The sequence below is a fragment of the Reichenbachiella sp. MALMAid0571 genome, assembly GCF_040151475.1.
In the GTDB taxonomy this organism is placed as follows: domain Bacteria; phylum Bacteroidota; class Bacteroidia; order Cytophagales; family Cyclobacteriaceae; genus CAXBNB01.
This window is the reverse complement of sequence record NZ_JBDKWG010000147.1, coordinates 1-115,343: the sequence shown is the minus strand read 5'-3', so window position 1 is coordinate 115,343 and position 115,343 is coordinate 1. Positions and strand designations below refer to the sequence as shown.

General features: G+C 38.6%; 78 protein-coding genes (1 of these 78 running past the window's edge). 45 read left to right on the top strand and 33 right to left on the bottom strand.

Annotation, left to right across the window (positions count from 1 at the left end; genetic code table 11):
* The 10 genes from AAOP42_RS19775 to AAOP42_RS19730 form a co-directional block, all read left to right on the top strand.
* A protein-coding gene (locus AAOP42_RS19775; RefSeq protein ID WP_349530313.1) for a S41 family peptidase crosses the window boundary here: on the top strand, window positions 1–314 show its end. 1,330 nt of this gene lie to the left of the window's left edge; the window shows 314 of its 1,644 coding nt (coding positions 1,331–1,644); its start codon lies off the left edge, out of view; the stop codon is at window positions 312–314.
* A gap of 7 nt (window positions 315–321) precedes the next feature.
* Window positions 322–1,008, top strand: a complete 687-nt coding sequence (gene tsaB, locus AAOP42_RS19770) for a tRNA (adenosine(37)-N6)-threonylcarbamoyltransferase complex dimerization subunit type 1 TsaB (RefSeq protein ID WP_349530312.1) — start codon at window positions 322–324, stop codon at window positions 1,006–1,008.
* Between the two features lie 4 nt (window positions 1,009–1,012).
* Complete coding sequence (locus AAOP42_RS19765; protein ID WP_349530311.1) at window positions 1,013–1,522, top strand: DUF2480 family protein; 510 nt, start codon at window positions 1,013–1,015, stop codon at window positions 1,520–1,522.
* A 65-nt stretch (window positions 1,523–1,587) separates the two neighbouring features.
* On the top strand, window positions 1,588–2,031 hold the full coding sequence (locus AAOP42_RS19760) for a Dabb family protein (RefSeq protein WP_502947678.1): 444 nt from the start codon (window positions 1,588–1,590) through the stop codon (window positions 2,029–2,031).
* Window positions 2,032–2,110: 79 nt separating this feature from the next.
* A complete protein-coding gene (locus AAOP42_RS19755; RefSeq protein WP_349530310.1) occupies window positions 2,111–3,340 on the top strand; it encodes an FAD-dependent monooxygenase in 1,230 nt (409 codons plus the stop codon).
* 183 nt (window positions 3,341–3,523) lie between these two features.
* Window positions 3,524–4,240 carry a pyridoxine 5'-phosphate synthase gene (locus AAOP42_RS19750; RefSeq protein WP_349530309.1) on the top strand — a complete coding sequence of 239 codons (717 nt, stop codon included), beginning with the start codon at window positions 3,524–3,526 and terminating at the stop codon, window positions 4,238–4,240.
* Complete coding sequence (locus AAOP42_RS19745) at window positions 4,237–5,004, top strand: alpha/beta fold hydrolase (RefSeq protein ID WP_349530308.1); 768 nt, start codon at window positions 4,237–4,239, stop codon at window positions 5,002–5,004. Before AAOP42_RS19750 ends, AAOP42_RS19745 begins: the two co-directional genes overlap by 4 nt.
* A 15-nt stretch (window positions 5,005–5,019) precedes the next feature.
* Complete coding sequence (locus AAOP42_RS19740; RefSeq protein WP_349530307.1) at window positions 5,020–5,730, top strand: SAM-dependent methyltransferase; 711 nt, start codon at window positions 5,020–5,022, stop codon at window positions 5,728–5,730.
* Between the two features lie 71 nt (window positions 5,731–5,801).
* On the top strand, window positions 5,802–7,052 hold the full coding sequence (gene metK, locus AAOP42_RS19735) for a methionine adenosyltransferase (RefSeq protein WP_349530306.1): 1,251 nt from the start codon (window positions 5,802–5,804) through the stop codon (window positions 7,050–7,052).
* Window positions 7,053–7,062: 10 nt separating this feature from the next.
* Window positions 7,063–8,385, top strand: a complete 1,323-nt coding sequence (locus AAOP42_RS19730; protein WP_349530305.1) for a M23 family metallopeptidase — start codon at window positions 7,063–7,065, stop codon at window positions 8,383–8,385.
* Between the two features lie 31 nt (window positions 8,386–8,416).
* Here the strand turns inward: AAOP42_RS19730 and AAOP42_RS19725 are convergent, their stop codons facing one another.
* Window positions 8,417–11,581 (bottom strand): CHAT domain-containing protein, encoded by a 3,165-nt coding sequence (locus tag AAOP42_RS19725; RefSeq protein ID WP_349530304.1) that lies wholly within the window; start codon window positions 11,579–11,581, stop codon window positions 8,417–8,419.
* Window positions 11,582–11,955: 374 nt separating this feature from the next.
* Here AAOP42_RS19725 and AAOP42_RS19720 point away from each other — a divergent pair, with 374 nt between their 5' ends.
* On the top strand, window positions 11,956–30,465 hold the full coding sequence (locus AAOP42_RS19720; RefSeq protein ID WP_349530303.1) for a LamG-like jellyroll fold domain-containing protein: 18,510 nt from the start codon (window positions 11,956–11,958) through the stop codon (window positions 30,463–30,465).
* 76 nt (window positions 30,466–30,541) lie between these two features.
* Window positions 30,542–31,132: a nitroreductase family protein gene (locus AAOP42_RS19715; RefSeq protein WP_349530302.1), complete on the top strand. Its 591-nt coding sequence runs from the start codon at window positions 30,542–30,544 to the stop codon at window positions 31,130–31,132.
* A 7-nt stretch (window positions 31,133–31,139) separates the two neighbouring features.
* Here AAOP42_RS19715 and AAOP42_RS19710 read toward each other — a convergent pair whose 3' ends face one another.
* From AAOP42_RS19710 to AAOP42_RS19690, 5 genes are all read right to left on the bottom strand, one after another.
* Entirely contained in the window at window positions 31,140–31,739 is a 600-nt protein-coding gene (locus tag AAOP42_RS19710) for a LysE family transporter (RefSeq protein ID WP_349530301.1), read from the bottom strand.
* Window positions 31,739–32,863, bottom strand: coding sequence for an ATP-grasp domain-containing protein (locus AAOP42_RS19705; protein ID WP_349530300.1), 1,125 nt, complete (start codon window positions 32,861–32,863; stop codon window positions 31,739–31,741). The genes AAOP42_RS19710 and AAOP42_RS19705 overlap by 1 nt, the downstream gene beginning before the upstream one ends.
* A 7-nt stretch (window positions 32,864–32,870) precedes the next feature.
* Window positions 32,871–33,383, bottom strand: a complete 513-nt coding sequence (locus tag AAOP42_RS19700; RefSeq protein ID WP_349530299.1) for a hypothetical protein — start codon at window positions 33,381–33,383, stop codon at window positions 32,871–32,873.
* A 180-nt stretch (window positions 33,384–33,563) separates the two neighbouring features.
* Window positions 33,564–34,019 carry a YHS domain-containing (seleno)protein gene (locus AAOP42_RS19695; protein ID WP_349530298.1) on the bottom strand — a complete coding sequence of 152 codons (456 nt, stop codon included), beginning with the start codon at window positions 34,017–34,019 and terminating at the stop codon, window positions 33,564–33,566.
* Window positions 34,020–34,106: 87 nt separating this feature from the next.
* The gene (locus AAOP42_RS19690; RefSeq protein WP_349530297.1) at window positions 34,107–34,565 is read right to left on the bottom strand and encodes a regulatory protein RecX; all 459 of its coding nucleotides are present in this window, start codon (window positions 34,563–34,565) and stop codon (window positions 34,107–34,109) included.
* 173 nt (window positions 34,566–34,738) lie between these two features.
* On the opposite strand from AAOP42_RS19690, the gene AAOP42_RS19685 reads away from it, so the two are divergent.
* Both AAOP42_RS19685 and AAOP42_RS19680 read left to right on the top strand, forming a co-directional pair.
* A complete protein-coding gene (locus tag AAOP42_RS19685; RefSeq protein WP_349530296.1) occupies window positions 34,739–37,627 on the top strand; it encodes a two-component regulator propeller domain-containing protein in 2,889 nt (962 codons plus the stop codon).
* Between the two features lie 46 nt (window positions 37,628–37,673).
* The gene (locus AAOP42_RS19680) at window positions 37,674–38,930 is read left to right on the top strand and encodes a TolB-like translocation protein (RefSeq protein ID WP_349530295.1); all 1,257 of its coding nucleotides are present in this window, start codon (window positions 37,674–37,676) and stop codon (window positions 38,928–38,930) included.
* A 65-nt stretch (window positions 38,931–38,995) separates the two neighbouring features.
* Here the strand turns inward: AAOP42_RS19680 and AAOP42_RS19675 are convergent, their stop codons facing one another.
* Both AAOP42_RS19675 and AAOP42_RS19670 read right to left on the bottom strand, forming a co-directional pair.
* Window positions 38,996–40,108, bottom strand: coding sequence for a hypothetical protein (locus AAOP42_RS19675; RefSeq protein ID WP_349530294.1), 1,113 nt, complete (start codon window positions 40,106–40,108; stop codon window positions 38,996–38,998).
* Window positions 40,109–40,202: 94 nt separating this feature from the next.
* Window positions 40,203–40,760 (bottom strand): helix-turn-helix domain-containing protein, encoded by a 558-nt coding sequence (locus tag AAOP42_RS19670; RefSeq protein WP_349530293.1) that lies wholly within the window; start codon window positions 40,758–40,760, stop codon window positions 40,203–40,205.
* A 415-nt stretch (window positions 40,761–41,175) separates the two neighbouring features.
* Between AAOP42_RS19670 and AAOP42_RS19665 the strand changes: the two genes are divergently transcribed.
* From AAOP42_RS19665 to fdhA, 5 genes are all read left to right on the top strand, one after another.
* A complete protein-coding gene (locus AAOP42_RS19665) occupies window positions 41,176–43,899 on the top strand; it encodes a DUF1553 domain-containing protein (protein WP_349530292.1) in 2,724 nt (907 codons plus the stop codon).
* 6 nt (window positions 43,900–43,905) lie between these two features.
* Window positions 43,906–45,372, top strand: coding sequence for a DUF1501 domain-containing protein (locus tag AAOP42_RS19660; protein ID WP_349530291.1), 1,467 nt, complete (start codon window positions 43,906–43,908; stop codon window positions 45,370–45,372).
* Window positions 45,373–46,284, top strand: a complete 912-nt coding sequence (locus tag AAOP42_RS19655) for a sugar phosphate isomerase/epimerase family protein (protein WP_349530290.1) — start codon at window positions 45,373–45,375, stop codon at window positions 46,282–46,284.
* Window positions 46,285–46,365: 81 nt separating this feature from the next.
* A complete protein-coding gene (locus tag AAOP42_RS19650) occupies window positions 46,366–47,742 on the top strand; it encodes a DUF2231 domain-containing protein (RefSeq protein WP_349530289.1) in 1,377 nt (458 codons plus the stop codon).
* 95 nt (window positions 47,743–47,837) lie between these two features.
* Window positions 47,838–49,028: a formaldehyde dehydrogenase, glutathione-independent gene (fdhA, locus tag AAOP42_RS19645; RefSeq protein WP_349530288.1), complete on the top strand. Its 1,191-nt coding sequence runs from the start codon at window positions 47,838–47,840 to the stop codon at window positions 49,026–49,028.
* 76 nt (window positions 49,029–49,104) lie between these two features.
* Here the strand turns inward: fdhA and AAOP42_RS19640 are convergent, their stop codons facing one another.
* Window positions 49,105–49,890 carry a prolipoprotein diacylglyceryl transferase gene (locus AAOP42_RS19640; protein ID WP_349530287.1) on the bottom strand — a complete coding sequence of 262 codons (786 nt, stop codon included), beginning with the start codon at window positions 49,888–49,890 and terminating at the stop codon, window positions 49,105–49,107.
* A gap of 48 nt (window positions 49,891–49,938) precedes the next feature.
* Between AAOP42_RS19640 and AAOP42_RS19635 the strand changes: the two genes are divergently transcribed.
* Window positions 49,939–50,475 carry a MepB family protein gene (locus tag AAOP42_RS19635; RefSeq protein ID WP_349530286.1) on the top strand — a complete coding sequence of 179 codons (537 nt, stop codon included), beginning with the start codon at window positions 49,939–49,941 and terminating at the stop codon, window positions 50,473–50,475.
* Window positions 50,476–50,510: 35 nt separating this feature from the next.
* Here the strand turns inward: AAOP42_RS19635 and AAOP42_RS19630 are convergent, their stop codons facing one another.
* Window positions 50,511–50,930, bottom strand: a complete 420-nt coding sequence (locus AAOP42_RS19630; RefSeq protein ID WP_349530285.1) for a hypothetical protein — start codon at window positions 50,928–50,930, stop codon at window positions 50,511–50,513.
* A gap of 145 nt (window positions 50,931–51,075) precedes the next feature.
* Here AAOP42_RS19630 and AAOP42_RS19625 point away from each other — a divergent pair, with 145 nt between their 5' ends.
* From AAOP42_RS19625 to AAOP42_RS19610, 4 genes are all read left to right on the top strand, one after another.
* Window positions 51,076–51,477: a YkvA family protein gene (locus AAOP42_RS19625; protein ID WP_349530284.1), complete on the top strand. Its 402-nt coding sequence runs from the start codon at window positions 51,076–51,078 to the stop codon at window positions 51,475–51,477.
* Window positions 51,478–51,517: 40 nt separating this feature from the next.
* Entirely contained in the window at window positions 51,518–51,751 is a 234-nt protein-coding gene (locus AAOP42_RS19620) for a hypothetical protein (protein WP_349530283.1), read from the top strand.
* A 242-nt stretch (window positions 51,752–51,993) separates the two neighbouring features.
* A complete protein-coding gene (locus tag AAOP42_RS19615) occupies window positions 51,994–54,693 on the top strand; it encodes an outer membrane beta-barrel protein (RefSeq protein WP_349530282.1) in 2,700 nt (899 codons plus the stop codon).
* 161 nt (window positions 54,694–54,854) lie between these two features.
* Window positions 54,855–55,718: an alpha/beta hydrolase gene (locus AAOP42_RS19610; RefSeq protein ID WP_349530281.1), complete on the top strand. Its 864-nt coding sequence runs from the start codon at window positions 54,855–54,857 to the stop codon at window positions 55,716–55,718.
* 40 nt (window positions 55,719–55,758) lie between these two features.
* Here AAOP42_RS19610 and rnhB read toward each other — a convergent pair whose 3' ends face one another.
* The gene (gene rnhB, locus AAOP42_RS19605; RefSeq protein WP_349530280.1) at window positions 55,759–56,370 is read right to left on the bottom strand and encodes a ribonuclease HII; all 612 of its coding nucleotides are present in this window, start codon (window positions 56,368–56,370) and stop codon (window positions 55,759–55,761) included.
* Between the two features lie 123 nt (window positions 56,371–56,493).
* On the opposite strand from rnhB, the gene AAOP42_RS19600 reads away from it, so the two are divergent.
* The gene (locus AAOP42_RS19600; protein WP_349530279.1) at window positions 56,494–57,102 is read left to right on the top strand and encodes a YkgJ family cysteine cluster protein; all 609 of its coding nucleotides are present in this window, start codon (window positions 56,494–56,496) and stop codon (window positions 57,100–57,102) included.
* Window positions 57,103–57,118: 16 nt separating this feature from the next.
* Here AAOP42_RS19600 and AAOP42_RS19595 read toward each other — a convergent pair whose 3' ends face one another.
* From AAOP42_RS19595 to AAOP42_RS19580, 4 genes are all read right to left on the bottom strand, one after another.
* Window positions 57,119–59,887, bottom strand: coding sequence for a FlgD immunoglobulin-like domain containing protein (locus AAOP42_RS19595; protein ID WP_349530278.1), 2,769 nt, complete (start codon window positions 59,885–59,887; stop codon window positions 57,119–57,121).
* Window positions 59,884–60,441, bottom strand: coding sequence for an NUDIX hydrolase (locus AAOP42_RS19590; RefSeq protein WP_349530277.1), 558 nt, complete (start codon window positions 60,439–60,441; stop codon window positions 59,884–59,886). Before AAOP42_RS19590 ends, AAOP42_RS19595 begins: the two co-directional genes overlap by 4 nt.
* Before the next feature lie 6 nt (window positions 60,442–60,447).
* Complete coding sequence (locus AAOP42_RS19585; RefSeq protein WP_349530276.1) at window positions 60,448–60,819, bottom strand: carboxypeptidase-like regulatory domain-containing protein; 372 nt, start codon at window positions 60,817–60,819, stop codon at window positions 60,448–60,450.
* 111 nt (window positions 60,820–60,930) lie between these two features.
* The gene (locus tag AAOP42_RS19580; protein WP_349530275.1) at window positions 60,931–66,135 is read right to left on the bottom strand and encodes a PKD domain-containing protein; all 5,205 of its coding nucleotides are present in this window, start codon (window positions 66,133–66,135) and stop codon (window positions 60,931–60,933) included.
* Window positions 66,136–66,359: 224 nt separating this feature from the next.
* On the opposite strand from AAOP42_RS19580, the gene AAOP42_RS19575 reads away from it, so the two are divergent.
* Window positions 66,360–67,400, top strand: coding sequence for a PorP/SprF family type IX secretion system membrane protein (locus tag AAOP42_RS19575; RefSeq protein WP_349530274.1), 1,041 nt, complete (start codon window positions 66,360–66,362; stop codon window positions 67,398–67,400).
* Between the two features lie 17 nt (window positions 67,401–67,417).
* On the opposite strand, the gene AAOP42_RS19570 is transcribed toward AAOP42_RS19575, so the two are convergent.
* Window positions 67,418–69,229: a PAS domain-containing sensor histidine kinase gene (locus AAOP42_RS19570; protein ID WP_349530273.1), complete on the bottom strand. Its 1,812-nt coding sequence runs from the start codon at window positions 69,227–69,229 to the stop codon at window positions 67,418–67,420.
* Window positions 69,230–69,403: 174 nt separating this feature from the next.
* On the opposite strand from AAOP42_RS19570, the gene AAOP42_RS19565 reads away from it, so the two are divergent.
* Window positions 69,404–69,967, top strand: a complete 564-nt coding sequence (locus AAOP42_RS19565) for a hypothetical protein (RefSeq protein WP_349530272.1) — start codon at window positions 69,404–69,406, stop codon at window positions 69,965–69,967.
* A 14-nt stretch (window positions 69,968–69,981) separates the two neighbouring features.
* Here the strand turns inward: AAOP42_RS19565 and AAOP42_RS19560 are convergent, their stop codons facing one another.
* Window positions 69,982–70,689: a metallophosphoesterase gene (locus AAOP42_RS19560; protein WP_349530271.1), complete on the bottom strand. Its 708-nt coding sequence runs from the start codon at window positions 70,687–70,689 to the stop codon at window positions 69,982–69,984.
* A 460-nt stretch (window positions 70,690–71,149) separates the two neighbouring features.
* On the opposite strand from AAOP42_RS19560, the gene AAOP42_RS19555 reads away from it, so the two are divergent.
* The gene (locus tag AAOP42_RS19555; protein ID WP_349530270.1) at window positions 71,150–72,061 is read left to right on the top strand and encodes a fatty acid desaturase family protein; all 912 of its coding nucleotides are present in this window, start codon (window positions 71,150–71,152) and stop codon (window positions 72,059–72,061) included.
* Window positions 72,062–72,084: 23 nt separating this feature from the next.
* Here the strand turns inward: AAOP42_RS19555 and AAOP42_RS19550 are convergent, their stop codons facing one another.
* The 8 genes from AAOP42_RS19550 to AAOP42_RS19515 all read right to left on the bottom strand — a co-directional run bounded on the left by AAOP42_RS19550 (window position 72,085) and on the right by AAOP42_RS19515 (window position 78,747).
* Window positions 72,085–72,657, bottom strand: coding sequence for a pentapeptide repeat-containing protein (locus AAOP42_RS19550; RefSeq protein WP_349530269.1), 573 nt, complete (start codon window positions 72,655–72,657; stop codon window positions 72,085–72,087).
* A 15-nt stretch (window positions 72,658–72,672) separates the two neighbouring features.
* Complete coding sequence (locus tag AAOP42_RS19545) at window positions 72,673–73,050, bottom strand: copper resistance protein NlpE (RefSeq protein ID WP_349530268.1); 378 nt, start codon at window positions 73,048–73,050, stop codon at window positions 72,673–72,675.
* An 18-nt stretch (window positions 73,051–73,068) separates the two neighbouring features.
* Complete coding sequence (locus tag AAOP42_RS19540) at window positions 73,069–74,214, bottom strand: glycoside hydrolase family protein (RefSeq protein WP_349530267.1); 1,146 nt, start codon at window positions 74,212–74,214, stop codon at window positions 73,069–73,071.
* A 118-nt stretch (window positions 74,215–74,332) separates the two neighbouring features.
* Window positions 74,333–74,992, bottom strand: coding sequence for a YceI family protein (locus AAOP42_RS19535; RefSeq protein ID WP_349530266.1), 660 nt, complete (start codon window positions 74,990–74,992; stop codon window positions 74,333–74,335).
* A gap of 122 nt (window positions 74,993–75,114) precedes the next feature.
* Entirely contained in the window at window positions 75,115–75,954 is an 840-nt protein-coding gene (locus AAOP42_RS19530) for an ion transporter (protein ID WP_349530265.1), read from the bottom strand.
* Between the two features lie 165 nt (window positions 75,955–76,119).
* Window positions 76,120–76,755, bottom strand: coding sequence for a peptide-methionine (S)-S-oxide reductase MsrA (gene msrA, locus AAOP42_RS19525; RefSeq protein WP_349530264.1), 636 nt, complete (start codon window positions 76,753–76,755; stop codon window positions 76,120–76,122).
* Between the two features lie 81 nt (window positions 76,756–76,836).
* Window positions 76,837–77,472, bottom strand: coding sequence for a DUF2306 domain-containing protein (locus tag AAOP42_RS19520; RefSeq protein WP_349530263.1), 636 nt, complete (start codon window positions 77,470–77,472; stop codon window positions 76,837–76,839).
* Window positions 77,473–77,547: 75 nt separating this feature from the next.
* Window positions 77,548–78,747, bottom strand: a complete 1,200-nt coding sequence (locus AAOP42_RS19515) for an acyl-CoA dehydrogenase family protein (protein ID WP_349530262.1) — start codon at window positions 78,745–78,747, stop codon at window positions 77,548–77,550.
* 294 nt (window positions 78,748–79,041) lie between these two features.
* Here AAOP42_RS19515 and AAOP42_RS19510 point away from each other — a divergent pair, with 294 nt between their 5' ends.
* The 13 genes from AAOP42_RS19510 to AAOP42_RS19450 all read left to right on the top strand — a co-directional run bounded on the left by AAOP42_RS19510 (window position 79,042) and on the right by AAOP42_RS19450 (window position 102,624).
* Complete coding sequence (locus AAOP42_RS19510) at window positions 79,042–80,856, top strand: toxin-antitoxin system YwqK family antitoxin (protein WP_349530261.1); 1,815 nt, start codon at window positions 79,042–79,044, stop codon at window positions 80,854–80,856.
* 176 nt (window positions 80,857–81,032) lie between these two features.
* On the top strand, window positions 81,033–84,554 hold the full coding sequence (locus AAOP42_RS19505; protein ID WP_349530260.1) for a PVC-type heme-binding CxxCH protein: 3,522 nt from the start codon (window positions 81,033–81,035) through the stop codon (window positions 84,552–84,554).
* Between the two features lies 1 nt (window position 84,555).
* Window positions 84,556–85,752, top strand: a complete 1,197-nt coding sequence (locus AAOP42_RS19500; protein WP_349530259.1) for an FG-GAP repeat domain-containing protein — start codon at window positions 84,556–84,558, stop codon at window positions 85,750–85,752.
* Window positions 85,753–86,109: 357 nt separating this feature from the next.
* Window positions 86,110–86,442 carry a PadR family transcriptional regulator gene (locus AAOP42_RS19495; RefSeq protein WP_349530258.1) on the top strand — a complete coding sequence of 111 codons (333 nt, stop codon included), beginning with the start codon at window positions 86,110–86,112 and terminating at the stop codon, window positions 86,440–86,442.
* Complete coding sequence (locus AAOP42_RS19490; RefSeq protein ID WP_349530257.1) at window positions 86,439–89,054, top strand: ABC transporter permease; 2,616 nt, start codon at window positions 86,439–86,441, stop codon at window positions 89,052–89,054. The genes AAOP42_RS19495 and AAOP42_RS19490 overlap by 4 nt, the downstream gene beginning before the upstream one ends.
* Window positions 89,055–89,292: 238 nt before the next feature.
* Window positions 89,293–89,634, top strand: a complete 342-nt coding sequence (locus tag AAOP42_RS19485) for a PadR family transcriptional regulator (protein WP_349530256.1) — start codon at window positions 89,293–89,295, stop codon at window positions 89,632–89,634.
* Between the two features lie 2 nt (window positions 89,635–89,636).
* Window positions 89,637–92,294, top strand: coding sequence for an ABC transporter permease (locus tag AAOP42_RS19480; protein ID WP_349530255.1), 2,658 nt, complete (start codon window positions 89,637–89,639; stop codon window positions 92,292–92,294).
* 88 nt (window positions 92,295–92,382) lie between these two features.
* Entirely contained in the window at window positions 92,383–95,049 is a 2,667-nt protein-coding gene (locus AAOP42_RS19475) for a DUF7133 domain-containing protein (RefSeq protein ID WP_349530254.1), read from the top strand.
* 309 nt (window positions 95,050–95,358) lie between these two features.
* A complete protein-coding gene (locus AAOP42_RS19470; RefSeq protein WP_349530253.1) occupies window positions 95,359–96,750 on the top strand; it encodes a S41 family peptidase in 1,392 nt (463 codons plus the stop codon).
* Window positions 96,751–96,994: 244 nt separating this feature from the next.
* Complete coding sequence (locus AAOP42_RS19465) at window positions 96,995–97,318, top strand: PadR family transcriptional regulator (RefSeq protein WP_349530252.1); 324 nt, start codon at window positions 96,995–96,997, stop codon at window positions 97,316–97,318.
* The gene (locus AAOP42_RS19460) at window positions 97,318–99,915 is read left to right on the top strand and encodes an ABC transporter permease (protein ID WP_349530251.1); all 2,598 of its coding nucleotides are present in this window, start codon (window positions 97,318–97,320) and stop codon (window positions 99,913–99,915) included. Before AAOP42_RS19465 ends, AAOP42_RS19460 begins: the two co-directional genes overlap by 1 nt.
* Window positions 99,916–100,007: 92 nt before the next feature.
* Window positions 100,008–100,298: an ABC transporter permease gene (locus AAOP42_RS19455; protein ID WP_349530250.1), complete on the top strand. Its 291-nt coding sequence runs from the start codon at window positions 100,008–100,010 to the stop codon at window positions 100,296–100,298.
* A 154-nt stretch (window positions 100,299–100,452) separates the two neighbouring features.
* Window positions 100,453–102,624 (top strand): DUF5916 domain-containing protein, encoded by a 2,172-nt coding sequence (locus AAOP42_RS19450; protein WP_349530249.1) that lies wholly within the window; start codon window positions 100,453–100,455, stop codon window positions 102,622–102,624.
* A 31-nt stretch (window positions 102,625–102,655) separates the two neighbouring features.
* On the opposite strand, the gene AAOP42_RS19445 is transcribed toward AAOP42_RS19450, so the two are convergent.
* From AAOP42_RS19445 to pyrF, 3 genes are all read right to left on the bottom strand, one after another.
* Window positions 102,656–103,282, bottom strand: a complete 627-nt coding sequence (locus tag AAOP42_RS19445) for a response regulator (protein ID WP_349530248.1) — start codon at window positions 103,280–103,282, stop codon at window positions 102,656–102,658.
* Window positions 103,283–103,424: 142 nt separating this feature from the next.
* Complete coding sequence (locus AAOP42_RS19440; RefSeq protein WP_349530247.1) at window positions 103,425–104,747, bottom strand: OmpA family protein; 1,323 nt, start codon at window positions 104,745–104,747, stop codon at window positions 103,425–103,427.
* 198 nt (window positions 104,748–104,945) lie between these two features.
* Window positions 104,946–105,758, bottom strand: coding sequence for an orotidine-5'-phosphate decarboxylase (gene pyrF / locus AAOP42_RS19435; protein WP_349530246.1), 813 nt, complete (start codon window positions 105,756–105,758; stop codon window positions 104,946–104,948).
* 75 nt (window positions 105,759–105,833) lie between these two features.
* On the opposite strand from pyrF, the gene AAOP42_RS19430 reads away from it, so the two are divergent.
* Window positions 105,834–106,817 (top strand): radical SAM protein, encoded by a 984-nt coding sequence (locus AAOP42_RS19430; RefSeq protein ID WP_349530245.1) that lies wholly within the window; start codon window positions 105,834–105,836, stop codon window positions 106,815–106,817.
* Between the two features lie 76 nt (window positions 106,818–106,893).
* On the opposite strand, the gene AAOP42_RS19425 is transcribed toward AAOP42_RS19430, so the two are convergent.
* Entirely contained in the window at window positions 106,894–107,310 is a 417-nt protein-coding gene (locus AAOP42_RS19425) for a VOC family protein (protein ID WP_349530244.1), read from the bottom strand.
* 148 nt (window positions 107,311–107,458) lie between these two features.
* Between AAOP42_RS19425 and nqrF the strand changes: the two genes are divergently transcribed.
* Both nqrF and AAOP42_RS19415 read left to right on the top strand, forming a co-directional pair.
* Entirely contained in the window at window positions 107,459–108,766 is a 1,308-nt protein-coding gene (nqrF, locus tag AAOP42_RS19420) for an NADH:ubiquinone reductase (Na(+)-transporting) subunit F (RefSeq protein ID WP_349530243.1), read from the top strand.
* Between the two features lie 93 nt (window positions 108,767–108,859).
* Window positions 108,860–110,017, top strand: a complete 1,158-nt coding sequence (locus AAOP42_RS19415; protein ID WP_349530242.1) for a formimidoylglutamase — start codon at window positions 108,860–108,862, stop codon at window positions 110,015–110,017.
* A gap of 18 nt (window positions 110,018–110,035) precedes the next feature.
* On the opposite strand, the gene AAOP42_RS19410 is transcribed toward AAOP42_RS19415, so the two are convergent.
* A complete protein-coding gene (locus AAOP42_RS19410; RefSeq protein ID WP_349530241.1) occupies window positions 110,036–110,221 on the bottom strand; it encodes a PspC domain-containing protein in 186 nt (61 codons plus the stop codon).
* 54 nt (window positions 110,222–110,275) lie between these two features.
* Complete coding sequence (locus AAOP42_RS19405) at window positions 110,276–110,506, bottom strand: hypothetical protein (protein ID WP_349530240.1); 231 nt, start codon at window positions 110,504–110,506, stop codon at window positions 110,276–110,278.
* Window positions 110,507–110,599: 93 nt separating this feature from the next.
* On the opposite strand from AAOP42_RS19405, the gene AAOP42_RS19400 reads away from it, so the two are divergent.
* The gene (locus AAOP42_RS19400; RefSeq protein WP_349530239.1) at window positions 110,600–110,731 is read left to right on the top strand and encodes a hypothetical protein; all 132 of its coding nucleotides are present in this window, start codon (window positions 110,600–110,602) and stop codon (window positions 110,729–110,731) included.
* Between the two features lie 1,078 nt (window positions 110,732–111,809).
* Here the strand turns inward: AAOP42_RS19400 and AAOP42_RS19395 are convergent.
* The gene (locus AAOP42_RS19395; RefSeq protein ID WP_349530238.1) at window positions 111,810–113,063 is read right to left on the bottom strand and encodes a dipeptidase; all 1,254 of its coding nucleotides are present in this window, start codon (window positions 113,061–113,063) and stop codon (window positions 111,810–111,812) included.
* Window positions 113,064–113,212: 149 nt separating this feature from the next.
* Window positions 113,213–115,096, bottom strand: coding sequence for an ABC-F family ATP-binding cassette domain-containing protein (locus AAOP42_RS19390; RefSeq protein WP_349530237.1), 1,884 nt, complete (start codon window positions 115,094–115,096; stop codon window positions 113,213–113,215).
* Window positions 115,097–115,343 lie beyond the last annotated feature (247 nt).

The following is a 115,343-nucleotide window of genomic DNA, read 5'->3' as shown; positions in this document are numbered from 1 at the left end:
GGAAAGACCTGGATTTTTCTTCTGAAATGGACAGAGCTATTGAAGCATTGGAGAAAATATCGAAAAACGAAAAATACTATAATGGCCTAAAAGATCAGATAGACAAACTGAAAAACAGGTTAGAAAATGTAAGAGTGTCCTATCTTATTGATTATAAAGAAGAAGTAAAAGTATTGTTGGAAGAAGAGATCGTAAGCAGATATTACCTGCATACAGGGGTAGTGGAAGCATCTTTAGATCATGATCCTGCCGTAGTACAAGCCGTTGAGGTGTTGAAAGATCAGGAGCGTTACAACAAATTGTTGGCAAAATAAACCCCTTGTGAGTATTATTTTAAGCATAGAAACTGCTACCAATTCGGGTTCGGTGGCCGTACACAAGTCAGGTCAACTGATAGGCTTGCAGCAGTACAATATAGAAAAATCACATTCCAGTCTTTTGCATGTTATCATCAGGCAATTGATGGAGAATGTGGGAATAGAGATGTCAGAATTGGATGCCATTGCGATATCAGCTGGCCCGGGTTCTTATACCGGACTGAGAATAGGAGTATCTACTGCAAAAGGGTTGTGTTATGCATTGGATAAGCCATTGTTAGCAATCAACACATTAGAATCTATGGCACGACAAGTGGTTAATATTACGACCGAAGAGGTGCTACTTTGCCCTATGATTGATGCGCGAAGATTGGAAGTGTATTGCATGATGATTACCGGACAGATGGAAATTATAGAAGAAACAAAAGCGGAAATCGTTAACGAAGATTCTTTTTTTGCTTACCTGAGAGAAAAAAAAGTATTGTTTTTTGGAGATGGTTCCAGTAAGTGCAAACCTATTTTAACTCATGAAAACGCTGCTTTCATTGGAAACATCATCCCCTCAGCCAAAGAGATAGGAGAATTGGCTTATGCCAGGTACGAAAAAGGTGAATTTGAAAACCTGGCTTACTACGAACCGTTCTACCTGAAAGAATTCAGAATCATTAAATCAAAAAAGAAGCAATTCTAATTTTATGGAAGGAGAAATTGTAAATCGGGTGGCGAATAGTTCATTGACCAATTTTGATCTGGAAGACTACTATGACAAAGGTGAAAGGGTTGTCTATGACATCAAAGAAAACTTGTTCAACGGTTTTGTATTGAAAGAGAAGGATTTTCGTGCTTTCGTGAAAGAAAATGACTGGTCCGCATATCAGGACAAGAATGTTGCTATTATTTGTTCTACAGATGCCATAGTGCCCACTTGGGCATACATGCTGTTGGTATCGGCATTAGATCCTTTTGCGAAAAATGTAATTTATGGTTCTTTGGAAAAACTTGAGCAGTATTTGTTTCAGGATGCTTTGTCAAAAATTGATTTGAAAGAGTTTGAAGATGCCAGGGTGATCATCAAAGGATGTGGACGGTATCCTGTACCTGAGTTTGCTTATGTGGAAATCACTAGGCTTTTGAAGCCTGTGGCCAAAAGCATCATGTATGGAGAGGCATGCAGTGCTGTGCCGGTATTCAAGGCTCCAAAGTAAAACCGATAAGGAAAGTTGCATCGGTATTGTTAGCTTTGGAAGCTTAATGTCTAAAACCCCATCTAATGAAAAACCAAAACCTTTTTTTCAAGTCGTATGTTACGGCTTTATTATTTGTTTTTATCCTTGGTTCCGGATGCGCCAATAGCACGACAAATCAGAAAACCAAATCAGAAGAAAAACCTACATCAACCATGAAAAAAGATCAATTGAGGCACGTGGTGCTATTGAAGTTTAAAGAAAGTGCTACTCCTGAAGGTATTGCCAAAGCCAAAGATGCATTTGTTGCTTTAAAAGGGAAAATACCCCAGATAGAGGATATTGAGTGGGGTTTAAACAATAGCCCTGAAGGATTGGATAAAGGCTTTACCCATTGCTTTTTTCTTACATTCGATAGCGAAGAAGACCGGACAATATACCTGCCACATCCTGATCATAAAGCATTTGGTGAAATCCTGGGGCCGGTTCTCGAAGATGTGCTGGTAATCGATTACTGGGTTAAAAATTAAAAATCCTTTTTTCGTTGGTTTCTATAAGGTGAAGATAGTTCAATGCTTATGGCTTTCACACGGCATATAAAGAATTTTGATGTCTCAGCTAAATCATGAAATAGCTATCCTGGGTGCAGGAATTGGTGGTTTGACCACTGCAATTGCCCTGTGTCAGAGAGGATTTAGCCAAATCAAAGTTTATGAAAGGCAAGAGTCATCAGCAAATGCAGGTGCAGGTTTGGTACTATGGCCAAATGCAACATGCATTCTTCATCATCTTGGACTTGATGTTGAAATAAGCAAAATAGGAGGACGGGTGTTGAAAATGATCCGGCAGTCTTCTGATGGAGAGCTTTTGGGAGAATTGTCCATAACAGATTTGGAAAAAGCAATCGGTTTTTCCAGTTATGCGGTTAGTCGTCATGAGTTAACTCAAATCCTGCTTGACAAACTGAAAGGCCTTCATATAGATATCAATTATTCCAGAAATGTTGAAAACATTTATATTGATAAGGACAACCAGACTTGTGTTGAATTTAGCGATGAAGAAAAAATTACTCCTGATATAATAATAGGAGCAGATGGGCGAATGAAATCAATTGCAAGAAAATTTGTAACCGGAAACAACAAGCCTTTTTATCAGCATTATGTGAATTGGGTTGGGTTGATTGATGGAACTCCCCTTGACATAAATCAACATAAAAGCGTTCAAGATTATTGGGGAGTGGGAGAGCGCTTCGGGTATGTTCCCATCTCCGACACTAAATCTTATTGGGCTGGCTGTAAGAGGTTGCCCTTAGGACTTGGTGAACCTTCTGGTGGAAATAAACATGAATTGGTTTCAATTTTCAAAAGTTGGTCTCATCCTGTTCGGGAAATCATTGAAGCTACAGCTGAAGAAAACATCAGGAGGATAGAAGTCTTTGATAATGATCCCATTCAGCAATGGCATCTAAACAATGTTTGCTTGCTTGGAGATGCCGCTCATGCTGCTTTACCTACGAGTGGTCAGGGGGCATGTCAGGCAATAGAGGATGCGTGGCATTTTGCTCAGTGTCTCAGCAATCATCCCAATGATTTGGATTTGGCATTTACCAATTTTGAGAAGCTAAGGTATGATAAGACCAAGTCGATCACACTTGGAGCCAGAGGTTTTGCAGCTTCATTATTCAACGAAGACAAAACCTTTTGCAAAATACGGAACGAGAATGCTAAAAAATCAGATACCAAAGCACAGGTAACAGGAATGAGTCAATTGTGGGGCAATGGACTTCCAGAGAAAGAATTATCAAAAGAATTGGTAAAGTATTTATTCCAAATCAGATGAAATCAGAAAACATAGAGTTATTTACTATTGTATTAAGGTAGGATTTTTGTCAGTTAATTTAATAGTTTCGTAATTTCAATTTAATAATAGGTGGCATATTATTCTTGATGAACAAATAGTAATATTAAAAATGAGTAAAGTAATGTACCTCCTCTTATTTAAGATGAGTTAATTGTTTAAGAAATGACCAGATTAAGTGTAAACGTAAATAAGATAGCAACAATCCGAAATGCCAGGGGTGGAAACAATCCTGATTTGGTTCAGGTAGTCAGAGACTGTGAAAGGTTTGGTGCTGAGGGGATAACGATTCATCCAAGACCAGATGAACGACATATTACTACAAAGGACGTGTATGAAATCAGTGAAGTAGTTACTACTGAATTTAATATTGAAGGATATCCTGATGAGCGGTTTCTTAAGATTATTGATGAGGTAAAACCTGCACAGGCGACTCTGGTACCTGATGGCCCGGATGTGATTACATCATGTGCCGGTTGGGATGTAGCCACTCATGATCAATTTCTTACTGATGTTGTCGCAAGAATAAAGGCAAGTGGAGTCAGGGTTTCTTTATTTATGGATCCAGACAAAGAGCAAATAGAAAAAGTACCTTTAATAGGAGCTGATAGAATAGAACTATACACGGAGCAATATGCTACGCAATATTTAAAAAATAAAGAACAGGCAATTGCCCCTTATTTTCAAGCTGCTGAATTTGCAATACAGTTGGGTTTAGGACTAAATGCCGGACATGATTTGGATTTAGATAATTTGGCGTATTTCAACAATAACATTCCAAACTTAGATGAAGTGTCCATTGGGCATGCACTGATTTGTGATGCTTTGTATTTTGGATTAGAAAATACTATTCAATTATACCTTAGACAGTTAAAAAATTGAAAGAGTTATTGAACTATAAGGTGTTGGGAGAAGGCCAGCCACTGATCATATTGCATGGATTATTTGGGTCGCTTGATAATTGGATTACGCTGGGAAAAAGGTTTTCGGAGCATTTCAAAGTGGTGTTGGTAGATCAGAGAAATCATGGAAAATCATTTCATAATAGTGCTTTTGATTATAGTGTGATGGCTGAGGATTTAGAAGATCTGATAGATTATTTGGGTTTAAAAAATCCAATTTTGCTTGGGCATTCCATGGGTGGAAAGACTGTTATGCAGTTTGCCGCATTTCACCCCGAAAAAGTAGCAAAGTTGATAGTGGCAGATATAGCCCCAAAATACTATCCTGTTCATCATGAGTTGATCATTGAAGGGTTAAAAAGCGTGCCACTGGATTCTTTGAAAAAAAGGGATGATGTTGAAGCTGTATTGTCAGAGTACATATCAGAGGTTGGCACACGTACTTTTTTGATGAAAAACCTAAAAAGGAATGCAGATGGGTCATTTTCATGGAAGATGAATCTTGATACAATCAGTAATAACATAGATGAAGTAGGAAAAGAGTTGGATTATTATTTACCAATTGAAGTACCAACTTTATTTATACGTGGAGGTAATTCAGATTATGTAAAAGATGATGATTTGGATGATATTTCAGATATATTTCCTAATGTTCAATTTGAAACCATTATTGGTTCCGGTCATTGGTTGCATGCTGATAATCCTGACAAGTTTTATGATATAGTGATGAAATTTACTCTATAACTTAAGGAAATAACGATGAGCAAAGGCAAACTGATTCTTATTCCGACTGTTATTTCTGAAGGAACACAGGATTTTGTGATTTCAGATCATATCAGGTCAACTATAAAATGTCTGAACTATTTTTTGGTAGAGAACCTCCGAACAGCCAGAAGATTTATTAGTAGTTTGAAATTGGAAGTAGCAATAGAATCTTTACACTTTGAATTGCTTGATAAGGACACGCCATCAGATAAAATGGAAGCTTTAATACATCCTGTATTTCAGGGGAAGGATGTAGGAGTTATGTCCGAATCCGGATGCCCTGGTGTTGCTGATCCGGGAGCATTGGCAGTTGATTTTGCACATAAAAATGGCATTCAGGTTGTGCCAATGGTTGGTCCCTCTTCTATATTAATGGCATTGATGTCTTCCGGCTTCAATGGGCAATCTTTCGTTTTTCACGGTTATATCCCAATAGATAAAGGAGAAAGAATTAGAAAAATAGAGCAAATGGAAGAGCATGCCTATCAGCTAAAGCAAACTCAAATTTTTATGGATACACCTTATCGCAACAGACATTTGTTGAATGATTTAATTGAAAATTGTAATCCTTCAACCAGATTGAGTATAGCAAGGGATATTACCGGAGAAAAAGAATTGATCCAAACAAAAACACTCAAAGAATGGAAGTCTGCTAAGACACCTGACCTTCATAAAATCCCTGTCATTTTTTCCTTGTATTTCTAAGATTTTCGCTAAAATTCCTTTTAGTTCATAATAAAGTATAAATTTGCCCGCTTAAAAATAATCATTTAAATATGCCATATTTATTTACATCAGAATCAGTATCAGAAGGTCATCCGGACAAAGTTGCAGATCAAATATCTGACGCACTTATCGATCATTTTTTAGCATTTGATAAAAAATCGAAAGTTGCTTGTGAAACATTGGTCACTACAGGACTAACCGTTCTTAGTGGAGAGGTGAAATCAAGTGCTTATCTGGATGTTCAGAAGATTGCCAGGGATGTGATCAATAGAATAGGTTATACAAAGGGAGAATACCAATTTGATGGAAATTCTTGTGGTGTTATTTCTGCGATTCATGAGCAGTCGCCGGATATTAATCAGGGAGTAGAAAGAGAGAATGAGGAGGAGCAGGGAGCTGGAGATCAGGGAATGATGTTTGGCTATGCTACCAACGAGACTAAAAACTACATGCCTTTGGCGTTAGACTTATCACACAAATTGTTGATAGAATTAGCGGCATTGAGAAGGGAAAATTCAGAAATTCCTTACCTGAGGCCTGATGCCAAATCTCAGGTAACGATTGAATACAGTGATGACAATAAGCCACAAAGAATAGAAGCTATTGTTATTTCAACTCAGCATGATGATTTTGATGAAGAAAAAGCAATGCTTGCCAAAATCAAAAGCGATATCATCAACATACTGATTCCAAGAGTAAAAGCTCAATTGGAACCTGAATTACAGGCTCTTTTCAATGATAAAATAAAATACCATATCAATCCTACGGGTAAATTTGTAATCGGAGGGCCTCATGGTGATACCGGGCTTACAGGCCGTAAGATTATAGTAGATACTTACGGAGGTAAGGGAGCTCATGGCGGAGGTGCTTTTTCTGGAAAAGATCCTTCCAAAGTAGATAGGTCTGCTGCCTATGCTACCAGACATATTGCTAAAAACATGGTGGCTGCCGGAGTAGCAGATGAAATCCTCGTTCAGGTATCTTATGCGATAGGAGTTGCAGAGCCAATGGGTATTTATGTAAACACTTATGGTACTGCAAATGTTGATTTGAATGATGGTCAGATTGCTGCTAAGATTGCAGAAATCTTTAACATGCGACCTGCTGCTTTGATCAAAAGGCTCAAGCTTACAGAACCAATTTACTCTGAAACTGCGGCTTATGGTCACATGGGAAGGATACCAGAAATAAAAACCTTTACTTTTGAAGGAAATGGTGAAACAGTGACAAGAGAAGTGGAAACGTTTACCTGGGAGAAGTTGGATTATGTGGATCAGGTAAAATCTGCATTTGGCCTTTAATTTTTAAAATATGCCAAAATATTGGCCTAAAATATTAACCAATAGGAGTAGGAGAAGTGCATTGATCTCGTGCCTCCTGTTGGTTTTTTCTTTTCTGCTATATTGTTGTCAGGACAAGCCCAGGCAGGTTGCTTCAGTTGAAGCAGTACAAGAACCAGTGAAAGATTCAATTGTAGTTCTTCCTCCACAAAAATACTATGAAATTGTAGTTGATTCTTTGGAAGTTTTTGAAGGAAAGATCAAGAGGAATCAAAACCTTGCCGATATTTTAACACCTTTTAATGTGTCTTATGATCTCATACATAAGCTCGCTGTTAAGTCGAAAAAGGTATTTGATGTAAGAAAACTGGTGTCTGGAAAGGATTATAGTATTTTATACAAAAAAGATAGCACCAAAACAGGTACACATTTCATTTACCGTCCTAATCCAATTGAATACTTGGTGTACGATTTTTCAGATTCTATTAATATATATAAGTCTGAAAAGCCTATAGAAATAGTAAAAAAAACATTGAGTGGAAGAATCACATCTTCATTTTACGAAACCATGGTGGACTCTGGGGCAACACCTGAACTGGTTGATTTGGCAGTAGATGTTTTTGCGTGGCAGGTCGATTTTTATGGAATTCAAAAAGGAGACAATTACAAAATCATTTACAAAGAGAAGTTGGTTGATGGTGTACCTGTAGGAATAAATGGAATCGAAGGAGCATACTTTGAACATAAAGGCGAATCTTACTATGCCATTGCTTATGATCAGGGAAATGGGTTAGACTATTTTGAACCAAATGGAAAAAGTCTTAGAAGAAGTTTGCTAAAGGAACCTTTAAAGTTTACCAGAATTAGTTCAAGGTATTCCGGCAGACGTTTTCACCCGGTTCAAAAAAGGTATAAAGCACATTTGGGAACAGACTATGCAGCCCCTACTGGGACTCCAATTAGAACGGTGGGGGATGGTGTGGTACTTGAAGCCCGTTACCATAAATACAACGGCAACTATGTCAAAATAAAGCACAATGAAAATATTTCTACCCAATACCTGCACATGTCTAAAATCGCCACGGGCATAAGAAAGGGTGCAAAAGTAAAGCAGGGAGAAACTATTGGTTTTGTCGGAAAAACAGGGTTGGCAAATGGGCCACATTTGTGTTACCGATTCTGGAAAAACGGAGTGCAGGTAGATGCTTTGAAAGTAGATTTACCGGCAGCCAACCCAATACTGGCAGATGCGAAAATAGAATTTGATTCGGTTAGTCAGATTGTGATAAGTGAACTTGATCATTTAAACTTACCTTCAGATGATCAAGTTCAAGATTTGGTGACCTTAAAGTAATGTCCTCCCTTTCAGTAAGGGAAAGAGATTTTTAAAACCCAACCATTACAAAAGCTCCCCAATAATAAGGACTTTTCCATTTTTCTTTGAGCTTCTTTTGGGCATTGATGAAAGACTTGTTTTTGTCTCCTGTTTTAAGCCATTCACTGTAAAAATTAGTCATCAATTCCTGTGTAGCTGCATCATCGACAGTCCACATACTCATGATCACACTTTTTGCACCAGCTATTTGAAATGAACGTTGAAGTCCATAAACACCTTCTCCGTTGCTGATTTCTCCAAGTCCGGTTTCACAGGCTGATAACACCACCAGGTCGGTTTGATCCAGATTGAGGTTCATTGCTTCATAAGCAGTAAGAATACCATCTTGCCCGTCCTGTCTGTCATTAGATATCGATCCGGATTGCAGGAAGCTGTTGGCACCTGCCAGAATGAGCCCGGAGCGAAGCAAGGGATTTTCAACATATTTGTCAATTTCAATGCCTTCTTCCGGTTCCTGATTTTCTAAGAAGAAGCCATGAGTAGCAATGTGCAGTGTTTGTGGGTTGTTTAAATTTTTAACAGAATCTTCCATTGCATCATTTCCAAACAAGGCAGATGGAGGCATTCCATTTAGCTCATATTGTTTAGCAATATTTTCGATTTCAATCTTGGTTCCGGGCAACATGGCAAGTAGAGAGTTGCTATTGATGTATCGTTGAAGATTTCCTCTCAAACCTCTTGAAATACCCCCGCGGATGCCACTTCCTCTGGTAGCTCTTGATCCTCTTACACTTCTTTGCCCTGCAGGTTTGATTTCATCAGTGCCTTCATTTTCTTGTTTATCTTCAATTTCTCCCATATTGTAGTTTGGAAATCCGAATAAATGTGCTTTCCCTCTTTTCAAATTTGATGATCCGGCAGATGCAGAAAGCACTAAATCTTTAGTATTAGTTACTACTTTTATTTCCAATTCATCCAAAGTGTATTTTTTTGTTGCAGGGTTTTGTAGTGTATTGATACTTATTTGATTGTAAATACCATCAGGTGAAAGGTAAACCTTTTTGATACCATTTAATTTATTGGCGATTGGTCTCCAAAAGAGCCTGTAGGAATGGGCTTCCTCCACCTTGTATTTGATGGCATTCCTGTAGTTTGAAAGAAATTTATTTTCCATTTGCTTGCCATTTCTCAATACTACCAATTCAGGGTTTTCGGTTGTCTCAGAGGTTAAAACTAATCCGGCGTAGTATATTTCATCTGTATATAAACCGGCAGAATCTGGTTTGAAACTTCTGAACCTGATGATTTCTACTGCTGCTTCGCCCGGTTTAAGCTTTTGTTGAACCTGTTGCCAGGTTACTCTGTTTTGAGTGTAGGTATTTGCAAATGCTTTGGACTTTACACTGATTTCCTTTTCCAGTTTATCGGCAGCTCTGGTAATGGAATCTATCTTAAAGTTTCTTGAAAAGATATCTTCTTTTACTGAACTGAACAATTTGGACAATTGTTCTTTTTGACTGATCCAAGTTTGATATTTGTCGATGAGTACGGTATCTCCACTATTCATAATACTTGTCCTGACCTTGCCTGTTGCATACATTATCAACCCCTTAGTTGCCAGTTGATAGTTGTACATTTCTCCCCAAAGTGATTTGTCTTCTATCCCTTTGTCAAATGCATAGGAGTTGAACTGCTCAAATGTGGTTTTTACTTTGGTATTGTAAAATTTGGCCTTTTCTTCTTCCGTCATGGTAGGAAAATAAGCTTCAATTTGGGTGAAATAGTTTTCGAATGTTTGTTTGTAGTAATCAATGGCTTCAGTTTTATTATCCATAGCCCAATTCAACAAAGCCAATTTTTGAGTTGTTTCAGCATATCTGGGGTGATTTACACCCAGGGTCTTTTTTCTAATTTTAAGTGCTTGATTGTAATAGTCAGAAGCTTCTGCATAGTTGTGAATGGTATTTTGAATTGCTCCCAGATTCATTAGCGACCTTACGTATTCATCGTCTTCTTCTCCAATTGATGCTTTCAGGTTTTCTATCGCTTTTTTATTAAACTCCAGAGCCTTATCAAATAGTCTTTTTTCTCTATATACCCGTGAAAGATTGTAGGTCATGAGTGCCGCATCATAAGAATCTTCCCCCTGGGTTTCTATGAATATATCCAGAGCCTGTTTAAATTTTACTTCTGCTTCGTCATATCTTTTTTGGAAAAAATAGGAATCGGCCTGAGACGACAATGCTATGGCATACACGTCAGAATCATTTCCGTAAAAGTCTTCAGCGATCAACACCGCTTTTTGTAACTCCCTATCCGCTTCAGTGTATTTTCCAAGTAGATAATAGGTGCCTCCCAGATTGTTGAAAATGGTTTGGAAAATATCTTCATTGTCACCTGAAAGCCGATTGAGTATGGATAATGCTTCATTGTATGTTTCTTCAGCTTCGGGCAATCTCCCTGTTTTCTCGTACATCAACCCTAGAGAATTAAGATTGATGACAGTATTTAAAGATGCATATTGCCCACTGGTTTCAAAGGCATCAAGAGCATTGAGGTAGTTGGTTTCAGCAGCTTCATACGAACCCATTTCATCATAGGTTCCGCCGATTCCATTCAATAATTCGCCATATAATGGGTTGTCTTTTTTGATGAACTTGAACAATCCTTTGTATAGTTTCAGTCCTTTTTTATAGTCTTCATATTGTTTTGTATATTGATAATGCTGACCCAGTTTCAACGAAGTATTAATGTACTCACTACTTTTCGTCCCATAACTTTTCTTGTCTTTTTCGATCAAATCGAGAAGGAGAATCTCAGCATCCTTGTACTTCCCCACTTCATCCATGATAAAGGCCATATTAAAGGCCGTATTTTTTATTAGTTCATCATCCTCGCTTTGGATTTTCAGCCTGAGATCATATTCTTTCTGATAATAATTTAGGCATTTGTCAGGATTGTAGTCAAAATCTAAATAGGCTTCTGCCAAAAAAGAATAAATTAAAGCAGTAAGTGTATCTTGTTTTGGTTCTACCAGTTCCAAGACCTTATCTTCATAATCAAGAATGGTTTGATAATCGTAATCATCATAAGCTTTTTCGAGCTTGCTGTATATTTTTTTCAACTCTTTGTTTCCAAAATCATATTGTGCAGATGTTGGTAGCGTAAATAGTATTATAAAAAAACTAAGGATTATATTTCTTATCAATCTCATGGTAAAGCCTCTTTTTATACGATTGTAAAATTTAGATAAATCTAAGATATTGTTATTGAATTTATACTTTTATTTTTACGTGGAACCAGTATTTCTTGTACTTGGTTACCTGTTTTTATTAGACCCTAAAGATATGACAACTGGTGAATCTCTCCATTCTATATGTTGATCTATCTGTCTAATAATCAACCTTATTCATCGAAAAACTAACCATAGATTCTATGACTGTATAGCTATTGTATCCAGAATAAATTAATTTAAAGGTTTGTTTAAATACTTATAGATAATTTAATAAATACCTAATGCAGGGTATGTATTATTTAGGCAAAAGGTGATATTTTAGATGATTGATATTTGCATCTGTTTAAGGAAGAATGAGAAACTATACCCGACTGCTTACTATACTTACAATTTTTCTATTTTATTGCGTTTCTACCGCTTATTCTATAGGATCCATTTTTACAGTCAGCAACCTTGACGATTCTGGTGCTGGTTCGTTGAGGCAAGCGATCATTGATGCAAATGGTGATGGGGGGGCAACTGGCGGTAATCCACACATCATTGATGCCACTGGCGTCAATGGCACCATTAACTTATTATCTGCGATAACCATAAGCAATCATATTACGATAAATGGCCCGGCTCTCCCCGGTCAATTGGTCATAGATGGTGGTGGCTCCACTCAGATTTTCAACAATCCCAACAGCCCTGTGTACACTCAGCTCATTACCAATCTGGTTATGCAAAATGGGTCGAGTGCAAACGGTGGGGCAATCAGCAACGCAGCAAACCTGACCTTGGAAAATTGTATTCTTAGAGGCAATGCAACTACTGGTTATGGTGGTGCAATACGTAATAACAACTACTCAACTGCTGACCTTACACTAATAAATTGTGCCATTTATGGGAATACCACATCGGCAAATCATGGAGGAGGTATTGGAACATTTGGTTCAATTTTTATCTACAATTCAACCATAACGGGAAACTCTACAACCGGAAACGGTGGAGGTATTTATGGGGAGAATTTTGGCGGAAGTGGTTATGTGGATGATTCATTTATATACAACTCAATTATTGCCGGAAACACAGCATCATCCGGCTCTGATCTTGGAGGGGTTTCAGGTTATACAGTTAGTTACTCGTTGGTCGGTAACAATTCAGGATCGTCAGTGACTTCAGGTTCCCCTAATGCTTCAAATAGTTACGTGGGAACCTCAGGCATCCCTATAGATCCTCAATTTGTTAGTGACGCTATCCCGGGACAAATTACCGGGGATCTTCATTTGCGGTACGGGTCATTGGCAATAAATAGCGGGGATAATGCACTAATTCCAAGTGGTATAACCACCGATTTGGCAGGTAATGAACGGATTGCAGGATCCAATGTTGACATGGGGACCTTCGAAGGAAATTTTGAGAATGTTCTTGATTTCGATGGAAGCGATGATTTTGTAACGATCCCTCACGATGCAACGCTGGATTTCTCAGATACAGATGATTTTACCCTAGAAGCATGGTTTAGTTCTACCAGCACTGCGAACCAAAGGATAATATCAAAATGGGGATCAACAGGATACCAGATGACGTGGAATACCGGCAATGTCAATTTCCAAATTGGCAATGTTAATATTGTCGGCTCGAACGGTTATGCCGATGGGGAATGGCATCATGTAGCAGCCGTCAGAGACGGTACAGATATGATTGTTTATGTGGACGGAATAGTGGAAGTAACAGGTTCTACAACTAATAATCCAAGCAATACGGCAGATGTCAGAATTGGCTCATTTAATGGTGCGTCAGCTTATTTTGATGGGCAAATGGATGAAGTCCGCATCTGGAATGTAGCCCGTGCTCAGGCAGAAATCATCAACAATATGGGCAAGGTCCTTACTTCCGCTACTGGTCTTGTGGCCTCTTACGATTTCAATGTTGGAATCCCTGGTGGCACAAATACAGGATTGACAACTTTACCGGACATAACAGGAAATGGCAATGATGGTACTTTATCAGGATTTGCACTTTCTGGCACAAGTTCCAACTGGGTGGCCGAAACAGGAGACTATGACCCGGGCTATGCACTAATAACCCAACAAGCTGGTGGAACGGTTTCCACTGCATCCAATGCTGGATTGACCGTAAGCGACATAAATTTTCTTCAGGACAGTGGTGATGAAATTGTATTCGTTTCACAATCCTTATCCACTAACGGAACTGTAACTTCTTTTGTCAATACAAATGTGATTGACAGCCGTTGGGAAAGGGAATGGCACGTGACGATTACCGATGTAAATGATAACGGTGGGGTGGCCACAATGACTTTTGACTTTGACGAACTTGGTTTAGTCACATCTGGTGCTAAGTATGGCCTTTTATACAGGCCTGATCAATCCAGTCAATTTCAATTGGCGGGGGTTGGGGCTGAAGTAGTTGACAATACTGTTTCCTTTTCAGGTAACCTACTAAACCTGGTTGATGGATATTACACAATTGGCGAATTGGCCACTGTCAACAGCACGACTTTATATGTAGATGAAAACGCTGGGGGGGCATCCGACGGCACATCCTGGAGCAATGCATTTAATGACTTGGAAGTTGCGTTGGCCATTGCCGGAACAGGGGTTGAAGTATGGGTAGCGGCAGGAACATATATACCCACGGATTATGATCGCTCTGCTTCATTTGTCATAGAAGGGGACATTAAACTCTATGGTGGCTTTGCTGGTGGGGAAACACTTCTAAACCAAAGGGATCCAAAAGCAAATGCCACTATTCTTAGCGGTGATATCAATGAAGACGATGATCCTGACAATATAGATTCCAGTGAACCAAGCAGGGCAGACAACTTATACCATATCATCGTGGCTAATTCAGGCACCAGCGATGCTGTTTTAGATGGTTTCACTATACAAAGTGGAAATGCGAACGGTTCAGGTAGCGATAATATTGGTGGCGGTATCAAGTTGAATTTATCGGGCATGACTATTAACAATTGCGTGATCAGGTATAATTCAGTATCGCTGAACGGTGCGGGAATCAACACATCAAATCAGTCAGCTATCATCAGCAATTGTGAGATTTATGAAAATGTGAGCGATTCGAACGGTGGTGCTATCAAGTTGGCAACAGGTACCACACAAATTTTTAACAACCTCATCTATGCCAACCAAGCGAATAACGGTGCGGGTATACATACAGGGATTGTGCTTCCGGGTACAGTAATAGCGAACAATATTATTATTCTTAACTCGGCCAGCAATACGGGAGGCGGCATACACTTTGGAGGCACAAATGCAGATGCCCTTATCGTCAACAATACGATTTATGGGAATAATGCCGGAACCAAGGCAGGTGGTATGTACATAGACAGTTCCAGCAAGGGCACAATCAAGAACAACATTATTTGGGGAAATGAAGCTGGCTTGAGTGCTGAAGTTGACATGGAATCGGGCTTGCATGCAGATGCAGTCATGGATTATAACCTCATCTCTACTGGTGCGATAGGCATGAATGGCTCATCTGCCGACCCACTTTTCACGGATGTAAACGAATTTGATTTTAGCCTTCAAAGCGGTTCTGGAGCAATAAACGGTGGCGACAATTCTGTAATTCCTGCCGATGCAGCCGACCTGGACGGGGATGCTGATACCAGTGAGGGCATACCCTTTGATTTTGCGGGAAACACGAGGGTGCAAGGCGGTACTGTGGATATGGGTGCTTTGGAGTTTGATGGGGCTTCTATCCAAACGGATGCGGGCAATGCGATTATCTTCAATGGGACAACAGATTTTATTGCCCTAACCAGAAATACCTTGAGTACAGGACTTACCTATGAGGCATGGGTCAGTACAACGTCCGTCAATGTTACCAACTCATACGTGGGTAACCCGGCGATGGCTATCATTGGGGATCATCATAATAATATTAGAGGAGCTTTTGGCGTTCACGGTGGAGTAGTTCGTTACACTCACTGGACAGGTTCAGCACTCGATTTTGATATACTTGATGGAACTAAGTTGGTTAATGATGGAAACTGGCATCATGTAGCAGTTACACACAACCAAAGCACCCGTGAAATGAAAATATATGTAGATGGCGTACTGGATGCCGTTGGAATCAGTACTGTTTATCGTACGGATATTGCTTATGATAGAATTGGTGCTAGCTACATAGACGGTTTTGGCACTGATGATTTCTTTGATGGCTTCATTGATGAAGTGAGGGTATGGAATATAGACAGGTCTCAATCCGAAATTCAGAATGACATTTTTTCAACACTAGTTGGCAATGAGAGTGGCCTGGTTGATTATTATCAATTCAACGAAGTTTCAGGGGTTTTTCTCACTGATATTTCATCTGGAAATGATGGGGCACTCACTGGATTTGCAGACCCGAATGTAGCTTGGGTGGCCTCCGGAGCTTTGCAGGAGTTCGCTCCGGCCTCACCTTCCGGCTTATTCACACTCGAAGTTTCCAATGCCGAAATTGAAATCGGCTGGACAGACCATTCATTTAACGAAACAGCTTTTAAAATAGAACGCTCTTCAGACGGAGGGGCTAGCTATACAGAACTAGCTACTGTAGTGGCTGACATCCCAAGTTACAGTGACACTAATGTTACTTCCGAAACAGGCTACTGGTATCGGGTGAGAGCAATCAATGAACAGGGCTATTCGGGTTACACAAATGAAAAATTTGCTACTACTTTCGCCCCACCTCACAATGCGCTGGATTTTGATGGAACAGATGACTATGTGGAGCTGTTTGAGGATGACTTATTTACTGGCGATTTCACACTCGAAGCATGGGTCAATCTTAATGATTTTTCCGATTACCAACCCATTTTGACTAAGGCAGGTACAGACAACAATTCGGCCGAATTCAATTTGCAGGTGCAGGGTACAATCAATGGTAATGTCAATTTCTTTTTAGGAAATGGAACAGGGATTTCCGCAGTAGATGGAAACAATACAACAGACCAAGACATTGAACTCGCTACTTGGACACATTTGGCGGCAGTAGTAGATGGGACTAGTATATTGTTATATATTAATGGTGAGTTAAGCGGTTCTTCTACTTTTTCCGGGTCAAGGCAAAATAATTCTAATCCTGTTCAGATCGGACGTTATTTTAATGGCGTAACGCAGTTTTGGCCAGGTGGTATTGATGAAGTTCGTATTTGGTCGGATGTTCGATCCGAAAGTGAAATTCAAAACAATATGTTCTCAAGCCTTTCCGGAGGGGAATCAAACCTGGTGGCTTACTATAAATTCGATCAGGGTGTGGCTGACGGTGACAATTCAAGTCCTGCCATAGACATTTTACCTGACAGAAGCCATAATCAAAATGACGGGATCTTAATGAATTTTGCATTGACCGGAAGCTCTTCCAACTGGACAAGCTCCGGGGCGATGGACTCAGGCGCAGCACCTGACGCACCTACTGATTTGGTAGCTGCTGCCTTTGGGAATGTTGTGGTCTTAACCTGGACTGATAACTCAAATGATGAGTCTGGTTTTGAAATAGAACGCAATGAAGTGGGAGGCCCTGGTTTCAGTACTGTTTTTACGGTAGGGGCTAATCCTAGCGAAGTATTCGACAATACAGTAGAAGCGGATAAATCCTATGTATATCGGGTAAGATCCAAGAACACGTCAGGATCAAGTTTGCCTAGTAATGTGAGCTATGCTTCAACCTACACCCATCCAGGCAATGCGCTTACGTTTGACGGGGAAGATGATTATGTGAGAGTAGCTTCTGACCTTAGCCTTGAGGTCACACATTATACATTTGAAACCTGGGCAAAAATAAATACCCAACCGGAGACGGACGCTGGTTTTATATTCCTTCAAAAAGGACAGATAGATACACAGCCAAACGGGTATATTTTTGGTTACTTTAATGAAGCCGGTACTTTCAAAGTGTATTTGGCCCATGTTGACGATGGAGGAACCCCCTACCTGTTTACGCCCGACTACACTCTACAGATAGGCGAGTGGGTACATTTTGCCGGAGTATATGACGGCACTAAATTAGAAGTGTTTGTAAATGGTTTGTCTTTGGGAACTACTGCTGTAGCGAGCGATCCATTTTATACCAGTAATGAAGCCGATTTAAAGATTGGAGTCTCCGAATCAACTGGCCCAACCTTAGAAGCATTTATGGATGGCCAACTGGATGAAATCCGAATCTGGTCAGAAGCTCGCTCTGCCGCCCAAATAAACGCATCTATGAATAGTTCAATATTTGCCAGCCTTGAACCTAATCTTGTAGCCTATTATAATTTTGACCAATCTACAGGAACTATATTGCCTGATCATAGTACAACGGGTGGCAATCATGGAACCCTAACTAATTTTCCAGATCCAACAAATTCAAGTTGGATTACATCGGCTGCTGCTTTTGAGCCATATGTGGTTATAAATACCAACGATTCGGGAATGGGTTCACTTCGTCAAGCCATAATTAACGCAAATGCCAGCTCTGGTGAGACGATCACCTTCGACATCCCCGGAACAGGAAATGTGATAAACCTTGTTACCGACTTGCCTGACATTACATCTACCATGATCATAGACGGCACGACCCAGCACGATTGGGCCTTCGGTGATGAAGCCAACATGGTGGTGATAGATGGTTCTACTCCTTCAGCGGCTGATCAAAGTGGATTGATCATAACAGCCGATGATGTTGAAATCTACGGCCTTGCCCTTACCAATTTTGATGATGGCAATACGGACAGCCAGACTGCTGCAATTAAGGTAACAGGTAACGACGTAATTATTGGTGCGCCGGAAAAAGGAAACATTATCTATCACAATTCAAACAGTGGGATTTACATGGTAGGGGCAAGTGGAGGAACCATCCAGGGCAACCGCATAGGAACAAACCCCGATGGATCGGACCGCTCCGGCTCCAATGCCCAGGATTATGGTATTGCACTCTCTGGCTCTTACGGTGTGCAGATAGGTGGTGACTATACTAATGGTGAAGGAAATCAGATCGCTGGTGTCAATAATTATGTGATATTGGTAGCCAGTTCTTCCGATGATATTGACATATATGGTAACAAGTTTGGCATAGATGATTCTGGGAATGATTTTATTGAAACAACTGATGGTATCCGTGTGGCGACCAGTAGTACCAATGTGACTATTGGAGGAACAGATACAGGCCAAAGAAACTTCTTTGGTGCATCTTCCACGGCTATTTCACTGGCCAGCGATGTGTCCGCTATCACCATTGACAATAATTATTTTGGAACTTCTGAAGATGGGAATTCGGAATTAAATGGCGCATTCAGCAATGGCAATATACAACTTGACGCTGGTGCTGTTTCGGTCACTATCCAAAACAATGTGATGCCTGCATCCGGTGGGGTCAATATTCAAACGACTGATCCCACAGGGATTGACATTCTGGATAACTATTTTGGGGTATTTGCCGACGGACAGTCTGTTGCCAGCACCGGCCCTAATGCGCTGACATTTGCCGGCGGTGGTGGAGCGGGAAATACAATATCAGGGAACGTATTTGCCCACTCCTCAGATGCCATCTCTATTCTGGCAGGTACAACAGACGTAATCATTCAAAACAACAAAATTGGTGTGTTTGTCGATGGTACGGTCACAGGGACAGGAAACCCCAGAAATATTGATTCGGGTATATTTCTGCAAGGGGCGGTGGGTGCCAACTCTACCGATCAGCGGATCATGATATTGGATAATATCATTGCCAACAACGGGCAGTCCACAATTGGCCATGGTATTGAAATCACAAGCTCTTCCTCCAACATATTAATACAGGGAAATAACATTGGTGTGTTGGCAGATGGAACGACGATAGCCCCGAACGAGCAAAACGGTATTCACATGACGGCAAGCACAACCAATGTGCAGATAGGTGGTACGGGTGCAGGGGAAGAGAACATAATTGCGGGAAATGGTGAATATGCTGTGTTTTATAATGCCACCAGCCTTGCTGGCATACAAATCCTGGGTAATGAAATTTTCTGTAATACCGATGGCGGTATCGGCTTTAACGGAACGCCTGATCTTGCACTCCCAACTATTGACAACCTTAGTGCGAGTGTAATCAGTGGGACTACTTCCGGCCTGGCCGATGGTGCTGTCATCTATGTGTATCAGTCCGATGATGACTGTGATAGCGACCAGGGAGCTACGTTTGTGGGGGAAACCACGATTACTTCCAATGCCTGGTCAATTTCCCCCGGCCCATTTGATCCTGCTGGCACCTATACGGCAACTGTTACTACTCCTGGTGAAGGTACTTCTGTTTTCTCTGTTCCATTTGCGGATACCGAGCCGCCAACTGGTTATAGCGTGTCAATTAATAATGCTTATGTGAATATTGCTGATCCAACATTGACTTTTGAAATAAATGGAGGTGAAATTGGTGCTGATTACGATTACACAATAAGTAGCGATGCGGACGGCAATACCTTAGAGATAAACGGAAACGGGACAATTTCAGGTAGCCCTGAAGATATCAATGGGGTTAATATAAGCACTTTGCAGGATGGTACTTTAACGGTTAGTGTTGTTTTGACAGATGTGGCTGAAAATGCCGGAATGGCAGCCACTGCCACTGTGGAAAAGGATTTGTCAGTGCCAACTTTAAGCTCCGTGTCTATCGGCTTAGATCCTTCAGGAAATCCATCTTATGCCCATCCAGCAGATGTTGTTGACATAGCATTTACTTCGAACGAAGACATAACCAATGTAACTACATCTGTCTTTTCGGGAGGAGAGCCTGTCACCAATACTATCCCTGGAATTACTGGTGGCCCGCTTAACTGGAACATACGCTATGCTCCAACAGAAACCGATACTGAAGGATTATACACTTTTACTATAGATTTTGAGGATTTAGTAGGTAATGTAGGTACTCAGGTGACTACAGTTACTGATGGTACATTTGTGTATTTTGATCAAACCGCCCCTACTATAAGTTCAACATCTCTATCCGGAGATAATTTAACATTGGCCATAAATTTTGATGAAGGTATTTTCTCAGATATAGATGGCTTAGCTGATGTGATTTTGGACAATTTTATTTTAAACCAGTCTGGTGGGGTTGCCACCGTCAGCACCTCATCAATTAATGTTATATCTGAATCTCAGGTAGAAATTTCATTGGATATCACAGGGGTTCCTGATGGAACAGAAACGATTACTGTTGAGCCGAATGAGCCAATTTATGATGGAGCAGGCAATAGCATGGATTTAGGTCAGTCAAATAATTCAGTTACCTTAAATGATAAAAAAGCTCCAATAGTTTCTAACCTATCCTTGTACACTATAACAGAAAATTTAGCAGATATATACATTGAAGTAGATGAGACCAGTACATTGTATTATGTACTGACTCAGTCCGTGGATCCCCCAAGCTTTCAGCAAATTTTAGATGGGCAGGACGAATTGGGTTCTCCTGCAATCTCAGCGGCAAATTATGCCATTACAGGATTTACAGGGGACACTTACCAAATTACTGGGCTGAGTGCTTCCACCAATTACTATGTGTATTGGGCCGCAGAAGATGCTGTCGGAAATTTGTCTTCAATAATTTCTGATAATTTTATTACAGCAGATCCACCAGTAGATTTAACTTTTACCACTGAGTCCACATCGGTTATTCCTTTGATTCCTGGCACTATCGACAATTTGATTTATACAGTGAGTATGGAAGTTTCAGGGGGAACTGCCAATTTTTTCGGTATGATTTTCACTCCTGATGGAACCTATTCTGAAACAGACTTTGATCAGTTCAATTTTTATTATTCGATAGGAGTCAATGATTTTGGATCAGCAACATATATAGATTCCAATGGGTTCTTTTCAGGAGATCCTGAAATCCCTGATGGTATGGTTGGACTTTTATTTGAAGATACCTACACGAATGAAACTGTTTATTGGTACATCACGGCAGATATTGCTTCAGGAGCCACAATAGGAAATACTTTTGGACTTGATGAGCCTATTCCGGAAGAAAATCTCGGATTGGATGGATCTTTTAATATAATGGGGACATTACAGGCAAGTTCTTCATTTACCATTTCACAAGTCCCTTCCGGATACAGTGTTACAATCAACAACCCTGTGGTAAATCTTGCTCAGGCACTGTTGAATTTTGAAATTAATAGTGGAGAATTGGGAGCAGACTATGAATACGAAATTAGCAGTAGTGCTGATGATAATACATTGAAAGTGACTGGGATTGGAACCATTAGTGATGATCCCCAAATAGTGAGCAATGTCGATGTTAGTGCATTGTCTGACGGTGAGCTTTTAGTCAGTGTCATCTTAAAAGATGAATTTTCGAACGCTGGTTTACCAGCAACAGGTACTGTAGTTAAGGATGTTACGGTTCCTAATGTTATTTCTATCACACCGTCATTGTTTAACATAACAGATGCAGATGTTGGAGCAGGTAATTTTTCCGTTGTAATCGTTTATAATGAATCGATGGACATAGGCATCAATACCCCGGAGATCAGTTTTACTCCGGATTTAAGTTCTACTTTGACTTTTGCTAGTGGGATTTTTACAAATGGGAGTTTACCGAATGATACCTATACAGCTACATTTAATGTATCCGATGCAAATGTAGCTATAGGTTTGATAGATATAGATGTAACCTCAGGACTTGATCAGGTTGGTAATTTACAAGCGGACGGCAATCAACCTGATGCCTTTAATGTTGTCACTGCGAACCCTGAAATTGAAATCACAGGCCTTGATATAGAGATTGTGGATGGTGACAATACTCCTTCCACATTTGATGATACCGGCTTTGGAGACCTACTGGTGTCTGCAAGTCCCGTAACAAAAACATTTACTATCAATAATATCGGAACTGGTGATTTGATACTGGGTACTGATGCGGTAAGTGTTTCGGGAGATACCGATTTTGTGGTTGTTGCTCAACCGGATCAAGTAGTACTTGCAGGTGAGAGCACTACTTTTTCAGTTCAGTTCACGGCTCTGGCAGAAGGATTGCGTGTGTCAGAGGTTTTGATTTTTAATAATGATGTGGATGAAAATCCTTATAATTTCAATATTCATGGAACCGGACTTCTTCCTGCCCTGACTTTATTGGCACCAAATGGTGGAGGACAATTTCAACAAAATACTGCTTTAAACATCTCATTTACTACTGATAACCTGGATGAGTCAGAGATTATAGCTATCGATTATTCTTCTGATGGTGGTGTTAGTTGGACTGAAATTGGTTCAGGTACGGTGGCAGGTTTGAGTGGAGCTTTTACATTATTTTTAGATTCAGATATTTATCCTGTGGGATCAGAAAATCTGATTGCTGTTAGAAATGACGCCAATATCTTATTATCTGTTAGCGAAACGACATTTGAAATAATACCTGGTGATCCTGTAGTCACTATTTCTACCCTTCCCTCTACGGGAACGAGTATTACGGTAGGTGTTTCTAATCAGATTATATATCAATACAGTTATGATGTTGCAGTTTCTGATGCCACTCCGATCGATGTAGCTTTTACCTTACAAGGCAATGCTACTGTCGCTGAGTTTGCACCCGATGGCTTTAAATTATATGAAAGTAGCACTAACGATTTTTCTACGGCTACACAGATCGGAACTGCCAGCTATGGAAATGTTGGTACTGATAAAATCGGATTTTCTCTTAATGAAACCATTGTTGCAGGAAGCACGAGATTCTTCTGGCTTACGGTCGATATTGATGCATTAGCTAAAAACTCTAACTTTAACATTGCCAATCCACTTACGGGTGATTTTGGATTTGAAATAGCCATTAAGAATTTACAAACGATTCAGGGTGCTACATATACGATACAGGAGCCTACAGATCAGCAAATAACTTTAATTTCTCCTGTTGGTGGAGAGCAGGTGGTACAAAATGCCGATTTTCCGATTAGATGGACTACTTCTAATTTCGAAGGAAATGAAATGATTATTATAGAGTATTCCACAGATGCTGGTAGTAATTGGAATGCTCTGGTAAGCAATGCTTCCGCATTGTTGAATGGGACATACAACTGGTTTGTTGATGAATTTAATTTTACTCCGGGATCAAATTACAGGATTAGGGTAAGGACGGAAAATAATACTACCTCATCAGAAAGTGCTTCAAGTTTCGAAGTAATCATTCCTGACCCAACAGTTAATATAGCAACATTACCTGTATCGGGTAAGAGCCTGATAGCAGGAAGTAGTGCCAATATCATAGGTCAGTTAAGGTTTGATGTTACTGCGGCTAATGCGGAAGTAGCAGGAATAATTTTCCGGTTTCAGGGAAATTCTATTGCTTCAGATTTTGAAACAGGGGGATTTAAATTGTTTAGCAATAGTGTCAACAACTTCAGTACGGCAACTCAGATAGGTGCTGGTGTAGATTACGGAAATGTTGCTGAAAATAATGTTGGTTTCGAATTTGATCAGAATATTGATAGAGATGCCAGCGTATATTATTGGCTTACCGCTGATATTTCTGCCGGGGCATCTGTCTCATCGTTCAATACGCAATTACCTGTAGAAAGTGATTTTGGATTGGGTGACGCTAACAAAAATTTATTTGTAAGTGTTGGTGCTTCATTCAATATCATGCCTCCCGGTAGTCCTTCTATTGTAGTCACTTCTCCTGAGGGAGGCAGTACTTTCGAGCAGGGAAACCAGATAAATATTGGATTCAGTACTTCTGATTTTACGGGTGATCCTACTTTAGTATTGGAGTATTCCGCCAATAATGGTTCGAGTTGGACATTTTTAGTTTCCAATACTATTTCAGGGTTCAATGGTAGTTTTGCTTGGACAACAAGTGCTGCTCAGGTTTCCGGAGACAATTATAAGATAAGGTTGAGGACGGAAGATGGTACGGTTGTAGGAGAAAGTTCTGGAACATTTGAAATAATATCTCCTCCTAAGGAGTTGACTTTGATTAATCCGACCAATACAGGAATAACTGTTTTCCAGAATAGTACTTACATCATCAACTGGAGCGCACAAAATTTTGTAGGTACTGAGACATTAATTGTTGAATATTCATCGGATGCAGGGGCTAACTATATCGTTCTTTCAAGCGGACCGGTTACTATGTTTGCTGGCAAATACAATTGGTTTGTAAATACTAATGTTTCTCTGGGGTCAACAAACAAAATACGGATACGTACTTCTGATGGCTCTTCTGTAGTTACTAGCAGTTCAGATTTTACAGTAGCACCACCTGTTCCTCCTTCACTAAGTTTGCAATCTCCAAATGTGGGAACTGTTTCTATTGAGCAAAATAGCACTTTTGCCATTACCTGGCAGGCGCATAATTTTGTTGGTACTGAAAATCTGTTTGTAGAATATTCCAATGATGGGGGTGTAGAATGGTCGGTAATTAAAACAGGCACGGTTTCAGCTCTTAATGGAAAGATCAATTGGTTTGTTGATCATGAAATTTATGCAGCAGGTTCCCAGTATCGAATCCGGGTACGTACTTCAAATAATTCATTAATTTCAACCAGTCCTGATTTTGCAATTACGGTTCCGGAAGTAGCTACCATCAGTATTGAATCGCCAAATGGAGGTGAAATTTATGAGCAAAAAAGCAGTCACAGCATTTCTTTTGTTACAACTGGTATTTCTCGTACCCGATCTCTTGTATTAGAATATTCGATAAATGATGGCACAAACTGGACAGGAATTGCCAGTGGATTGGTAGGTCAATTTGAAGGTAACTACAATTGGTTTATTGATCAAAGCAAATATGCTACAGGCAACAGTTATAAAATAAGGATTAGAACACAGGATGGTACTGTTGAAGATACAAGTAACACATTTTTTAGTATTATAGAACCTCGTCCGGTACTTACGTTATTAGACCCAAATGGCAGTGAAAAGATCAAACGAAATTCAACATTCAGCATATTATGGGATTCAAAGAATTTTCAGGGATCAGAAACTTTAATCATTGAGTACTCCAAAGATGGAGGTTTGAGCAATGATTGGTTTTTTATAGCTCAGGGAACTGTATCTGGTTTTGGAGGAAAATACCAGTGGTTTATTAACCCTGCGACTTACACGACTGGCACTCAATACAAAGTAAGAGTAAGAAATACAAATAGTACAGCTTTGGATGACAGTGACCAAAATTTCCAGATTGTTCCTGAAGTGGTCAAATCTATTCTGGTAACATTTCCAAATGGAGGCGAGGTAATTGAGCAAAATAGTACACAGGTGATTAAGTGGAATACCACTAATTTTATTGGATCGGAGAGTTTGGTTATAGAATATACAACCAGTAATGCCTGGCAAGAACTTGCTACCGGAACTGCCAATAGCTTCAATGGCTCTTTAAACTGGTTTGTTGATAATACCATATTTGGTGTCAATACAGATTATCAGGTAAGAGTAAGAACCGTAGATTCTTCAGTCTCCGACAGGAACAATGAGGTATTTTCAGTAGTTGCTCCTGTTACCCAGGTATTGGCAATGATAGCTCCTGTTGGTGGTGAGCAAATTGAGCAAAATGAGACATATAATATTCGGTTTTCTTCTACAGGTTTTGCAGGAAGCGATGTATTGAGATTGGAATATTCGAATGATGGAGTAGGCTGGAATGCTATTTCTACCAATACAGTATCTGGTTTTGGTGGTAATTATATCTGGATAGTAGATGATTTCATATACAATGCGAGAGCTGATTATAGAATCAGAATAATAGATGATGCCAGTGGGTCAATTATTTCCGAAGGAGGAATTTTCGAAATAATTGAACCTGAAGTTGTTTCTGAAATAACTGTATCATCTCCCAATACAAATGAGCAGATTTCACTTAACAGTAATTATAAAATAGAATGGAGTACGGAAGGAATCCCGGATTCAGAAACCCTTATTATAGAGTTTTCGGCTGATGGCGGTTTTTCAGATTGGGATTTTCTTACCACGGGTACTGTATCTAGTCTAGAAGGTCAATACAATTGGTTTGTTGATGAAACTATTTACGATTTAGGAATTAGCAATAAGATACGGGTACGCACCGCCGATGATGTAGTGTCTGATGAAAGTGATGACTTTTTTGAAATCATATCTCCAGACCGGGTTGCCTTTAACATTCTGTCACCCAATGGAGGGGAAGTGCTTCAGCAAAATGCTACTATCGATATATTGTTCAACACTTTGGGGCTTGAAGATGATGAGACAATCGTTCTGGAATATTCTACCGATGGTTTTAACTGGACTAATCTGGCAACAACTACTGTAATTTCGTTCAATGGTAAATTCAGTTGGTTTATTGATCCTGTAGTTTTTTTGCCACATCAACGGTATAGGATCAGGATAAGAAATACAGATTCGTCTGCTATTGATGAAAGTGATGACCTCTTTGAAATAATTGAGGAGATTGTACCGGAACTTACATTGACTTCTCTACTGGGAGGTGAGCAAATTGAACAAAACAGTACACAAGCCATTACCTGGAACGAATCTAATCTTACAGGAAGTGAAAATATAAACATCGACTATTCTATAGATGGAGGAAATAATTGGTTAAACCTGATATCAGCTTCTGCCGATCAGTTCGGAGGAGAATATGTTTGGTATGTAGATGCTGCTACATTTGCTGTGGGTGTTAATTATAAAGTCAGGGTTCAAACAAGCAATGGTGTAGCTTCCTCTGAGAGTGAACAGCCTTTTGAAGTCATGGCTCCCGTATCTCTTGCTTTAAATGTGGTATCTCCAAACGGAGGAGAGCAAATTGAACAAAATAGCACATTCAATATCAAATTCAATTCCTTTGGCTTGGATGCCAATGAAGTGATTGACATAGAATGGTCAACAGATGGAACAGTCTGGAATAATATAGCCAGCAATACTGTAGCTGCATTTAAGGGTTCTTTTGCCTGGCTTGTGGACGCTGCTACTTATCCTATTGGAAGCAATTACCTGATCCGGGTGCAAAATACCACCAACACACTTCAGGATCAGGTCGATGCGGTTTTTGAGGTTATCGAACAGAAATCCATTACAGTACTGAATCCTAATGGAGGAGAAAAATTAGATCAGAACAGGAATTTTACTATTGCCTTCAGTACTACTGGATTAGCCGGAGATATCCCGCTTATTATTGAATACTCCGTAAATGGCGGGTTGTTTTGGAGTCCATTGACTGATGGCACTGTGACCAGCTTGTCCGGCAGTTTTGTCTGGTTTGTAGATAGGGCTTTATTTAAAGCATCTAACACATACAGCATTAGAGTAAAAACTAGTGACGGTAAGGTGTCTGATGTGAGCAATGCACTATTTTCTGTTATAGCTCCGGTAGCGACATTTGCCAACCAGGTAGAGCCGTTCAGTTTCACTGCCAATTGGAATAAATATCCCGAAGCTACAAGCTACTTACTCGATGTTTCAACCAGCAAGTCGTTCGATACATTTGTGTCTGGTTATGAAAGCCTGAGTGTAGCAGGATTATCTACTAAAGTTACTGGCTTGTATCATGATACAAGATACTACTACAGAGTGCGGGCAAATGTAGGTCCTGATTATACTTCTGCCAATAGCAATGTCATAACCGTGAAATTACCTGTGTCCACTGAGTTAAAAGCTGATTCATTATTGCTGGTCAATGTATATAATGCAACCAATGGCGAAAACTGGACAAATAAAGGCCAATGGCTACAGGGTAAGGTGAAAGACTGGTATGGTGTTACTTTTAGTGACGGAAGTATTACGGCCTTGGATTTGTCAAACAATAATCTGTCAGGTGGTTTCCCCGACATTTCATCCGGTTTTGATGATTTGGCAACTGTAAACTTAAGTAGTAACCTACTTACTTCTGTTGCAGATTTATCATCTCTGACAATAGAAGGGTCTCTGACTAGTCTCGATATTACTTTGAATAAACTTGATTTTGCAGCATTGGATGCCATTTCTGACATTAGAAACAATAATGCCTACAGTTTCAATCCTCAGGGATTGCTGCTTGAAGATACTGTTATCATAGCTGAAAGCACTTCTTCAATAGAGTTGAACAGATTGGTTGGAGGTACAGGCAATCAATACCAATGGTACAAAGACGGAGTGGAAGTAGCAGGGGGAGTTGATCCCGATCTTGGAATTGTGCCATTACCATTCTTGATTTATAAAATACATGACGGTATTTATCATGTGGAAGTAACCAATCCATCTTATGCCGGACTCATATTGGAAACTAACCCTGCTCAACTCCGGGTATCATCATTGGAGAGAGACAGTTTGGCCCTATTGGCTATATATGATGCTATGGGTGGTGCTAACTGGACCGGGACTGTCATAGGTTGGAGAAGAGACAACAGACGGGTTGGAGACTGGACTGGTGTGGTTGATGCGGGAAATAGAATTACCGGATTGAATTTACCTGGTCGGGGAGTAATCAATGACCTTCCTTCCGATATTAAAGATATTACCCAAATCAAATCAGTTGACCTTTCCGGTAATGCCATTACAGGATTGCCTGATATGACATCTTTGAAAAAGATCGAAAACATCAATGTATCCGGGAATAAATTGGAATTTGATGACTTTGAAAGGAATCTGGATCACTTAAGCAAGATTGTTATAGGCACACAAAACCCGTTTGGATTTCCTGTCGACCCTGTGAAAGTAAAAGCAGGAGTTGATTATCCGATCAGTGTGGAAATTGGAGGAGAGAACAATATTTATGAATGGGAGAGAAAAGCTTATGTGCTCTATGGAAGTCCTGCTTCTTTTGTTGTTCAACCGAAAGAGGTAGGCTCTACTGTAGTTTTGGAAAATTTAAGATTCGACAATATGGGAACATATAGGTGTCGGATTACTAATCCAGAAGTTCCCGGATTGACTTTGGTGAGTAATGAAACCCTGGTGGTGGGGACAGTTGATTTGCAAGGTAAGGTATATGATAATAATGGTACTGAAGTGAATGAAGGAGACATAGGAATGATGGTGATCAGAGATTTGAATACCAGGTATGATTCTTTGATCAATCCGGCTACAGGTCAACCAACATTTCAGGTAGGTTTGGACGGATATATTATCCGGGATGTACCATTGGGAGATTATATCATTGGTGTAAGGTCAGATCCTACTAAATATATTCAGACATATTATGTGAGTGAGTATGAGTGGTTGACTGCTGATACACTTTCTCTGAGAGATAAAAAAGGTAAATTGAATATCAATATTACTAACATACCAGTGCCCGATCCCGGCAATTTTGGTGATGGTACTTTTTCAGGTGTATTTGAAGAAGACGATGGGTTAGATGATGGCAGGACATTGGGTAGAAGAAGGTTAGCAGGAAAAGGTTGCGCTTTGAAAAGACGGAGAGGTTCGGGACGTGGAGATGCGGATGAAATATTTGACCTGTATGCTTATGTAGAAACAAATGATGAAGGAGAGTTTGTGTTTGAGGAGCTAATACCCGGTACATACAGGTTTAGTATAGAGTTTCCGGGCATACCAATGGACGAGAATTCATTCACAGAGTTTGTGGTGAGCGGAGACCTCAGAGAGGCTAATGCCTTCTCGGTACTGGCCACAGCAACTCCAGAGGGAGTAATTCATGTAGGACTCAACGAAATATTGAGTATCCACAAAGAGTATTTTGGAGAATTAAATGTTTATCCCAATCCTGCTAAAAATAAATTGACGGTCAATTACGACAAATTAACAGTGACTGGTGTGTATGCCAGAGTAGTAGATTTATTCGGAAATGTACTTTTGGATCAGGAAATAGTCAATGGATTCCAACAAAAAACGGAATTGGATATTTCAGGAATTCGAAATGGATTGTACATTTTGAATTTTATTGATACCAATGATGACAATCTCATAATTAGTACATCTAAGTTCGTCATTTCCCGGTAATTTTACGTTCGTTTAAAAAGACTGTTTTGTGAGGATTGTATCATAAAGCAGTCTTTTACATTTTAAATCAATAGAGATGAAGAATTTTGATATTGGAGAGGTAAACAGACTTATAAGCAAAAGAAGGTCTGTTTATCCCAACATGTATTCGGGTGAAATTATTGACAATCAAATCATCAAAAATATTTTAACAAATGCCAATTGGGCACCTACCCATGGCATGACAGAGCCCTGGAGGTTTACCGTATTTAGTGGAGAGGGGTTGAGAAAACTGGCTGAATTTCAGTCAGGCTTGTACAAGCAGACTTCACAAGCTAATGGGAAATATGATGAGTCTAAGTTTTTAAAATTAGCCAGTAAACCACTTCTTGCATCTCATATCATTTCGATAGGAATGAAAAGGTGTGACAATGAAAAAATTCCTGAGATAGAAGAGGTGTCTGCAGTGGCATGTGCAGTTCAAAACATGTACCTGACAGCAACAGCGTATGGTGTAGGTTGTTATTGGGGATCCGGAGGTATTACCTATTTGGAAGAAGCAAAATCGTTTTTTAATTTAGATGAAAGGGATAAATTGTTAGGATTTTTTTATATGGGAATTCCTAAAACCAAATGGCCTGAAGGAAGGAGAAAGCCCATCGAAGACAAAGTAATCTGGATAAGCTAAGGGATGGTTATTGAAAAAAGGTATAGATGCCCATGCACATAAATGTGATTCCGGGAATTCGATAGAGAATAAATTTATTTGTTCTAATAAAAGAGAATCTGGAGCCAAGTTGTACGAGGAAGATCAACAAAAGGAATGTTCCTGACGAGATCCCGGCAAGGTAGATAAAATAGCTGTTGTTGGACAGGTAAAGCCAACCTATACTTTGCAGGTAGGCGGTCATTGCCAGCCAAAATGGAATAGCCATGGGATTAGCCAGGCTGATTAAAATACCTTTTTTGAAAGCATTTCTTTTTTCGCCTATCTCTGGTTTGGTGCCGGGAAGTTTTTGTCGGGTCAGGTTGATAATGCCAAGTGCAATTAATACAATTCCCGAAACCAGTTGAAAATTTTCTGAAATAGGACTGCTTTCTGAGAGAAACATCTGAAACCTGACAGCTATTCCGGCATACAAAAATTCTGTAAGAGCTGCTGCCATGGCGAATGATAGTGCTGCTTGTTTTTTGTTGGAAACGGCATATTGTACCGTTGTGATGTTGATAGTGCCTGGAGGTATAGATCCCAGAAAGCTAAATAAGAGACCAATGAAAAAAGGGAGAAGCAGCATTATGCAGATTGGTCTTTTTGCTTGTTGTAGGCTCGGATTTTAAACACTTCTTTCATGCCATTGGAGAATGACATGTAAGGATGCCCTTTTTTATGATTCAACATACTTATTTCTGCCAAAACCTTCAAATGGTGAATGATATCGGTGTATGCCTGAGAAAGAGGAAATCCAGGATGGTAAATATGAGCGGGTTCTGATCCTGCCCCATTTAACTCTACTATTTTGAAATTTTTCCCCTCATATAAATCCTCAATTGATGCACAGCGCAAATCAAATCTTCCAAAATAAAACCCGTCAATTCCTTTACTGATTTTGTCTATTACCGATATTAGTTTGCTGTTGATCAGGTGATTGCCATTTAGAAATGTAGTTCCTCTGCAATGATTCCCAATGGACACTAATTCTACCTCTTCATTGTACAATGGTATATATTCGAGAATATCTAAATTAGAAGCCTCTAAAGTATGCAAATGCATTTTTGCTCGTACATCCTGTAGTACCAATTCCCGAACTGTAGAATTTCCATCGCCTGTTACATTTAACATTTCTTTCATTACTATGGAGCTAACTGTACCATTTTCCCGATTTGGGAATCGGTAGTAGAATATGCCCAGCTCAACCGGAAAATGCACATATTCCTGAACAAGAAAATCTACTTGTATTTTATTGAGATACCTGTCCAGATCGGTTTTATTTTTGATCAGTTCAACCATCCATCCTCTTTCTCCTACATCCGGTTTCAAAATAAACGGAAATGAAATGTTCTCTTTTTGTAACTTTTCTCTGAATGTTTTTTGATCCATGTCAGGAGTTACCTTATAAGTTTTTGGGATAAATTTAGAATTGATGCTATTGTATATTTTTTCTTTTGATTCTCCCAGCATACCTCCAAACTCAATACCCGGATTAGAAGCAGTGAAAAAGAAAAAAGAACGGGTTTTTATCACCAGCCATGTCCAATAAAACATCACAGGAAAATAAAATAAAGCAAATGGCCAGAATTCCCAATTGGTAAGTTTTGTCCAAAAAATGCTTGTACTCAACTTTTCGTATAAGTATGATTTTTTATGCTGAGCTTCCTTCTGCTCCTCCAACTGATTTGGTATGCTTACTAAAATGCTCATGGTTTGCTTATACCTTTTCCTGTTGGTTTTTATACCTGATAGTAGAGTTGGCTATTCCAAATCCTTTAGGCAATTCTATTTCCGGTGCAACTTCTGTCAGCCCGATTTTGATGAGTGCCAGGTGGTGTATGGCATGTTCGATGTTATAGACCAATTCCCTGTCAAAGTTTGATTTTACCTTCAAACTATCATCGTTTATATGACTATAGGAGAGTTCCAGAGTTAAATCACCTTTGCCAGAGTATCTATTGACCTCCACAGCCAAATGGTTTAACAACTCTAAAGCCAGTTCTGTATTTTCCTCTATTTCCTGATTTCTTTCACGTTTGTCATAATTCACAATTCCAGATTCAATACTGTTTGTCAGGCAGGTGAAAAATTCCAATGAATGCCTTATATGTTGGCCTACAGTGGCACCACTGAGGGAAACAGAAGGAGTTTTGAATTGTTTTTCGGTTAAGTTTTCTAATACAAAACGGAGTTGAACAAACAAACTACCTACAGCAGATTTTATTTCCATGTTTTGTATTTTAAATGAAGCGATTAATTGAATTCTTCATTTGGGTTTTAACAAATTTAAGCGGACACATCATATATTTTGTATTCACGAATCAAATTTTTATTTCGTTCTGCTTCTAAATTCATTTCCAATAACGATTTGATTAACAATAGCAGCAAGGAAATTAGTTCAAAGCAGCCATTAAAAATCAATTGTTTTTTTCCAATTTTCATCTGCTTTTACTTTTAAGTTGCTTTCATCTTCATTCCATTTGGTCAGGGTATTGGTGAAATAAAAGTTGTAGAAAAGTAACAGTTTACCATCTACAAGCTTGAACGTCTCCGGGTCAATTTTTACTTTATTACCCGACTCTCCCATGGCATAGGCACACCATCCTCCGTAAGCTATCTGGAATTTGGAAGGGTCTTTTTGAAATTCATTTTTGTTTTTAAGATTTTTGAACCAATAAACTACACCCTGATGACTTAAGGCAAATTCCCTGCTTCCTTTGATTGCCTTGTTTTCTGTAAAATAGGATACAGGATCGTATCCCTGAATCGCTTTATTGGACTTATCCAGATTTAAATTAGTAATTTGTCCGAGAAGGGCTTCCTCGTAAAACAATAAAATAAGGACAGATAAAATAATGAGTCTCATAGACTGTAGTTATAACGATCTCATAATTTAACGGGCTTCATTCAAATTAATCCAATAGAATATTTTCCAATTGAAAGCCTTGCGACATTACTTGTCAATATGCTGTTTCAAAAAGTCCCAAACCAATTCAGCTTCATATCCTTTGGACATGGCATATTTTGCCAGTTTATTTCTCTTTACGAAAACATTGTTTTCAGTCAAGTTGTCATTTTTGGCTGTAATTATTTGTTCCAAAGTATTAATGTAATCATCTGAATCGATTTCCTGAAGCCCTTTTTTTATACAATAGTCTGAAATGTCATATTGCCTGATTGCCATCAGTATTTTATTTTTCCCCCATTTCTTAATACGAAATTTTCCTCCAATAAAAGCCTTGGCAAACCTCTCTTCGTTAAGAAAATTTTCTGAAATCAGTTCGGATATTATCTCTTCTATTTCATCCTTACATAGTCCTGTTTCATATAGTTTATTTCTGACTTCTTTTTGAGATCTTTCCTGATAGGCGCAGTAATTGGCGAGTTTCAATTTGGCTTCTTTTCTTGTCAATTTTCAGAAGGGTTTTATACAGAGTTTAAATTTGAAAATAAAACGATGAAAAAGCAACTATGGCTCTGGTGAAGCATTGCATTTGAGTTCTAAATAGAGGATATTCATTGTAATTGAATGTGGCTCAAAATTTGTATTTTTGTTAACGGGTGTAAGTATCTCTACATTGAAAAATGCATTTATATTCAGGGTTATATAGAAAGATTTTACTTTTAGTGCTCTTGGTGTCGGTTCAGATTGACACAAGTGTTGCTGATATAAATAAGAACTTCCACTTCCTGCAACTGCCGTTTGAAGGGCTTTCTCACCACACTGTTAACTGTATTTTTCAGGATGAAAAAGGCTTCCTCTGGCTGGGAACCATCAATGGGCTCAATAAATTTGATGGATATTCCTATCAGGTATATCAGGCAAAAGAAAATTTGGAAAAAGGCCTGTCCAACAACTATATCAATAGCATCAATCAGGATGCAAAAGAAAACCTTTGGATTGGTACCAAATATGGACTTAATATATTCTCTCAGGATCAAGATCAATTCATAACATACTTTCCAAAGCTTAATGATCCAAATTCAATCAGTAATTCCAATATTGAAATCATATATAGGGATAAAAATAACAGAATGTGGGTTGGTACCTGGGGAGGGTTGAGTCTTTACCGGGAAGAAACCGACGATTTTATTAATTACATCCACGATTCACAAGATGAAAACAGCCTTAGCGGTGATGTGGTTACATCTATAATGGAAGATAGTCAGGGACGGCTGTGGATAGGTACTGCGTTTTCGGGACTGAATATGTTGGATTTATCCACTAACAGAATCAAACGATTTAAGAAGGATGAGACCAAAAACAATTGTATCAGTGGCAACAGTATCAGTGCCATATACGAAGATGAAAAAGGACAAATCTGGGTGGGGGTTGAGCAGGGAGGCTTGAATCGTTTTGAGGAAAAAACACAGACATTTAAGTGGTACTTGAACGAGGAAAAAACCAATAGCATAGCCAGCAATACGGTTTATTCAATTATAGAAGACGAAAATGGAGAGTTGATGGTAGGTGGGATGAATGGAGGGATTAGCGTATATAATGGTAGTGAAGATAATTTTTCCAGATATGATACTTACGGAAATTACAATCCCTTTGGTAGCAAAGCCAGTGTGTTTTGTCATTACAAATTGAAAACAGGAGAAGTGGTAATAGCCACATCGAATGGAGGAGTGAAAATTCAGGACAATTACCCGGCTGATATAAATCTGTACAGGAATGTAGAAGGCAATGCCCGGTCACTTCCAATGAACAATGTGTCTGCTATTTGTGAGGACAAATCCGGAAATTATTGGATTGGAACTTACGGTGGAGGCCTTAGTTATTTCGATGCTCAAACCAAGCAATTCAAATTATTTCCTGCTTTTAAAGACAAAACCGTTAATTGTCTTTATTTAGATAAAAAAAATGTTTTGTGGATAGGAACTCTGGAAAACGGACTGGCCAAATATGAACCGAAGAGCAATCAATTTACCTACTATAGAAGCAATACCGAAGATGCGGAAAGTATCAGCGCAAATTTAGTTACTGCTGTTATTGGAGGTGATTATGGATTGTGGGTGGGTACTGATCATGGGGTTAATTTTTTCGATATAGAGAGTGGAAAATTCACTCATTTTGAATCTACAGATTACAAAAATAAGAAAGTAGATATAGGCAAAGTCAATGCTTTTTTGATCGACTATACTTATAAACTTTGGGTAGCTACAGAAACGGGACTTTTTTCTTTTGATGAAGAAAATAAAAAATTCAGGCCATACGACAGGCGTAACTTAAACACTGACTCAAATCAGGGATGGATTTCTTACTTGTATGAAGACAAGCATCAGCATATTTGGATGAATAGTCTTGATGGAACTGTCTCTTTGTTGAATATCAACCGTAAACCCGTTGATATTTCTATTTCAAACCCAAATTATGAAATTACAGGTGTCACAAATATTCTGGAAGATTTTAATGGTTATCTATGGATTACTGCCCGGCAAGGATTATTAAAATGCAGTATGAATTATGACAACTACAGTATTCACGTATTAAATTCCTTTGATGTCAATGACGGTCTGCAGGGAGAGTTATTTAACAACAGAGCGGGTATAGTCAGTAAAAAGACCGGAGAAATATTGATTGGAGGCCTTGAAGGTTTGAATAAGTTCAATCCTAATCAGATGAATCTGAATCCAAATGCTCCTCCTGTTTTCATCACCGACATAAAAGTCAATGGTAAAGAATTGAAAATCCGGGATGAAAAGGACATTTCACAGTTGGAAAAAATAGATTTGTCCGGAAAAGAGGCTGCCACCATTGACTTCTCCTTTACTGCTTTGAACTATGTGAAACCCTTAAAAACACAATATGCTTATAAACTTGAAGGATATGATGAAAATTGGCAGTACGCAGGGAACAAACGAATGGCTTCCTATGCCAACCTTCCGGCAGGAAACTATAACCTGAAAGTGAGAGCTTCCAATAATGACGGGATTTGGAACAATCATGGATCAAATCTTAAAATCAATATTATGCCTGTAATCTGGGAAACCACAGGATTTAAGTTGGGAGTTATGAGTGTTGCATTGCTTGCAATCACGTTGGGTTTTGTTGGGTACAAACGAGTAATGAAAAGGAGAGAAGGGCTTGTATCAATTTTAGAGATGGTGTCTGGTAACCATACTGGTGGTTTATCGAGAGATTCTCATGACAAAGTCTTTATAGAGAAAGTGGTGAAATTTGTTGAGTCTAATATTACCAATGAAGATTTGTCCATTGAAGCTTTATGTAACGAAATGGGCTTAAGCAGGGCTAAGCTATTTAGAGATGTAAAAAAGATTACTGGCAAAACAGTATCAGGCTTTATCAAAGATATCCGGCTGGAAAAAGCTAAACTTTACCTTGATGACAATCCAAGAAGTGTCAGTGAAGTAGCTTATACTATCGGCTTCAAATCACACGCTCATTTCTCACGCTCATTCAAAGAAAAATTTGGTGTGTCTCCTTCTGCCTACGTTTTAGAAACTTAGTACTATTTTTATAAAAATCACTTAATTTATTCTTAATCCTATCGCCATGAATTTTAAACTTATTGTCCAATCAGTTATTTCTTTTGCTGTATTCGTATTTCTCTTTTCTTGTGAAAAAAGGAAACCTGAAGAACCTAAAGCCGGAGTGTCGGTAAGGTTTCCTGAGGTTGGAGAACCGATACAAATAACAAAATCCGGAAAAGAACACCTTTTTGCCAGTTACTACGGGATCAATTCCTTTAGCCGAAACCAGCGGTATGCTACTGTTTTGCAAACGGATATAAAATTTAAAAACCCGGATGAAACAGAACCTGCAACGTTGGGCTTGGTTGATTTGGAAACACTTGATTTTATTCCAATCGCTGAAACCCGTGCATGGAATTTTCAGCAGGGATGTATGGCTCACTGGCTTGGAACCAGCCCAGACTCACTTATCATTTATAACGATCTGAGAGATGGCAAGTTTGTTTCAGTAATTATTAATGTATTTACGAAACAAGAGAAAAAGGTAATTCCCTTCCCTGTTAGTGCGGTTTCTCATGATGGTAAAAAAGCAGTCAGCATCAATTTTTCCAGAATATGGACAACCCGGCCCGGCTATGGCTATGGTGGTGATGGACAGGATGCGCAGTTGGATGTACCTTTTCCTGAAAACGATGGAATTACGTTGATTGACTTAGAGACTGGACAGAGCAAACTGATAGTTTCTTTGGCACAAATGCAGTCTTTAGTACCTTCCGTCCCAGAGGGTGGTGTTGAGTATTTCAACCACACGCTTTTTAGCCGTGAGGGCAGTAAATTATTTTGGTTGGCAAGAGCCACACCCCGTCGAAATACGATCTCATTTACTGTAAATATAGATGGTTCTAATATTCAGGAAGCTTTTCCAGCCGGCTGGGGTGGTTCGCACTATGATTGGCTGGATGACAATCAGCTTATGGTTTGTGCTGAATATGAAGCCAGTCAATATGGTCATATATTATTTACAGTTGGGAAAAATGATTATAAGCGATTGGGAAAGGGTTTACTTGATTATGATGGTCACGGCACATTTTCTCCTGATGGAAAGTGGATGGTGACAGATACCTATCCGTCTAAAGGAATGAGAGAGCAAAAAATCTATTTGATGGATATGGAAACAGAAGCCATTTTGCCGATAGGAAGATTTAATGAGCCTGAGGAATTTAGCGGTGCATGGAGGTGTGACATTCATTGTCGATGGAGTCCGGAAGGCAACATGATTGGCTTCAATTCTACACATACCGGTAGTCGTCAGGTTTATTTGTTGAAGTTGAAGTTTTAATAGTCTTCCATTGATTTGCCAAAAGAACCACATACTCTTTGATTAGTGTTTGTTTGCAATCTGTTTCAGTTGTATTTATTAAGTAGTTTGTCATTTAGTTCGCCATCTGGATATTCTTCAATAAGTTTTTTGGATAAAGTTTTTGTCTGTTGATTCATATTTGAATGCAGTAGGTTATTGGCTAAATAGGAGTATTTGGAAAGAGGTGGGAGTTGGCTTGAAGCAAGCTCATACTTTTCTTTATCAAATTCTTTATATACAACTAGTTTATGTGCCATTTCGCTGTACTTGAAGTTAATATATAACTCAAGGAACTCATTGTATTCTTGACTTATTAAAGTTGCATAATCTATATTTTCTTTATCAAACTCTATCCTTTCTGTAATATTGGCTGGAATTCCATTTTCGAAAAACTTTGAAGTCATATCTGGATGATCAAGAAGTAGGTATCTTAAAAATTCTTTTCTTGCGGCAAATTCTATTTCTGCTTTTGTAAAATTGTATAGAAAAGGACTTATAAAAGCACTCTCCTTTTTCAGTGAAGTCAACAATTCTTTTTCTTTTTGATTCATATTGTCGATGGCTTTTTCCACCGTGTTAGCCATTGTGATAACCTCATCAAGTCGCTGATCTAACTCAAATGTGGTCTGGTAATATTTGGAGCAATAAATATTCTCATTTAAAAAATTTATTTCAGTCTGACCATAACGACTGGTTTTTGATAATTCTACAATGGTTTCTGATCCAGGCTCTATCAAATAGGTTGTTATAGGCATGGTAAAAAAATTCTTACAATAGCCATGGTAATATTCTTTAGTGAAACCCTCAAATAACAAGAAGCTACGCTGGTCGAGAAATCTCTTCTCTGGTGTTAGAAAAAGTATGAAGGGTTCATCCACTCTGTCAAAGGTATGTTCGAAAGTTTTATTACTTCTTAGTAGGTGAAAACCTTCGAAAGTGGAATAGGGAGAATGAAATGGAAGTGAAGCAAAGTATAGTGTATCTGTAGGCCAATTATCAACTTTTCCTTTGATAACTGTCTTTTCAACCTTTATTTTATGGTTAAATGGTATTTTCTGTGTTTGCTGATTACAGCTTAGCACTAGTAAAAGAAGTAATGGGATATTACTAATAGCGAATTTGTTTAGCGGGTAGAAATTTGAAAATATAGCTTTCATGATATAAGATAATATTTATGTTTAATAGAGATGTGATTAGCCTATGGATATGTTAGGCAGAGAAATCTAGGGCTCTTTGTTAATTAATTTTACTTTACTTTCTGAGTTGAAGGAAATCTCCATAGAAAAGAATAGAAAGGCCTATTAGTGGGATTGGAACTGCTCCCATAAAAATTGCTTTAGATATTTCCATTTGAAAGAATGCTATAATAATGAATATGATAAATCCAGTCCCAAATTTAATGAGTCTGATTAGGGGTGATGAATTGCGTGTAATTGATACGATAAAATATGGTAGGAAAACAGATAGAAAAAAAGCACCTATTCTACTGTAAAGATTTGCAATATCAGAGATTGTCAAATACCCAATAATGGTTGTTAACGTGATATTTAATATTATCAGAAATATCCCATTTACTAGCTTATGACCCAGATGATTAAATCTATTTTGTGCTTCCTGTGATCTTAATTCATTGGGATCTAATTGTAATACGTCACAAATCAAAGTGATTGTAGTACCTCTCGGTTCATTTTGATCGTTTTCAATTCTTTGAATTGTTCTCAAATTGATCTTAGCCATAACAGCCAACTCCTCTTGGGAAATGTCTTTTGATTTGCGTGTTTCGTAAATTATTCTTCCGATTGATTTCATGGTTTTTGATTTTTGCATTGGGCAATGCTATGAAAAATCAATACAAAGTTTTGCGACATTTCTTTGACTTTTTTCTGACATTTCTGCGACATTATTAAATCAGATGTATGTTCGGATAGTTGCCAACTTTTACTAAAGTTAATAATAATTCTATCTTTAAAATTAGAATCTAATTATGTGAATAATATTCTCTCTGTCCTACTGTGGGTAGGAATCTCATCAAGTAAACTTTTAAACGTTCAAGTATCATAAATTAAGAGTAGAAAGGTTTTGGAGATTACTTCCGTAATCTGCTCTTTTAAAGCAAAAAATCAGATACATACACTTTTAGTCAAGCAATTGAGACTCTGGGTCAAGCAAAGTTTGCAGGTAATTAGCAAATTTGAAATTCGCATAATTACTATTATTATTTATAATGATCAAACTATTCAGTTTTACTAAAATGCATTCCTACAACTGGTACTTTGCTTTTGGGTGTATCATGCTTGTCGGGGCTTCTTGTCAAGAAGAAAAAGTTGACTTCAACACGCAGGTCAGGCCTATCCTCAATAAAAATTGTATCAGTTGTCACGGTGGTGTCAAGCAATCAGGTGGATTTGGACTGATCTTCAGGGAAAATGCGCTTGGTGAAACCAAAAATGGAAAAATAGGTATAGTGCCTGGGCATCCTGAAAAAAGTGAGATGATCGCAAGGATCACTCACGAAAATGAGGAAATGCGTATGCCTCTCGAAAGAGATCCTCTTAAGCCTGAGGAAATTGAAACCATCACAAAATGGATCGAACAGGGTGCAGAGTGGCAGGAACACTGGGCTTATATAAAACCGGAAGAGCCTGAAGTACCTGCTATCAATAACTCTGACTGGGCAAAAAACGAAATAGATCATTTTATTTCAGAGAAATTGCAGAGTCATAACCTTACTCCTTCAGGAAGAGCAGCAAAAGAAGACTTGGTGAGACGTGTTTATTTGGATCTCATTGGTTTACCCCCAACATTGGATCAGGTAGAAGCATTTGTTAATGACAATTCAACTGATAGTTTTGAAAAAGTAGTTGATCAACTCCTGGCATCTCCACAGTATGGAGAACATTGGGCAAGTATGTGGCTCGATCTGGCAAGGTATGCAGATTCCAAGGGCTATGAGGCTGACAGAGGAAGACAAATTTGGAAGTATAGGGATTGGGTGATCAAGGCATTCAATCAGAACATGCCTTTCGATCAGTTTACCGTTGAGCAACTTGCTGGTGATCTTTTACCAGATCCATCTATAGATAACCTTGTGGCTACTGCCTTTCACAGAAATACGCTAAATAATGGTGAAGGAGGTACTGACAATGAAGAATACAGAATATCTTCTGTGATAGACCGGGTCAACAATACCTGGGAAGTGTGGCAATCCACTACTATGAGTTGTGTGCAATGCCATAGTCATCCATATGATCCCATCCGTCACGAAGAATACTATACTTCAATGGCCTTTTTCAACAATACATCCGATTGGGATGTGCCATCCGAACATCCTATCTTGAGGGAACTGAAAGAGGAGGATGAAAACAAGCTGGATGAAATCAAAGAATGGATCGCTGGCAGATCGTCTGATAAAGTGGGGAATAAATGGGAAAGATTTGTACGTATCGGAGAGCCAAAACTCAGACCAGAAGATTTTGATAAGGTAGAAAATGTTGTGCACTACAATCGGGCAGGACAGGACTATATGCAAGTACACAAAGGTGCTTTAATAAAAATAAAAAATGTTTCTCTTAATAATGTTGACAGGATTTATTTCAATTACAAGCAATCCGGCAAAGATGAAGGGACTTTAGTGATCAGAATTGACAGCCTGGATGGAACGATCATTGGAAAAACCCCTTTAGTCAAAACAAATGGTTTTACTAATCTGCCGATTGCTATTACCGGAGGTACTAAAACAGCAGATCTTTATTTTCAGTTTGACAGCAAGTCCAAAGATTACAGTTGCTCCATTGATGGTTTTTTACTGGGAGAAAAACTACCGGGTGAAAAAAATGAAGAATATAAAGAAGTGTATGCCGATATTGATGAAATGTTGAATGCTCCTGCAAAAAATACCACGCCAGTGATGGTTGAAAAATCAAAAGCACATAGCAGATCAACAAATGTATTTGTTAGAGGCAACTGGATGGTAAAAGCAGATCAGGTTTCCTCAGACATTCCCAAGCTGTTGAATGATGAAGATAAGGAGTTTGCTGATCGACTTGATTTGGCAAAATGGTTGGTAAGCGATCAGAATCCATTGACCGGAAGAGTGATGGTCAATAGATTCTGGGCAAAACTATTCGGAAGAGGTATAGTATTGACCGTCGAAGACTTTGGTACCCTGGGAGATTACCCTTCACATCCTGAGTTGCTCGATTGGCTGGCTCTAAGATTTTCCGGTGAATGGGATTGGAATGTAAAAAAGCTTTTGAAAACTATAGTGACATCTGCTACATATCAGCAAACTGCTGTGATATCGCAAGAAGCCAAAGAAAAAGACCCAAATAACAAATGGCTTTCCAGAAGTCCCCGCACCCGACTGTCCGCAGAACAAATAAGGGATCAGGCACTTGCTGTATCCGGCTTGTTGAGTGATAAAATGTATGGTCCTAGTGTTATGCCTTATCAGCCCGAAGGAGTCTGGACAGTGGTATATAGCAATGAAGCATGGGAAACAAGTGAAAATGAGGATGCTTATCGTCGTGGTTTATATACCTATATGAGACGGTCAAGTCCCTATCCTTCATTCATCACATTTGATGCTGCCAGCAGAGAGTTTTGTTTATCAAGAAGGATCAATACCAACACGCCGCTTCAGGCTTTGGTTACACTTAATGATCCGGTGTACTTTGAAGCAGCCAGAAATTTAGCAAAACAAATATTGCCTCTTGAAGGGGATAAAAAAGCAAAAGTAGAGACAGCTTATCAAAAGGTAATGGGTAAACTTCCTGATCCGTCAAAAACAGATATTCTGGTAAAATTGTTGGACAACACAGAAGAATATTATAGTGAGCATGTTGAGGAAGCCAGAGAAATAGCTAAGTCAGATAGCCTGGAGTTGGCTTCACTTACTGTTATGGCCAATGCCCTTATGAATATGGATGAATTTATAGTAAAAAATTAAATAGAAATGGACTTATACAACGAAGCTCGAAAGACTAAACTGGAATACACCACTCGTAGACATTTCCTTAAAAAGTGCACTACCGGGCTTGGTGGGATTGCATTAGCTTCCCTTATGGGGCCACAAAATGTTTTTGGAAAAAGTTTGGAAGAAAAGATGCTTTCTGACACTCTGCCTCATTTTTATCCTAAAGCAAAAAGAGTGATATACCTGCACATGGCAGGTGCTCCTTCCCAGCTGGAACTGTTTGACTATAAGCCAAAACTCAAGGAATTGCATGACTTGGATTGTCCAAAGTCACTTTTGGAAGGTAAAAAGTTTGCATTTATTCAGGGAACTCCAACCATGCTTGGGCCGCAGCATGAGTTTAAACAATATGGCCAATCCGGTGCATATATTTCTGACGTGCTACCTCATTTCAGTACCATAGTAGATGATGTTGCAATTGTTAAATCAATGCATACCGATGAATTTAACCATGCACCGGCTCAGCTCTTTTTACAAACGGGCAGTCCCAGAGCAGGAAGGCCGAGTATTGGAGCCTGGGTGACTTATGGGCTTGGATCAGAAAATGAAAACCTCCCCGGCTACATGGTATTGGTGTCTGGAGGAAAAACCCCGAGTGCAGGAAAAAATGCCTGGGGCAGTGGTTTTCTTCCATCAGAATATCAGGGGGTGCAGTGCAGAAATTCGGGAGATCCAATTCTATATGTATCCAATCCTGATGGCATGAGCAGGAATATCAGAAGAGAATCCCTTGATGCGATAAATGCCATAAATCAGAAACAATATGAGGAATTCGGAGACAAAGAGATCATGTCTCGAATTTCTCAATACGAGATGGCATTTAAAATGCAAATCTCTGTACCTGATGCCATGGACATAACAAAAGAACCGGATTATATCAGGGAAATGTATGGTGCTGAACCCGGCAAGGCCTCATTTGCAAATAACTGCCTGCTGGCTCGTCGTTTGGTAGAGCAAGGTGTTCGGTTTATTCAACTGTACGATTGGGGTTGGGATATGCACGGCAACTTTGAAGGTGGCTCTGTGAACAAAGGACTGAAAGATAAATGTGATCAGGTGGACAAACCAATGACTGCTTTGATAAAGGATCTGAAACAGCGAGGCTTATTGGATGATACCCTTGTAGTATGGGGAGGAGAGTTTGGAAGGACTCCAATGCGTGAAAATCGTGGTGGTGTTGTGATGCCGTTTTATGGTAGAGATCACCATACTGAAGCATTCACCATTTGGATGGCCGGTGGAGGTATTAAAGGTGGCTTGTCTTACGGAGAGACAGATGAAATAGGATATTACGGGATTAAAGACAGAGTACATGTTCACGACTTGCAAGCTACCATGCTTCATCAATTGGGACTGGATCATGAAAAATTTACATATCAGTTTCAGGGTAGAGATTTTAGATTAACGGATGTGCACGGTCATGTTGTAAAAGACCTTTTGGCATAAATGGAACAAACCAGACGACAATTTTTGACCAATGTTTCTGTTGCAGGAACGGGTCTTGCTCTATCCGGAATGAACATGATCACAGAGAATAAAACAGTGAAATCAGGATTTGGAATAAAATTTTATGCCACCAGATGGGGCTATCAGGGTTCAATGGATGCTTTTTGTCGTCGTGTGAAAGCTGAAGGTTATGATGGTGTCGAAGATTGGTTACCTGGAGATAAAGCACAGGAAGAAGCCCTCTTTGAAGCTTTAGATAAATACAATTTGTCTTATGGAGCTTTGGCAGGTAGTGGAGGTAATGACCTCAAAGAGCATATGGAAAGTTATTCTCAAAATCTAAAAAAGGTGATTCTTAAAAAACCGGATTTTATCAATAGTCATGCTGGAAGAGATTTTTTATCTTTTGAAGAAAGTACACAATTGATACACTTGGGCATTGACTATTCCAAAGAATCAGGAATCCCTGTATATCAGGAAACTCATCGTGGACGAATGCTTTTTGCAGCACATGTATGCAAACCTTTTATAGATTCAATTCCGGAGTTGAGGCTTACTTTGGATATATCCCATTGGTGTGCAGTAGCAGAGTCACTACTAGGAAATCAAAAAGAAACAATTGCTAAGGTACTGGATAGAACAGAGCATATCCATTCCAGAATAGGACATGAAGAAGGGCCTCAGGTGAGTGACCCACGTGCTCCGGAATGGAAAAGGGCAAAAGATGCCCATTATGCCTGGTGGGATGCAGTGGTTGCCCGAAAGAAGGCGGCAGGTGAGTTATTGACTGTCACCACTGAGTTTGGCCCTGCCAGCTATATGTGGACACTGCCTTACACTCAGCAACCTATAGCCGACCAATGGGCTATCAATGTGCACATGATGAACGAATGGAAGGAAAGGTATCTGTAAGGAAGTATCAGATACACTGTATATCACATGCTTTTCAATTTCATGAAAATAAAAAATGAAGTATTAAAACACAGACTATAAATGACCATACTTTTAGATGCAAATATTCCTTTGTTTTTTGGCAGATTTCACCCGTTGGTAGTGCACCTGCCTATTGGGTTTATTATCCTGGCTGCTATTTTCGAATTGATTTCCTGGAAGAAAAAAATCGATCTGGATGGTGCGATTGCCTATGGTCTTTTGATAGGGGCTACTTTTGGAGTAATTGCAATAGTCCTTGGGCTCATGTTGGCTTCAGATGGAGGGTACAATGAAGAAACGCTGAATATTCATAAGTGGACAGGGATAAGCACATCCCTGATAGCGTTTATTGCTTTTTTTCTTAAGAGTAAAATCAGCCAATTTGATTGGGCAAAAAGAGCATATCAGGTCACTTTAGCTATGGCACTTCTCCTGCTTTCTGTGGCAGGACATTATGGCGGCAATTTGACTCATGGGTCAACTTATTTATTGGAACATGCGCCGAATTCTATTCGGTCGATTGCAGGCTTGAAGCCTCCCCGCAAGCGAATCACTTCTTTAGATTCCGCATTGGTTTATGAAGATGTAGTTCATCAAATATTTGAAACCAAATGCAATATTTGTCACAACAATGACAAGGCAAAAGGGGAACTGTTGCTCATAGACAGGGAAAGCATAATGAAAGGTGGTGAAAACGGGCCTGTAATTGTTGCAGGAGATCCGGCGGAAAGTGAATTGTACCGTAGAGTCACCCTAGATCCCAATCATGATGATTTTATGCCAACGGAAGGTCGAACACCCTTGACAAAAGAAGAAGTGGCTCTCTTGGAGTGGTGGATAGAACAAGGAGCTCCATTTGATAAAAAAGTAGTTGACCTTACTCTTTCGGACAGAATAAAAACATATTTGAAAGAGGTTGGAATAGGAAAGGAAGAATCTTTTTTAGCGAGTTTAAAATTGCCTTCCGTAAGTCAGGAAACTTATGATTCTATAGCAGCAAAAGGTTTTAAGATAAAGACTATAGCAAGCAACAGTACTTTGTTGGAAGTAACCTATTCTTCCTATAATAGAGAACCATTAGATGAAGAAAAATTGATAACTTTATTAAGGGCTAAGGAAAATATTACCTGGCTCAATCTTTCAGGTAGTCAATTGGATGATAAATGGTTTTCTTATATTGGGCAGCTTACCAATCTTACGAGACTCAAGGTCAATCAGACTATGATTACTAACGAAAGCATAAAATACCTGGAGTCTCTTAAAAATTTGGAGTACCTTAATATTTACGGAAATCAAATTACGGATGAAGCAGTTGAAAGTATTTTGCAATTATCAAAACTTAAAAAGTTGTTTATCTGGCAAACCAACATTTCAGAAGAAGGGATAGCCAGAATCAAAGAAGCAACTCCGGGACTACAAATTGAAATAGGAGTTTGATGAGAATGTAGAAAAAGTTCCTTAAGGCCAAGTGTCTGATGATTGCCATTGTTATTTAGATTATGTCACTAATTATTTAACTAAACAATAAACTTATGGCAACAAACAGAGGAATTGCTTACATCAAACCAGGTATCGTGGAAGTGCAAAATATTGCATTTCCGGAGTTGGCACTTGGTGATCGGAAATGTCACCATGGTGTTATCCTGAAAATTGTTTCAACCAACATTTGTGGGAGTGATCAACATATGGTTCGTGGTAGAACTACCGCACCGGAAGGGTTGATTCTTGGACATGAAATTACGGGATTAGTATTGGAAAAAGGCAGGGATGTTGAGTATTTGGAAGTCGGAGACCTTGTCTCAGTACCGTTCAACATCGCTTGCGGTCGGTGTAGAAATTGTAAGGAACAGCAAACAGGAATTTGTTTGAATGTTAATGATGCTCGTCCTGGATCTGCTTACGGATATGTGGATATGGGTGGCTGGATAGGCGGCCAGGCAGAGTATGTCATGGTACCTTATGCTGATTTTAATCTACTGAAATTTCCAAACAAAGATCAGGCAATGGAGAAAATCCGGGATTTGACTTTATTATCAGACATTTTACCAACCGGGTATCATGGAGCGGTAACAGCCGGAGTGAAACCGGGTATGGTTGTATATGTCGCTGGTGCCGGGCCAGTAGGGTTGGCATGTGCTGCTTCATGCCATTTGTTGGGTGCGGCAGTAGTAATCGTGGGAGATATGATACCCGAGAGACTGGCACAAGCCAGAAGCTTTGGGTGCGAAACCGTTGACTTGAGAAAGGATGCCACGCTTGGAGAGCAAATAGAACAAATTGTAGGAATTCCGGAAGTGGATTGTACTGTAGATTGTGTTGGGTTTGAGGCCAAAGGACATGGACATGGAAGTGATACAGAACAACCTGCTACTGTGTTGAATGCTGCCATGGAAGTTACTCGTGCAGGTGGTGGAATTGGTATTCCGGGACTATATGTAACCGGTGATCCGGGAGGAATTGATGACAATGCCAAGGTAGGAAACCTGAGTATTAGAATCGGATTGGGTTGGGCTAAATCCCATCATTTTCATACCGGGCAGTGTCCTGTAATGACTTACAATAGAGATTTAATGCAAGCCATTCTTTACGATAAAATTAAGATAGCCGATGCGGTAAATGTGCAAGTGATCAGTTTGGACGAAGGGCCAAATGGCTATAAAGATTTTGATCATGGTGCAGCTAAAAAGTATGTGATTGATCCTCATGGAATGATCCCTGCTTAAAAATCCCATCTTTGACTTATTTTTATGAGGCTGTCTTTTGAGGCAGCCTCATTTGTGTGTGGGCTCTATAAGAAAATCAGTTAGCTTTAGATTTTTTCAGAAACCGAACATAAAAAAATAAGATTATTCCTAATAGGATAAGAGAAATAAATTGAGAGTGTGATAAGATACCGTCTATTATATAGCCTCGTCTGATATCTCCTCTGAAAATTTCAATGACTCCCCGTCCTATGGCATACAACATGATGTAGATAAAAAACAATTGGCCTTCAAATCTCTTGTGCCTTTTGAACATCAATAAAACTATAAGAATAGTGATGAGTAATGTAACACTGTACAGTTGTGTAGGATGCAGGTGTTGGTGAAGTGGGGCTACCGAAGCTGTATCCGTAAATTCGATAAAAATCAATCCATCAGTTTTCTTTCCGTAGCAGCATCCGGCAAAGAAACAACCCATCCTTCCAAATATATGGATGATAAGTCCGGCAATGGCTACAATGTCAAGCATAGGCATCACAGGTAATTTGTGTTTTCGGAAAAACCATATCACTGAAGGAATCACAAACAATAGTGACCCATAAAATACAAATCCGGTACGGAAATTATGGAGCATATTGGCTGGAGGAAAAAAATAAAATCCAGGGTCTTCAAGAAAATACAGTACTTTGCCACCGACAAAAGCTGCGATAATAATTATGCGGGCTAAGCCTTGCATCGTTTGGCTTTCTATGCCGAGTTCTTTTTTTGCAGTGGTGGAAGCGTAAATAAAACCCATAAGTGCACCAAATGATATGAGCACTCCGTAACTATGGATATTAACAAGGTGTCCAAAAAAATCGATTGAAAATAATACAGGATACATAAATCAAAGTTAGGATTCTTTCCGGTATAAGTTCTAGTTTTAATGTTAATGAAAACAAACCAAGTTTCTGAATCCAGAGAAAAAACTTTCCTGTTGGTGAGGGAACAGATATATGATAAAAGTGGTTTTGAGTTGACCAATCTGCAGATAGAAAAGGAAAGTAGGGAATATGATGCTTCTACCTTTGAGATAGGTCGCTTGAAAGTGATATTCCGAAGTGCTAAAATTACTCCAACAAAAACTGGTCAATTCGTTACTTTATGGAAAAGAATTGCTGATGGGCCGATTCAGCCTTATGATGTTGCTGATGATTTTGATTTAGTAATAGTTGTCGTAAAGAAAGATGATTATTTAGGACAATTCGTGTTTCCAAAATCTGTACTGACGAAACACCACATCATTTCTAATAATCAAAAAGAAGGAAAGCGGGCAATCCGGGTTTATCCTCCCTGGGATATTGCCAGTAATAAGCAGGCTCAAAGCACACAAAAATGGCAATTGGAATATTTTTTATCCGCAGATATGGCCAAGTCAATTGATTTGGGTAGAGCCCGTAAACTTTATTTTCAAAATTATTCTGAATGAGAATTTAGGATAATTTCACAAATGGGACTGATCGCCTAAAAGGTAACTATGCTGATTTTATTTTTCTTATTCACCTTAAAATACCTTCGTTTTGTTTTGTGAATAATGATTCCAACTCCAATGAGTATGGCACTTGTTCTGACTACTTTTCCATTTACATTCCAGCCTCGTTGTTTTACTACCGTGTGGTTAAATTGATCTACAATAAAATACCCGGCTCCTGCCAGAACACTTGCCCCTGCGAGAACGTCAGGATTCATTCTGTGCTGATTGTATTTTCTGATGTCAACTACTGAAATGTCTTTTATATTCACAACGGAATTTTGAAGAAATACAGAGTCTCCGTTCAGTTTTTTTATGGTTTCAACATTGAAATATTTTTCTCCTTCCAGTCGAAATTTTATTTCATCACCTTCATAAATTTTGAATCTCTTACCCATACCCGGACTTGACATTAAAAGGAAGTCTTGAGAGAGACAGTTGTCGATAGAAGCTGATAGGATGAAAAGCAACAAAATGAATCTTAGCACAACTATAGGATTGGGTTTTGAGTTAAATTATTACAACTATTAATTTAATGATATTATATATTTGTATTATATGAACATTAAAGATATAAATTTTAAGGGATATAAAGAGAAAGCTACAGCACTCTTGCAAGACAAGAAAAAAATTTATGAGTTGCTTGGACAATCCGCTGATAAACTGAGAACTGTAGTGGAAAATAATGAAAAGTTACGCGGGCTGGTGGAGCAAATCAGTTTAATGATTAGAATGGTGAAGGCTCAATTTTCAGGAGAGTATAAAGATTTTCCATTGAAGTCAAGTGTGATGGCAGTCGGAGCACTTATATATTTTATTACTCCTCTTGATTTCATTCCTGACTTTATAGTTGGTTTAGGATTGACTGATGATGCGGCCATTGTATATTGGGTCTATCAAAGCATTAAAGAAGACATTGAAAAATTCCGTCAGTGGGAGATTTCACGACAATCTGCATAGCATTTTCTTCTAATTTAATCAAAAAAACAGCGTTGACTTTATGAGTAATAAGACATTAAGAGTATTGGGTATATCCGGAGGGTTTCTTGTCATATTTTTGGCTACTCTGCAATTTATGAAATCGTATCAGGATGGAGAGCCTAAGTGGTACAACCTGGTGATGATCTCAGGAATGTCGTTGATATTGTTCTACACTATATTTAAAAAATCTGTGAAGCCTAAAAAAACAGATAAAACACCAACCAAAAATAAGAAGGGGAGTATAATTCAATAGCTATTAAAATAAAGGTGTTAAACATTTGTCTTCTGTTGTCAGATTACTTGATTCCTTTTTTTTATTTACACCTTATTGATTTAGGCTTGGTATTTGCTAAGCAACCAATTTTATGGTTCATTCAATGAAATAGTCCTTTTTTTGAATGGAAACAGGTGAAAGACAGTCATTTGAAGATATTTTTTAATAGAGTTTAGTTTGATATAATGCGGTATTTGTTTTTAGTTATTTGTTTTTTGTGTTTGTCCACATCATTATTTTCTCAATCTTTTAGTATTTCGGGCACGGTACAAAGTGCGGAAGATGGATTGACATTTCCGGGAGCATCTGTAGTCCTCCAAAACCCTTCAGATTCTTCAATGATTAAGGGAAGTGTTACTGACTTTGACGGCAATTTTAAAATCACGGAAATTAAGGCTGGTGCTTATTTAATAAAAATCGGATTTGTTGGATTTGAATCTTTGTATCAGAAAGTTGAACTTAAAAAGAACTTAGATTTGGGTAAACTTTTACTTAAAGAAAGCACCAAAATGTTAGATGAAATCCAAGTGGTTGGCAAACCGATCGCTGCGATGCAGAAAGGTGATACAGCTCAGTTCAACGCTGGTGCTTATAAAACTACAGCCGATGCGTCTGCGCAGGATTTGGTAGAGAAAATACCGGGTATCAATATGCAGGACGGGAAACTTCAGGCCAATGGAGAAGATGTACAAGTGATACTGGTAGATGGGAAACCCTTCTTTGGAGGGGATGTGAAAGCTGCTTTACAGAATTTGCCTGCTGAAGTGATTGCCAGTATTCAAATCTTTGACAAAAAAAGTGACAAAGCTGCGATGAGTGGTTTTGACGATGGAGAGCAGCAGAAGACGATTAACATTGTTACCAAGCCCAATAGGAGAAGGGGTGAATTTGGTAAAGCAACCGTTGGTATTGGTGATGATAAAGCTTATCAGGCTGGTTCAAGTGTTAATTTTTTCAACAATGACCGTAGGGTAACTGTTACCGGAATCAGCAACAACATCAATATGATTGATTATTCTGCTGATCCTAATACTCTTGGTGAAAACAGAGTGCAGAATGGGCAGGTAAAAACCAACAATATAGGGGTGAATTTTAGCGAAGATTTAAGTGAAAAGTTAGAGGTACATGCTAGCTATCAGTTTTCAAGGCAGGAAAATCAGGAAAGCCAAAATAAGTTTAGAGATTATGCTGTTGCATCTGACTCGGGTCAAGTTTACAAACAAGAAAGTTATGTGAATAGGGTTGATGCATTGCATAGATTTAGTTTTAAAATCGAATATAAGATCGACGAAAACAATCGGTTTATTATGCGTCCCAATCTTAAGTTTGACAATGAGAGGGTTAATGATGATTTTTCCGGTATTACCACTTCAGCCAGCGAACTTGTTAATTCAACGGAGAATAGTTCGGTAAGAAAATACAAAGACTATGATTACGATAACAATCTTTATTATAGCCACAAATTCAACAAAAAGGGGCGTAGTTTGACTACAGGAATACATACAGGGTGGCACACCAACGAGGATTTTGCTACAAGATATGCTGAAAATTATTTTTATTCAGAGAGTGACAGTGTCAGTATTATTGACCAGCAGACTACATTGAGTAGAACAGGAATTTCATGGAGTGTCAACACATCGTACACTGAACCTGTTGGAGAACATAGTATGATGGAATTGGAATATAAGATTGGAAACAGAATAGATGATTCTGATAAATTAACTTTTGATATCGATGAAAGTATGAAGTATGCCAGAATAGATACTGCATTAAGTAATACGTTTGAAAGCCAGTACCTGCGTCAGAGTACAGAACTGGGGTATCAGTATAAATTTGAGAAAATAAAATTTCAAGTCGAGGCTGAATACCAGGTTGCCAACATGGAAAACCAACAGGAGTTTCCTAAGAATATGCATCAAAATAGAGTATTTAAGAGTGTATTGCCATCTGCCAGAATAAACTATGAGATTTCTGAGGATAAAAGGGTTGAGTTTAATTATCATACCTGGACTAATGAGCCTTCAGTGGGCGATCTTCAGGATGTGATCAATAATTCAAACCCTTTGCAGTTAAGAGCCGGAAATCCTGATTTAAATCAGACCTATTATCATTGGGGAAGAGCCAGATATTGGTTCAATAATGAAGAAACGGGTAAATCCATATACGCTTCAGTGGAGTCTTCTTTTGCTAAAGATTTAGTTACTAATGCCACTTTTATTGCGGAAGAACAGACAGAGGTTGCTGATGGTATTATTTTGGAAGAAGGATCTCAGCTGACACGTCCGGCGAATGTCGATGGATACTATTATGTAAGGTCTTATATGAGCTACGGCAAACCTTTGGAATCCATCAAATCCAATATTTATTTTAGAGGTGGAATGAGTTATTACAAGAGACCTGGTTTGATCAATGATCAGGTCAATTACTCCAATACAAGTAAATTTGGAATGGGAGTTTCTTTGAACAGCAATATAAGTGAAAATCTGGATTTCAATATTTCTACCGGATCCAGTTACAACGTAGCTCAAAATTCACTTCGTCCGACGCTAAATAATAATTTTTACAACCATACTACTAATTTTAAGTACCGTTGGGTGTTCTTAGATGGGTTTGTTTACAGGGCAAATGTCAGGCATCAACTCAATACGGGTTTGTCCGCAGGGTATGATAACTCTTCTTTATTATTCAACATGAGTGCAGGGAAGAAATTTTTAAAGGATGATTTGGCGGAAATAAGTATCAATGTTTATGACTTACTTAAGCAGAACAATAATGCCAATAGAAACATCACCGAATTGTATGTAGAAGATAGTCAGTCCACAGTATTACAACGCTATTTTATGCTGACCTTTACTTACAACATCCGACACTTCAGTGCAGGTACTACCAAGGAAGATTTCAAGGACGTTTACGAGCTTTAAGGTTTTCATCCTCCTTTCAATTATTTAGAAAAATTGATTGATTCAAAAAGGCGATAGCAATAAATTTAGTTCGGGTTGGTCTTTTGATCAAACAAACTGATATTGCAGTTTCTATTCTGTTTTTCAAAAATGAATGGAACTGTTTATTTAACTGTAGAACAATGAAAAATCACCTAATTATTCTGAGCTTGAGTTTATGTATATCCATGGCATGTCTGGGGCAAAGTGGAAAAGTCTTTGATGCGCTTACTATGGACAGTAAGATTCTGAAGATGGAACGCAAGTATGCCATCTATTTGCCACCTGATTACGAAACATCGCAAAGGAGTTACCCGGTTCTTTATTTGTTGCATGGTGCCGGAGATGATCAAACCGGATGGATACAGTTCGGAGAAGTGCTCCGAATAACTGACAATGCCATTAAGGATGGAACAGCTACACCGATGATTATAGTGATGCCGGATGCAAATACGGGTCGTCGTGGTTATTTCAATAATGTAAATGATGAATGGAGATACGAAGATTTCTTTTTTGATGAGTTGATTCCACATGTGGAAAAAACTTATCGTACCAGGAATGAAAAACGTTATCGTGCCGTGGCAGGGCTTTCAATGGGAGGAGGAGGTTCTTTTATGTATGCTTTGCATCGTCCCGATATGTTTTCGTCAGCTTGTCCATTGAGTGCTTACATAGGAGCCCTTTCTTTAGATCAATTCAAAGATCGTTTGGCAAAAAACAATGAGAAGTATAAAGATTCGGAGATTGAAGCATACTATCAACGACACAATGCACTTTCGCTGGTTAATGACATACCTGTTGATGAGTTGAAATCAGTTCGTTGGTTCATTGACTGTGGTGACGATGATTTTCTTTATGAAGGAAACAGCCTTGTACATATAGTGATGAGGAGCAAGAATGTTCCCCATGAGTACAGAGTAAGAAATGGAGGGCACAGCTGGAGCTATTGGCGTGAATCGCTTCCAGTGGTTTTGGGATTTGTATCCGATACTTTTCATCAGCATTAGATTGTTGACGAGACCTTTTTTGTTAACGAGTATAATGAGTCTATTCATTTTCAAAAAGCTCCAGTTGCTCTGGCAATAGCCTGAAACTTTTCCTGTGATATGAGGTGATTCCGTGTTTTCTTATAGCATTTCGGTGGGCAATGGTGGGATATCCTGCATTGGTATTCCAATTGTAGTATGGGTATTGCTCATGCAGAGCGTCCATCAGTTGGTCTCTGTGGGTCTTTGCCAAAACAGATGCTGCAGCAATGGAAAAATATTTAGAGTCTCCTTTTACAATACATTGATGAGGTGTTTTACTATATTTATTGAATCTATTTCCGTCTATGATGAGCATTTCGGGTGTACTCTTCAGTGTGTCAACCGCCCTGTGCATTGCCAGAAATGAGGCATTCAGGATGTTGATTTCATCTATTTCATAGTTATTGACTTCTCCAATGGCCCAGGCAATGGCAGCAGCTTTGATGTCATCTATCAGACCTTCTCGTTGTTTTTTTGTTAGCTTTTTAGAGTCGTTCAGTACAGGGTGGAAATAATCTTTGGGAAGGATAACTGCGGCAGCCACCACTGGCCCGGCAAGACATCCCCTACCAGCTTCGTCACATCCTGCTTCTATTAGATTTTCCTGAAAATAGGGGAGCAAACTTTCCATAAGTGGCTAATCTAGCTAGATTGATCAATACTTACCAGCCTTTGTCAAAGGTTGTAGTGAATTTATTAATGATGCTGATATATTGTAGCAATTGAAGTAGCTGTATATTTGCGTACTTAATCAATGTCAATCATACGTAAAGTGAGATCGGTCGAACGGTTGTTTGGTCGTCTCGAGTTGGAGATTACCGAATTTAAAGCACAGACAGGTCTGTTTTGCGTATCGGGATGTGGGAAATGCTGCACTAAACCGGACATAGATGCCACGCCATTAGAATTTCTTCCTTATGCCTTTTATTTGTTTTTGAATGGGAAAGCTCAGGAAACGCTGGAAACGCTGGAAGAAGAAAAAAGTGGAATATGTGTGATATATAATCCGCTTTCGGTTGGAGATAAGGTAAATGGGCAATGCAGTGAATATCCTTATAGGGGATTGATTTGCAGGCTTTTTGGGTATGGAGCTTCCAGAGACAAGCTTGGTGAACTGCGATTGGCAACCTGCAAAATAATCAAAGAAGGACAGGCTGAGAACTATGGTAAGGTGGCCGGATTGATCAGCCAAAAGATGTATGTGCCTGTGTTTTCAGATTACTATATGCGTTTGGCGCAAATTGATTTTAAAATGGGCAATGCTTTTTTACCAATCAATCAGGCTTTGAAAAGAGCAATAGAAGAAGTGTTGCACTATTATGCCTATCGTCCATTTCCAAGAGGGATGAAAACTGTAGCTTGATGATTTCATCAAGCTGTTACTGCCGATCGTAAATCATTTTTCCTCCTGTTACCTTTCCGTTGTAAAAAATGCGATAAAAGTACATCCCATCTTTTACAGGTTGCCCCTGGGTGTTGGTGCCATCCCAACGTACATTCACACTTCCGGCAAATTGGGGGTAGTTGATTAGAGTCTTGATGTTTTGTCCGGAAGCGTTTAAAACGATTACTGAAAGTGGTCCTTGTTCGGGTATTTCAAATTCAATATCAATATGATTGCTGAAAGGATTGGGGAAACTATTAGTGACAACCAGTGACTGGCTATTAGCGATTGGTTTTTCTATTTGCAATGTATTTTCTATGATTGATTCAAAGACACCATTGCCATGAGTGGCCACAACAAATTTGCCATCTAAATCTCGGTAATCCATCATTCGGATGACCGAATTGCCTATGGTTTCGTTTGCTTCTTTTAGCCAAACGGTATTGCCTCCATTTAAGATATTTGTAGAATACAAACCAGAACTGGTGCCTACGAAATACTTGTAATTTCCACCTGAAAGTGGAATGATTTCACTCCATCGGATACTTGGTCCGTTTCCTGTTCCGTCAGAGAATTCTTCCAGGTTACCACTTACATCTGCAAAGGTTTCTCCTCCATTTTGAGAGTAAAATATACTTGGAATATTGTAATTAGAGTTGATGACAAAAACATTTTGGGCATTTGACGGGTCGATGGTAATATTTACCACATATCCGCCGCTATTGAAAACTGTTGATACTTTTCCTGTCCCCGCATTGGCATTTTCTATCTTCATTACTGTACCATTGTCTGTGCCAACATACAGTATATTCGCTGGTGAGGTGGATATATCTAAAGCTGTAACATTCGTGTTCATTTCTTCAATATCTAAACGGTCCCAGTTTACAGAAGTCGGATTTTGTTTTCCTCCGGGTATTTGAGACAAATTATTGTTTCTCCATACTGTCTCGCCACCGGCCATATACATCCTGTGATAATTGTTGGGATCAAGAACATAAGGGTTGATGAAAAGATACCCACTGCCACCTTCAGGATCTACTCTGGCAAAAGAAGTCAGGCTACTTTGTTTGTTTAGCGTTAACCTGTAGATCTGAGATTCTTGGAATGAGGCATACCAAAATAAATCCTCCGGAGTAGTGGCAACAAATCCTCCGTCACCACCAAAAATGTCGTTCCAGGGTTGGTTGATGCCGGGAGCAGTCTTAAGGTAAGTGCCATTGTCTTGCATACCACCTATTATTCCCTCTGATTCCTTGGAAATAGCTATTGAATAAAACTGTGAAGTGACGTATCCATTATTGAGGCTGACCCATGTGGGTTCGTTGGCTTTATTGTCAAGGGTTATCATCAGTCCTCCATCGTTGGCACTTATCATTTTATCAGGATTGGAAGGATAAAATACTAAAGCATGTTGATCAGGGTGGTGGCCTTCGTACTCATTGCTTGATCCTTCAGGATCATAACCACCGATCCAGGAATTGTTTGATGAAGTAGAAAATCCGTCTGTAGTTCGGTATAAGTTGGTTCCACCAACAAAAACAATATCCGGGTTCTCAGGATGAACAGCAATAACCATGTTGTATCCTCCCTGGGTATCAAAAGACCCCAACTCACCTTCGAAATCAGGTGCGTTTGCAGATAGGTTTTGCCAGGAAGCATTAGAGTTGTTATACTTCCATATTTCCAAGTCATCATTGTCAACAGCGAAATACACTATGTTTTCATTGCCTGGAGCATAGTCCATTACAATTCTTTGGTGAAATCTGGCAAAACCAGCAGGAGTAATATTTGTCCAGTTAATTCCATTCGTGGATCGAAAGACACCTTTGTTGATTACGTTATTTCCAAGAGCAGTAAATACACTCAGAGTAGCGTACATGGTACCTGATGGAGTAATCATCACATTGGTGTAAAATGAAGCTCCTGATTGGTTGAGATCGGTTCCATCAGGCCTGTTAATTAAATTCGCACCTAGCACTGTTTGCCAGGAGTTACCCCCATCTTGTGAGTGTATGATGCCTCCATATACCGCTGCATATACTTCATCCACGTCGGGTCGAGTGGGGTTGGTCGCAATGTTCCATACGTAGTTAAAAGCACTGTTAAATTCTGCCTCCTTTCCACTCGTGGTAGAGGATAAAACATCCCAGGTTTTTGCACCATCGGTCGATTTAAAGATTCCGTCACCTCTGTAGGGTGCTCCCTCTGCTCGTGTAGAATTGCCCCTGAGTTCTCCTGTACCGTGATACCAAATATTTTCTTTGCCGGAGCGAATATCCTGAGCCACACAAGTTACACTATTGATAGCCGAAGGGTGAGAAGCACGAGACCAGGACAATCCGGAATTTTCAGAACGCCACATACCACCAGACACTCCCCCTGCTATGATGATGTTTTCATTGGTGACATCCAGTGCAAGGGCACGAGTTCTGCCACCTACATTGGATGGCCCTGCCAAAGTCCAGAGTTGTGCTTTGGTTCTGTAATTTGTTTTTTGACTTACTGATTCTACGGTTGGAATACTTTTTACAAACTCCGCTTCTTTTTCATGAATGTTGTCAGGAATACGTCCTGTAGCAGGGTCTGTCAATTGCCTGATTTCATAATTAAGTCTTTTCCACGGATCTTCCTTTGTGCCTATTGCTGATGGGGCTTCAACCAAATTAACTTTATGGGACGATTTTGTATTGGTTTTGATAGAAAAAAATAATAATGCTGATATGATTGTCACAAAAGCAGCTATGATGAATATTAACTTATTCATTTGATAAGCCTTAGTGCCGAAACATTGTTTTTCTCTACCATTCTTATGAATGATTGCTCATGGTTCACCAGATTTAAAACTTCTTCAAGAGGAATCCATTTAATATTGAGAGACTCTTCATTTTTAACCACCTCGTTCGGTTTTTTTGCGATAAAATGAAACCGAATGTCATAATGTTCATGTTCAGGAACATTTCCCCTTTCGGGAATGGAGTGTATATCAATATCGAAAAAACCATTTTGAGCCAGGTAGAATGAACTTAAACCTGTCTCCTCTTCCATTTCCTTTTTTGCTACCGCTACTACGTCCTCTATACTGTCGGCATGACCGCCGGGCTGTAGCCATCTGCCCAGCTTCCTGTGGTGAAGCAGCAGGGTGTTTTTCATTGACTGATCCGTGATCCATGCCGATGCGGTAATGTGACCAGTCAATAAGGTTCTCTCAAAACAATTTGGAAATTCTAATAACGATAGAAACCGGGGAACAAAAGCTTGTTCTTCCGGATAGGGAGATTCGTACTCACAAAGTTGATTTCGAATATCTTGCCTTGTCATTAAAGGCTATTCTTTGATTATGGTATTTACAAGATTAATTTTTCCTTCTATTAATTTACTTGTAGATACTCCCTCACCAACATTGTCTTTGTCTCCTTTTTTTGCATGTATATAATATTGGATAGGCTCTAACTTTTTAAAAGTAACCCTGCCTTTTTTATCTGTTTTTTCACCTTCTCTTACAGGTTTTTTTTCTTCAAAATAATCTTCTTCACTTGCATAAAGAGTAACTGTCGCCCCTTCAACTATATTTCCAAGATGATCCAATACAGTGACCTTTAAGAAAGTAGGTAACAGGGGTTTGTTGATGGTATTGAATGCTGAGGTGGTAAGTGACAAAACGGTTAAGATTGCGACTGAATAAAATGCCTTTTTCATGATATAGAAATCAAAGTTTTAAATTGTGTAAATGACAAACATTGCCACATTTGACAGCATCAATTTCCCTGCCAGTAGCTGTTCCTTTTTTATTTTTTTGAACTACTTTCATTATCTCATTAGCAATACGCCACCATGCTGTTCGATTACCCCTCTTTCCAGATCAAGGGTGCTTTTGTAACGCATGATGTAAGCGTAAGTTCCCATTTGAAGTAATGCACCTCTGTATGTTCCGTCCCATTGGAAATTCTGGTCGGTGGACTGAAATACCATTTCTCCTTGTCTGGAGAAAATGTAGATTTGAAAGTCAGTGACATAAGGATTAGGAAAAACTGTAAAAGTGTCGTTCAGTCCCGAACTGCTGTCTGGTGTGAAAGCATTGGGTGCATAGATTATTGGATCGCAATCGTCCAATATTTCAATGATATCCCTGATGCAGGTAAGCCCGTTACTAATAGTAACTTCATATACTCCGGCATCCATTACTTCAAACAATCTTTCAGTTGACAAGATAGGATCTTCGTTGATGAATCTCCACTCATAGGATGAAAACAATCCCGGATCTAGTACAATGGTGTTTTTAGTAGGGTCAGGATCAGCACTACAGAATTTTTCTCTATTTCCCAGAAGCAACTGATCTTGAGTGATAGGGACAATCAGGACGTCAATATCATCAGTAGCAGAACAGTTGTTGTTTACTCCTGCTACAGTTACGCTATAATTTCCACTGGTTTTGGCAGAGACCTCAGCACCTGTGTTGGGTAAAATATCTCCAAACGGATCAGTCCATTCGAAGGTAACATCTTCTGTGATATTGGCAATGGCAGTAAGCAGCACTTCAGAGTTGTCGTCACAATTAGGCTCTGAGCGGATGAAAACGGTAATTTCATTGAATACTTCTACATCTATGGAGCCTGTACCCTGACATCCCGAGCCTTGATCAAGTACAGTGACTTCATATTGACCTGTCGAGGTTACTATTAGCTGAGAGGAATTTGAACCATCTCCCCATACATATCCCAGATTTCCTCCTGTTCCATTCGTTATTCCTGCCACCAAAGTAAGTTGCCCGCTACAATTGTCACCGCTGATGGTTATTTCCACATCAGGATCATCATTCTGACTTACTATTACTTCGGAAGTTTGTGGGCACAATCCATTAGGATTAGAATCTGATGAGGTAACTGTGTAAGTTCCTGCTTCACTTACAGTAATGGTAGATCCTATATTTGTTCCAACGATACTTCCTCCATTTGGGCCAGTCCAGGCATAGCTCACACTGGCTGGATTGCTGCTTTCAGGGAAAATAGAAACTTCTCCGGAGTTACCGCAAATGTTTTGAGGGGTAACGGTAAACTGTGCTACAGGATTTTCTTCCAATACGATATTGGCAGCTGATTGCGTACACCCTGTGCCATTATCCATGACTTCAATAGAATATGTTCCTATGGGTAAATCATCTATAGTAAAGGAAGATATCATTGATGTAGTGCCTGACCGTACTATGGTGTTGGTGTCATCAAATAAGTTATAATCGACGAAAGTTGGGTTAGAAAGTGTTACTTCTATGTCTCCATCATTGCCGCATGCAGGTAAAGGTGTGGGTGTAATGGTAAAACCAGCCGGTTCACCAATTGCGAGTGCCTGAAATTCTGTACAGCCTGAAACCGTGTTTGTAACCCGTAGCTGATAGGTACCTGGCGACAATGCATTGTTTACGGTCACAGGAGTTGCCGTAGGCCCTGTCACGGAAGTAGCACCAACTATTACCGGACCGTTCAATTCGTAAGTATAGCTTCCTGTGCTGGTTACATTGAGTTCAATAATTCCATCGTCAGTTCCGCATCCTGTGGCATCCTGAGCGGTGGAGGTGAACACCGGAGTTTCTATCACATTGATCGTGACACTATCTACTCCCATACAGGCAAATATATCCGTGACCTCTAAACGGTATGTATGAGTTCCAGGAACAGAAGTGTCTATTCTTTGAGTTCTGAGGGTATTTCCAGTATTAACTCCATCAAGAAACCATGCATAAGTTGACCCTGGATTTTGGGCATCAAAATCCTGTACAAATTCATTTTGACAGACTGTGAGATCAGGGCCAAGGTTGACCATCGGTCGGGTATCATCTACCAATACCTGAACCACTTCAGAGCTACAGCCATTTTCGTTGGTTAAAAATACGTCAATGGTGCTTCTTTGATCTACGGTGATTACCCTTGTGGTATCTCCTGTTGACCAGGTGTAGGTAAATGTAGTGTCTCTTGGCCAGGCAGCTAAAGTGACAGAGCCATTACAGAGTGTAGTAGCAAGAGGGACATCAGGATTTGGTGGTATGGAAAATATTTCAACTTGTGCAAAAAATGTAGTGTCTAGTAAGCAACGATTCTTCATTCTTAAACTCACATTATATACTCCTACTTCATTGTAAGTATGATGGACTGTGGTGGAATCAGAGAATGTGCCATCACCAAAGGTCCACCTTACTTCATCGATCATTGAAGTAGTGCTGGCAGTAAAAATTGTTTCTTGTCCATGGCATGCATTGTCATAAGAGATGCCCGGTGTATTGGGTGGATTCGATACGGTTTGGATAAAATTAGGCAATCCCAATCGACTGGTTCTTCCTGCCAGGTCAAACCCTGTTTCGACAAAGGAGGCATTCATGTCATCTCCGTTCGGGTTATTGATGGTACCTAAAGTATTCGAATTTTCTACAGCCATATATATGATGCCGTCAGGTCCGGTTTGGATGGTTCCAAAACCTTCCGATGAAGTGGCTAATTCAAATTTGGTGGCTTCAATGTCTTCTTTAGCAGTAGGTGCATTGATGCTGTCCAGATCATATTGTAATAATTTGGAATTATTGCCATTAGTGGTAACATAAAGGCGTTGTAGGCTCGAAGAAAACTCGACACTGTATGCCAGTGAAGGGATGGGTTCTTCAATGTCTAATTGAATAAAATCATCCACTATACCTGTGGAATCCGTAAATGCAAAGAGTTCCACGAAATTGTCTGTTTCATCCTGTAAAGCCACAGCAATCCGTCTTCCTCCCGGATCTACTTTCATGGAAGCTGTCCCGTTTCTTTCTTCACTAAATTTATGAACCGATCCTGCTGCGGATATTACTGCTGCTCCAATACCATCTTCAGTAATGGGATATGCACGGAATACATTATTTCCATATTCATGAGTGATCAACCATACCACAGAACTGCCAACTGCTGTGGCCGTCATTCGCTCAGTACTGTTGGTATATAATGGTTGGTTTTTAAATATAACTTCTCCACGAGCTGTATCTTTTTTGATGTCGATCATAGCGTATTTTACATCATAAGAATAATCTCCCCAGACCGGATCTGTTGTAAATACATAGAAAATGGTACTGTCTCCCGGCACGGGAACGATCATTGCCCCCTGTACTGACGTACTGTCTCCACCAATATCATTACCATTTACCATGAGTTCATGCTCTCGGTTCCAGACCGAAACGCCATTGGTGTAAAACAGGAGTTCTCCATTGGCATCTGATATAGAAGATGCCGCCACAGGGGAGGTCATGAGGTTTTCGTCCGTTATGGGGGACGCTCCATCATTGAAATCTATACCTGCCATTTCACCAAAATACCATTGATTGTTCTTCTGGGTGTCGTCCCCATAAGTGGTCACTTGTATCTGGTCATAAGCAACACAACCCGTAGGACTGACTACCGATACCCAGTAGTAACCTGTTGTATCTATTGTGATTGTTTGTGTTGATTCTAAGGTGTTCCATGCATAAGATACTCCTCCTGTACCTGCATCCAGCAGCAATGTTTCGCCAGCACATATTATGGTGTCAGCTCCTAAATCCACTTCAAGGTCATTTTGAAGTATAGGTACATTTTTGGTGACAGATTCACTCACTCCGTTAGAGAAGACAGTCAATGTTACAGGATATACACCTGCGGCCTGATAAGCATGTATTGGGCTATGGGAATCTGAATTTTCGCCATCTCCAAAATCCCAGAAATAGCGTTGTGGCGTTGGGTCAACAAATGGAAAAAAATGAGTTGGTGATGCGGTACAACTACCCGCATAGACAAAATCGACTAAATCAAAAGTTTCAAAGTTAGGAGCTGGAAATGCTGGAAATTGGAGTCCCGAGAAATTTTGATTTCCGAAAACAAGGCTGTCATAAAAAACATTGAACCTTGCACTGTCGGCACTGAATATGCTGTCAGCCTGATTTATTCGCCCCACTTCGATATTGGAAGTGCTTGTCAATTGGTACAAATGATAAACCCTTCTATCAGGCCCTCTTTGCACACCATAACTCCTAAATACTGGACTGGATAGCACAGCATTCACACTCATAGAAGGATCATCTAAAGCCACTTGATATAAGTTGCCATTATTTCCAGCGGCAGTTCCATGCCGTGAAAAGTAAAGTTTAGACCCATTGGAAGACCATTCTAAATCATAAACTGCTTCTGATGTAAAGTCCGTATTACCACTATTGAGTATTTGAGAATTAAATGCCAAGGCACCTGTTGCCGGATCAAAGTCCAGTAAAATAATATTTCTGTTTTGATCTTTGGGTGCTACAGCCAGCAGCAACGAATCTTGATTGTAGGCGAAAGATGCAGCAACAAAACCGGGAACACTTGGTGTATTCAGGTTGAAAGTTTGAATTCCTGCAATGTCGGGAATTCCGTCGTTTACTTCAAGTACTTTATATTCAAATGTCGTTCTGTCGTTGGTGATCAACCAATGTTGGTTGGTTGCAGTACCTTCTATGGTGATCATTCCGTCAGATGGATTGGTCAATCCAGTAGGAAGATTTTTACCTGCAATGTCTCCTCGGGCAGGTTCTCCTATTCCTATATTGGCATTGCCCATCAGGTTTTTATCCACTACAGAATATAAGATTTCGTTAGAGCCAGTACTGCCGGGGTTAGTGAATAGGAGGTAGCGCCCATCCATAAAAGTAAATGGAATTACTGTAGCGGCTCTGTTTATGGTAGGATCTGCTTCTAATCCAGTTCCGTTAGGTAAAAGCTCATGATTGGTGTCATACACATTATTTCCATCGGAATAGTAAAGAAGGTCGCCTGTAAGGGGATCAGAAATCACGGCACTTCCTCCGGTTCCAAATGGGGTAAATTGAATGCTGTCTAGTCTGGGTTGATTGGTGCCTTTGTTAAATAGAATAGCCCTGTCTGAGTTACCAAAAAGCCAATTGTATTCTGCCAGGTTTTGACCCTGAGAATATTGAAGAGAAAACCCCACAATGAAAAAAAAAGTGCTGAAAATTAATTTTTTACTCATACTGTCGTTCAACATTCTTATAAGGGTTACAAAATCTCTAGTTGTCTGTAGCTTAAAATAAAGCAGGACAAATTGAGGCTTAAAAATAATTCAATTAAAATTACAAACGCTCAAAATAATAATTTCTATACCTGTCCGGCAACAAAATTTAAATCATTTCTAAATTGAAACAATATTGTATAATTTGCACCGACTTTAATTTTGGAGTTTTGAAATTGACCTCAATGCGTAAAAATCTCATATTATTTTTTTGTTTATCCATTTTGTTGGTGGATAACAAGTTAAAGGCTCAAGACCCTCAATTCTCTCAATATTACGCTGCGCCACTTTTTCTGAATCCTGCTTTGACAGGTATCAATCAGATGGGTAGGGCAGGTGTGAATTATAGAAATCAATGGCCTTCTATATCTGCAAATTTTGAAACCTTTTCGGCTTATATAGACTACAATTTTGATGAAAAAAACAGTAGCCTCGGGTTGATAGTTACTAAAGATACAGAAGGGCTTGTAGGATTGAATTCAACTGAAATAGGACTTCAATATGCTTATCAGGTTAACCTGAACTACAAGTGGGTTTTCAGGCCTGCTTTTCAGGTTTCTTACACCACACGCGACTTAAATTTTGATAAACTGACATTTGGAGATCAGTTTGATAATACAGGAAAAATAAATCCTTATTCTGCCGAACAATTTAATACAGGACTTAAAGTGAGTTACATGGACTTGGCTTTGGGTGGCATGTGGTATTCCAAGAGTATGTGGATAGGTGTTGCTGCACATCACATTAGAGAACCTAATCAATCAGTGACGGATGGTGAAAGCCCATTGCCCAGAAAAGTATCAGTACATGGAGGGTATAGGATACCACTTCGTTCAGGTTTTATGAGCAAAGGAAAAACTGCATCTGGAGCAGAGAGAACACTGTCTCCTACTTTCAATTACCGTTCTCAGGGAGATTTTGATCAGCTGGATTTAGGTATGTATTTTACTATGTCTCCTGTGATTTTTGGCCTTTGGTATCGGGGAATCCCGGTGAAGTCTCCTGAGGGAGGAGGAGGGAACACCGAATCTGTGATATTCATGATGGGATTGACAAAAAATAAAATGACAATGGGTTACAGTTTTGATTACACCCTGTCTAAGTTAGGTATTGGAAGCGGAGGAGCCCATGAGATTTCTATTACTTATACTTTCAAAGGAGGAAGCCCACGTAAGCCTTCAAGAGAAGTGAGGGAACTGAAGTGTCCTGTTCCTTTTATCTTTTAAATTATTCTCTGGTGAAACTAGGTGTTGACAGTTTCAGTATCCAATTGTCTTTTATAAGGTAGAATTATTGTAATTGTGGTTCCTAATCCCACTTTCGATTCGAATGAGATATTACCTCCATGCTCTTTGATGACATTGTAAACGGTAAACAACCCAAGGCCTAAACCTTCACCTACATCCTTTGTTGTGAAAAAAGGATCTGATATTTTGGGTAAAATATCTTCCGGAATACCAACACCATTGTCTTGAAAGGTTATTACTATATTGTTTCCAATTTTTTCAGATTTAATAAATATTTTACCTTCATCCGGAATAGCCTGGATGGCATTGGTCAATATATTGAGAAACGCCTGATTCATTTTTCCAGGATTTCCCAAGAAGCCCTGAACAGATGGATCTAACTGTTTTTCAATGGTAATTCTATAGAGAATTTCATTGTTAAGAATAATAAGACAATTCTCAAGTATGACATTCAAATTGCAGATTCCGTGGTACTGGTCTTTGGTGTGTACATATTGGTTTAGGCTATTAATAATTTTTACAATTCGATTCACACCGTCATTGACTCCATTCAATAAGCCTTCAATATTTTCATTGTCTTTTACTCCTTTTTGATTCTTAATATGAAGAGAGATTCCATGAATTCCACCTTTGATATAATTCAATGGATTGTTTATTTCATGAGCTATGCCGGAAGTCAACAGACCCAATGAAGCCATTTTTTCAGATTGAATCAACTTGTCCTGAGTGCTTTGAAGTTGACCCAATGTGTTCTTGAGCTCGTTTTTTTGTTTGGAAATGTCATTGTTGACCTGTTCCAGATTTTGAGTACGTTCTTGTATGATAGATTCCAGATGAACTTTATATTTTTCTAATTCAAGAGCGGTATTTTTTTTGTCGTTGATATTGCTGATTACTGCCAAGATTCGATCATTAGCTCCAATTTTCACTTGCTTTAGGGTAAAAGACACCCATAGTTCCTGACCTGAATCTTTACGTATTTTCCAGTCAGATGAGGTTGTTTTATGATTATTGGTTTTTTTAAAAACAGTCTTAAATAAGCTATGACTAAATTCATCGTCAAAATCGAAAAGTCGTTTGGAAAGACTCTCTTTATTTTCCAGATGCGACATGCCATATAAACTTAACAGGGAATTGTTGTAATCAACAACTTCACACTGAAGGTCAAATATGACAATAGCGTCACTGGTAGCATTGAAAATCTCATGGTAATTTTGCTCACTCTCCATGATTTTGGCATTGCTTCTGGTAAGGTCTGCTATCATGCCTTCATACGTAGAGTTGATATACATAAGCGTCAGGAACAGGGTAACAGATACGGCAACTATCATTAAGATATGAATTAGCCAGGAAAAAACGGTATTAGGATCCCCTGAAGCAGCCCCCAAATGACCACTGATGTGCAAAGAACCGAAGATTCCAATGAAGAAGAGACAACAACAGTATATGATAATTGTTTTTTTAACTGAAAAAGAAAAGAAAGAGAAAAGCGGGATTAATATGAGTAAAACCTTGTTGGCCGCTAATGATCCCCAAACATATATATCTGTAAGAATGACGAAAATAATTCCTAATATTATTATGGAAGATTTTGTCTCAAGACTGATTTTTTTTCGATAGAAAGTGGTAATAATAAGAATAGCTACAAAAAACAGGTCAGTTATGAAGGAAAATTGAAAGCCGGAAAGAAAAAAATTGCTTAGACTAAGTAAATAAGTAATGAAAGCGATGATTGATCCAAAAATCAAAGCTTTATTGACAATATTTTCCTTGTCTGATTTTAGAATGGAACGGGTTGTCAGAGGCATGTTGCTTAATTAGAATATAAACGTTCTTAATCAGGATATCATAGAAATAACAATGTTGTAATACCTAAATATACTGCATAAAATTGTTATAAACAGTGGCTTGTTATTTTTTTAGAAACTTAAAATGTTGTTTGTAAGACATCAAGATTGGTCAATCTTCATTAATTTTCCAAGATGGAACCATTTGAATACGTTGTTGTACTCACCTCTTTGATTCTTGGATTGGGTATTGCGCAAATACTTACGGGTATAGCAGATATAGTCTCACACTGGAAAGCTATTAAATTAAGTATTCCTCATACTATATATGTATTCGTCGTTTTCTTTCTTCATATTCAGGAATGGTGGATCAACTATGAATACTCCAAAGTGATAGATGTGTGGACGCTTCAACTGGTCTTTGGTATTTTAATATTTCCGATTTTGCTATTTATTCAGGCCAGGATGCTTTTTCCAACTGGGCTCAGAAGTTCCGATACTGATATGGACTTGTATTTTGAAGACCAATGGCGTTGGTTATACTCTATTGGCGCAATGACGGTGGTAGTTAGTATTTGGCACAACATTCTGATTACAAATATTCCCCTTACAGAGCAAATACAGTTATTTGTACTATTGGTTGCTTATCTTGTGTTTGTCGTTTTTAACATTCGGAATAAAGCTACTCATATTGTTTTCCTTGGTCTGCAATTGGCGGCCTGGATCATTTATATAGTAACAGAAGAAAGCGTTTTGTGATTTTTTTGAGTTTACTATTTGTTTTCTAACGGGACAAATTTGTGATGAATACTGTCTTCAGAAACTGTCCATATCCTGAATCCCAAAGGTCTTTTGTCAAAGTTTTTGCTGGTTACTTCTCCGCTCACCAATTGGATTCCTTTGTACTCGTTGATGATGGTTTTGTGGGTATGACCAGAGAGATATGCTTTTACATTTTTTTGCTCAAATAAGCTTAGTAGTTCTTTTCTTTTGTCTTTGGGTAAATTGAAATACTGGTCTTTTTCTTCAGGCTCTTCCAGATATAAAGGGAAGTGACCGATAACAAACACAGGCTTTTGTTTTTTGCTAAACTCTTCCAGTTTGTCTTTAAACCATTTGTCGTGCTTTTCAGATTCTGTACCTGTGGGTACTTTCCATAGCTGAGTATTGCATACCAGAAATGAGTACCCTTTGTTTTGAAAGTCAAAGTAATCATCTCCAATGGCGTTCCGATATTTCGTTAAGCTCGAATCGCTTGGTGTATTTTCTACGTCGTGATTGCCGGGAGCGCAATAACAGGGCATATTGAATCCATTTTTTATAAAATTAAAATCATTGAAAGAACTATCGTTGGCATTGTTGACCAGGTCTCCGCAAATGACCACAAAATCAGGTGCAAGTATATTGATTTGCCTGACAGCCTGCTCAAATGCTTTCTTGTCATGCTCGTAACCTCCCATACCCAGTTGTGTGTCACACATTTGTACAAACGAGAAGGGTTCCCGGGTTTTATCCTTGCAGGACAATAGTAAGGTTAATATCAGTACTAACAAGTAATGAAAGGATTTCATTGTTTATAAAAAATGAAGTTAAAATCTATAATAGCAGTCAAACTTTACATTGTGTTATTTGATAAGTGAAGTTTCATTCTTTCGTGGGAGTTTTTTAATCCAGATTTATTGTCGGTGATCAGATACCCATTCGTTTTTGTTGTCAATTTTTATATAAAAAAATCAGGTTGAAACTGGTAAATCAGGTACTCAAACCAGATTTTAATAATAAAATTAAAAGTAAAGAATTTTCGTTAAAACTGGTGTTTCATTGAATTTTTGATAAAAAAATGAAGTAGAAATACTTCTTTATTCAGGAGTGCATCCATTTCAGTAAAAGGTTGTTGTAAATTTTACGTACATTTGGAGATTACCTAAACAACCTAACTCTATGCTTAGAAAAAAAGCCGACTTAAAGACGCTACTGTGGATGATTGCATCAACGGCTCTCTTTTTTTTCCTTTGGAATTCAAATGAATTTATTTGGTGGCTATACATTCCATACCTGTATTTTGCTGTATGTTTTTCTGTATTTGCTCACAATCACAACCACCTTTCTCTTTGGAAAAACAAATATTTGAATCAATTTCATAGTTGTTGGATAACTGTATTTTATGGATTTCCCACTTTTGCATGGATTCCAACACACAATACAAACCATCATCGTCATAACAATAAGGAACCTGACTATACTAAAACATATATGGTTTCTGAAAAAAACAATCTTTGGACACTATTGATTTACCCGACATTAAGTGGAATGGCTCAACAAAAGGCTGTCTTTAATTATTATAAAGAACAGTATGGGAAAAATTGGGAAAAATTCACTTTCTATACACTTCAGATTGTATGTCTTGTTTCGTGGATTGCAGTAGCTTTTATTATAGATTGGCAAAAAGCATTGATATATGTGTTTATCCCTCAGCAGGTTTCTTTGAATGTTGTACTTGTATTCAATTATATACAGCATGTGCATGCTGACGAAGAGTCAAAGTACAACCATTCCAGAAATATAGTTGGCTGGCCTTTGAATTTCTTTCTTTTTAATAACGGATACCATACCATTCATCACATGCAATCAGGATTGCACTGGAGTGAAACTCCGGCAGCTCATAAAAAGATTGAACACCTTATCGATGACAATTTGAAAGAAAAGTATATGTTCTGGTATTTGTTCAGGGTTTATATATTGGGGCTTTTTATACCAAGCCTGAGAACTGATTCTATGAGACTTGCCAGACAAGAAAGAGAATTTGAGTCTTCAGAGGTAGTTGCTACGAATGTTAGTGCAGTAGCCGTCTAATTGTTTTTCTTACCAGTATTGGGTTATTCTATATGTATATCATATCGATCTAAAAGTCCTATGGCTCCATGTACTGAGAATTTTGCCTTTTTGATCCGGTTAATTTCCGGGTCAATAGAGTAATTGTAGGAGGTTCTAAGGTCTGATTTCTCTAATACAGTATTTCCGAAAACAGCTCTGGTAAAGTCACAATTGTCAAAAACAGAACTGGTCAAATCTGTTTCTGTAAAGTCGGCTTCATGGAGGCTACAGTTTTTAAATTTTGTTCCTTTAAGTTTTAGTTGATAAAACAGAGCCAGGTTTAAATTGCAGTCAGTAAAACTAAGTTGTAGCAAGAATTGATTGCAGTCACTGAAATCCAAACCCAATAACTTGCAATTCTTGAATGTCACATCTTTTAGCGAAGTGTTTTTCAATTGAGACATGCTTAGATCACAATCATTAAAAGTGCATTCCAGGAATATGCTATGCGACAGGTCTGAGTTTAGAAAATTACATCTATTGAAAGTACACCCATCATACTCAGTCAGGTTCAGTTTTTTTTCAGAGGGGTCTAATTTTTCGAAAACCCGATTTTCAATAATTCTATCAGCCATGTTTTGATTAATTTTCTATGGTTTTGTCTTTGACAAGATGTATTTATCTGCAAAACTACTCTTAATACGTTGACCTGAGATGTCAAGCATTTCCAGCTTTTGATTTCCAATAGCAAACTGATTCATGCCTTTGTTTTTATTTTGAAGCCATACCACACTATCATTTTTGATTGCATAAGTGCCTGAGTTGGTTTCTTTTGATTCACTTTTTCCAATGTACAATATGTTTTCAGTGTAGGTCATGTTTCTGTTTAGTGTAAGGACGTAATTTATGGCTTCACAATCTGCACAAGGAAGTGTTCCTGAGTAAGTTCCTTCGGTCAGTACGATTTGGTCTTTACAATTGGTTAAGACCAAAATCAACAAAAAGGGGTAAAGAGTTTTTTTGACCATTAGTGTTATAAAGGCGGACTATTTTACTTTGTAGGTCTTGTGAATGGCCTTTTCAAATACTTCCCAATGTGCATCGGTCATTCTTCCAGGTGTAAATAAGCAAATCCCGGCAGCTCCGTTTGTCATGGATTCGCTTATAGCGGCCTCTAGTTCTTCTGGCAAAAGACCATGATTCTCAGGGTCTTTTTCATCTCCTTTTTTTTCTGGTTTTGGACAGATAAACAGGCCACTGATGACGGGCTTTTTATTGTTTAGTGCTGCTACGGATTCTTTGGTCACTTCTCCGATCCACTTAGGATTTTCAAGATAAAAATCATTGTAATTCATTGGAAAAAACGCATCCAAATTCCACTTATCCCATTCTTGTCTAACTATCTTTTTAGCGATAGAATTAGGTCCTGGAAATACTGCCGCATTGATTTTTTTATTTTTCGAATGAACCACTTCGGTTAATCGGTTTACAATACTGGTAATCAAATCGTATCGAAACTGCTTCCATTCTTCTACTTGTGAAGGATCTTCTGACGCTTTTATGTCAATTCCGGTTTTGGCTTTGAAATCTCCAACACATAGATCACAATAGCAATAATCGTATTGAGGAAATTCTCTATCCATTACCAGGCCATATTTGTCCCAAAGTCCTCGGGCAAGGATGACATCAGGAAATCGGATATAATCCAGATGGATGGCATCTACTTCTTCTACATCAGCTATTTTGGCATACATGTCGGCTAGAAAATTGTACGTTCCCTTCTTACCGGGGCATAAAAAATGGTAGTGACTTACATAGGGAGGTTTGTCATAAGTAGATTCACCCAGCCCATTGATGGCATACCATTCAGGGTCTATTTCCGGTTTGTTGTGCTGCACCATTGTAGGTATCCAGGTATGAAACCCAAGACCAACTTCTTTAGCAATTTTTCCAACTCGTTTGTAGGTTTCTGGGTTTTGTCCACCATTGTACATGAGTACATCTATTCCTTTGCTTTTCAGCTTAGTAAAATTCGCTTTGATCTCGTCATCGGTAGCTTTTCCGGGACCTCCCAGCCATGCATAGCAAGGGATTTTGTCCTTTTTCACTTCCTTTTCTTCGCCCACTTCTTTTTTTGAATTGTTGCAGGAGAGCGTGAAAATCACTGATATGAGGATGATAATTCTATACATAGGTTATTGGTTTTTTGTGCGTTTTACAAGTCAGGTTTATGCCAATTTAATGAATATCCCTTATTGAAAAACAGATCAAAAGAAAGTTAATTAAATGCTTATTAAGAATCTAATTTGTTTAATCTTTTTTACTTATTGAATTGCTAATTGGGATATTGACCTTGTTGAGTAGGATTAACCGCAGGTCAAATTGAATGGAAAGGTCGTCATTGGTTTTGATTAGACCCATCAGTGCTTTGGGTGGATCTATATTGAAATCACTCATTTTAACAGTTTTTTCACCTGAAAAACAAAGTTCTTTGGCCTCTATTTTGTTTTTCTCAAAACCTATTTTGTATTCCTTTTTAGTACCTGCCAGCATTAGTGATACCTCAGCGTTAATCCCTTTTGATAGATTATTAATGTCAATGTTGGCTGTTTGGTATATGTTTTTAACATTGAGAGAAATTTCAGGGAATTCTTTCTCTCTAAGAGCATCTCTGAAATCACGATTGATCGCTTCATGTCCACAATTAAACTTATTTACCAAAAATGTTGTTACTGCATTTTCACAGAGTAAGTTGGATTCAGAGTATTTGGTTAAAATAATGAGTGTGTCTTGCTCAAAATTTTGTTCGAGTTTACAATCAAATTTACTGATGTTGGAGGTGCCACTGATGGTCAGATTACTTTTATTGCTAAGCACCATCATAACTAAATCAGTTTCTTGTCCACTAGAGGTCGTGGGCAAAAATGTTAATATGAGGTAAATACAAATTGAATGACTCAGTAATTTCATTTTTCGTAAACGATTTCTTATTACAAATATCCGGAGTTTACATTGGGGTAAAAATGATAATACTCATCAATTCATATAAAATACAGCATGAATATGGATTAGAGTCTGCTTTTGTGTTGACTTTAAAGTTCAGTTCCACAGTTATGACAGTATTTATCATTTCGATCTAGTCCGTCAGCGTTGCACTCAGGGCAGATTCCTTTGGGCCTGATCTCGTCATTATTTGCTTTTATCATTTCACTGGTTACAATCCCCGTAGGTACTGCGATGATCGCATAACCGATGATCATTAGCATAGAAGCTACCAATTGACCAAACCAGGTTTCCGGTGCTATATCTCCATAACCAACTGTAGTAATGGTTACTATTGCCCAGTATATGCTTCTTGGAATACTCGTAAACCCATGCTCGGAACCTTCAATCAGATACATAAGCGTGCCCAGAATGCTAACTGTACATAAAATCGTTCCAAGGAAGACAATGATCTTGTGACGGCTGTCGTATAGGGCATTTCCAAGTTGATTGGCACCCCCCATGAAGTGTGTCAATTTTAAAATCCTAAAAACTCTTATTAATCTTATCGAACGAATAATAGCAAGAGAATGAGTACCATCAAAAAACAAACCTACATAAGTGGGGAAAAGAGAGAGCAAATCCACAATGCCCATAAAGCTAAAAATGTATTTGAGTGGTTTAGGGGTTGATATTATCCTTGCAATGTATTCAATTGTAAACAGGATGGTGAGAATCCATTCGGCTATTCTTAATTCTTTTCCAAAATGTAAGCTTATTTCGACGACACTTTCAAGCATAATCAATATCACGCTCAACAGAATAATGCATAACAAGACTAAATCAAAAAGTCGTCCTGCTACTGTATCTATTCCAAAGATAATACGGTATATTTTCTGCTTTAATGGTTCAAAATGCACGGCTACTTTCAAATGTTCTTTGATCGACATGGGTAATCCTCCTGGCTGGTTGGACGAATTTAATAAAAATGAAGATACGACTACTTTATTGTGGAGAAAAAAGACAGATGGAAATCTATTCTACTACAGAATGCAGATCATTTGAGGTGTTTTAAACTATTGGTTTTGGTTTATCCTTTTTAGCGAAGAAAGAGCTTATTTCTTCAGTAGTTCAGGGTATTTCTCTTTAAATCTATTAAGTCTGGGAATAGACACACTCATCACATAGGGTTGGTATGGATTGCGCTCTTCATAGTCCTGATGATAATCTTCAGCCTTGTAAAATACTTTGAATGGGACTACTTCTGTAACTATTTTTAACGCAGAACCGAAAATCCCTGAATCATTCAACTCTTTAATATATTCTTTTGCTAATTTTTCTTCATTAGCATTTTGGTAATAAATCATAGAACGGTATTGAGGGCCTCTGTCAGGCCCTTGTTGGTTTGGGGTAGTTGGGTCGTGTGATCCGAAAAACACTTTTAGAAGGGTTTGATAGGTGACTACTTTTGGATCGTAGTAAACCTCTACGGCTTCTGCATGACGGGTTTTTCCACTACTTACCTGTTCATATGTTGGGTTTTTCAATGTTCCTCCTGAATATCCGGAAATTACTTCTTCTACTCCTTCAACACTTTGAAAAATGGCTTCTACACACCAAAAGCATCCGCTCGCAAAATAGGCCTTACTGAATTTACTTAGGTCTTTAGGCTTTTCATGTGGGGTAGTACTGTTACAGGCCAGCGAAAATACCATGGAAAAAGCGAGTAGTATGTATTTAGATGTTTTCATTTTTCTTTGGAAATTGTTCAACTAGAAAACGCAATATCAATTTGGTCGGTTAAAGATAGTTCAATCTTCATTTTTTATTTGTCATGCAGACTGCATACTTTTTTTATTTGATGTCCTTATTATTATTTCTGCAATTACCAAATTGGGAATCCAACAAAGCCATGCAATGATAATGTACGCATCAATAAAACTGAAATGTAATACAATTTGGAAAAATGGAAGCCATAATCTTAAAGTAACAGCTGCAAAAGTAAGAGCAAAACTGCGAATCATCCAATGACGATGCTGTGTTACTTCACCATTTCTGATAGACTTAAATGCCATCACTGAAGTGAGCAGCCATAGAATTCCAAGTGATCCAAAACCCATTTCAGCCATTCTCCCTCCTGTGGCATGGATGGCGATGAACAATCCTGAAGTACCGCTGATAAGCACTGATGTCAAATAGATTTTTCCTAATAACCTATGAAGTTTCACCTTTCGTTTTCTCAACTGTGAGCTAAATTGAGAGAAACCTGAAATCAAAGAAAGGCCGCCAAAACTTATGTGCAAATAAAAGGCAATAACCCAGGAATTTTCTTGAAGTAATGCTGCTGGTTTACTACCAAGAAAACCTTTTTTCATATCAATTAGAAAATATAAACCGGGGTAAAGACCGACTCCTAATGCGAAAAACGCAAACACTCCCCACAATGCAAATTTTAAATTGTTAGTCATTTAGTTTTAATAGTGAAAAGATAGTCGAGCGAGTTCCAGGTTAGGAAAATAAAGTATTCAGACGGGTTTTGTCAATTATTTAAATGCAGGAATACCAGTGATTTCATTCCCTAATATAAGTAAATGAATGTCATGAGTACCCTCATAAGTAATGACAGACTCCAGGTTCATCATGTGTCTCATCATTGGAAATTCGCCTGTAATACCCATAGCGCCATGTATTTGTCTGGCTTCACGGGCAATATTTAAAGCAGTTTCTACAGCGTTTCTTTTTGCCACAGAAATCTGGACTGTAGTGGCTTTTCCTTCATCCATCATTTTACCCAGTTTCCAGTTGAGTAGCTGTGCTTTGGTTATTTCAGTAAGCATTTCTGCCAGTTTTTTCTGAACCAACTGAAACGAGGCGATTGGTTTGCCAAACTGTATCCGTTGAGTAGCATATCTGCGTGCAGAGTAGTAGCAATCCATGGCAGCACCAATAGCACCCCAGGCAATCCCGAACCGCGCCGAATCCAAACAGTTCATCGGTGCACCCAATCCACTTTTGCCCGGAAGCAGATTTTCTTTTGGTATTTTTACATTGTCAAATACCAGTTCGCCAGTGCAACTTGCACGTAAGGACCACTTGCCATGAGTTTCAGGAGTTGTAAAGCCTTCCATACCTTTCTCAACTATAAGTCCGTGAATTCTGCCCGCCTCGTTTTTTGCCCAAACTACTGCAATGTCAGCCTGAGGTGCGTTTGATATCCACATCTTGGCACCATTGAGCAGGTAATGATCCTCCATGTCTTTAAAGTTGGTAGTCATTCCGGAAGGATTGGATCCGTGATCAGGCTCAGTAAGCCCGAAGCAGCCTAAAAACTCTCCTGAAGCCAATTTTGGTAAGTACTTACGTTTTTGTTTTTCCGAACCAAATTTGTAGATAGGAAACATAACCAAAGAACCCTGAACGGAAGCTGTAGATCGCATGCCAGAATCACCTCTCTCTATTTCCTGCATGATAAGCCCATAGGAGATATAATCCAAACCTCCTCCTCCATATTCAATAGGTATTGTCGGACCAAAAGCACCTATCTCTCCGAATTTCTTTACTATTTCTTTTGGAAAATGATTGTTCTCTGCCCAATGTTCAATATTTGGAGTGATTTCCTTTTTTACAAAAGTCCGGACTGAACTTCTGATTAATTTGTGCTCTTCGGTGAGAAGGTCATCAAGAAGATATAAATCGGGCGATTCAAATTCATCTTTGACATTTCTTGACTCTGTCTTGTTCATTTTGGGTTTTTATTTTGGATATGCTAATAACAAATTTACGTGTAATTTAATTCATCACTATTGTTTTCTTGTACCAATATATTGTGGTAATCCCTTAAGAAATTATGACCTGATTTTTTTGATATAAACTTGAAAACCGTAGAATTTAAAACTTAGTGTTACCAAATGATCTACAAACCATTTAGCTCGAAAAAGTTCAAATTGGAATATAATTTGCAAATTTGTATCATCGAGTTATTTTGTAACCTGACTCCTATTAGAAAATTGATAAATTATTGTTTTTTCATATTATGTATGATTTTCATTTCGATACAATGTGTTGTCGGACAGGAAAGGTATGTCAAAACTACATATTATGATGAGGCTCATGAAGTGGTAAAAGAGCAGTATTATGTAAACGATACCATTGATAATAAACTGGAAGGAAAGTACTCATCTTTTTTCCTTTCAGGTTCACTAAAGTCAGAGGGTAATTACGTCAATAATGAGGCCTCCGGTATTTGGAAATACTATTTTGAGAACGGAAATCTCAAAACCACAGGAGTGTTTGATAAAGGAAAAAGTACAGGCATTTGGACATATTATTTTGAGCAGGGTGGGAAGAGATCTGAAGGGTTGCTGGAGAATAATAAGAAAGTAGGAGAGTGGGTTTATTATTTTGAAAATCAAGAGATTAAAAGCCGGGGAAAATATAATCAGGATGTTAGAGAAGATATTTGGAATTATTTCTATGAAGATGGGGAATTAAAGGCGCAGGCATATTATGATAATGGGGTGGGTATTTACACCGAATTTTATTCTTCCGGTAAGTTGAAAATGAAAGGTTTGAATAAGAACGGCCAAAGCGATAGCCTTTGGACGTATTATTATGAAACAGGAGAAAAACTTGCCAGAGGATACTATAAAAATGGATTAAAAACCGGTCCCTGGAAATATTTCTTCAAGAATGGAAATATTTCTTCTGAAGGTGGATATGAAGAGGGAAATTCTGTTGGGAATTGGATTTATTATCATGAAGATGGCTCTAAGAGTGCAGAAGGAATTCAAAAAGGAGGTTTGAAAGACGGATATTGGAATTTGTATTTTCAAACAGGTGAAGTAAAAGGAACAGGAGAATATGAACAAGGAACAGGACCTTATAAAGAATACTACAGTAGTGGAAAACTCCGCTTATCAGGTTTTTTCAGGAAGGGGCTTAGGGATGGGTTGTGGACATATTACGATGAAAATGGTGATATAGAAGGAGAAGCCGACTTTAAAAAGGGAACTGGAGAATATATAGGATACTACAGTGATGGTTCAAAAAAAATGGAAGGGGTGCTGTCTGATGATAAGAAAATCGGAGAATGGAAATTGTACAAAAAGGATGGTGCTTTGGCAGGTACTTATTTCCCATTGTACGAAGACGAACAGCCTATTTTCAGAGCAGCAGAATCATTGGACGACTCTTCTGACTCCAGAACGAGATACGATAAACCGGAATATCGTTTTAAAAGCAAGCAATTGAGGTATTTTTCTTCGGTAGTAAATGAATATAAAGGTATTATTCTTTCTGCCAATCCATTGTTGATGCCGATTGGAAGATTACCCTTTAGCCTGGAGTATTATATTCAGGAGAGGTTGGGATACGAATTATCATATACCTTAAACAGGAATCCCTTTTTTCAGCGAGCAGAAGACATCAAACAAAATGATGTTTATAACTCTGGAAGTACTTTCAGTTTCAGGCAAAAATTTTACAATCAGGATCGGTCTTCAGGTATGTTTTATTTCAGCCATGAAATAGGATACCAATATGTCAACAACAGGGTCAATGTGGAAGATGCCAATGACCCTGAACTGATCACCAATGTTGGGTCAAGGGAATCAAGGTATCATTATGGAATTCTTGTAGGAACCAGGCTAATGAGATACCCGGGAGATGCGGGTTTCGGTATGGATATTTTTGCAGGCGTTGGTATCGGAAGGCGTGTTTATGAAAAGAAATATACCGAGCAAGGTTATGATCAGTATTTTCAAGGATTGAACCAGTCAAAGACTTATATACCTATTATTGTAGGGCTCACTTTTGGTTATCTGGGTATGAAAAAAAGAGAGTATTATCCTTAAAGGGGCTGTATTAGATTGACTGTATTATACAAATGAGGAGTCTCTGGAAAGCAATATTTGGTATAATACAGTAGTTTTTGAACAAAATAGAGATGGTTTTTGGTTTTTAATATTAGGAGTTTTACATCATCATAGAGCAGTATGCGATTGCATGCTTTTGTAAAACTACTATAAATATGTACTATCAATTCACTATCAGATTTTGCCAGGTTACTGCTTTTCTTTTTATTTTTTCCTTTTTTTCAGGCTGTGGTAACGAAAAAAAGGAGACACCTGCAACGGACGAAGAAGCCTTCACAAAAAATATTAGGGAAACAGAAGCACTGAGTCCTGATGAAGAGCGGGCATCCTTTACTTTACCGCCAGGTTTTGAAATCCAGCTATTTGCCTCTGAGCCTCAAATCGGTAAACCACTCAATATGTCTTTTGATGCAAAAGGAAGAATGTGGGTCACTCAATCCTATGAATATCCTTTTCCGGACACTACAGGTGTTAGCAAAGATAAAATTTCGATTTTAGAAGATACAGATGGTGACGGGCGTGCCGATTTGATTACCGACTTTGCTGATTCTTTAAATATTCCCATAGGGATTATTCCAGTAAAAGGGGGAGCTATTGCCTATAGCATTCCGAATGTTTATTATCTGAAAGACAATGATGGTGATGACAAGGTTGATGAAAGAAATGTAGTCTTGAGTGGGTTTGAGTATAAAGATACTCATGGTATGGTCAATAACTTCTTCAGGGGGTTGGATGGTTGGATTCATGGATCGCACGGTTATGCCAATAAGTCTAATGTTACAGATCGTAATGGCAAAATCCTTGTAATGCAATCGGGAAACACTTTTCGGTTTAGAGAAGATGGCAGCAATGTAGAGTTTACTACAACAGGGCGTGTAAATCCCTTTGGATATGCCTATGACACATTGGGTTATTTGTATGCCGTGGATTGTCATACAAGTCCTATTTATCAACATATTACAGGAGCTGACTATCCTCATTTTGGAAAGAAACCGACAGGTATTGGATTTGGCCCATATACTGAAATCAAGAACCAGCATGGAGCCACTGCGCTTGCAGGGCTAGAATATTATGTAGCTTCCCAGTTTCCTTCAGAATATCAGAACAGTTTTTATTATGGTGATGTGGTAACGAGCCGAGTGTACCGCAGTACCATGGAAAAGAAAGGGACAACTGCCTACATTACCCAAGAGGAAGATTTTATTTCAAGTGAAGATCCTTGGTTTCGTCCGGTGGATGTAAAGATGGGGCCTGATGGCGCATTGTATATTGCTGATTTTTACAATAGAATCATTGGCCACTATGAAGTACCGCTGGATCATCCGGGAAGAGACAGGGAGCGAGGACGGATCTGGCGTATTGTATATACCGGGGAGAAGGCACATGACGAACCTGTAGATTTTGATTGGAGCACTGCCAATTTAGGGAAGTTAATTGAAGGACTTGGGCAGGAAAACCTACCGTTACGTACCATTATTTCAGATCAAATAATAGACAGGTTTGGCGAAAAAGCTATAGAATCTTTAAATAAAGCCTATGCCAGTAGCAACAATACAGGGCAGCAAATACAGATATTGTGGCTACTTTACCGAATGAGTGCTTTGCCTGATCAATTGTTGATTGCGGCTTCCAATAGTGCTGATGTAGTAAGAGTACATGCTCTGAGGATCATGTTTGAGTATGATGAGATTAGTGACGACCTGCTTCGAATTGCCAGTGATAACCTCAAAGAATCTCAACCTGACATTGTCAGGGCTTCTGTTATGTTACTGGCAAAGCACCCTAAAACAGAATACCTGCCACGGTTATTTTCTATTCAGGCAAAACTTCCGGAATATGACACCCATTTAAAATATGTTATAAGGCAGTGTTTGCGTGATCATCTTAGAAATGAAGAAGTAATTGCTTCTGTACTCAATCAAAATTGGAGTCAACAAGAAATGCAATCGTTGGTAGATGTGATCATAGGAGTAGATTCCGAAGCTGCTGCCAAATTTATTCTGAGTTATTTCAAATCTCTAAAATCATTAGAAGTAGAAGGATTGGATAAACTGACGGAACATGCTTCCAGATTTATTGCTCTTTCCAATTTAGACGAGCTTGTTTTGGCGGTTAAGTCACTTTCAGGAAATGATCTTGACTTACAATACAACCGTTACAAAGCCATTAAAGGAGGAGTAGATAGAAGAGGGGTTAAAGAAAGTAAGAGTGCCAGAGAATGGGCTATCAAGCTTGCACGTATTTTTTTGGATAAAAAGGATTTGGAATCATCTCTTTGGAGAATAGAACCAATAGAAAAATCTATTTATGAGAAAAATACATGGCAGTTGATAGATGTTGAAGCCAGGGGTAACCTTGATGCTACTACTGCACTCGCAAGTGGCTCGTTTGAGGATGAACATCAAATGAGCAAGTTATACTCTCCGGATTTTACCATTCCGGAAACACTTTCATTTCAACTTTTTGGAAACAAGCGTGATTCCGATGATCCGGATGTAAATACCAATGTAGTTCAGCTTAGACTTAGCGAATCAAATGAAGTGATTCAGGAGGCTTTTATTACTGAGCCCAGTATGCGCAAAAAGATAACCTGGAACAACAGTTCGGGCAAAGGCAAAAAAGGATACTTGGTTATTGTGGACGGTTCACCATATACAAACCGCACAATTGGAATTGGGCAACTGACACCATCTGTAGTAGATTTTCCAGCCGAAAGCCCGGGTCTCTTAGCTGAGCGGCAAGTCTTTGCAGCCAATGTAGCCCGGGATTACAAACTCAAGTTATGGAGCAAAGATTTGGGAGAATTATTTCTGTCAGAATATTCAGATTTATATGTGAAGGCTGCTTCTGCAGAGGCTCTCATGTTGATTGATGGCAACAATATAGACATAATAGAAGAAGTGATTGTCGATGAAAATACACAGCCATTTTTAGTAGAATCATTGGCACAATCAATAAGCAAATCCAATAGTACCAAGGTTCCTGTTGTTTTGAGGAAAGCGTTGGATAATCGCCCTTATGCAGTACAAAAGGAGATAGCAACAGTTTTGGCCCAGTCAGGTAAGGGTGTTGATCAATTGTTGGGGGCAGTGGCTCAGTTGGAAGTTGTTCCCAGAGTGTTGCTAGAGAGACAAATCAATGAATATTTATTAAATTCAGCTTCGAAAGGGCAATTGAGTAAGTATGAAGGGTTGATAAGTGGGATTAAAAAACCTAATGAAGAAATTCAGACCCTGATAGACAAACGTTTGGAAGATTTTCAATTGTCGGCAAATGCAATAGCTGGAGGCAAAGATGCATTCGTAATGCATTGTACACCTTGCCATCAAATCAATGGTAACGGTGGATCAATTGGGCCACAGTTGGATGGTATTGGCAATTGGGGAGCAAGGGCATTAACAGAGAAAATTCTGGATCCGAATAGGAATATTTCCAAGGCTTTTATCAATTACAACATCAAACTTAAAGACGGGACAAACCAGACCGGATTGTTTAGACGGGAAGAAGGTGAGTTGTTGGTTTTTGCCAATGCCGGAGGGCAGGAATTTACGATAGCCAAAGATAAAATTGCTGAACAAAAAGCAAGCCCTTTTACTTTAATGCCTGATCATTTTAGTAGGGTAATTGAGGAGGAAGACTTTTATTTATTGTTAAATTACTTATTAAGCCAAAAGTAATATGCTACGATCAAAACTTTACCTGATAATTGCAGTCCTCATGTGTCAAATGGGTTGTACTGCGCAAAAGAAAGAAAAGACTTCTGAAGTTAAACAGGAGACACAATCGTTGATCTTTCAAAAAACACATTTATGGGATGTTTTTATTGCTGAAGGTGTAGCCGTAGGAGATGTAAACAACGACGGAGAAATCGATATTATGGCAGGAGCTTATTGGTTCGAAGCACCTAAGTGGCTTCCCCACGAAATCCAGCCTCCAAAATCATACGATTACACAAAGGGATACAGCGATGCATTTCCCAGCTATGCTCACGATGTAAACGAAGATGGTTGGATAGATTTCATAATTTTCGGTTTTCCGGGTAAATCTGTGAATTGGTATGAAAACCCTAAAGGGCAGGACGTTCACTGGGAGGAACATGTCATCGATACCAATGCCTGCAATGAATCACCCTTCTTTGGAGACTTTGATGACAATGGTAGGATGGATTTGGTTTTTGGCAATGAAGAAACAGGCATAATGAAATGGTTTGAGCATACTATGAATGATGGAGTTGTAAATTGGGTATCGAGGGATGTAAGCAAGCCCAACTCACCCGGAACACCTAAATACTCACACGGATTGGGTATGGGCGATATTAATAGAGATGGCAGAAATGATGTAATCATTAGAGAGGGTTGGTGGGAAGCACCGGAAAATAAAGATGAACTGCCATGGACATTTCATGAGACAGATTTAGGCCAACTGTGTTCTCAAATGTATGCTTACGATTTTGATAAAGATGGAGACAATGACGTGATTTCTGCTGCTGCTCATAATTATGGTATGTGGTGGCATGAGCAGGTAAAGGGAGAATCGGGTGAGTCTAAGTTTGTTCACCACCTGATTGACAGTACTTTTTCACAAACCCATGCTTTGATACTCAAAGACATGAATATGGATGGGTTGCCTGATTTAGTTACCGGAAAAAGGTATTATGCACATCAGGGCAAAGATCCGGGTGGAAAGGAACCTGCAGTACTTTATTGGTTTGAACTTCAAAGAGATGAAAACAACAAACCGATGTGGATACGCCATCTGATAGATGACAACTCCGGCATAGGCCTCAATACAGTAGTTGAAGACATGAATGGTGATGGTAAACTGGATATTGTCATTGCCAACAAAAAGGGAGTTTTCATCTTTAAGCAAGAGTAATCACTCGTAGAAAGAGGTTAAGACGTGAGATGCCTTCCTGTTGGCAGGCCTGCCAGATTTACCTTTGAAAATCAGATGTTAACGGCAATTTCCAAGTTCTTTTCGAAAAGAAACCTGACAGGTTTAGAGTAAGGAGTTTTTTGTTCTTAACTGCTGCCCTGATGATGAGGCAGTAGTGACTGAAACCGATGGAGCTTATGTAGGCAGGTATCTCATAAAAAAGTATTTAAATGCTTTGAACCATATTAACTACTCTATTTTTACCTTTCTATTTAAACTACAATCAAGGTAAATTAATTTCTGCTTTCGCTTGTTGCTTAATTTTTATTAACTACATTTAAGGTAAATATTAAATTTATGGGAAAATACCAATTAGGTGAATTTGAGGAAGTAGTACTTTTGACAGTGGCCATACTTCATGGAGAGGCTTATGGAATAGCCATTATAGAAGAGATGGAAGAAAGGCTAAACCGCAAGGTGAGTATTGGTTCATTGCAAACTGTGCTTAGGCGTCTGGAGAAAAAAGGGCACCTCACATCAGAATTTGGAGAAGCAACCAAAGAAAGAGGTGGGAAGCGAAAACGTTATTTCACGGTAACCCAATACGGCAGAAGTGTATTGGAAGAGACAAAAGAACAAAGATTGGGAATGTGGCGTGCTATACCCGAGATAGTTTTCAATAAAGGATGAATAAAATACCCAAGCCATCTGAACTTTTGCTCCGCTTTTTTCGCTGGTTTTGCCATCCGAAGTATAGGGAAGATATAGAAGGCGATTTGTTGGAGCGGTTTGAAAAGAAGGTTAATACCATAGGTGTCAGGAAAGCAAAGTGGAGTTTTTTCAAGGATGTGATCAGGCTTTTCAGACCCTCTATCATCAGGCCATTAGAAGGAACTTATAGGTTAAACCAATTCGGAATGATCAAAAATTATTTAAAAACCGCCCCCCGTACATTTGTCAAAAATCCGTTGATCACCATTGTTAGCCTATTTAGTTTGGTTACTGGTATTGTGTGTTTTCAATTAATTCATGTTTGGTTAACTAATGAATTAAACACTGATCAATTTCATAAGAATATAGATAACATTCAAGTGGCTGTAATGAAATCTAACCCAATAGCCGATTACAAGCCTTTTAGCCATTCGAAGTTCTTTAACATGAACTATCATGAGTTCCCAAATATTAAAGGAAAATTGGAGATAAGTGTATATGATAACGATATCAAACTTATATCTCAGAATAGCGAATTTTATGGAAAGGGATTGATCGTTGATAGTACCTTCTTCGATTTTTTTGATTTCCCCTTGCATTCTGGAAATGACAAAGACATTCTTACCGACCCCAAAAATATCATTTTGACAAAAAAGTATGCAGCTAAGGTTTTTGGAGATAAAAATCCAATTGGAGAGGCCGTAAAAATTGAATGTGATAAAAGAGGTATTTATCAAGTAGCTGGCTTGCTTGATGACATTCCTTCGAGTAGCTCTATAAATTTTGATTTTCTAATTCCCAGACATTCACAGCAGAACTGGGGTAAGATGAGTACGGATTTAATTCTTACGGATGATTTTTTTAACGAAAAGGAGTTTAAAGCAAAAATTGCTGAGATGGGTAGGTTTCATCCTCAATTTCCTGAGAGTACATTGTCCTGCATTCCATTTAGTTCAATATATTTTGAAAGGCATTTTGATTATGGTTTATTTTCTAAATATGGAGACCTGAATAATGTCAAAACGATGTTCATAATAGCATTGTTTATTTTACTGATAAGTGCTTTGAGCTTTGCCAATTTACAAACTACGCTTCAGCTTTCTACAATAAAAAACATGGGAATCAGACAGGTTAATGGAGCTTCAAAATTCGATTTGATAATTGAAACCTTAATTGGGCGATTGTATTTTCTGATTTCGTCCACCATAGTGGGTTGTTTTATATTTGAACTCATCTTTCCTTTTTATACAGGTATTCTAGAAATGGATTTAGACAGGAACAGAATCTTGGATGTAGCCGGAATTTTCAGTGTTTCTGGAATAATTATTTCTATTTCCATGTTTTTTGCACTGGTTCAAATTTCTAAGATAGAAACTGTGAAAGCACTTAAGAATAAGTTGTCAATTTCGAGTGTGTCGAAGATTCAAAGGGCACTTACCACAGTTCAATACGCTGTGACGATAATACTAATGATCGCCACAACCGTAGTATTCATACAATTTAAATATATGCTCAATAAGGATACAGGTTTGATTGAGGACAACATTATTAGTGTCAAGTTGACGAATCAAATTCCAAATAGATTATCAAGGGATGAGATGGTAAAAGAACGGGAAAACCAAAAGAAGGATTATCATTTCGTGGTAGATCAGTTGCGACAAAACCCGAATATAGTCTCCATATCACAAGGAAGAATGCCCATCAGTTCCGTTGCGTATCCTATGGCTTGGCGTTTTCAATCCCAAGGAATAGACTACACTACTGAAAATATGATGGTAGTTGACCCAGAGTATGATGATTTGTTTGGTATAGAAATATTGGAAGGCAGGTTTTTTTCTGATTCCCTTGATATGTCACGACAAAAAAAGGTGGTAATAAACGAAGCAGCCAAGAAATATTGGGGAATAGAAAATATAGATACTGCCAGGATTGCCAATCAATCTTGGGGAGATGACGAGGTGCCATATCGAGTCATTGGAGTAGTAAAGGACTATCACTATGAACATCTATCGGCTAAGATTAAACCACTAATGTTGGTTTATATGAGAAACTTGGAAGAGAACTTCTTAATAAGAATCCAAGACGGAAAGGAACAAGAATGTATGGCATTCATTGAAAAGCTATTTATGAAAGTGAACCCTATGGGTTCATTGAACTACGCTTATTTTACTGATAAAATTGAAGCCCAATACAAAAAGGAAAGAATAGTCAGTAGAATATATTTGGTTTTCACCATCATCGCCCTGATGCTCTCTTTAATTAGCCTGTTCACATTCGCTCTGTATGAGACTAAAAGGCGTACCAAAGAAATAGGAATCAGAAAAGTGAGTGGTGCAAGTTTTCAAGATTTATTTTCACTTCTCAGTCTGTCTTTTCTGAAAACAGTATTTATTGCTTATTTGGTCGCTTGTCCGGTTGCCTGGTATGGTATGAACAAATGGCTGGAAAATTTTGCATATCGCATAGATATGAGCTTGTGGGTATTTGCTTTTGCAGGTTTTATTGCTGCAGCATTAGCACTGCTTGCTGTAAGCTGGCAAAGCTGGAGTGTAATTAGAATAAACCCGGTAGAATCTTTAAGGTATGAATAATATCCCAAAGCCACCGAAACAAATTATCACTTTTAGTGAGAGCATTGAACCAGCTTTACTAAACTTTTGATGCTACTGGCTGCTAAGCTATATTCTCCGCTGGTTTTGCTATCTGGTGTAAATGTAGTTTGACAAAGCACCATGTAAGAAAAACTGTGAATTAATATTACTCACTAAATTGTAGAACAAATAAAATAATTTCCCGTACATTTGTTCTACAATATAGTATTATATAAAAATGAAAGAAACACGATTAGGGGAATTTGAAGAAGTCATCCTTTTATTGGTAGGTATTTTAGGAGAACAAGCCTATGCCTTCAAAATAGCTGAAGAATTTGAATCACAAACAAAGAGAGTAGTATCTATTGGAGCAGTCCATTCTACATTGAGTCGGCTGGGTGATAAAGGCTTTCTAACTTCCGAAATGGGTGAATCAACTGCAGAGAGAGGAGGTCGAAGAAAGCGTATTTATACCATTACGGCGAGTGGGGAAAGGACTTTGAGAGATGCCAGAGATTTTAAAATATCACTTTGGGATCAGTATCCTGCATTTGCGAGACTCACATTTTCTGGAAATTAAACGTGGGGATAAAAACAAAAATACCACCCCAACTAGCTGAACGCCTTCTCACTCTCTTCATCCGAAACGATCTGATCGAAGAAGTCCTAGGCGATCTGGAAGAGAAATTCTACACGACTGCAAAAGGTAAATCAGTCTTTCTGGCAAAGCTCAATTATTGGTATCAGGTATTTAATTATTTAAGACCTTTTGCTATTAGAAAACTAAGATCAAAAAACTCAAGTCGAATCACTATGTCCAGACATTATTTCAAAATATCCTGGAGGATCCTTGTCAGAAACAAGGTCTTCTCCACCATCAAGATTGGCGGTTTTTCGATTGGGATTGCCGCTTGCATTCTTATCTCTCTCTTCATTCAGCATGAGTTGAATTATGATCGGCATTATGAAAATGAGGATCGTATTTTTCGCATCACCAATCAATGGTCTCAGAATGGACAAGTCAACAGATGGATAAACCTGCAAGGGCCTTTGAAGGAGGTTTTTGAAGAAAACATCCCTGAATTGGAAAAGGTCGCCCGTGTCGTGACCTGGAGTTGGGGCAATACAGGTGACAATCATATAAGAAAGGTTAACTCCCCTCAAAATTTCTACGAAGAGGGCTTTTTCTACGCCGATCCCGAGTTGCTTGAAATCCTGGAAATCCCTCTACTTTATGGCTCAAAGGAATACACCCTCTCAGAACCAAACAGCATGGTCATTTCCCGGCGAATGGCCGAGAAATACTTCCCCAATGAAGATCCCGTGGGCCGTCAGATGATCCTCAACGACAACCCTGATGATACTTACACTATTGGTGGGGTGATGAAGGACTTTCCTTCCACCTCGCACCTGCAAGGAGACTTTATACTGACTTTGTTTGGAAGGAAATTTGGGCCTGGCTCCAGTGGTTGGTGTTGCTCAAACTATGCTTTTTATACCAAAGTGAGTCCTGAAGCCAACGTGAGTGATGTGCAGGGAAAGATGGTTTCCATGAGGGACACCTACGCAATTGATGGGTTCAGGCAAGCCGGCCAAACCGAACTGGACGAAATGCAGGAATTTCATTCTTACTACATACAGCCTGTGTACAACATTTATCTAAATCCTGACCAGATTGGAGACTATATTGACCATGGTTCTGCAGAATTGATTTGGATGTTAGGAATCATTGCACTTATTATTTTACTACTCGCCTGTGTTAATTTTGTCAATTTAACTACAGCCAAATCACTCAATCGCGCAAAGGAAGTGGGTCTGAGAAAAGTAGTTGGGGCAAATAGGTACGGTCTTATTTCTCAATACCTCTCAGAGTCCATTCTTTATAGCTTCATTTCTATTCTTTTAGGCTTAATCATGGCGTTTATAGCACTTCCTTTCTTCAACGAACTGGCCGGAGCTTCTCTCGAAATACCTTGGACATCTTGGTCGCTGTTTTTACTTTTAATAGTTGGAGGGGTTATTATTGGAGGATTGTCCGGTATTTACCCATCGCTGTATTTGTCAAGATTTCGGCCTGCTAGTGTTTTGAAAGGAAAATTAAGTGCCGGAAAAAATAATTCCTACCTGAGAGGATGTTTGGTGGTTTTTCAGTTTACGGTGACCATTATTCTGCTCATAGGTGCCCTGGTTACTCATGAGCAATTTCAATTGGTAATGAACAAATCACTGGGTTATGAAAAGGATCAGGTGCTCTTGATTCAGGGCTTGGAAACGATGGATTCCAATAAAAAAGACTTGCTAAAAGAAGAATTGCTCAGACTTGCTGAGGTGAAAAATGTTACGGTTGGGGATTTCATTCCGGTACAGGGATCAGCCATCCAAAACCGTACATTCTGGATATCCGACAGAAGACAGCTTGATCCCGGCTTTGAAGCCGCCCGATGGGCTGTTGATACAGACTACATTGAAACTTTGGGTATGAAAATAGTCAAGGGAAGGAACTTTATGGACATTCCTTCCGACAGTGCTGGGGTCATTATCAACGAGCGAATGGCTAGGGAATTTGGATTGGAAGATCCAATTGGCATCCGAATAACAGATATGTTCAACAATGAGTACCAGGTTATTGGTGTTGTCAGGGACTTTTATTTCAACTCTATTTTCGCTGATGTGAATCCTTTAGCCTTGTTTAAAGGAGAGGGAAATGCCACGGCTTCCATCAAAATAGCCTCAACGGAAATCAATCGGGCCATTACGGACATTGCCGGGGTGTGGGAACAAATACAACCCAATCAACCTTTCCGATACAGCTTTATGAACCAACGATTTGAAAGCATGTACGAGGGCCTGAACAGGGCAAAAGTTATTTTCCTCCTCTTCGCCACTTTATCCATTATAGTGGCGTGTTTAGGGCTTTTTGCGCTCTCTGCCTTTGTTGTGGAGCAACGCAGCAAAGAGATCAGCATCAGAAAAGTACTTGGTGCTAGTGTCGCTGGAATCTTCCGTCTGCTCACGCTGAATTATGTCCGGTGGGTGCTGATTTCACTCATCATAGCTGTGCCACTTGGCTGGTATATCATGGACGACTTTTTAGGTGAAATCAAAAACAGGGTAAACATGTCATGGACCCTCTTCGCCATTGCCGGGCTGATCGCCCTGGGTATTTCCGTAGTTACGATAAGCTTCGAAACAATTAAAGCCGCAGTTGCCAATCCTGCGGATAAGTTGCGGAATGAGTAAAATATGGAGTTTAAAATTTTTGATACTACTGGCTGCTAAGCTATATTCGAAGCTTGTTTTAGCCTTGAATTTACGATCAATGAAATTTATGAATACTTCAAAAATAGGATGGGTACTGATCTGTACAATTTTGACACTTGTAGGTTGTGGTGAAAATGGCCAGAAATGCGAACCGGTAGCTGGAACTGAGGCAGATATCAGCCTTGACTCATTGGCCAATGCCCTGAACTGGCCTAAGGAATTGAAGGTTACACATTTTACAGGCCCTGAACTTACACCCAGTCCTGCATGCCTTGCTGTAGCAGCTACAGGGGAGGTTTTCGTTGGAGTGGATATGATGGGCTCACTTGGTAAAGATCCGGGTAAAGGTAGTGTGGTGAAGCTTGTTGATTGCAATAACGACGGAATTGTTGACAAACATACTGTTTTTGCTAAAGTGGACAATCCTAGAGGTTTGATATCCTTAGGAAATAAACTTTTCGTATTGCACACTACTTTTTCCAAGGAAACAGGAATAGCCAGTGGAATGGATTTGGTTGTTTTTGAAGATAATGATGGAGATGGTGTGGCTGATGGGCCATCACAGCCTCTTTTACAAAATATTAGTTCTCCTAAGTTTTTACAAGATAGGGGAACGGATCATGCTACCAATGGCATCCGAATGGGTATCGATGGATGGATTTACATTGCAGTGGGTGATTTCGGCTTTCACAATGCTGTAGATCGGTCTGGGAAAAAAATGACCATGTTGGGCGGTGGGATCGTGAGGATACGTCCTGACGGTACAGAAACGGAAGTATATACTCATGGTCTAAGAAATATCTACGACGTAGCTATTGATCCTTTTATGAATATCTATACAAGAGGAAATACCAACGATGGTGGTGGTTGGAACATCCGTTTTATTCATCAAATCCAATCAGGAGAATATGGTTATCCAGTGTTGTTCAAACATTTTACAGAGGAGATCCTTCCTGCCTTGGTTGATGTTGGTGGTGGGTCAGGTACGGGTTCTTTGTTTATGGATGATCCTACCTGGCCTGATAAATACAACAATGTACCCATGATGGCAGATTGGGGAAGAAGTCAACTGTACATCCATCGGGTGACTCCTGATGGAGCCAGTTTTACGCAAGATGAAGAAGAATTTTTTAAGCTATCTCAAATCACAGATCTTGATGTGGATGCTTCTGGCAGGTTGTACATGGCTGCCTGGGATGGTGCAGGGTACAAAGGAGACTCAAGCAAGGGATATGTGGTAAGGGCTATTCCTAAGAACTGGGAGTACAAACCCTATCCGAACCTGAAAGAGTTATCTATATATGGGTTGATAGAATACATGAAATCAGGAAGCGCAGCTGCACGGTTGCATGCACAACAGGAGCTTATCACCAGACCGGTAGAAGATGCTTCTCAGGCTGCCTGGAAAATAGCAAGCGATCAAAGTTTGCCATTGAAAGTACGGGTAGCAGGTATCTTTGGTTATAGTCAGGTCGCTGGAGAGAGTGCTGTTGATAATTTGGTTTCGTTGACCAAAGAGGATGCACTTAGAGAATTTGCATTACGGGCACTTACGGACCGGAAAGGCCGTCTGGACAATGTGCCCACTGAACCATTTATCCAGGGATTAGAAGATTCTTCTGACAGGGTGAAAATTGCAGCGGCTGTTGGCCTTGGCCGTCTCAACCGGACAGAGACTGCTGATGCATTGTTGCAAATAGCTGTTCCGGATTCGTTTGTTGCACCTGAGAAAAATACTGAAGGCCCACATGCAACGCCCAATTCAGCCATAATACCTGCACATATTGCTGTCAGGTCTTTGGTTAGCCTCAATGCTGTTGATGCTTGCGTTGCTGCCATAGGAGGAGAAAACTCAGATCTTGCACTTTGGGCATTACGCTATATGCATGACAGTAAGGCTGTAGAAGGATTAATTGCCTCATACGAAAATGCAAATGATGAAAGTTTAGGTTTAAAAGAACAAATATTGGTAACTATTGCAAGGTTGTATCAAAAAGAAGCTCCTTATGATGGGTCTTGGTGGTGGAGCACACGTCCTGACACGCATGGCCCTTACTATAAAACCGTTACCTGGGAATCTTCCGAAAAAATCAAAGACTTTTTATTCAAAGAGTGGGAAAGTGCTAATAAGAATGGCAAGCAGTTATTCGCTGATTTGAATGGTAAGCTTAGAATGGGCATTACGGAATTTGGTGGAGAGGAGAAAGAAGTAGTGACGGAAGCTAAAGATCCAGAAATCAACTTAAATAAAATCAAAAACAAAAAAGGGCAGATTGGAAAAAGCTCAATTGAGGATATCATGTTGGCAATGGGGAAATTAAAAGGTGATCCTGTACTCGGAAAAAAGCTTTTTACGCAACAAGGATGTGTTGCCTGTCACAATTTGAAAAAAGGAGAGGTAATGAAAGGCCCATTTATGGGTCAGATTGGCTCTATCATGAATCGAGACCAAATAGCTGAATCTATATTGAAGCCGAATGCGTCTATTTCTCAGGGATTTTCCTCTGTTTTGATTACTACTAAAGATGGTAAAAGTTATTCCGGGTTTGTTTCTGAAGAATCAGCTACAGCACTTAAAATAAGAAATATTGCAGGACAGGTATCTACGATCAAAGTAGAAGACATCAAAGCAAGAAAGGAACTGGAAAACTCTATGATGCCTGAAGGCCTGGCCAATGCATTGTCCTACGAAGAATTCGCATCGCTAATTACATTCCTGTCTCAACAGAAATAAAGTACTTACTGGAAGTTTTTACAAAGCTTCCAGTAGCCAGTGCAATAAAGAGATTGTCGCAAAAGTTAAGCAGTTGCCGGACTTGTTCCGGTATCCCTTTGGAAACGCAGCAATAGCTGTTTCTAGGACAGACCTCAGAATACCTGCCTAAAGGGCAGTCAGGAATCTGGGGATTATTTGACTTTTGAGACAGCCTCTTTATTCTATTTGCAAACAGGAGACGTATATTAATTTTGCTTTGGTTTTCGGGAAATATAATTGTAATATAGATGTTCTGTTATTGTGCGTGATGTTGTGAAAAAGCCAATTATGAGTATGGAAAAAAATGGCCCAAAAATATTCACGATTACTCTTATACTATTTTTAGTACTTCTCTTAGATTCATGCCAACCTCATATTGCAACTGGTATATGGAAACAAAGGGGATATGGACGAATTTTAAAAGTGGATGGGAGCGAATTTTCTATTTATACCAGCACAGATGGTTATTGTAATGAGTTGTCCTCAAAGGGAAAGTTTGATAAACATTTCAAAATAGTAAGCATAGATGAAAATGAGCTCATAATTGATCATGGAAGTACAAGAAATTATCATTTTACCCGTATCAATGAGCTTCCTTCAGTATGTGGTTCTGGAAATGAAAATTTTGATACAAATCCTATAAAGAATTTCAGTGTTTTTTGGCAATTGTTTGAAGAGAATTATGCTTTTTTCGAGCAACGAGGTATTGATTGGAACGAAGTAAATCAATACTATACCCCAAAGGTTGAGCAAATCAAATCAGAATCAGAGTTTTATCAACTCATCAAAAGTATTTTAGACTCTTTACATGACGGGCATGTTAAAATAAGAGTACCGGAATCAACAAGTACAGAAGCAAATAAAAATGATTTCAATTTTGAACAGGTGAAGGTAGAAATTCCGGATGCCATTTTGAATAAATATGTTGCTTCACCAAAATCATATAATGTTAAAACAATTTCTTGGGGTAAGCTAAAAGGGACAAATGTGGGTTATATAGTTGTTCCTAAAATGTTTGGCTTTCCAAACTACGGGCTTTCTGAAGATGATTTTAACAAAAAATTAAATGAAGTATTTGATGCTGATCCGGGACCGGGATATGATTATTTCCAAGAGGAAAGGAGGGGTGTTGATTTTGTAATGGAAAAAATTCATGCAGACCTGGGAGATACTGATTCCATTGTTTTTGACCTGAGGTTTAATGAAGGAGGGTTTAGTAGTGTGTCTCTAAAACTGTTAAGTCACTTTATACATAAGCCTTATAAGGCTTACACCAGAACGATAGAAAAAAACACGGAGGAACCTCTGGTGCAGGATTATATTATTAAGCCTGCCATGAAAAACATTTTCAATCAAAAGATTTGTCTTTTAACAAGCTACTGGTCTGCAAGTGCCTCTGAAATCTTTGCGTTAAGCTCTATGCCATCTGATAATTTCACCAGATATGGTAGCAAAACCAATGGTGTACTTTCGGAAGTTGCTTGGTGTGTTTTACCTAATGGATGGGAAATCTCAATGTCCGTTGAGGTTGTTTCTGATCCAATCGGAAAAGAATATGAAGTAGTAGGGGTTCCTGTGGATTTTGATATGAATTATCCGGAAAATGGAATGGATTTTTATCAAAGTTTCTATCAACACGGAGAGTTTGCAGATCCATTATTAGAGAAGTTTTTAAAATAAATTTTCACATTCATCAATAGACATTATCACGGTTGATTTATTATGGAGAATTTTGCTCTTAAAAAAACCGCCAATTCATTGCTAATTTTGGAGAAAAAAATCTTGTAATCTCTCTATGCACAATCAACCGTGATAATGTCTAATGTCTGTTAAAAGGCTAAATGATTTTGGTTAGTTTTATTTGATTTGCAAATAGGAAATATATAGTTATATTTGTTTTGGTTTTAGGAAAATAATATTAAATATGAAGATAGGTGCATTTGAAGAACTGGTTTTATTGGCAGTCGGCTCCCTTGGAGATGAGGCTTATGGTGTTACTGTTAAGGAGCTTTTACTGGAAAAAACGGGAAAGAATCCAAGCATTGGAGCACTACATTCGGCTTTTTATCGATTGGAAGAAAAAGGATGTTTGGAGTCTAGTGAAGGTGGGGCTACGGCAGAAAGGGGTGGAAGAAGGAAGAAGTATTACCAGCTCACCTCCTTTGGCAGAAAAGTGCTGGTGGAAGCCGATGAACTGCGCATGGCCTTCTTCCAACAAATCCCCGGACTGAATCTCAACAGAGGATAATGAAACACTCGCAACATATCCCCAAATGGCCCGAACGTCTACTCAGAGCATTCTGTTCCGAACGGGTACTCGAATACCTCCAAGGGGACGTGTACGAGCTTTATGAAATCAGGCTTAAACGCTTGGGGAAATTCCGGGCACAACTTTACCTGATATTGGATGTTCTTAGTGCATTTCGCCCCCTCTTTTTTAAATCAAATTGGTCAAACTCAAATACTATAACAATGCTTAAATACAATCTAATACTCGCTATTAGAGGCTTCAAAAGATACAAAAGTACTTTCTTTATCAATTTAACTGGCCTGTCAATTGGACTGGTATCGGTACTTATGATCTACCTCTGGGTACATGATGAAATGTCATTCGATAAGTTCCATGTCAAAAAAGACAGATTGTATCAAGTAATGACAAATACAAGCTCAGAAAATGGCATTTTGACACATGGGAGTACATCCACGCTGTTGCCGGATGCATTGAGAAGTGAAATACCCGAAGTGGAGTATGTCGTGCCAGTTCGACCAATGCCTGTTGCTATCATATCTTCCGAAGAAGTGCAGGTTAAGGCAAGTGGTCAATTCGCAGGCAAGAATTTTTTTGATGTATTTACCTACAAAATATTGGTGGGCAATCAACAGAATGTCCTTCAGGATAAGTATTCGATGGTTATTTCTGAAGAACTGGCAATTAAACTTTTTGGCACACCGGAGAAGAGCTTGGGCAAATCGGTAGAGTGGAAATTGGATAATTTTGGTGGGACTCACATCATTTCGGGAGTTTGGGAAAAACCGAAACAAAACTCGTCTGCACAATTTGATTTCCTTGTTAGCCATGAGGCTTTTCTGGAAAGAAGCAGAATGGATAACAGCTGGGACAGCAATCCTATCGCAGCTTACCTTACCTTAAAACCAGATACCAATCTTGACTTGTTCAACTCAAAACTCAGCGATTTTTATAATAAAAAGCGAGGCAATGATATTGCAGAATATCCTAGTATGTTCCTCCAGAAATTCTCTGACAAATACCTATATGGTAGATATGAGAATGGCAAGGTTGCAGGTGGGAGGATCGATTATGTGATCTTATTCTCTATAGTGGCAATCTTCATTTTGGTCATTGCCTGCATTAATTTCATGAACTTGAGTACTGCGCAGGCATCCAAAAAGCAAAAGGAAGTAGGAATCAAAAAGGCCTTTGGCATTTCCAGAATTATGATTGCATTCCAGTACATCAGTGAATCCATTTTATTGTCAGCTTTATCACTCGTGGTAGCCCTTGTTGTGGGCTTCCTATTGTTGCCTGAGTTCAACCATATTTCAGGGAAACAATTGACCATGAATGGTGGTTGGGTCTTGTTCCTCTTCGGGTTTTGTGTGGTGCTTATCACTGGCCTAATATCGGGGAGCTATCCGGCATTTTATCTATCCGGCATGAAAGCGGTAGAAATACTCAAGGGAAAGTTGCATACTACTGTAAGCGAGCTTTGGATACGAAAGGGTTTGGTAGTCTTTCAGTTTTCCATTTCTGTCTTGTTAATCGTCGGAGTACTTGTGGTCTATAAGCAAATGAACCTTGTACAAAACAAAAATCTTGGATTCAGTAAAGAGCACGTAATCACGTTCTCCTGGCCCAGGCAGCAAAATGAAAATATGCAGCTATTTCTGGAGCAAGTGAGGAACACGCCAGGCATCATTAACACTTCCAGCACATCTGAACCAATCATTAATGTTCAAAGTACATCCAGTGGACATGGCTGGGAAGGACAGCAAGCCAATGAAGAAGAAATCCAGTTCACAGGCTTAAATGTAAACTACAATATCTCTGAAACATTGGATATTGAATTAGCGGAAGGCAGATTGTTCTCAAAAGAATTTGCAAGTGACAGAAATGCTGTAGTACTCAATGAAACTGCAATCAATGCTATGGGATTGACCGACCCAGTCGGACAGTGGATGGAACTGTTTGGAATGAGACGTGAAATTATTGGGGTGGTAAAAGACTTTCATTTCCAGTCCATGCACGAAAGCATCAAACCGATGTTTATGGTCTTCAATCCCGGATATGCAGGAACGATCAATATTAGACTTAATGCAAATTCCGAAAATGGAACAATTGCCACCATTGAAAGCCTCTATCAAAGCTTCAACGTAGGTGTTCCTTTTGAATTCAATTTTCTTGACGATTCCTATCAAAACTTATATGAGTCGGAAATGAGGGTATCAGGCCTGTCAAAATATTTCGCCTCTGTTGCAATTGTATTGTCGTGTCTCGGCCTATTTGGTTTGGCAACTTTTACTGCCGAACGCCGGACAAAAGAAATAGGGATTAGAAAAATCCTGGGATTAAGTGTATTTGGCATAGTGAAAATGCTCACAGGTGATTTTTCCAAAATGGTACTTGTCGCAATTATTATTTCATTACCCCTTGCATATTTCATGGCTGAAAAATGGCTGGACGGCTTTGCTTACCATGTCGATTTAGAATGGTGGTTTTTTGCAGTTTCCGGGTTAGCAACATTGACCATCGCACTGATTACTGTAGGCTGGCAGACTTTGAAAGTAGCTCAAATAAACCCCTCTGATTGCTTAAGGGATGGATAACAAGTACCTCCCCAATATTGGCGTCAGATTCCTTTACTAGACTACCATGAAGATTTATCAGATGTTGTTATATGATCTGGAGGAGTTTATCCATGGGAATTCAAATTTGTATCAGAAAAGTGTTGGGTGCTTCATTCCAAACAATATTTCAACTACTTACCATAAATTTTCTAAAGCTTGTGGTTGTTTCTCTTGTTATGGCAATACCAATAGGTTGGTTAATGGTGCAAAACTGGTTGCAGGATTATGAATACCGGATAGAAATGCATTGGAGTGTATCTGCTGCAGCTGGTGCAATAGTGGTGGTATCTGTATTGACTGTTAGTTTCGAATCCATTAAGGCTGCTGTGATTAATCTGGCAAACGGGTTGAGAACTGAATGATGGATTTCTTTTTATAATTTTCCACTCAAACCATGTTTAAATTGAAATATGAGAAGTACCTTTAGTCCCTATATGTTACCTATTATAAGCAACTATTCTTAACCTGAGAATAGATCAAGTGATCTAGTGCAAGTTTTAGAATCCAACCTTTTTTATGAAAGTTAGTGCCTTTACTTTTTCAATTGTTTTTTTATTCAATTGTCACCTTCTTTTTGCCCAGACCGACCAAATCAACAGAGAAAAATACAAATTGTTTATCTATGAGACCCAAGCTACTATAGAGGTAGATGGTATTTTAGACGAAGAACCCTGGCTCAATGCACAAAGAGCTAGTGATTTCTTCAGAGTCTTACCAATTGATACAGGTTTTGCTGTTTCCAAGACAGAGGTAATGATGACCTATGATGAAACACATCTCTACATGGGTATTATATGTTATGATGTTACTCCCGGCAGACGGCCGGTTGAGTCTCTTCGAAGAGATTTTACTTTTGGGAAAAACGACAATTTCCTTTCATTTATAGATACCTACAACGATCAAACCAATGGATTTTCATTTGGAATATCTGCCGCAGGTGCTCAGTGGGATGGTACTCAATCCAGCGGAGGAACGGTTGGACTTGATTGGGACACTAAATGGAAATCGGAGGTGAAAAATTATCCGGACAAATGGGTTGCTGAATTTGCAATTCCCTTTAGAAGTATCCGCTATAGAGAAGGAGATACAGAATGGGGCATAAGTTTTAGTCGCTTGGATTTAAAAAATAATGAGAAATCGAGTTGGACACCAATACCAAGACAATTTCCTACGGCTAGTCTGGCTTATACCGGAACTCTGGTTTGGGATAAACCACTTGGCAAAGCAGGGACTCGGTTTGGTCTTATCCCATATATATCCGGTAGAGTTTTACAGGATGTGGAGACTGGAGAACCTGCAAATACCAAAGGAGACGCAGGGTTGGATGCGAAAATTTCCTTATCTACTTCTATGAACCTGGACTTAACGGTGAACCCGGATTTTTCACAAGTGGAAGTTGATAGACAAGTAACCAACTTGAGTAGATTTGAACTATTTTTTCCTGAAAAGCGTCAATTTTTTCTGGAGAACAGCGACATTTTTGCGAGTCTGGGGACTTACGGCTTGAGGCCTTTTTTTTCTCGTAGAATAGGTCTTCAAAATAAAGTAAGGGCAGGAGCAAGAGTCAGTGGTAAGCTGGGTGAGAAATGGAGGATTGGCCTGATGAACATGCAGACTGGTAGTAGTGACATTGAGTTTGGAGCCAATTATAGTGTCGCCACTGTCCAGAAGCAGGTATTTAGTCGTTCGAATCTGAATTTGTTTGTAGTAAACAAAGAGTTGACAACAAATTATAATGAACAAGATACCATTTTGGCTAAATACAATCGGGTAGCTGGCATTGATTTCAATCTCGCAAGTGCCGACAACCAATGGACAGGAAAGATGTTTTATCATCAATCATTTTCTCCTCAAGCAATAGATAAGCATTTTACCACATTCGGAGAACTGAATTATAAGACCCAGCAATTCAATCTATCGGGACGCTATACCTATGTTGGAGATGGTTATGATGCCGAAGTGGGTTATGTGATCCGAAAAAACTATCACCGAATCAACCCTGAAATAGGCTATAAGTTTTATCCTGGCTCCAACCGCATTGCCAACCATGGTTTCAATTTCTCAGTAAATAATTTTTACAAACCAGACTTTACTTTAACCGATAGAGCACTTCAATTGAAATATGCTATCGTTTGGCTCAACAGGAGTGAGCTTAGTCTGGAGCTTACTGATGGGTTTGTGAGACTCTTAACGCCATTTGATCCTACAAATAACGGAGGAGAAAAATTGGATACAGGAAGTACTTACAATTGGAAAGAATTTACTTTGACATATACGTCTGATGCCCGACAGCTTTTCAATTATATAGTTTCAGTAAGGTCTGGAGGTTATTTTGATGGCAATAGGTTTAGCTTAAATGGAGAAACGAATTACCGTGTACAGCCTTTTGGTTCATTGGCTTTGGTATCGTCCTTCCATCGGATTACCAATTTGTCCACTCAATTGAGTGATACAGAGTTTTTTCTGATAGGCCCAAAACTGGACATCACATTTACCAATAAAATATTTTTTACCACTTTCGTTCAATACAATGATCAAATAGATAATTTGAATTTGAACATGAGATTTCAGTGGCGATTTGCTCCGGTTTCTGATTTGTTTATCGTTTACACGGACAACTCTTTTCCAGAGAATTTTCAAACCAAAAACAGAGCTTTAGTATTGAAATTGTCTTATTGGTTCAACTAAATCCTGCTTAGAGATAGCATAAAATGAGGTATTAATATAAAAGAACGTGCTCATTGGCATACTTTACCAAGTCTGTTCTGTTTTTCACCCGCATTTTTCTTATCATGTTTTTCTCATGGGTTTCGATTGTTTTTAGATTGAGAGACAACTGTTCAGCAATCTCTGGTGTTGAGTGATCTTGAATAATCAATTTCAATATTTCCAGTTCCCGATTTGATAACAAATTGTTTGATTTAGATACTTGTATTTGAACTTTAGCAGGATCAATTTCTGGACTAAAATAGGTTTTTCCGTTTAGAATTTTTGCTATAGCCGATTCCAATTGGCTGTACATGTCTTTTTTTAGGAGATAACCATTTATGCCTAAAGAAATCAATGGGTTTATTATGTAGGATTCATCATGCATGCTTAAAATGAGTACTTTGATGTTGGGTTGACAAGCTCTGGCTGCTTTGGTCAATGCTGCACCGTTAAGCCCGGGCATTTCATAGTCTGAGATCAACATATCATATTGATCTTTATTGAGGGCTTCAACTGCTCTGAAGGAGTTACTCTCTTTCTTAACCTCAGCGATTACTACGAAATCATCTATTAGTTTTTTAATGCCATCAAGAAGCAACGCATGGTCATCTACAATTAAAATTTTCGGGATTTTCATAAATAGCTTTGGGTTAATCTTGTTAAAGATTTGAAACACCAAAACTAGTACTCTCTGATTTTTTGACAATACCCTCTATCTGGTATAATTTTATTCTAGTGAAATTAGTTAAAACTATAGTGACTTATAGCCAGTAATAATTCTATTTCTCGACCAAAACAAAATCTACTCTTCGATTTTCTTTACAGGGGGTAGGACAGATGGTTTCTGTATCTCCTTTTCCAATAGTTGAAATCCTTTTTTTGTTTACCCCTTTATTCGTTAAATATTCCATGATGGCATCAGCCCTTTGCTGGGATAAGATTAGATTTTTTTTAGGGTCACCTAATTTGTCTGTATGTCCATTGATAGTTACATCTGTACTGGGATTGTCGTTTAAATAGCCGTAAAGCTTGTCAAGTTCATCATATGAACTGGGTGTCACTGTGGATTTTCCCAGGTCAAAAAATACATTTTTTAAAATGATAGTACTACCAACTTTTACTTCATCATCGCCTATTTTTACTATGGGCTTAGCGATAGGAAGTACTTCTTTTTTTGCTTCAACTTCTACAATTGCTACTTCTTCTTTTTCTATAACCTCCTCTATTTCTTCTTCTTCCACGGGTTCAGAGTATTCGATAGGTTTACTTTCTACCACATCTCGGGTCATAGTCCATAAATTAAAATCCCTCGGATTATCGTTGTTTTTCCAGATTCCAGAGATTCTATTTCCTTCTTGATTCAGGTATAATTTAGCAGTTCCTGTTACTTTTTTCTCATTCCAATCAAATTCAATTGAATTTTCACTGATTTTACCATTGTTTACTTTTCCTTTGATTTTACTCTGCCCATTAGTATATACATAAGAGCCAGTAAAAGATTCTCCTTCCTGCTCAAAGGTTATGTCTTGCCAGTTGGTGTGCCAGACTCCATCCACCTGAACAGTCCTTTTTATTTTGTTTGCTGGGATTCCTATGGCTTCAAATTCAGCAAGTTGTACACGCTCGTTGTTGCCATAGTTGTCTAAAATAACAAGCTTGATCCACCTGGCTTTTGTATTAGGTACATCAAAAATGTTGACTGTTTCTTTTTTTAGCTCGTATTCACCTACTGTATTAAACCCCGTGTCTTTGCCAGTTTCGGACATTTCTACCCGTACGTTTTTGGTTTCTATTCCCGGATAAAACTCACACTTGTTATTGAATATTAATTGCCGGATTTTATATTCTTCTGCTAATTCAACAACAAATTCAAATGGAAACTGTGTGTTTTTAGAACTCCAAACATATGGGCTCTTATCGAATAATGCTCCCGGAGAGTATTTGGCAAGTATTTTTCTCTCAGTGATCTCGACCATAGATGGAGGGACAGAAATCATTTTAGAGCCCAGCTCCAGAGAAATAATATTGACAGGCTTTTGAGCAAAAGATGAATTAAAGACCGCATGAGATAAGAATAAAATGGCGTAAATAGTTAGTCGCATGGTATCTGTATATTTAGAGTCAAGAAAGTTTTGACAAGTTTATTCTATTTGTTATTACTAAGGTAATTAATTGATTAACTAATGGGAACAAACTTAACACCAAATTTAGCATTCATGTATTTGAACGGATTAGAAAATTCTGATGTTGGTAGTATGTCTGTACCTTATCAAATTTATAAAGGAACTGGTTTAAAATAATTACATATATTTTCCCATAAGGTTTTTCATCTCTTCTTGCAATAATTTAGCTTCAAAGTGAGCTGCTTCTGCAAAATCTTTCCCATCGCTTTTATAGATGATGCCTCTGGCTGAGTTCACTATTAAGCCACATGTGTTGTTCATGCCAAACTTACAAACAGCTTCCAAATTCCCTCCTTGTGCACCAATACCGGGAACCAAAAGAAAATGGTGCGGTATAATTGCACGAATTTCTGTGAGGTATTCAGGCCTGGTAGCACCCACTACATACATGAGATTGTCCGGAGTGCCCCAAAGACTGGATTTGGATAATACATGCTTGTAAAGAGGTTGACCTTCAGTTTGAAGAAATTGAAAATCTTTGCCCCCTTCATTGGAAGTTACCGCAAGAAGTATTACCCATTTATTTTCGAATTGTAAAAATGGAGAAACAGAGTCAACACCCATGTAAGGAGCTACTGTCACAGAGTCAAAATTCATCTTTTCGAAAAATGCCCTTGCATATAAAGAAGAGGTATTTCCAATATCACCCCTTTTGGCATCTGCAATGGTAAAAATATCTTTTGGAATATAATTAACAGTTTTCTCTAAAGATTCCCAACCTCTTGAGCCCATAGCTTCATAAAAAGCTATATTTGGCTTGTAGGCTATAGCAAATTCTTTGGTAGCATCTATGATTTGCCTGTTGAATTCGAAAATGGGGTCTTCTAAATCTAGTAAGTGCTTTGGTATTTTATTAATGTCTGTATCTAAGCCAACACAAAGAAAAGATTGTTTTAGTTTTATCTGATCAAATAGTTCTGTTCTTGTCATGAGCCAAAATTAATTCCATTTCTGATATGTTAGGAAGGCTTTAGCCTATTTTTACAGCAGAATAATCATTTTTGAATGAGACTAATCAGACATCCTGTATTATGTAACTACTACGTCACCTATCGTTGCAATGCTAAATGTGGATTTTGTGATATATGGGAAAAACCATCACCCTATGTAAATGTAGAAACAGCCAAAAAGAACCTTGCAGATCTTAAGAGATTGGGAGTCAAGGTAATTGATTTTACAGGGGGAGAGCCTTTGATTCATCGTGAAATTGATGAACTGCTCGGAGCAGCCAAAGAGATGGGTTTTATTACTACAGTAACGACTAACTGCTTGCTCTATCCGAAATGGGCCAAAAAACTACAAGGTAAAATCGACATGCTTCATTTTTCATTAGACTCATCAGAAAAGAGTGAACATGATCAAATGCGGGGAGTAGCATGTTTTGATTTTGTAATGGAGTCTATTCGTATTGCCATTGACCTGAATGAAAGACCAGACATTTTGTTTACAGTATTTGAAAAACACACAGATCAGATAGAGGAAGTGTATAAAAAAGTATGTCTTCCCAATAACCTGGTTTTAATATTGAATCCGGCTTTTGATTACAATGATGTGGAGTCTGGGCCACCACTTTCTACTGATACCCTGAATACTTTGCTGAAGTGGGGTAAAAGAAAAAATGTATATCTGAATGAAGCTTTTGTAGATTTGAGAAAGGACGGAGGAAACAAAGTTGATAATCCAATATGTAAAGCTGCAAGTACAACTATTGTAATCAGCCCGGAAAACGAGCTTGTGTTACCGTGTTATCATTTAGGAGAAAAATCTTTCCCAATCAGCAACAATTTATTCAATCTGTATCACTCAGAGGAAGTTCAAAAACTTGTAGCTTTGGAAGGCAGGTTTCCGGCATGTGAAGGTTGTACGATCAACTGCTACATGCAGCCCTCTTTTGCTGTTGAAGTAAATAAATATTGGTTTACTGCTCTAAAAAGCACTATTAAATACAATAGATTAAAAGGTACATGGAAGAAGCTGCTACCTTTTTGAATGATTATTTAAGTATTATCATTAATACATAATAAAATTATGCATAATAGAATTGTGTAATTATAAATTTTATTACCTAACATGTTGTTTTACCTTCATATTCTTTGGTGAAGGCCTCATCAACGGGTTCCCACAATTCAATTTTATTGCCTTCCGGATCCAGAATCCATGCGAATTTACCATATTCATATTCTTCCGTTTTACCTATTATCTCAACACCGCTATTTTTGAGTTCTTCCAGAAGTTTGATCAAATTTTCTACACGGTAATTGATCATGAATTGCTTTTTAGAAGGTTCAAAATATTTACTTTTTTCTGACATAGTACTCCATTGGAGGTATTCTTTTTTATCAGGAGTAGCACTGGAGCAAAATTCGAATAAGGATCCATACTCATTTGTAACTAACCCAAGGTTTTGTCCATACCATTCCCGCATTTGATCAGGATCTTTACACTTAAAGAAAACCCCACCTATTCCGGTAACTTTCTTCATATTTTGTATTTATTGGTTTATATCAAATATAGGCTATATAGTCCTTAAATTCTTAGGGTTAAAAAAAAGTGTCAACTTATTGGAATCATAGAGATTGAATTATATTTGTGCCAGATTTTTACCTGTAAAAAATAAAACTTCTTTTATAATGTCTTCTTTTATCATAATCACATCTATTGTAGCCTTCACATTGGTGATTTTGCTGCTGGTGTTTATTTTGCTATTTGCACAATCTAAGCTTGTACAATCAGGCGATGTAAAAATTACCATCAATGGTGATACAGCAAATCCAATTACTGCGTCAGCTGGATCAACACTTTTATCGACTCTTGGAGCTCAAAAAATATTTCTTCCTTCAGCATGCGGTGGTGGTGGTACTTGTGCAATGTGCAAGTGTAAAGTACTAGATGGTGGTGGAGATGTGTTACCAACTGAGGTTGGTCATTTAAGTCGCACAGAGCAAAAGGAGAAAGTGAGACTTTCGTGCCAGGTTAAAGTGAAAGAAGATATGAACATTGAGATTCCAGAAGAAATATTTGGAATCAAGAAGTGGGAATGTGAGGTCATTTCCAATTTCAATGTTGCAACTTTTATAAAAGCGTTTATAGTCAGACTTCCTGAAGGGGAGACATTAGATTTTCAGGCTGGTGGATATATTCAGATAGATGTTCCGAAGTGTGAAGTTGACTTTAAAGATATTGACATTCGTCCTGATCCAAGCGATCCTGCAGGTCCGGACAAGTTTAAAGAAGACTGGGACAAATTTGGTTTGTGGGATTTGAAAATGAAAAACGATGAGCCAATATTCAGAGCTTATTCTATGGCAAACCACCCTGCAGAAGGTAATATTGTGATGTTGACAATAAGAATTGCAACTCCACCCTGGGACAGAGGTAAAAATGCCTGGATGGATGTGAATCCCGGAATTTGCTCTTCGTATGTTTTTTCCAGAAAAGTTGGCGATAAGGTAACAATATCCGGCCCTTACGGTGAATTCTTTATAAAAGATACTGGTGCAGAAATGATATATGTAGGTGGAGGTGCTGGAATGGCACCAATGAGATCGCATTTATTTCATTTATTTCATACATTAAAGACAGGTAGAAAAGTGACTTACTGGTATGGAGGTAGGTCTAAAAGAGAGTTATTCTATATCGATGATTTTAGAAACATTGAAAAGAACTTTCCTAACTTTAGTTTTCATGTAGTGCTTTCTGATCCGTTACCGGAAGACAATTGGGTGGAGAAAAAGTCTATGGATGATCCTGAAGGGGATGGTTTTCTTGGGTTTGTACACAATGCTGTTATTGAGCAGCAGCTGAAGAAACATGATTCTCCTGAAGACATAGAGTTTTACTTTTGTGGACCACCAATGATGAACTCAGCAGTGTTGAAGATGTGTGACGATTGGGGAGTCCCTTCCGAGAATGTAGCATTTGATGACTTTGGAGGATAAGCCAAAACAAAAAATAAAGAACTAAAAAGGGGAATTTCATTCCCCTTTTTTTATGTAGTTTTGATCATACCAACTCTAATATAGCAGTTCACTATGGATCTCAAACTTTTTTTTGATGCAATTGACGAAAAACTGGCCTCTGAAGCACTTCCAAACGATTCTTTATTCAATTTTATTTATGTTAATCAGCATAAAATGCCCGAAAAAGAAGGGTTGGATATTGCAATTATAGGGTTAAATGAAATAAGGGGTAACAATACTATAGACACCAGTGGCACGGAGCAAATTCGAAAAAAACTGTACTCTTTAAAAAAGGGAGTTGGTTCTTGCAATATCGCCGATTTGGGTAACCTTAGAAATGGGCCATCACGTGAAGAAACAGTGGTTAGGATAAAAGAAGTTGTATTTCACCTAATGGAGGACAATATTTTGCCAATATTAATTGGAGGAACACATGATTTAGACTTTGGTCAGTACCTGGCTTACGAAAATCAGGAAAAGCTTGTAAGTATTTTGAATGTGGATTCTCGTTTTGACCTGGAAGATGAAAAAGAGGTGTCTGCAAATGCAAAACATATTCATAAGATATTTACTCATGAACCAAATTACTTATTCAATTATAATCATTTGGCGCATCAGAGTTATCTGGTAAATCCTTCTGCATTGAAGGTTATGGAGCAACTAAATTTTCAATCTTTTAGGCTTGGTGAAATACGTGAAGACCTTAAAAGAGCAGAACCACTTATTAGGGAAGCCGATATGCTGACTTTCGATATTTCTTCGATTAGGAATCAATATTGTCCGGGAGGATCTCAGTCTGAGGTGTTTGGCCTGACAGGTGAGGAAGCATGTCAAATCTGCTGGTATGCTGGTATGAATGACAAGCTCAGTTCAGCTGGTTTTTATGAGTATGATCCGAAAAAAGATATTGAAGGTCAACCGACTGCCATGACTATGGCTGTTATGATTTGGTATTTTATCGAAGGGTTTAAAAACAGGAAGGGAGAGAAGGGTTTTCAGACCAATGATTTTTTAAAATACATTGTATCAATGGATTCTGCACCGGAGACTATTGTTTTTTATAAAAGCCAGTTGTCTGAAAAGTGGTGGATGGAAGTGCCTAATAATGCAAGAAAGGGCGTTTATGATCGGAATTTTATCATTCCTTGCGACTTTTCTGATTATGAAAAGGCTACAAAAGGTGAGGTTCCGGACAGGTGGATCAGCACGGTAGCAAAAACTTCGTCTTAAAATTGGAGCAATATCAAGTTACCTGCCAGGCATTATTATCCACATTATGATGTAAACCAGTAATCCTGGAAACGCAGCACTTAGTATGGATATTAATACATATCCTATTCTTGTAAGGGTAGGATCGAATCCGAAATAATCTGCTATACCTGAGCACACTCCGGCAATTATTCTGTCGTCTGATCTTGTCAATTTTTTTGTCATGCTTTTATTGTTTAGGCTATTAAGTTCGTCAATTTAATGCTCAATAATAAATATTCACATTAAAATTTTGTTGTTTCTATATATGTAGGCATTGATTAAACCAGCTATTTCTTTAACGGGTTTTTGCAACGACTTCTGTATAAATTCACTGGTAGGTTTCCCCCATTCCAGTTGTTTGTTTTCTTTGCTTGTAGCTTTTGAACCAAATCCAATGACTACTATTGCTACTAATACTCCCAGAATAATGAGTAAAACTTTAGAAGAAGTAAAACTAATCTTTTTCATTTCAATACGATTATCATCTTAAGGCGACAATAGATATGCCATATTTTGTAAGGTGCTTATTTACAGTTAATTATATTTATTTTTGATTGAAAAATGGGAGATAAGTGTATCGTTACCGAACAGATTAATTTCATTTATTGTCCGTTGGTAAGCCAGATAGATGCACTTTATTGGCCTAACCCTGACCAGAGTATGACATTATTTACAAGCCTTACCAGAGGATAAAGTAGCCAGACTGAATAAGTAACCATTATTGTGTTTTTGTTTATACCAAACTTTGATTGAAATTGCTGTAAACCAGAGATGATTAATAAAAATAATGGTAGAAATATTATTGAGAGATACCGTTCTATATCAGAGTATATCAGATCTCCTTTTAATATGATAAAAGGGGGAAACACAAAAATTATAAAAATAAGAAAGTGTTTATAAGGAATATAGGAAGTTGAATGAATAATGGCTAACCTAACCAAATATATAATGCAACTAATGGTCACTAATAACACCATTAAATCAATAGTAACAATGCCAGTATTCGGAAAAAAAGATTTTGAAAAATTAATGGCTACTTGTATAGTATTTCCGATGATATCAACTCCCGAAAAATGATTGAGTCTTTCATAATGTCCTACATGATTAGATAGAAGGTGTTGCCACAAAAAGAAGAGAAATAAAGGCACGAGAAAGTTGAGGATGCTCCATACTTTGAAGGGAGTTTTTCGGAGATGATAGAGTAAAAAGGAACCTGATAAGACAACAAACACAATACCAATATGTCTGAGGCCAATGAGTAAAATACTGGTGGCCATAAGTATGATTATATACTTTGAAGAGGCTTTTCTGAGTGTTTTAAACAATACGATGAGATGAATATTCCAGATGACCATAAAGATTGGTTCGGGTAATAAAAACTCGTAAAGCATGAGAAGTGGAGTGCTCAGAGCAATTGTAGATTTAAGTAAAACCCGGTATGATAAGTCCGTTATTAATTGATTTGTCAAATAAAATGACAGGTAGAGAGAGCAGGCATAAAATAGAAAGTTGCTCCATGTGATCAGTGAAATATTGTTGTCAAGCAAATAAAGAAAAATAGGGAAAAGAGGAGGTTTTGCACGAAATACACCTGAATCAAATAGATTGTTTAATTCATTTTCTGCGATATAGCTTCCTCCCTTAAGGAAAAGATTGGAATCAAAACTCAAGCCGATACCATTGCTCAGAGACAGGGCTAAAAACGACAGTGAAATGCCTGCAATGATATGGTTTGAGTAGTCGGTTAATCTCAAAATGCTGGTATAGTATTTTAGTTGTTTTTACCGGCATGATCTAGTACAGCATTCCATACTCGAAAGACATTTTTGTAGCATATCTTTTCAATATCCTCTTCAGAATATCCTCTATTGAGAAGTTCCTCTAAAAGATTGGGGTATCCTGAAACGTCTTTCAGACCAGTAGGCAATGAGTTGCCTACACCATCATAATCCGATCCTAGTCCGACATGGTCAATTCCGGTCAATTTTACTACATGATCAATATGATCGGCTACAATTTCTACATCTGCATAGAGTTTATTTTCTTCTAGCCATTTGGTATTGAATGCTTTGGCCAAACTATCCTTACCAGTAAGGTTGTTCTCTTTCATGAAAATTCTTTTGAGAGAATCTCTTTCTTTAAGTCTTTTTTCATATTTATAAGTAAGAAAAGACGATCCAAAGTTGATTTGTATCACACCGTTTTTCTTGGCCAATAGTTTAATCATATCGTCACTCATATTTCGCTCAAACCCCGGAGTGAATTTTCTGACAGATGAATGAGATGCAATGCAAGGAACGTCTGTAAGCTCCATCACCTGATAAAAAGTACTGTCGGATATATGCGAAACATCAACCATTATCCCCTGTTTATTCATTTCTAAAACGACTTCTTTTCCAAAAGGGCTTAAGCCATTCCAGGTTCTGACAGGGTCATAAGAAGAATCGCATATTTCATTTACTTTACCATGTGTAAGGGTAATGTAGCGGATGCCACGGTCAAAAAAGTACTTTACATTGTTGATGTCACCTTCGATTGGCGAACCATTTTCCATTCCCATTGGTAGGGATATTTTTCCGGATTTGAAGTTTTTTATCACATCGTTTGGTGAAGAAGCCAATCCAAAATGATTTGGGAATGAGGTGGTGATGTGCTCTACCATATTGATCAATGAATCTGCCAGTTCCTTTGATCCACCGGTTTTCTGCAAAGCCGGAGGTATAAAAATTGACATAAATGGAGCATCCAGTCCTCCTTTTTTTGCTCTGGGAAAATCGAAATCTCCTTTTATGCCGTCAACAAGAGTTGGAGTGTTTTTAAGGTCTAAAAAACCCATACTTTTCAGGTGGTATGGCAGATCAATGTGTCCATCTGTAATGATGAACTTTTGTGCCAGGTTCTGAGCCAATATTTTGTTGTCAATTTGGAGGTTTTTTGGCGAATTGCTTTCTTTTTTCTGTGTACAAGAAGCCATAGCAAATAAAGCTATCACCGCTAAAATTCCAGATAATTTCAATTTGTTCATGCCGGAGGTTTTTGTGTTTTATTTGTCAATCTTATTTTAGAATGCTATTTTCATCAAAATTAAGATACAAATTTTAGAATAGCCTAAATAAAACGGATTGAAATTTTACGTTTTTAGAGAATTGAAAGAAGTATCTAAATGATGGGTATTTACGCTCTTTCAGATAATTCAAGCCACCTCAACTCTTTTTCATCAACCTCTTCGGTTATTCTTTCTATTTCCGCTGACCATTTTGCAAGCTCTGCATGATCGGTACTACCAGAATTCAATTTTTCGATTAATTCTTCTTTACTGGCTTCCAGTTTTTTGAGTTCTGTTTCCAGTTGGTTGAACTCCTTTTGCTCATTGAAATTTAATTTCTTTCCGGATTCCTTTTTTGTTTCTGGTTTTTTCTCCGTTTTAGGCTCTTTTATTGGTTTAAGGTTATCTGACTTTTCGTTTTGTACTTGTAGTCTGTAGTCAGTGTAGTTTCCGGGAAAGTCTTTGATCTCTGATGTTTCATCCAAAATAAACAAATGATCCACAAGTTTATCCATGAAGTATCTGTCATGAGATACCAGAATCAAACACCCTGAGAAATTCTGTAAATACTCTTCCAGAATATTTAATGTTACAATGTCCAGATCATTTGTGGGTTCGTCAAGGATGAGAAAGTTAGGGTTGGACATCAGTACACGAAGCAATTGAAGCCGCCTTTTTTCACCGCCACTCAATTTCGATACAAAGCTGTACTGTGATGCCGGAGGAAATAGAAAGAGATTGAGTAATTGAGAAGCAGTTACCGTGCTACCATCGTCGAGTGTAATTACTTCGGCCACTTCTTTCACTACATCTATTACTTTTTGATTCTCTTTTACAGGGAAATCATCTTGCGTATAGTAGCCAAATTTGGTATTGATGCCTTTGTCCAGGTTGCCAGAGTCAGCTTCCATTTTCCCCGTCAATACGTTGAGAAAAGTTGATTTTCCAGTGCCGTTTTTGCCTACGAGCCCTAGTTTTTCTTCTCTTTTGAAAACGTAGGAGAAATCCTCGAAGATTTTGACATCACCGTAAGATTTGGAAATTTTCTCCAATTCGATGATTTTTTTGCCTTGCCTGCTTCCGGAAACTTTTATTTCCAACTCGCCTTTGCTCAGGTTAACTGTTGCTTTTTCCTTGGTGTCATGAAAGGCTTCAATCCTGTATTTGGCTTTGGTTCCTCTGGCTTTGGGCTGCCGTCTCATCCATTCCAATTCTTTTTTCATCAGATTACGTGCCTTGTCCTTAGAGACCTGTTGCATTTCTTCACGTTCAGCCTTCTGTTCCAGATAGTTACCATAATTTCCTTTGAACTTGTGCAACTGTCCGTCTGCTATTTCTATGATTTCGTTTGTTACCCTGTCTAAGAAATACCGATCGTGAGTCACCATCAGGATGGAAAGGTTGGCAGTAGATAAGTAGTCTTCGAGCCATTCTATGATTTCCAAATCCAGATGGTTGGTAGGCTCATCGAGTATCAATAGGTCTGGCTTATCAATCAATACCCTTGCCAGTGCTATTCTTTTCTTTTGCCCTCCGGATAGGTTTTTAATTTCCCTGTTCAGGTCTTTGATGCCTAGTTTTCCCAGTATTTCTTTAGCCCTGTGCTCATAGTTCCAGGCATTGAGGCTATCCATTTGAGTGAATACATCCTGAAGCTCTTCCTGTTCTTTTTCCGAAGGGTTTTCCAATTCTGCCAGTTGGCTATACCTTTTGAGTACCACTGCTTCCGGGTGCGAAGAATCAAATATGGAATCGAGTATAGTTATATAGGTACTTAAATCCGGAGACTGATCTAGGTATTTTACAACAAGGTCTTTTTGAAAAGATACTATACCTGTGTCAGGAGTATCTTTTCCTGCAATGATATTTAAAAGAGTAGATTTCCCACATCCATTGACTCCAATCAATGCGGCTTTCTGCCCTTGTTCCAGGCCAAATGTAAGGTTTTCAAAAAGAACTTTTTCGTTAAAACTTTTACTGAGTTTTTCTACAGATAGGTAATTGACAGGCATATATTTTTTAATTCTGATGCGAAGTTAGCCCAATGACATGAATGGGCAAAACTATCTGTAGGCAGAACGATGGGGAACATTACAGGAAGTGAAAATTGATGATTTAGCTAGGAGTCTGTCGGACTTTCAATAATCAGGAGAGTAAAAAATTCAATTTTCAGAACCTAAAATTAGATTTTGATCGTCCCTTTTTCGAATACGGTTTTGGTTTTGGTTTTTTTTCCTGTTTTTGCGCTAAACCGGACTG

Coding starts and splice junctions, on each gene's coding strand:
- AAOP42_RS19710 (WP_349530301.1), bottom strand. CDS start 31,739: ATGCTGCTTCTCCCTTTTTTCATTGGTCTCTTATTTAGCTTTCTGGGA.
- AAOP42_RS19465 (WP_349530252.1), top strand. CDS start 96,995: ATGAAGATAGGTGCATTTGAAGAACTGGTTTTATTGGCAGTCGGCTCC.
- AAOP42_RS19725 (WP_349530304.1), bottom strand. CDS start 11,581: ATGAGATTGATAAGAAATATAATCCTTAGTTTTTTTATAATACTATTT.
- AAOP42_RS19570 (WP_349530273.1), bottom strand. CDS start 69,229: ATGCCTCTGACAACCCGTTCCATTCTAAAATCAGACAAGGAAAATATT.
- AAOP42_RS19590 (WP_349530277.1), bottom strand. CDS start 60,441: ATGACAAGGCAAGATATTCGAAATCAACTTTGTGAGTACGAATCTCCC.
- AAOP42_RS19640 (WP_349530287.1), bottom strand. CDS start 49,890: ATGTATCCTGTATTATTTTCAATCGATTTTTTTGGACACCTTGTTAAT.
- AAOP42_RS19680 (WP_349530295.1), top strand. CDS start 37,674: ATGAATTTTAAACTTATTGTCCAATCAGTTATTTCTTTTGCTGTATTC.
- AAOP42_RS19470 (WP_349530253.1), top strand. CDS start 95,359: ATGAGTATGGAAAAAAATGGCCCAAAAATATTCACGATTACTCTTATA.
- AAOP42_RS19765 (WP_349530311.1), top strand. CDS start 1,013: ATGGAAGGAGAAATTGTAAATCGGGTGGCGAATAGTTCATTGACCAAT.
- AAOP42_RS19555 (WP_349530270.1), top strand. CDS start 71,150: ATGCTTAGAAAAAAAGCCGACTTAAAGACGCTACTGTGGATGATTGCA.
- AAOP42_RS19515 (WP_349530262.1), bottom strand. CDS start 78,747: ATGAACAAGACAGAGTCAAGAAATGTCAAAGATGAATTTGAATCGCCC.
- AAOP42_RS19405 (WP_349530240.1), bottom strand. CDS start 110,506: ATGAAAAAGATTAGTTTTACTTCTTCTAAAGTTTTACTCATTATTCTG.
- rnhB (WP_349530280.1), bottom strand. CDS start 56,370: ATGGAAAGTTTGCTCCCCTATTTTCAGGAAAATCTAATAGAAGCAGGA.
- AAOP42_RS19490 (WP_349530257.1), top strand. CDS start 86,439: ATGAATAAAATACCCAAGCCATCTGAACTTTTGCTCCGCTTTTTTCGC.
- AAOP42_RS19695 (WP_349530298.1), bottom strand. CDS start 34,019: ATGAGACTCATTATTTTATCTGTCCTTATTTTATTGTTTTACGAGGAA.
- AAOP42_RS19545 (WP_349530268.1), bottom strand. CDS start 73,050: ATGGTCAAAAAAACTCTTTACCCCTTTTTGTTGATTTTGGTCTTAACC.
- AAOP42_RS19755 (WP_349530310.1), top strand. CDS start 2,111: ATGTCTCAGCTAAATCATGAAATAGCTATCCTGGGTGCAGGAATTGGT.
- AAOP42_RS19650 (WP_349530289.1), top strand. CDS start 46,366: ATGACCATACTTTTAGATGCAAATATTCCTTTGTTTTTTGGCAGATTT.
- AAOP42_RS19390 (WP_349530237.1), bottom strand. CDS start 115,096: ATGCCTGTCAATTACCTATCTGTAGAAAAACTCAGTAAAAGTTTTAAC.
- AAOP42_RS19740 (WP_349530307.1), top strand. CDS start 5,020: ATGAGCAAAGGCAAACTGATTCTTATTCCGACTGTTATTTCTGAAGGA.
- AAOP42_RS19625 (WP_349530284.1), top strand. CDS start 51,076: ATGAACATTAAAGATATAAATTTTAAGGGATATAAAGAGAAAGCTACA.
- AAOP42_RS19450 (WP_349530249.1), top strand. CDS start 100,453: ATGAAAGTTAGTGCCTTTACTTTTTCAATTGTTTTTTTATTCAATTGT.
- AAOP42_RS19585 (WP_349530276.1), bottom strand. CDS start 60,819: ATGAAAAAGGCATTTTATTCAGTCGCAATCTTAACCGTTTTGTCACTT.
- AAOP42_RS19565 (WP_349530272.1), top strand. CDS start 69,404: ATGGAACCATTTGAATACGTTGTTGTACTCACCTCTTTGATTCTTGGA.
- AAOP42_RS19620 (WP_349530283.1), top strand. CDS start 51,518: ATGAGTAATAAGACATTAAGAGTATTGGGTATATCCGGAGGGTTTCTT.
- AAOP42_RS19445 (WP_349530248.1), bottom strand. CDS start 103,282: ATGAAAATCCCGAAAATTTTAATTGTAGATGACCATGCGTTGCTTCTT.
- AAOP42_RS19720 (WP_349530303.1), top strand. CDS start 11,956: ATGAGAAACTATACCCGACTGCTTACTATACTTACAATTTTTCTATTT.
- AAOP42_RS19665 (WP_349530292.1), top strand. CDS start 41,176: ATGATCAAACTATTCAGTTTTACTAAAATGCATTCCTACAACTGGTAC.
- AAOP42_RS19685 (WP_349530296.1), top strand. CDS start 34,739: ATGCATTTATATTCAGGGTTATATAGAAAGATTTTACTTTTAGTGCTC.
- AAOP42_RS19715 (WP_349530302.1), top strand. CDS start 30,542: ATGAAGAATTTTGATATTGGAGAGGTAAACAGACTTATAAGCAAAAGA.
- fdhA (WP_349530288.1), top strand. CDS start 47,838: ATGGCAACAAACAGAGGAATTGCTTACATCAAACCAGGTATCGTGGAA.
- AAOP42_RS19440 (WP_349530247.1), bottom strand. CDS start 104,747: ATGCGACTAACTATTTACGCCATTTTATTCTTATCTCATGCGGTCTTT.
- AAOP42_RS19395 (WP_349530238.1), bottom strand. CDS start 113,063: ATGAACAAATTGAAATTATCTGGAATTTTAGCGGTGATAGCTTTATTT.
- AAOP42_RS19415 (WP_349530242.1), top strand. CDS start 108,860: ATGGATCTCAAACTTTTTTTTGATGCAATTGACGAAAAACTGGCCTCT.
- AAOP42_RS19575 (WP_349530274.1), top strand. CDS start 66,360: ATGCGTAAAAATCTCATATTATTTTTTTGTTTATCCATTTTGTTGGTG.
- metK (WP_349530306.1), top strand. CDS start 5,802: ATGCCATATTTATTTACATCAGAATCAGTATCAGAAGGTCATCCGGAC.
- AAOP42_RS19455 (WP_349530250.1), top strand. CDS start 100,008: ATGGGAATTCAAATTTGTATCAGAAAAGTGTTGGGTGCTTCATTCCAA.
- AAOP42_RS19530 (WP_349530265.1), bottom strand. CDS start 75,954: ATGTCGATCAAAGAACATTTGAAAGTAGCCGTGCATTTTGAACCATTA.
- AAOP42_RS19460 (WP_349530251.1), top strand. CDS start 97,318: ATGAAACACTCGCAACATATCCCCAAATGGCCCGAACGTCTACTCAGA.
- AAOP42_RS19425 (WP_349530244.1), bottom strand. CDS start 107,310: ATGAAGAAAGTTACCGGAATAGGTGGGGTTTTCTTTAAGTGTAAAGAT.
- AAOP42_RS19705 (WP_349530300.1), bottom strand. CDS start 32,863: ATGAGCATTTTAGTAAGCATACCAAATCAGTTGGAGGAGCAGAAGGAA.
- AAOP42_RS19670 (WP_349530293.1), bottom strand. CDS start 40,760: ATGAAATCAATCGGAAGAATAATTTACGAAACACGCAAATCAAAAGAC.
- AAOP42_RS19600 (WP_349530279.1), top strand. CDS start 56,494: ATGTCAATCATACGTAAAGTGAGATCGGTCGAACGGTTGTTTGGTCGT.
- pyrF (WP_349530246.1), bottom strand. CDS start 105,758: ATGACAAGAACAGAACTATTTGATCAGATAAAACTAAAACAATCTTTT.
- AAOP42_RS19520 (WP_349530263.1), bottom strand. CDS start 77,472: ATGACTAACAATTTAAAATTTGCATTGTGGGGAGTGTTTGCGTTTTTC.
- AAOP42_RS19560 (WP_349530271.1), bottom strand. CDS start 70,689: ATGTGTGACACACAACTGGGTATGGGAGGTTACGAGCATGACAAGAAA.
- AAOP42_RS19700 (WP_349530299.1), bottom strand. CDS start 33,383: ATGGAAATAAAATCTGCTGTAGGTAGTTTGTTTGTTCAACTCCGTTTT.
- AAOP42_RS19485 (WP_349530256.1), top strand. CDS start 89,293: ATGAAAGAAACACGATTAGGGGAATTTGAAGAAGTCATCCTTTTATTG.
- AAOP42_RS19580 (WP_349530275.1), bottom strand. CDS start 66,135: ATGAGTAAAAAATTAATTTTCAGCACTTTTTTTTTCATTGTGGGGTTT.
- AAOP42_RS19660 (WP_349530291.1), top strand. CDS start 43,906: ATGGACTTATACAACGAAGCTCGAAAGACTAAACTGGAATACACCACT.
- AAOP42_RS19655 (WP_349530290.1), top strand. CDS start 45,373: ATGGAACAAACCAGACGACAATTTTTGACCAATGTTTCTGTTGCAGGA.
- AAOP42_RS19505 (WP_349530260.1), top strand. CDS start 81,033: ATGTACTATCAATTCACTATCAGATTTTGCCAGGTTACTGCTTTTCTT.
- nqrF (WP_349530243.1), top strand. CDS start 107,459: ATGTCTTCTTTTATCATAATCACATCTATTGTAGCCTTCACATTGGTG.
- AAOP42_RS19535 (WP_349530266.1), bottom strand. CDS start 74,992: ATGAAATTACTGAGTCATTCAATTTGTATTTACCTCATATTAACATTT.
- msrA (WP_349530264.1), bottom strand. CDS start 76,755: ATGAAAACATCTAAATACATACTACTCGCTTTTTCCATGGTATTTTCG.
- AAOP42_RS19500 (WP_349530259.1), top strand. CDS start 84,556: ATGCTACGATCAAAACTTTACCTGATAATTGCAGTCCTCATGTGTCAA.
- AAOP42_RS19430 (WP_349530245.1), top strand. CDS start 105,834: ATGAGACTAATCAGACATCCTGTATTATGTAACTACTACGTCACCTAT.
- AAOP42_RS19750 (WP_349530309.1), top strand. CDS start 3,524: ATGACCAGATTAAGTGTAAACGTAAATAAGATAGCAACAATCCGAAAT.
- AAOP42_RS19675 (WP_349530294.1), bottom strand. CDS start 40,108: ATGAAAGCTATATTTTCAAATTTCTACCCGCTAAACAAATTCGCTATT.
- AAOP42_RS19410 (WP_349530241.1), bottom strand. CDS start 110,221: ATGACAAAAAAATTGACAAGATCAGACGACAGAATAATTGCCGGAGTG.
- AAOP42_RS19630 (WP_349530285.1), bottom strand. CDS start 50,930: ATGTCAAGTCCGGGTATGGGTAAGAGATTCAAAATTTATGAAGGTGAT.
- AAOP42_RS19760 (WP_502947678.1), top strand. CDS start 1,588: ATGAAAAACCAAAACCTTTTTTTCAAGTCGTATGTTACGGCTTTATTA.
- AAOP42_RS19730 (WP_349530305.1), top strand. CDS start 7,063: ATGCCAAAATATTGGCCTAAAATATTAACCAATAGGAGTAGGAGAAGT.
- AAOP42_RS19550 (WP_349530269.1), bottom strand. CDS start 72,657: ATGGCTGATAGAATTATTGAAAATCGGGTTTTCGAAAAATTAGACCCC.
- AAOP42_RS19400 (WP_349530239.1), top strand. CDS start 110,600: ATGGGAGATAAGTGTATCGTTACCGAACAGATTAATTTCATTTATTGT.
- AAOP42_RS19635 (WP_349530286.1), top strand. CDS start 49,939: ATGAAAACAAACCAAGTTTCTGAATCCAGAGAAAAAACTTTCCTGTTG.
- AAOP42_RS19495 (WP_349530258.1), top strand. CDS start 86,110: ATGGGAAAATACCAATTAGGTGAATTTGAGGAAGTAGTACTTTTGACA.
- AAOP42_RS19595 (WP_349530278.1), bottom strand. CDS start 59,887: ATGAATAAGTTAATATTCATCATAGCTGCTTTTGTGACAATCATATCA.
- AAOP42_RS19475 (WP_349530254.1), top strand. CDS start 92,383: ATGAATACTTCAAAAATAGGATGGGTACTGATCTGTACAATTTTGACA.
- AAOP42_RS19510 (WP_349530261.1), top strand. CDS start 79,042: ATGATTTTCATTTCGATACAATGTGTTGTCGGACAGGAAAGGTATGTC.
- AAOP42_RS19610 (WP_349530281.1), top strand. CDS start 54,855: ATGAAAAATCACCTAATTATTCTGAGCTTGAGTTTATGTATATCCATG.
- AAOP42_RS19540 (WP_349530267.1), bottom strand. CDS start 74,214: ATGTATAGAATTATCATCCTCATATCAGTGATTTTCACGCTCTCCTGC.